Annotated in this window: 123 protein-coding genes, 2 tRNA genes and 4 rRNA genes (1 of these 129 only partly in view); 88 read left to right on the top strand and 41 right to left on the bottom strand. The window is 54.7% G+C overall.

Features of this window, described 5'->3' with window-relative positions:
* Positions 1-17: 17 nt before the first annotated feature.
* From feoA to greB, 3 genes are all read right to left on the bottom strand, one after another.
* On the bottom strand, positions 18-245 hold the full coding sequence (gene feoA, locus V1587_RS01195; RefSeq protein ID WP_008503050.1) for a ferrous iron transporter A: 228 nt from the start codon (positions 243-245) through the stop codon (positions 18-20).
* Between the two features lie 287 nt (positions 246-532).
* Positions 533-2,863, bottom strand: coding sequence for a Tex family protein (locus V1587_RS01190; RefSeq protein WP_371899014.1), 2,331 nt, complete (start codon positions 2,861-2,863; stop codon positions 533-535).
* 88 nt (positions 2,864-2,951) lie between these two features.
* Positions 2,952-3,425, bottom strand: coding sequence for a transcription elongation factor GreB (gene greB / locus V1587_RS01185; RefSeq protein WP_111963763.1), 474 nt, complete (start codon positions 3,423-3,425; stop codon positions 2,952-2,954).
* A 228-nt stretch (positions 3,426-3,653) separates the two neighbouring features.
* Here greB and ompR point away from each other — a divergent pair, with 228 nt between their 5' ends.
* Together ompR and envZ are read left to right on the top strand one after the other, a co-directional pair.
* The gene (gene ompR, locus V1587_RS01180) at positions 3,654-4,373 is read left to right on the top strand and encodes a two-component system response regulator OmpR (RefSeq protein ID WP_001157751.1); all 720 of its coding nucleotides are present in this window, start codon (positions 3,654-3,656) and stop codon (positions 4,371-4,373) included.
* Positions 4,370-5,716, top strand: a complete 1,347-nt coding sequence (gene envZ, locus V1587_RS01175) for a two-component system sensor histidine kinase EnvZ (RefSeq protein ID WP_010436407.1) — start codon at positions 4,370-4,372, stop codon at positions 5,714-5,716. The genes ompR and envZ overlap by 4 nt, the downstream gene beginning before the upstream one ends.
* Positions 5,717-5,806: 90 nt before the next feature.
* On the opposite strand, the gene pckA is transcribed toward envZ, so the two are convergent.
* The 5 genes from pckA to V1587_RS01150 all read right to left on the bottom strand — a co-directional run bounded on the left by pckA (position 5,807) and on the right by V1587_RS01150 (position 12,003).
* Entirely contained in the window at positions 5,807-7,426 is a 1,620-nt protein-coding gene (pckA, locus tag V1587_RS01170) for a phosphoenolpyruvate carboxykinase (ATP) (protein WP_021242192.1), read from the bottom strand.
* A 391-nt stretch (positions 7,427-7,817) separates the two neighbouring features.
* On the bottom strand, positions 7,818-8,702 hold the full coding sequence (gene hslO / locus V1587_RS01165) for an Hsp33 family molecular chaperone HslO (protein WP_161495995.1): 885 nt from the start codon (positions 8,700-8,702) through the stop codon (positions 7,818-7,820).
* Positions 8,703-8,719: 17 nt separating this feature from the next.
* Positions 8,720-9,121, bottom strand: a complete 402-nt coding sequence (gene hslR, locus V1587_RS01160; RefSeq protein WP_371899015.1) for a ribosome-associated heat shock protein Hsp15 — start codon at positions 9,119-9,121, stop codon at positions 8,720-8,722.
* On the bottom strand, positions 9,118-9,801 hold the full coding sequence (gene yrfG, locus V1587_RS01155; RefSeq protein WP_032662264.1) for a GMP/IMP nucleotidase: 684 nt from the start codon (positions 9,799-9,801) through the stop codon (positions 9,118-9,120). The genes hslR and yrfG overlap by 4 nt, the downstream gene beginning before the upstream one ends.
* 66 nt (positions 9,802-9,867) lie before the next feature.
* Positions 9,868-12,003 (bottom strand): intracellular growth attenuator family protein, encoded by a 2,136-nt coding sequence (locus V1587_RS01150; RefSeq protein ID WP_371899016.1) that lies wholly within the window; start codon positions 12,001-12,003, stop codon positions 9,868-9,870.
* 321 nt (positions 12,004-12,324) lie between these two features.
* Here V1587_RS01150 and nudE point away from each other — a divergent pair, with 321 nt between their 5' ends.
* Positions 12,325-12,885: an ADP compounds hydrolase NudE gene (nudE, locus tag V1587_RS01145; RefSeq protein WP_008503041.1), complete on the top strand. Its 561-nt coding sequence runs from the start codon at positions 12,325-12,327 to the stop codon at positions 12,883-12,885.
* Positions 12,886-12,965: 80 nt separating this feature from the next.
* Here the strand turns inward: nudE and mrcA are convergent, their stop codons facing one another.
* Positions 12,966-15,518 (bottom strand): peptidoglycan glycosyltransferase/peptidoglycan DD-transpeptidase MrcA, encoded by a 2,553-nt coding sequence (mrcA, locus tag V1587_RS01140; protein WP_371899017.1) that lies wholly within the window; start codon positions 15,516-15,518, stop codon positions 12,966-12,968.
* Between the two features lie 120 nt (positions 15,519-15,638).
* On the opposite strand from mrcA, the gene pilM reads away from it, so the two are divergent.
* The 12 genes from pilM to trpS all read left to right on the top strand — a co-directional run bounded on the left by pilM (position 15,639) and on the right by trpS (position 25,622).
* Positions 15,639-16,415, top strand: a complete 777-nt coding sequence (pilM, locus tag V1587_RS01135; RefSeq protein ID WP_395314489.1) for a pilus assembly protein PilM — start codon at positions 15,639-15,641, stop codon at positions 16,413-16,415.
* The gene (locus V1587_RS01130) at positions 16,412-16,906 is read left to right on the top strand and encodes a PilN domain-containing protein (protein ID WP_371899018.1); all 495 of its coding nucleotides are present in this window, start codon (positions 16,412-16,414) and stop codon (positions 16,904-16,906) included. The genes pilM and V1587_RS01130 overlap by 4 nt, the downstream gene beginning before the upstream one ends.
* Before the next feature lie 3 nt (positions 16,907-16,909).
* The gene (locus V1587_RS01125) at positions 16,910-17,365 is read left to right on the top strand and encodes a HofO (RefSeq protein WP_371899019.1); all 456 of its coding nucleotides are present in this window, start codon (positions 16,910-16,912) and stop codon (positions 17,363-17,365) included.
* Positions 17,355-17,759, top strand: coding sequence for a HofP DNA utilization family protein (locus V1587_RS01120; RefSeq protein WP_395314488.1), 405 nt, complete (start codon positions 17,355-17,357; stop codon positions 17,757-17,759). Before V1587_RS01125 ends, V1587_RS01120 begins: the two co-directional genes overlap by 11 nt.
* On the top strand, positions 17,671-18,909 hold the full coding sequence (hofQ, locus tag V1587_RS01115) for a DNA uptake porin HofQ (protein WP_395314487.1): 1,239 nt from the start codon (positions 17,671-17,673) through the stop codon (positions 18,907-18,909). Before V1587_RS01120 ends, hofQ begins: the two co-directional genes overlap by 89 nt.
* A 286-nt stretch (positions 18,910-19,195) precedes the next feature.
* A complete protein-coding gene (aroK, locus tag V1587_RS01110; RefSeq protein ID WP_003861630.1) occupies positions 19,196-19,717 on the top strand; it encodes a shikimate kinase AroK in 522 nt (173 codons plus the stop codon).
* A 57-nt stretch (positions 19,718-19,774) separates the two neighbouring features.
* Positions 19,775-20,863: a 3-dehydroquinate synthase gene (gene aroB, locus V1587_RS01105; protein ID WP_024907920.1), complete on the top strand. Its 1,089-nt coding sequence runs from the start codon at positions 19,775-19,777 to the stop codon at positions 20,861-20,863.
* A gap of 92 nt (positions 20,864-20,955) precedes the next feature.
* Entirely contained in the window at positions 20,956-22,272 is a 1,317-nt protein-coding gene (gene damX, locus V1587_RS01100; protein ID WP_371899022.1) for a cell division protein DamX, read from the top strand.
* 67 nt (positions 22,273-22,339) lie between these two features.
* Positions 22,340-23,152, top strand: coding sequence for an adenine-specific DNA-methyltransferase (gene dam / locus V1587_RS01095; protein WP_371899023.1), 813 nt, complete (start codon positions 22,340-22,342; stop codon positions 23,150-23,152).
* A 41-nt stretch (positions 23,153-23,193) separates the two neighbouring features.
* The gene (rpe, locus tag V1587_RS01090) at positions 23,194-23,871 is read left to right on the top strand and encodes a ribulose-phosphate 3-epimerase (RefSeq protein ID WP_024907923.1); all 678 of its coding nucleotides are present in this window, start codon (positions 23,194-23,196) and stop codon (positions 23,869-23,871) included.
* Entirely contained in the window at positions 23,864-24,625 is a 762-nt protein-coding gene (gene gph, locus V1587_RS01085; RefSeq protein ID WP_371899024.1) for a phosphoglycolate phosphatase, read from the top strand. The genes rpe and gph overlap by 8 nt, the downstream gene beginning before the upstream one ends.
* On the top strand, positions 24,618-25,622 hold the full coding sequence (trpS, locus tag V1587_RS01080; RefSeq protein ID WP_333902441.1) for a tryptophan--tRNA ligase: 1,005 nt from the start codon (positions 24,618-24,620) through the stop codon (positions 25,620-25,622). The genes gph and trpS overlap by 8 nt, the downstream gene beginning before the upstream one ends.
* Positions 25,623-25,767: 145 nt before the next feature.
* Here the strand turns inward: trpS and V1587_RS01075 are convergent, their stop codons facing one another.
* The 4 genes from V1587_RS01075 to nirB form a co-directional block, all read right to left on the bottom strand.
* The gene (locus V1587_RS01075; protein WP_008503029.1) at positions 25,768-25,938 is read right to left on the bottom strand and encodes a YhfL family protein; all 171 of its coding nucleotides are present in this window, start codon (positions 25,936-25,938) and stop codon (positions 25,768-25,770) included.
* Between the two features lie 143 nt (positions 25,939-26,081).
* Entirely contained in the window at positions 26,082-27,455 is a 1,374-nt protein-coding gene (gene cysG / locus V1587_RS01070) for a siroheme synthase CysG (RefSeq protein WP_371899025.1), read from the bottom strand.
* A gap of 109 nt (positions 27,456-27,564) precedes the next feature.
* Positions 27,565-27,891, bottom strand: coding sequence for a nitrite reductase small subunit NirD (gene nirD / locus V1587_RS01065; protein ID WP_202772468.1), 327 nt, complete (start codon positions 27,889-27,891; stop codon positions 27,565-27,567).
* Positions 27,888-30,431, bottom strand: a complete 2,544-nt coding sequence (nirB, locus tag V1587_RS01060; protein ID WP_371899026.1) for a nitrite reductase large subunit NirB — start codon at positions 30,429-30,431, stop codon at positions 27,888-27,890. Before nirB ends, nirD begins: the two co-directional genes overlap by 4 nt.
* A gap of 239 nt (positions 30,432-30,670) precedes the next feature.
* Here nirB and V1587_RS01055 point away from each other — a divergent pair, with 239 nt between their 5' ends.
* Positions 30,671-31,972: a cytosine deaminase gene (locus V1587_RS01055; RefSeq protein ID WP_371899027.1), complete on the top strand. Its 1,302-nt coding sequence runs from the start codon at positions 30,671-30,673 to the stop codon at positions 31,970-31,972.
* Positions 31,973-31,990: 18 nt separating this feature from the next.
* Here the strand turns inward: V1587_RS01055 and tsgA are convergent, their stop codons facing one another.
* Entirely contained in the window at positions 31,991-33,175 is a 1,185-nt protein-coding gene (gene tsgA / locus V1587_RS01050; protein WP_021242206.1) for an MFS transporter TsgA, read from the bottom strand.
* Positions 33,176-33,453: 278 nt separating this feature from the next.
* On the opposite strand from tsgA, the gene ppiA reads away from it, so the two are divergent.
* From ppiA to V1587_RS01030, 4 genes are all read left to right on the top strand, one after another.
* Complete coding sequence (gene ppiA / locus V1587_RS01045) at positions 33,454-34,026, top strand: peptidylprolyl isomerase A (protein ID WP_014885514.1); 573 nt, start codon at positions 33,454-33,456, stop codon at positions 34,024-34,026.
* A 106-nt stretch (positions 34,027-34,132) separates the two neighbouring features.
* Entirely contained in the window at positions 34,133-34,717 is a 585-nt protein-coding gene (locus V1587_RS01040; RefSeq protein ID WP_048989692.1) for a putative adenosine monophosphate-protein transferase Fic, read from the top strand.
* 30 nt (positions 34,718-34,747) lie between these two features.
* On the top strand, positions 34,748-35,311 hold the full coding sequence (gene pabA / locus V1587_RS01035; RefSeq protein ID WP_371899028.1) for an aminodeoxychorismate synthase component 2: 564 nt from the start codon (positions 34,748-34,750) through the stop codon (positions 35,309-35,311).
* An 86-nt stretch (positions 35,312-35,397) separates the two neighbouring features.
* Positions 35,398-36,618 carry an aspartate aminotransferase family protein gene (locus tag V1587_RS01030; protein ID WP_023294715.1) on the top strand — a complete coding sequence of 407 codons (1,221 nt, stop codon included), beginning with the start codon at positions 35,398-35,400 and terminating at the stop codon, positions 36,616-36,618.
* Here the strand turns inward: V1587_RS01030 and V1587_RS01025 are convergent.
* Together V1587_RS01025 and crp are read right to left on the bottom strand one after the other, a co-directional pair.
* Entirely contained in the window at positions 36,615-38,702 is a 2,088-nt protein-coding gene (locus V1587_RS01025) for a YccS/YhfK family putative transporter (protein ID WP_371899050.1), read from the bottom strand. The two genes, V1587_RS01030 and V1587_RS01025, sit on opposite strands and share 4 nt — an antisense overlap.
* Positions 38,703-38,759: 57 nt before the next feature.
* Positions 38,760-39,392 (bottom strand): cAMP-activated global transcriptional regulator CRP, encoded by a 633-nt coding sequence (gene crp / locus V1587_RS01020; RefSeq protein WP_000242758.1) that lies wholly within the window; start codon positions 39,390-39,392, stop codon positions 38,760-38,762.
* A 310-nt stretch (positions 39,393-39,702) separates the two neighbouring features.
* Between crp and V1587_RS01015 the strand changes: the two genes are divergently transcribed.
* A complete protein-coding gene (locus V1587_RS01015; RefSeq protein WP_008503018.1) occupies positions 39,703-40,107 on the top strand; it encodes an OsmC family protein in 405 nt (134 codons plus the stop codon).
* Between the two features lie 86 nt (positions 40,108-40,193).
* Here the strand turns inward: V1587_RS01015 and V1587_RS01010 are convergent, their stop codons facing one another.
* From V1587_RS01010 to V1587_RS01000, 3 genes are read right to left on the bottom strand one after another with little or no spacing between them, the layout of a single operon-like run.
* Complete coding sequence (locus V1587_RS01010; RefSeq protein ID WP_008503017.1) at positions 40,194-41,063, bottom strand: phosphoribulokinase; 870 nt, start codon at positions 41,061-41,063, stop codon at positions 40,194-40,196.
* 30 nt (positions 41,064-41,093) lie between these two features.
* The gene (locus V1587_RS01005; RefSeq protein WP_063144226.1) at positions 41,094-41,312 is read right to left on the bottom strand and encodes a YheU family protein; all 219 of its coding nucleotides are present in this window, start codon (positions 41,310-41,312) and stop codon (positions 41,094-41,096) included.
* On the bottom strand, positions 41,309-42,331 hold the full coding sequence (locus V1587_RS01000; protein ID WP_371899029.1) for a hydrolase: 1,023 nt from the start codon (positions 42,329-42,331) through the stop codon (positions 41,309-41,311). The genes V1587_RS01005 and V1587_RS01000 overlap by 4 nt, the downstream gene beginning before the upstream one ends.
* A 228-nt stretch (positions 42,332-42,559) precedes the next feature.
* Between V1587_RS01000 and mdcA the strand changes: the two genes are divergently transcribed.
* The 8 genes from mdcA (at position 42,560) to mdcH (ending at position 49,610) form a co-directional block, all read left to right on the top strand.
* A complete protein-coding gene (gene mdcA / locus V1587_RS00995; protein WP_039024078.1) occupies positions 42,560-44,215 on the top strand; it encodes a malonate decarboxylase subunit alpha in 1,656 nt (551 codons plus the stop codon).
* Positions 44,215-45,072 (top strand): triphosphoribosyl-dephospho-CoA synthase, encoded by an 858-nt coding sequence (locus V1587_RS00990; protein ID WP_371899030.1) that lies wholly within the window; start codon positions 44,215-44,217, stop codon positions 45,070-45,072. The genes mdcA and V1587_RS00990 overlap by 1 nt, the downstream gene beginning before the upstream one ends.
* A gap of 9 nt (positions 45,073-45,081) precedes the next feature.
* Positions 45,082-45,381 (top strand): malonate decarboxylase acyl carrier protein, encoded by a 300-nt coding sequence (gene mdcC, locus V1587_RS00985; RefSeq protein WP_371899031.1) that lies wholly within the window; start codon positions 45,082-45,084, stop codon positions 45,379-45,381.
* Positions 45,374-46,207 (top strand): biotin-independent malonate decarboxylase subunit beta, encoded by an 834-nt coding sequence (locus V1587_RS00980; RefSeq protein ID WP_371899032.1) that lies wholly within the window; start codon positions 45,374-45,376, stop codon positions 46,205-46,207. The genes mdcC and V1587_RS00980 overlap by 8 nt, the downstream gene beginning before the upstream one ends.
* Complete coding sequence (mdcE, locus tag V1587_RS00975) at positions 46,207-47,007, top strand: biotin-independent malonate decarboxylase subunit gamma (protein WP_371899051.1); 801 nt, start codon at positions 46,207-46,209, stop codon at positions 47,005-47,007. Before V1587_RS00980 ends, mdcE begins: the two co-directional genes overlap by 1 nt.
* Before the next feature lie 127 nt (positions 47,008-47,134).
* Positions 47,135-48,094: an AEC family transporter gene (locus V1587_RS00970; protein ID WP_395314486.1), complete on the top strand. Its 960-nt coding sequence runs from the start codon at positions 47,135-47,137 to the stop codon at positions 48,092-48,094.
* Between the two features lie 2 nt (positions 48,095-48,096).
* Positions 48,097-48,714, top strand: a complete 618-nt coding sequence (locus V1587_RS00965) for a malonate decarboxylase holo-ACP synthase (protein WP_371899034.1) — start codon at positions 48,097-48,099, stop codon at positions 48,712-48,714.
* Positions 48,714-49,610, top strand: a complete 897-nt coding sequence (gene mdcH / locus V1587_RS00960) for a malonate decarboxylase subunit epsilon (RefSeq protein ID WP_371899035.1) — start codon at positions 48,714-48,716, stop codon at positions 49,608-49,610. The genes V1587_RS00965 and mdcH overlap by 1 nt, the downstream gene beginning before the upstream one ends.
* An 84-nt stretch (positions 49,611-49,694) precedes the next feature.
* On the opposite strand, the gene V1587_RS00955 is transcribed toward mdcH, so the two are convergent.
* Both V1587_RS00955 and V1587_RS00950 read right to left on the bottom strand, forming a co-directional pair.
* A complete protein-coding gene (locus tag V1587_RS00955) occupies positions 49,695-50,627 on the bottom strand; it encodes a LysR family transcriptional regulator (protein WP_371899036.1) in 933 nt (310 codons plus the stop codon).
* Between the two features lie 15 nt (positions 50,628-50,642).
* Positions 50,643-52,547: an ABC transporter ATP-binding protein gene (locus tag V1587_RS00950; RefSeq protein WP_371899037.1), complete on the bottom strand. Its 1,905-nt coding sequence runs from the start codon at positions 52,545-52,547 to the stop codon at positions 50,643-50,645.
* Between the two features lie 135 nt (positions 52,548-52,682).
* On the opposite strand from V1587_RS00950, the gene kefG reads away from it, so the two are divergent.
* The 4 genes from kefG (at position 52,683) to slyD (ending at position 55,941) form a co-directional block, all read left to right on the top strand.
* Positions 52,683-53,237 carry a glutathione-regulated potassium-efflux system ancillary protein KefG gene (gene kefG, locus V1587_RS00945; RefSeq protein WP_021242220.1) on the top strand — a complete coding sequence of 185 codons (555 nt, stop codon included), beginning with the start codon at positions 52,683-52,685 and terminating at the stop codon, positions 53,235-53,237.
* The gene (kefB, locus tag V1587_RS00940; RefSeq protein ID WP_371899039.1) at positions 53,237-55,042 is read left to right on the top strand and encodes a glutathione-regulated potassium-efflux system protein KefB; all 1,806 of its coding nucleotides are present in this window, start codon (positions 53,237-53,239) and stop codon (positions 55,040-55,042) included. Before kefG ends, kefB begins: the two co-directional genes overlap by 1 nt.
* A 13-nt stretch (positions 55,043-55,055) precedes the next feature.
* Positions 55,056-55,256, top strand: a complete 201-nt coding sequence (locus V1587_RS00935) for a YheV family putative zinc ribbon protein (RefSeq protein WP_010436300.1) — start codon at positions 55,056-55,058, stop codon at positions 55,254-55,256.
* Positions 55,257-55,350: 94 nt separating this feature from the next.
* Complete coding sequence (gene slyD, locus V1587_RS00930) at positions 55,351-55,941, top strand: peptidylprolyl isomerase (protein WP_014833521.1); 591 nt, start codon at positions 55,351-55,353, stop codon at positions 55,939-55,941.
* A 51-nt stretch (positions 55,942-55,992) separates the two neighbouring features.
* Here the strand turns inward: slyD and V1587_RS00925 are convergent, their stop codons facing one another.
* Entirely contained in the window at positions 55,993-56,211 is a 219-nt protein-coding gene (locus tag V1587_RS00925; protein ID WP_008503009.1) for a protein SlyX, read from the bottom strand.
* Positions 56,212-56,449: 238 nt separating this feature from the next.
* On the opposite strand from V1587_RS00925, the gene fkpA reads away from it, so the two are divergent.
* From fkpA to bfr, 11 genes are all read left to right on the top strand, one after another.
* Entirely contained in the window at positions 56,450-57,268 is an 819-nt protein-coding gene (fkpA, locus tag V1587_RS00920; protein ID WP_023309460.1) for an FKBP-type peptidyl-prolyl cis-trans isomerase, read from the top strand.
* Positions 57,269-57,434: 166 nt separating this feature from the next.
* Entirely contained in the window at positions 57,435-58,157 is a 723-nt protein-coding gene (locus tag V1587_RS00915) for a transcriptional regulator (RefSeq protein ID WP_003861697.1), read from the top strand.
* The gene (gene tusD / locus V1587_RS00910) at positions 58,157-58,543 is read left to right on the top strand and encodes a sulfurtransferase complex subunit TusD (protein WP_248103821.1); all 387 of its coding nucleotides are present in this window, start codon (positions 58,157-58,159) and stop codon (positions 58,541-58,543) included. The genes V1587_RS00915 and tusD overlap by 1 nt, the downstream gene beginning before the upstream one ends.
* Entirely contained in the window at positions 58,543-58,902 is a 360-nt protein-coding gene (gene tusC / locus V1587_RS00905; protein WP_371899040.1) for a sulfurtransferase complex subunit TusC, read from the top strand. The genes tusD and tusC overlap by 1 nt, the downstream gene beginning before the upstream one ends.
* A gap of 7 nt (positions 58,903-58,909) precedes the next feature.
* Positions 58,910-59,197 (top strand): sulfurtransferase complex subunit TusB, encoded by a 288-nt coding sequence (tusB, locus tag V1587_RS00900; protein WP_024907951.1) that lies wholly within the window; start codon positions 58,910-58,912, stop codon positions 59,195-59,197.
* A gap of 124 nt (positions 59,198-59,321) precedes the next feature.
* On the top strand, positions 59,322-59,696 hold the full coding sequence (gene rpsL, locus V1587_RS00895) for a 30S ribosomal protein S12 (protein ID WP_000246815.1): 375 nt from the start codon (positions 59,322-59,324) through the stop codon (positions 59,694-59,696).
* Between the two features lie 96 nt (positions 59,697-59,792).
* Positions 59,793-60,263: a 30S ribosomal protein S7 gene (rpsG, locus tag V1587_RS00890; RefSeq protein WP_004106370.1), complete on the top strand. Its 471-nt coding sequence runs from the start codon at positions 59,793-59,795 to the stop codon at positions 60,261-60,263.
* Between the two features lie 96 nt (positions 60,264-60,359).
* The gene (fusA, locus tag V1587_RS00885; RefSeq protein WP_008503004.1) at positions 60,360-62,474 is read left to right on the top strand and encodes an elongation factor G; all 2,115 of its coding nucleotides are present in this window, start codon (positions 60,360-60,362) and stop codon (positions 62,472-62,474) included.
* Between the two features lie 69 nt (positions 62,475-62,543).
* Complete coding sequence (gene tuf / locus V1587_RS00880; protein WP_023309456.1) at positions 62,544-63,728, top strand: elongation factor Tu; 1,185 nt, start codon at positions 62,544-62,546, stop codon at positions 63,726-63,728.
* A 179-nt stretch (positions 63,729-63,907) separates the two neighbouring features.
* The gene (bfd, locus tag V1587_RS00875; protein ID WP_003863268.1) at positions 63,908-64,102 is read left to right on the top strand and encodes a bacterioferritin-associated ferredoxin; all 195 of its coding nucleotides are present in this window, start codon (positions 63,908-63,910) and stop codon (positions 64,100-64,102) included.
* A 72-nt stretch (positions 64,103-64,174) separates the two neighbouring features.
* On the top strand, positions 64,175-64,651 hold the full coding sequence (bfr, locus tag V1587_RS00870; RefSeq protein ID WP_008503492.1) for a bacterioferritin: 477 nt from the start codon (positions 64,175-64,177) through the stop codon (positions 64,649-64,651).
* Here bfr and V1587_RS00865 read toward each other — a convergent pair.
* Positions 64,635-65,108 carry an A24 family peptidase gene (locus V1587_RS00865; RefSeq protein ID WP_371899874.1) on the bottom strand — a complete coding sequence of 158 codons (474 nt, stop codon included), beginning with the start codon at positions 65,106-65,108 and terminating at the stop codon, positions 64,635-64,637. The two genes, bfr and V1587_RS00865, sit on opposite strands and share 17 nt — an antisense overlap.
* A 380-nt stretch (positions 65,109-65,488) precedes the next feature.
* Here V1587_RS00865 and rpsJ point away from each other — a divergent pair, with 380 nt between their 5' ends.
* The 31 genes from rpsJ to V1587_RS00710 all read left to right on the top strand — a co-directional run bounded on the left by rpsJ (position 65,489) and on the right by V1587_RS00710 (position 80,319).
* Positions 65,489-65,800, top strand: a complete 312-nt coding sequence (gene rpsJ / locus V1587_RS00860; RefSeq protein ID WP_001181005.1) for a 30S ribosomal protein S10 — start codon at positions 65,489-65,491, stop codon at positions 65,798-65,800.
* A gap of 32 nt (positions 65,801-65,832) precedes the next feature.
* Complete coding sequence (gene rplC, locus V1587_RS00855) at positions 65,833-66,462, top strand: 50S ribosomal protein L3 (RefSeq protein WP_006178923.1); 630 nt, start codon at positions 65,833-65,835, stop codon at positions 66,460-66,462.
* Between the two features lie 10 nt (positions 66,463-66,472).
* Positions 66,473-67,078: a 50S ribosomal protein L4 gene (gene rplD, locus V1587_RS00850; protein ID WP_000424395.1), complete on the top strand. Its 606-nt coding sequence runs from the start codon at positions 66,473-66,475 to the stop codon at positions 67,076-67,078.
* A complete protein-coding gene (gene rplW / locus V1587_RS00845) occupies positions 67,075-67,377 on the top strand; it encodes a 50S ribosomal protein L23 (protein ID WP_000617546.1) in 303 nt (100 codons plus the stop codon). Before rplD ends, rplW begins: the two co-directional genes overlap by 4 nt.
* A 17-nt stretch (positions 67,378-67,394) precedes the next feature.
* Positions 67,395-68,216 carry a 50S ribosomal protein L2 gene (gene rplB, locus V1587_RS00840; RefSeq protein WP_000301859.1) on the top strand — a complete coding sequence of 274 codons (822 nt, stop codon included), beginning with the start codon at positions 67,395-67,397 and terminating at the stop codon, positions 68,214-68,216.
* Between the two features lie 16 nt (positions 68,217-68,232).
* Positions 68,233-68,511: a 30S ribosomal protein S19 gene (gene rpsS, locus V1587_RS00835; protein ID WP_001138117.1), complete on the top strand. Its 279-nt coding sequence runs from the start codon at positions 68,233-68,235 to the stop codon at positions 68,509-68,511.
* A 14-nt stretch (positions 68,512-68,525) separates the two neighbouring features.
* Complete coding sequence (gene rplV, locus V1587_RS00830; RefSeq protein WP_002919773.1) at positions 68,526-68,858, top strand: 50S ribosomal protein L22; 333 nt, start codon at positions 68,526-68,528, stop codon at positions 68,856-68,858.
* A gap of 17 nt (positions 68,859-68,875) precedes the next feature.
* The gene (gene rpsC / locus V1587_RS00825) at positions 68,876-69,577 is read left to right on the top strand and encodes a 30S ribosomal protein S3 (protein WP_000529945.1); all 702 of its coding nucleotides are present in this window, start codon (positions 68,876-68,878) and stop codon (positions 69,575-69,577) included.
* Positions 69,578-69,589: 12 nt separating this feature from the next.
* Entirely contained in the window at positions 69,590-70,000 is a 411-nt protein-coding gene (gene rplP / locus V1587_RS00820; RefSeq protein WP_002919759.1) for a 50S ribosomal protein L16, read from the top strand.
* Positions 70,000-70,191 (top strand): 50S ribosomal protein L29, encoded by a 192-nt coding sequence (rpmC, locus tag V1587_RS00815; protein ID WP_003863282.1) that lies wholly within the window; start codon positions 70,000-70,002, stop codon positions 70,189-70,191. Before rplP ends, rpmC begins: the two co-directional genes overlap by 1 nt.
* Positions 70,191-70,445 (top strand): 30S ribosomal protein S17, encoded by a 255-nt coding sequence (rpsQ, locus tag V1587_RS00810; RefSeq protein WP_008503489.1) that lies wholly within the window; start codon positions 70,191-70,193, stop codon positions 70,443-70,445. Before rpmC ends, rpsQ begins: the two co-directional genes overlap by 1 nt.
* 166 nt (positions 70,446-70,611) lie before the next feature.
* On the top strand, positions 70,612-70,983 hold the full coding sequence (rplN, locus tag V1587_RS00805) for a 50S ribosomal protein L14 (RefSeq protein ID WP_002919748.1): 372 nt from the start codon (positions 70,612-70,614) through the stop codon (positions 70,981-70,983).
* A gap of 10 nt (positions 70,984-70,993) precedes the next feature.
* Positions 70,994-71,308, top strand: a complete 315-nt coding sequence (rplX, locus tag V1587_RS00800) for a 50S ribosomal protein L24 (protein ID WP_003863287.1) — start codon at positions 70,994-70,996, stop codon at positions 71,306-71,308.
* A 14-nt stretch (positions 71,309-71,322) separates the two neighbouring features.
* A complete protein-coding gene (gene rplE, locus V1587_RS00795) occupies positions 71,323-71,862 on the top strand; it encodes a 50S ribosomal protein L5 (RefSeq protein WP_001096206.1) in 540 nt (179 codons plus the stop codon).
* A gap of 14 nt (positions 71,863-71,876) precedes the next feature.
* Positions 71,877-72,182, top strand: coding sequence for a 30S ribosomal protein S14 (rpsN, locus tag V1587_RS00790; protein ID WP_003863291.1), 306 nt, complete (start codon positions 71,877-71,879; stop codon positions 72,180-72,182).
* A 30-nt stretch (positions 72,183-72,212) separates the two neighbouring features.
* The gene (gene rpsH / locus V1587_RS00785; RefSeq protein ID WP_006178918.1) at positions 72,213-72,605 is read left to right on the top strand and encodes a 30S ribosomal protein S8; all 393 of its coding nucleotides are present in this window, start codon (positions 72,213-72,215) and stop codon (positions 72,603-72,605) included.
* 12 nt (positions 72,606-72,617) lie between these two features.
* Positions 72,618-73,151 carry a 50S ribosomal protein L6 gene (rplF, locus tag V1587_RS00780; protein WP_003863296.1) on the top strand — a complete coding sequence of 178 codons (534 nt, stop codon included), beginning with the start codon at positions 72,618-72,620 and terminating at the stop codon, positions 73,149-73,151.
* Between the two features lie 9 nt (positions 73,152-73,160).
* Positions 73,161-73,514, top strand: coding sequence for a 50S ribosomal protein L18 (gene rplR, locus V1587_RS00775; protein ID WP_003863297.1), 354 nt, complete (start codon positions 73,161-73,163; stop codon positions 73,512-73,514).
* A 14-nt stretch (positions 73,515-73,528) separates the two neighbouring features.
* Positions 73,529-74,029 carry a 30S ribosomal protein S5 gene (gene rpsE / locus V1587_RS00770; RefSeq protein ID WP_003863299.1) on the top strand — a complete coding sequence of 167 codons (501 nt, stop codon included), beginning with the start codon at positions 73,529-73,531 and terminating at the stop codon, positions 74,027-74,029.
* Positions 74,030-74,035: 6 nt separating this feature from the next.
* Positions 74,036-74,215 (top strand): 50S ribosomal protein L30, encoded by a 180-nt coding sequence (rpmD, locus tag V1587_RS00765; RefSeq protein WP_003863301.1) that lies wholly within the window; start codon positions 74,036-74,038, stop codon positions 74,213-74,215.
* Positions 74,216-74,218: 3 nt separating this feature from the next.
* Positions 74,219-74,653, top strand: a complete 435-nt coding sequence (gene rplO / locus V1587_RS00760; RefSeq protein WP_003863304.1) for a 50S ribosomal protein L15 — start codon at positions 74,219-74,221, stop codon at positions 74,651-74,653.
* 7 nt (positions 74,654-74,660) lie between these two features.
* On the top strand, positions 74,661-75,992 hold the full coding sequence (secY, locus tag V1587_RS00755) for a preprotein translocase subunit SecY (protein WP_003863305.1): 1,332 nt from the start codon (positions 74,661-74,663) through the stop codon (positions 75,990-75,992).
* 31 nt (positions 75,993-76,023) lie between these two features.
* Positions 76,024-76,140, top strand: coding sequence for a 50S ribosomal protein L36 (gene rpmJ, locus V1587_RS00750; RefSeq protein WP_000868187.1), 117 nt, complete (start codon positions 76,024-76,026; stop codon positions 76,138-76,140).
* 146 nt (positions 76,141-76,286) lie between these two features.
* A complete protein-coding gene (rpsM, locus tag V1587_RS00745) occupies positions 76,287-76,643 on the top strand; it encodes a 30S ribosomal protein S13 (RefSeq protein WP_003863308.1) in 357 nt (118 codons plus the stop codon).
* 16 nt (positions 76,644-76,659) lie between these two features.
* Positions 76,660-77,049, top strand: a complete 390-nt coding sequence (gene rpsK / locus V1587_RS00740) for a 30S ribosomal protein S11 (RefSeq protein ID WP_003863312.1) — start codon at positions 76,660-76,662, stop codon at positions 77,047-77,049.
* Between the two features lie 33 nt (positions 77,050-77,082).
* Positions 77,083-77,703: a 30S ribosomal protein S4 gene (gene rpsD / locus V1587_RS00735; protein ID WP_004868345.1), complete on the top strand. Its 621-nt coding sequence runs from the start codon at positions 77,083-77,085 to the stop codon at positions 77,701-77,703.
* Between the two features lie 25 nt (positions 77,704-77,728).
* A complete protein-coding gene (locus tag V1587_RS00730) occupies positions 77,729-78,718 on the top strand; it encodes a DNA-directed RNA polymerase subunit alpha (protein ID WP_002919219.1) in 990 nt (329 codons plus the stop codon).
* Between the two features lie 40 nt (positions 78,719-78,758).
* Complete coding sequence (rplQ, locus tag V1587_RS00725) at positions 78,759-79,142, top strand: 50S ribosomal protein L17 (protein ID WP_001216368.1); 384 nt, start codon at positions 78,759-78,761, stop codon at positions 79,140-79,142.
* Positions 79,143-79,249: 107 nt separating this feature from the next.
* Positions 79,250-79,618 (top strand): DUF1992 domain-containing protein, encoded by a 369-nt coding sequence (locus tag V1587_RS00720; RefSeq protein WP_371899873.1) that lies wholly within the window; start codon positions 79,250-79,252, stop codon positions 79,616-79,618.
* 2 nt (positions 79,619-79,620) lie between these two features.
* Positions 79,621-80,046, top strand: coding sequence for a Zn(2+)-responsive transcriptional regulator (gene zntR, locus V1587_RS00715; RefSeq protein ID WP_371899872.1), 426 nt, complete (start codon positions 79,621-79,623; stop codon positions 80,044-80,046).
* A 57-nt stretch (positions 80,047-80,103) separates the two neighbouring features.
* Positions 80,104-80,319, top strand: coding sequence for an alternative ribosome-rescue factor A (locus tag V1587_RS00710; RefSeq protein ID WP_371899871.1), 216 nt, complete (start codon positions 80,104-80,106; stop codon positions 80,317-80,319).
* Here the strand turns inward: V1587_RS00710 and mscL are convergent, their stop codons facing one another.
* The 5 genes from mscL to def form a co-directional block, all read right to left on the bottom strand.
* Complete coding sequence (gene mscL, locus V1587_RS00705) at positions 80,320-80,730, bottom strand: large-conductance mechanosensitive channel protein MscL (protein WP_023309449.1); 411 nt, start codon at positions 80,728-80,730, stop codon at positions 80,320-80,322. It lies immediately after the preceding gene.
* Positions 80,731-80,875: 145 nt separating this feature from the next.
* The gene (trkA, locus tag V1587_RS00700) at positions 80,876-82,252 is read right to left on the bottom strand and encodes a Trk system potassium transporter TrkA (RefSeq protein ID WP_008503482.1); all 1,377 of its coding nucleotides are present in this window, start codon (positions 82,250-82,252) and stop codon (positions 80,876-80,878) included.
* Between the two features lie 22 nt (positions 82,253-82,274).
* Positions 82,275-83,561 carry a 16S rRNA (cytosine(967)-C(5))-methyltransferase RsmB gene (rsmB, locus tag V1587_RS00695; protein ID WP_371899870.1) on the bottom strand — a complete coding sequence of 429 codons (1,287 nt, stop codon included), beginning with the start codon at positions 83,559-83,561 and terminating at the stop codon, positions 82,275-82,277.
* 52 nt (positions 83,562-83,613) lie between these two features.
* Positions 83,614-84,561 carry a methionyl-tRNA formyltransferase gene (gene fmt / locus V1587_RS00690; RefSeq protein ID WP_371899869.1) on the bottom strand — a complete coding sequence of 316 codons (948 nt, stop codon included), beginning with the start codon at positions 84,559-84,561 and terminating at the stop codon, positions 83,614-83,616.
* A gap of 25 nt (positions 84,562-84,586) precedes the next feature.
* A complete protein-coding gene (def, locus tag V1587_RS00685; RefSeq protein ID WP_008503479.1) occupies positions 84,587-85,096 on the bottom strand; it encodes a peptide deformylase in 510 nt (169 codons plus the stop codon).
* Positions 85,097-85,223: 127 nt separating this feature from the next.
* On the opposite strand from def, the gene dprA reads away from it, so the two are divergent.
* Genes dprA through V1587_RS00655 form a run of 6 tightly spaced genes read left to right on the top strand, consistent with a single transcriptional unit; the run spans position 85,224 to position 89,007 of the window.
* On the top strand, positions 85,224-86,348 hold the full coding sequence (gene dprA / locus V1587_RS00680; protein ID WP_371899868.1) for a DNA-protecting protein DprA: 1,125 nt from the start codon (positions 85,224-85,226) through the stop codon (positions 86,346-86,348).
* Complete coding sequence (gene smg, locus V1587_RS00675) at positions 86,320-86,793, top strand: DUF494 family protein Smg (RefSeq protein ID WP_008503477.1); 474 nt, start codon at positions 86,320-86,322, stop codon at positions 86,791-86,793. Before dprA ends, smg begins: the two co-directional genes overlap by 29 nt.
* 26 nt (positions 86,794-86,819) lie before the next feature.
* Positions 86,820-87,374 (top strand): topoisomerase DNA-binding C4 zinc finger domain-containing protein, encoded by a 555-nt coding sequence (locus V1587_RS00670; protein WP_371899867.1) that lies wholly within the window; start codon positions 86,820-86,822, stop codon positions 87,372-87,374.
* Positions 87,367-87,939, top strand: a complete 573-nt coding sequence (gene tsaC / locus V1587_RS00665) for an L-threonylcarbamoyladenylate synthase type 1 TsaC (RefSeq protein WP_371899866.1) — start codon at positions 87,367-87,369, stop codon at positions 87,937-87,939. The genes V1587_RS00670 and tsaC overlap by 8 nt, the downstream gene beginning before the upstream one ends.
* Positions 87,940-87,943: 4 nt before the next feature.
* On the top strand, positions 87,944-88,762 hold the full coding sequence (gene aroE / locus V1587_RS00660; RefSeq protein WP_371899865.1) for a shikimate dehydrogenase: 819 nt from the start codon (positions 87,944-87,946) through the stop codon (positions 88,760-88,762).
* Entirely contained in the window at positions 88,759-89,007 is a 249-nt protein-coding gene (locus tag V1587_RS00655) for a DUF1488 domain-containing protein (RefSeq protein ID WP_371899864.1), read from the top strand. The genes aroE and V1587_RS00655 overlap by 4 nt, the downstream gene beginning before the upstream one ends.
* Here the strand turns inward: V1587_RS00655 and V1587_RS00650 are convergent.
* Positions 88,983-89,537 (bottom strand): gamma carbonic anhydrase family protein, encoded by a 555-nt coding sequence (locus V1587_RS00650; protein WP_029740647.1) that lies wholly within the window; start codon positions 89,535-89,537, stop codon positions 88,983-88,985. The two genes, V1587_RS00655 and V1587_RS00650, sit on opposite strands and share 25 nt — an antisense overlap.
* A gap of 471 nt (positions 89,538-90,008) precedes the next feature.
* Between V1587_RS00650 and V1587_RS00645 the strand changes: the two genes are divergently transcribed.
* The 6 genes from V1587_RS00645 to rrf (V1587_RS00620) all read left to right on the top strand — a co-directional run bounded on the left by V1587_RS00645 (position 90,009) and on the right by rrf (V1587_RS00620) (position 95,234).
* Positions 90,009-91,550: ribosomal RNA gene (locus V1587_RS00645) — 16S ribosomal RNA — on the top strand.
* Between the two features lie 85 nt (positions 91,551-91,635).
* Positions 91,636-91,711 (top strand) — tRNA-Glu (locus V1587_RS00640).
* Between the two features lie 183 nt (positions 91,712-91,894).
* Positions 91,895-94,799: ribosomal RNA gene (locus V1587_RS00635) — 23S ribosomal RNA — on the top strand.
* A gap of 70 nt (positions 94,800-94,869) precedes the next feature.
* Positions 94,870-94,985, top strand: a 5S ribosomal RNA gene (gene rrf, locus V1587_RS00630).
* A 14-nt stretch (positions 94,986-94,999) separates the two neighbouring features.
* Positions 95,000-95,075: transfer RNA gene (locus V1587_RS00625), tRNA-Thr, on the top strand.
* A 43-nt stretch (positions 95,076-95,118) separates the two neighbouring features.
* A 5S ribosomal RNA gene (gene rrf, locus V1587_RS00620) occupies positions 95,119-95,234 on the top strand.
* Together the 16S, 23S and 5S rRNA genes with 2 tRNA genes alongside form the textbook arrangement of a ribosomal RNA operon.
* 106 nt (positions 95,235-95,340) lie before the next feature.
* Here rrf (V1587_RS00620) and V1587_RS00615 read toward each other — a convergent pair.
* From V1587_RS00615 to V1587_RS00585, 7 genes are all read right to left on the bottom strand, one after another.
* Positions 95,341-96,099, bottom strand: coding sequence for an amino acid ABC transporter ATP-binding protein (locus V1587_RS00615; RefSeq protein ID WP_014171880.1), 759 nt, complete (start codon positions 96,097-96,099; stop codon positions 95,341-95,343).
* A gap of 7 nt (positions 96,100-96,106) precedes the next feature.
* Entirely contained in the window at positions 96,107-97,210 is a 1,104-nt protein-coding gene (locus tag V1587_RS00610) for an amino acid ABC transporter permease (protein WP_371899219.1), read from the bottom strand.
* A 9-nt stretch (positions 97,211-97,219) separates the two neighbouring features.
* Complete coding sequence (locus V1587_RS00605; RefSeq protein ID WP_371899218.1) at positions 97,220-98,401, bottom strand: amino acid ABC transporter permease; 1,182 nt, start codon at positions 98,399-98,401, stop codon at positions 97,220-97,222.
* 67 nt (positions 98,402-98,468) lie between these two features.
* The gene (locus V1587_RS00600; protein WP_047071242.1) at positions 98,469-99,494 is read right to left on the bottom strand and encodes an amino acid ABC transporter substrate-binding protein; all 1,026 of its coding nucleotides are present in this window, start codon (positions 99,492-99,494) and stop codon (positions 98,469-98,471) included.
* Between the two features lie 473 nt (positions 99,495-99,967).
* Positions 99,968-100,189 carry a lipoprotein gene (locus tag V1587_RS00595; RefSeq protein ID WP_008502867.1) on the bottom strand — a complete coding sequence of 74 codons (222 nt, stop codon included), beginning with the start codon at positions 100,187-100,189 and terminating at the stop codon, positions 99,968-99,970.
* Positions 100,190-100,493: 304 nt separating this feature from the next.
* The gene (locus V1587_RS00590; RefSeq protein WP_395314485.1) at positions 100,494-103,607 is read right to left on the bottom strand and encodes an efflux RND transporter permease subunit; all 3,114 of its coding nucleotides are present in this window, start codon (positions 103,605-103,607) and stop codon (positions 100,494-100,496) included.
* Between the two features lie 11 nt (positions 103,608-103,618).
* Positions 103,619-104,758, bottom strand: coding sequence for an efflux RND transporter periplasmic adaptor subunit (locus V1587_RS00585; RefSeq protein ID WP_371899216.1), 1,140 nt, complete (start codon positions 104,756-104,758; stop codon positions 103,619-103,621).
* A 387-nt stretch (positions 104,759-105,145) separates the two neighbouring features.
* Between V1587_RS00585 and envR the strand changes: the two genes are divergently transcribed.
* Positions 105,146-105,862: an acrEF/envCD operon transcriptional regulator gene (gene envR, locus V1587_RS00580; protein WP_371899215.1), complete on the top strand. Its 717-nt coding sequence runs from the start codon at positions 105,146-105,148 to the stop codon at positions 105,860-105,862.
* Here the strand turns inward: envR and V1587_RS00575 are convergent.
* From V1587_RS00575 to V1587_RS00555, 5 genes are all read right to left on the bottom strand, one after another.
* A complete protein-coding gene (locus V1587_RS00575) occupies positions 105,778-107,859 on the bottom strand; it encodes a putative bifunctional diguanylate cyclase/phosphodiesterase (RefSeq protein WP_371899214.1) in 2,082 nt (693 codons plus the stop codon). The two genes, envR and V1587_RS00575, sit on opposite strands and share 85 nt — an antisense overlap.
* A 139-nt stretch (positions 107,860-107,998) precedes the next feature.
* Positions 107,999-108,163, bottom strand: a complete 165-nt coding sequence (locus tag V1587_RS00570) for a DUF2556 family protein (protein ID WP_008502862.1) — start codon at positions 108,161-108,163, stop codon at positions 107,999-108,001.
* Positions 108,164-108,340: 177 nt separating this feature from the next.
* Positions 108,341-108,637, bottom strand: coding sequence for a DNA-binding transcriptional regulator Fis (gene fis / locus V1587_RS00565; protein WP_000462905.1), 297 nt, complete (start codon positions 108,635-108,637; stop codon positions 108,341-108,343).
* Between the two features lie 23 nt (positions 108,638-108,660).
* Complete coding sequence (gene dusB / locus V1587_RS00560; RefSeq protein ID WP_008502861.1) at positions 108,661-109,626, bottom strand: tRNA dihydrouridine synthase DusB; 966 nt, start codon at positions 109,624-109,626, stop codon at positions 108,661-108,663.
* A gap of 331 nt (positions 109,627-109,957) precedes the next feature.
* Positions 109,958-110,473, bottom strand: the 3' portion of a protein-coding gene (locus V1587_RS00555) for a carbonic anhydrase (protein ID WP_371899222.1). 225 nt of this gene lie beyond the right edge of the window; 516 of the gene's 741 nt are visible here — the last part of the coding sequence; the start codon falls outside the window, past its right edge; its stop codon occupies positions 109,958-109,960.

Below are 110,473 nucleotides of genomic sequence, written 5' to 3'. Positions count from 1 at the left end.
CTGAAACCGCTGGCTTGTTATCGGGATAAGGCTTCGACTTCTATTAACGCGAGGTCTTTTTTACGCAGGACCAGATTCACGCGTCGGGTTTCGATATGAACCGGATCGCCTAACGGCGCCACGCGTACGACCTGGAATGACGAGCCGGGCAGCATGCCCAGCGACAGCAGCTTCTGCCGATAGGCCGGGCTAATTTCGCGGGTAAAACCGGTAATCTTCCATGCACTGTCTGGAGTGAATTGCATAACGCCTGATTCCACGAAAGGTTAAATTATCTACTATGCGATGATAATGAGAATAGTTTTTATCAGCAATATTAAAACTGTGACGGAATGTTGTTTGAGATATTAATTTACGGCCTTTTTGACCTTGCTCAATATTTGCTGAAATGGCGGGAAAACGAAAAGCGGAGTATTTGTTAACGGGGTGATAAATCGTGGTTTAAATATGGATGTGCAATCGGTTTCATATATTACGGCACGATATTATTCCCTCTCCCCTGTGGGGAGAGGGTTAGGGTTAGGGTGAGGGTTTAGCGTTTTTTACCCATCGCGGCCGCCAGCGCATCCATCATCGCGCTGTTGCCTGCAGGCTGGGCATCCCGCCCGCGCGGCTTCGCGGCTTTCGCGGCCGGACGCTGCTGCTCGCGGCCACCGCCATTGCCGCCGCGGCGCGCGTTGGCGTCACCCGGCTGCTCGTCCAGACGCATGGTCAGGGCGATACGTTTGCGCTGCAGGTCCACTTCCAGCACTTTGACCTTCACGATGTCACCCGCTTTAACCACGGTGTGCGGATCTTCAACGAACTTGTCGGCAAGGGATGAGATATGGACCAGACCGTCCTGATGCACGCCGATATCCACGAACGCGCCAAAGTTGGTGACGTTGGTCACCGCACCTTCCAGCACCATGCCCGGCAGCAGGTCGTTCATGGTTTCCACGCCGTCGGCGAAGGTCGCCGTTTTGAACTCAGGACGCGGGTCGCGGCCCGGTTTTTCCAGCTCTTTGATGATGTCGGTGACGGTTGGGACGCCAAATTTGTCATCGGTGAAATCAACGGCTTTCAGGTTGCGCAGGGCGCTACTGTCGCCCATGAGATCTTTCAGCGCCTGCTGAGTAGCGGCCAGGATGCGTTCCACCACCGGATACGCTTCCGGGTGAACGGTGGAGGCATCGAGCGGGTTATCGCCGTGGTTGATGCGCAGGAAGCCCGCGCACTGCTCAAACGCTTTTGGCCCCAGACGGCTTACCTTCAGCAGCTGCTGACGGTTCTGGAACTGGCCGTTCTCGTCGCGCCAGGCGACGATGTTCTGCGCCATCATGCGGGTTAAGCCCGCCACGCGGGTCAGCAGAGGAACGGAGGCGGTGTTCAGGTCAACGCCAACGGCGTTTACGCAGTCTTCCACGACCGCATCCAGCTTGCGCGCCAGCTGAGTCTGGCTCACATCGTGCTGATACTGGCCCACGCCGATCGATTTCGGATCGATCTTCACCAGTTCCGCCAGCGGATCCTGCAGACGGCGAGCGATCGAGACCGCGCCGCGCAGGGAAACATCCAGGTCCGGGAACTCCTGTGCCGCCAGCTCGGACGCGGAATAGACGGACGCCCCGGCCTCGCTGACGATCACTTTCTGTGCCGTCACTTTCGGGAACTGCTTCTGCACGTCGAGATAGAAACGCTCGGTTTCGCGGGACGCCGTACCGTTGCCGATGGCAACCAGCTCCACGTTGTATTTTTCGCACAGCGCCGCCACCACGACCGCCGCTTTCGCTGCCTGGCCGGTGTGCGGATAGATGGTATCAGTCGCCACCAGCTTGCCGGTGCCGTCAACCACAGCGACCTTCACGCCGGTACGCAGACCCGGATCGAGACCCATGGTCGCGCGCAGGCCGGCAGGGGCGGCCATCAGCAGGTCGTGCAGGTTACGGGCGAAGACGTTAATCGCTTCATCTTCGGCACGCTCGCGCACGGTGCCCATCAGCTCGGTTTCGAGGTGCATCAGCACCTTGATGCGCCAGGTCCAGCTCACCACGCCTTTACGCCAGCTGTCAGCCGGGGCGTTGTTCAGGCGCAGGCCAAGATGGTCGATAATGATCTGCTCGCAGTGGCTCTCTTTCGGCGGCTCGTCAAACTGCGGGTCGGCGTTCAGGGAGAGCTGCAGCACGCCTTCGTTGCGGCCGCGGAACATCGCCAGCGCGCGGTGGGAAGGGGCGGTAGAGATCGGTTCGTGGTGATCGAAGTAGTCGCGGAATTTCGCGCCTTCTTCCTCTTTACCCGTGACGACGGTAGAGACGATGTGGGCATTCTTCCAAAGGTAATCACGCACTTTCGCGAGCAGGGCGGCGTCTTCGGCGAAGCGCTCCATCAGAATGTAGCGCGCGCCGTCGAGGGCGGCCTTGGTGTCCGCTACGCCTTTGTCAGCGTCGATAAATTTCGCCGCTTCGGTTTCCGGGTCGTGGGACGGCTCGTTCCACAGCAGGTCGGCCAGCGGCTCAAGGCCCGCTTCAATCGCAATCTGCCCGCGCGTGCGGCGCTTCGGCTTGTACGGCAGATAGAGGTCTTCGAGTTCGGTTTTGCTCAGGGTGCCGTTAATGGCGCTTTCCAGATCGCTGGTCAGCTTGCCCTGTTCGCCGATGGATTTGAGGATCGCCTGACGACGTTCTTCCAGCTCGCGCAGATAACCCAGACGGGTCTCCAGGTTACGCAGCTGCGTGTCATCCAGACCGCCGGTGACTTCCTTACGATAGCGTGCAATAAACGGCACGGTGTTCCCTTCATCAAGCAGGCGAACGGCAGCTTCTACCTGTTCGGCTCTGGCCTGAATATCACCCGCAATAATGCGGCAGAGCGAATCTTTCATCATGGCTTTATCATCTGTTGAGTCGAAAAAATCAGGGGATAGTTATACGGGCTGACACGGTAAAATGCCAGCCGTGGAGGGCGCTCTCGGACTATTTAACGTAGACGATCTCATTGACGTACCAGCTGGCTTCACCGGCTGGAGTCTGAACGATGGCCAGATCGCCCACTTCCTTTTTCAGCAGCGCGCGGGCCATCGGGGAGTCGATGGAGATGTAATCCTTACGACCAAAAATTTCATCGTAGCCGACTATTCGAAAACGCAGGGTGTCACCGTCGTCGTTTTCAATCTCCACCCACGCGCCGAAGAACACTTTGCCCTCCTGCTGCGGGGAGTAATCGACAATTTTTAGATTTTCGAGGCACTTCGTCAGATAGCGAACCCGGCGGTCAATTTCGCGCAGCCGCTTTTTGTTGTACTGGTAGTCAGCGTTTTCGCTGCGATCGCCCAGGCTTGCCGCCCAGGTCACCTTTTTGGTCACTTCAGGACGCTCTTCGCGCCAGAGGTAATCCATCTCTTTTTTGAGTTTCTCATACCCTTCGCGGGTGATCAGGGGCGTTTTCATGGTAAAGCCTTTGCTGCCGGTTTTCTGTCTTGCGCACAATACGTACCACACAGTGTAACAGACAGGATTAATAATGATTTATGTGATGAAATGAGCAGATAAGCTGCTGTTAAATATGCTTTGTAACAATTTCGACTAGAATTTATACCAGAATTAGCTGGTCGAATACGTGCACTTTTTTAGAATACGCTGTTACAAAGACTATCCGAACCTTTGGGAGTACACACAATGCAAGAGAACTACAAAATTCTGGTCGTGGATGACGACATGCGCCTGCGTGCGCTGCTGGAACGTTATCTGACCGAGCAGGGCTTCCAGGTTCGTAGCGTCGCGAACGCTGAGCAGATGGACCGTCTGCTGACCCGTGAATCTTTCCACCTGATGGTTCTCGACCTGATGCTGCCTGGCGAAGACGGGCTTTCCATTTGCCGCCGTCTGCGCAGCCAGAGCAACCCGATGCCGATCATCATGGTGACGGCGAAGGGCGAAGAAGTTGACCGTATCGTGGGCCTCGAAATCGGCGCGGACGACTATATTCCAAAACCGTTTAACCCGCGTGAACTGCTGGCGCGCATTCGCGCCGTGCTGCGTCGTCAGGCTAATGAGTTGCCTGGCGCACCGTCTCAGGAAGAAGCCGTTATCGCCTTCGGCAAGTTCAAGCTTAACCTCGGCACGCGCGAGATGTTCCGTGAAGACGAGCCAATGCCGCTCACCAGCGGCGAATTTGCGGTACTGAAAGCGCTGGTCAGCCACCCGCGTGAACCGCTTTCCCGTGACAAGCTGATGAACCTGGCGCGCGGTCGCGAATACTCCGCAATGGAACGCTCTATCGACGTGCAGATCTCCCGCCTGCGCCGCATGGTGGAAGAAGATCCTGCGCATCCTCGTTATATTCAGACCGTATGGGGTCTGGGCTACGTGTTCGTCCCGGACGGCTCTAAAGCATGAGGCGAATGCGCTTCTCGCCGCGTAGCTCGTTTGCCCGCACCCTGTTACTGATCGTCACCCTGCTGTTCGTCAGCCTGGTGACGACCTATCTGGTGGTGCTGAACTTTGCGATCCTGCCGAGCCTCCAGCAGTTTAATAAGGTCCTGGCCTACGAAGTGCGTATGCTGATGACCGACAAACTGCAGCTGGAGGACGGCACGCAGCTGGTTGTTCCCCCGGCGTTTCGCCGTGAAATCTACCGTGAACTGGGCATTTCGCTCTATTCCAACGAAGCGGCGGAAGACGCGGGCCTGCGCTGGGCGCAGCACTATGAATTCCTCAGCCAGCAGATGGCGCAGCAGCTGGGTGGCCCGACGGAAGTGCGCGTTGAGGTCAATAAAAGCTCGCCCGTCGTCTGGCTGAAAACCTGGCTGTCACCCAATATCTGGGTGCGCGTCCCGCTGACCGAAATCCATCAGGGCGACTTCTCGCCGCTGTTCCGCTACACCCTGGCGATCATGCTGCTGGCGATAGGCGGGGCCTGGCTGTTTATCCGTATACAAAACCGACCGCTGGTCGACCTGGAGCACGCTGCGCTGCAGGTCGGTAAAGGGATTATTCCTCCTCCGCTGCGCGAGTATGGCGCCTCTGAGGTTCGTTCGGTGACGCGCGCGTTTAACCATATGGCGGCAGGCGTGAAGCAACTGGCGGATGACCGTACGCTGCTGATGGCGGGCGTCAGCCACGACCTGCGCACGCCGCTAACACGTATTCGTCTGGCGACGGAGATGATGGGAGAAGAGGACGGTTACCTTGCCGAGTCCATTAACAAGGACATCGAAGAGTGTAACGCTATCATCGAGCAGTTTATTGACTACCTGCGCACCGGGCAGGAGATGCCGATGGAGATGGCCGATCTGAACGCGGTGCTGGGCGAAGTGGTGGCGGCGGAAAGCGGCTACGAGCGTGAAATTGATACCGACCTTCAGGCGGGCGAGATCCAGGTACGCATGCACCCGCTCTCGATCAAACGTGCGGTCGCCAACATGGTGGTTAACGCGGCGCGCTACGGCAACGGCTGGATTAAAGTCAGCAGCGGGTCTGAGCTCAACCGCGCCTGGTTCCAGGTGGAAGACGACGGTCCGGGCATCAAGCCCGAGCAGCGTAAGCATCTGTTCCAGCCATTTGTGCGCGGCGACAGCGCGCGCAGCACCAGCGGCACGGGCTTAGGCCTGGCGATTGTTCAGCGTATTATCGATAACCACAACGGACTGCTGGAGATTGGCACCAGCGAGCGGGGTGGGTTGAGCATTCGCGCCTGGCTGCCGGTACCGGTGACGCGGGGGCAGGTGAAAGAGGGGTAGTGCGGTCTGATGCCCTCACCCCGGCCCTCTCCCACGGGGAGAGGGAGAAAACATTAAAAAAGGCAACTTTCGTTGCCTTTTTGCTTTTACCTATAGCTTCGGACCCGCGCTCACCAGCGCAGCACCCGCCGGGGTATCGGTGTACTTCTCGAAGTTCTCGATAAACAGCTTCGCCAGCGATTCCGCTTTCTCACGCCACTGCTCCGGCGAACCGTACGTATTGCGCGGGTCGAGGATATGCGTATCCACGCCCGGCAGCGACGTTGGGATCGCCAGGTCAAACATCGGCAGCGTAAAGGTTTCGGCGTCGTCCAGAGAACCATCCAGAATAGCGTCGATAATCGCGCGGGTATCTTTGATGGAAATACGTTTGCCGGTGCCGTTCCAGCCGGTGTTCACCAGGTATGCCTGCGCGCCGGATGCCTGCATGCGTTTCACCAGCACTTCAGCGTACTGCGTCGGGTGCAGCGACAGGAATGCCGCGCCGAAGCAGGCGGAGAAGGTTGGGGTTGGCTCCGTCACGCCGCGCTCGGTACCCGCCAGCTTGGCGGTGAAGCCGGAGAGGAAGTGGTACTGCGTCTGGCTGGCAGTCAGGCGAGACACCGGAGGCAGCACGCCGAACGCATCCGCCGTCAGGAAGATAACCTTCGTGGCATGACCCGCTTTTGACACCGGCTTCACGATATTGTCGATGTGGTAGATCGGGTAAGAGACGCGGGTGTTTTCCGTTTTCGACGCATCGTCGAAGTCGATGGAGCCGTCGGCACGCACGGTGACGTTTTCCAGCAGCGCATCGCGACGGATAGCGTGGAAGATATCCGGCTCGGCCTCTTCAGACAGGCGAATGGTCTTCGCGTAGCAGCCGCCTTCAAAGTTGAATACGCCGTCGTCATCCCAGCCGTGTTCGTCATCACCAATCAGACGACGTTTTGGATCGGTAGACAGGGTGGTTTTCCCGGTGCCGGAAAGGCCGAAGAAGACCGCCACGTCGCCTTTTTCACCGACGTTAGCCGAGCAGTGCATAGAGGCGATGCCCCGCAGCGGCAGCAGGTAGTTCATGACCGAGAACATCCCTTTCTTCATTTCGCCGCCGTACCAGGTACCGCCGATCAGCTGGATACGCTCGGTCAGGTTGAAGGCAACAAAGTTTTCGGAGTTCAGACCCTGCTCTTTCCACTGTGGGTTGGTGCATTTCGCGCCGTTCATCACGATGAAATCAGGGGTGAAGTCCTGCAGCTCTTCGTCGGTTGGACGAATAAACATGTTTTTCACGAAATGCGCCTGCCAGGCCACTTCGGTGATAAAACGTACGGAGAGACGGGTGTCGGCGTTAGCGCCGCAGAAAGCGTCGACAATAAACAAACGCTTGCCGGAAAGTTGATGGGTGACGAGCCCTTTCAGGTGCTGCCAGGTTTCCGGAGAGAGCGGTTTGTTGTCGTTCTTCCCTTTGCCCTTGTCAGCCCACCACAGCGTATCGCGGGTGGTTTCGTCTCGGACGATATACTTATCTTTCGGCGAACGACCGGTAAAGATACCGGTATCGACGGCGATAGCACCAAGATTCGTCAACACACCACGCTCGTATCCTTCCAGTGCTGGATTGAGCTCTTCCTGATACAGCGTATCGTAGTCGGGGTTGTAGACGACTTCCTGGACGTCGTGAATACCATAAGCCTTGAGATCTTGCGGGGTTAAACCAGTAACACGCATATCACTGCTCCTTAGCCAATATGTACTGCCTGAAATTGTAGGGTTTTTCTGAGGTTGTTTACCGCGACGGGGCTCATAGATTCACGCATCTGGACAAAACCCTTACTAACGGAAAACGCTGCGACTCCAGTCACAGCGCAGGCGGATTATCGCAGGAATCGCTTTTTGGTTGGGGAAAATGTTCCGAAAAGGTTAATGGCTGGTGATTTTATCGGAAAGAATGTGAATGTAATCGCATACACGTAAGAAAATTACGTAAGAGTTACATTAGGAAAACGATTCAGCTTGGGTGGAGTTTTTACCCCTCACCCCAGCCCTCTCCCCAAAGGGGAGAGGGGGTTCAAGTTCCCTCTCCCCTTTGGGGAGAGGGTTAGGGTGAGGGGATAGAGGTTTAGTGAACCTGTGGATCCGCCGGGGAGGCGTTGTTGCGGATCTCAGCGATATCCATCGAATTGAACACATAGTGCGTACCGCAGTAGTCACAGTGCATATCAATTTCACCGTCTTCCGCCATGATGCTGTCGATCTCTTCGTCCGGCAGGGTTTTCAGTGCGCCAGCGCAGCGCTCGCGTGAGCAGGTGCACTTAAACTCCACAGACTGCGGGTCGTAGACGGTCACTTCTTCTTCGTGGTACAGACGCCACAGCACGTCGGTCGCCGAGAGGTTGAACAGCTCTTCCGCTTTGATGGTTTCGGTCAGCGTCGCCAGGTGCTCAAAATCATTGGTCTGCGCGTCCTGTGCAGGCAGAACCTGCAGCAGCATCCCGCCCGCAGCAGGCTGGCCGTCCACTTCGCCGGTGCGGATGAACAGACGTGTCGGCAGCTGTTCAGAACGCATAAAGTAATCTTCCAGGCAGGCAGCCAGGGTATCGCCTTCCAGACCCACCACGCCCTGATAGCGTTCACCTTCCTCTGGGGAGATGGTGATCACCAGGTAGCCATTACCCACCAGCGTTTTGAGGTCTGCATTTTCAGGCACGTCGCCCTGAACGCGCGCCACGCCGCGCATCTGCTGCTGGTTATTTCCGTTGATCACCGCCAGCGTCATCGGGCCGTCGCCCTGCAGCTGCACGGTAATATCACCGGCAAACTTCAGCGTTGCGGTCAGCAGGCTGGTGGCAACCAGCAGTTCGCCCAACAGGGTCTTCACCGGCAGCGGGTAGTTGTGGTTTTCCAGAATCTGTTTCCAGGTTTCGGATACGGTGACCAGCTCGCCGCGCACGGCGAATTGTTCAAACAGATAGCGGTGTAATTGGTCGTGTTGAGCCATTTTCATCTCTCGTTCGGGTGAGGTTATTCAGTCTCACCGTGTTTAAATTTCATCAGGTCGCGGCGCTCTTTTTTGTCCGGCCGCCGGTCCGGGTGAGGCATCGTCAGCGCGTTCATTTTGCGCGCCAGCGCGGTCTTCTCGCGCTTTTCAATGCTCTCCGCCGTCTCTTCATAAAGCAGTACGGCTTCCGTTGCGGGTCGACGCTGTTCGGTAATGGCTTTAATCACCACCGTACGTTCATCGTTGCCCTGGCGCAGCGTTAACGTGGCATTTAGCTCAACCAGCTTGCTCGGTTTGCTGCGCTGGCCGTTGTAATGCACCTTTCCGCCGTCAACCATCGCGCGGGCAAGGGCGCGTGTTTTATAAAAACGCGCTGCCCACAGCCATTTATCCAGTCTTACCCCGTCAGAGGGTTTTTCTTTCATGGCGTCTCCTTCACGGTCAGTGAGGGGATCATCTGGCGATAGTCGTTCAGTCCCGGGTGGCGAAGATAGCTTTTTTCAGCCAGGCCGGAGTCAGGATTGGTGACGCCCAGACAGTAGCGAATGCCAAACCTTGCGGCAGAATCCAGAATGGGCTCGCTGTCATCAATGAACAACGTACGTTCTGGCTGTAAACCCGTCTCTTCCCTCACCGCATGCCACAACCGCTGATCCTCTTTCGGATAACCAAATGTGTGGGTGGAAAGTAATAAATCAAGGTGCGACGCCAGACCCGTATGCTCCAGCTTCACCGCCAGGTTATGGGGATGCGCGTTGGTCAGCAAAATACGGCGCTTGCCGCTTGCTTTCAGCGCATCCAGGAAGGGCACTGTATCCTCGCGCAGAACGGCGCGCGGGCCCTGGGCGGTAGTCATGGCACAAATATCCAGACCGAGGCGCTCGCTCCAGTAGTCAAGACAGTACCAGTTTAGCGTATGTTGCACGGCGCTATATTGCGAACGAATGAATGCCTGCGCTTCTGCCGGGGAAATCCCCTGCTGCTCGCCATAGGTTTCTGGAACCAGCGTTTGCCAGAAATAATTATCAAAGGCGAGATCGAGCAGCGTGCCGTCCATATCCAGCAGAACGGTATCAACCTCCTGCCAGGCGATATCAAGATGCATAAGGGGAACTCCAGCCAGAAGAAACGTGCGCGACAGGGTAGCACATCTTGTCGCGCAACGACGTTATCAGATCAGGCTCTCAGAGGAGGGGATCAGCTTAGGATTGAGGCAGTTTTCGTAATATTGCTGGATCTCGGCAAGCCGGGTGCGCGAGCGCTGGTAGCGGCGCAGTGCCATAAAGCCGTTCCAGAAAATGGCAATCAGCATTGCGGTCATCAGCAGAGAGGTGCCGATATAACGCCATAGCCCTGCGCTATCCGGCATCCGGTGCAGGCCGATATGGCGAGTGCCGTTGGCGTCGGTATAAATACTCGTGACAATCCCTTCGGCGCTGAACGGCGTTTGCATCAGCATCTGCGCCAGGCGCTGGAATTGGCTCCACTGCTCCTGCGCCGGGTAGTCATAAAGCGCAACCTGCGGGTAAGGCTGATCGACCAGGTCGCTGCCCTCATCGCTTGCAATCACAAAGCCGCCCGGTGCCGGGCTGTTCAGCGCCTGAGCCGCTCGGGTGGTCTCACGCATCATGAACGGCGACGTGGAGGTTGCGACCAGGTTATCCAGCGATTCAGCGCTCACCGGACGCAGCAGCACGTTGACGCCATCCAGCCGTCCCGCTTCGGCGCGTTTCACCAGCGAGTCCCAGTCTTTACTGTTCCCCAGGTTGACCAGGGCATTTTTAAGACGAATGCACTCATCCTGAGAGGAGCATAAATCCTGCGTTTTCAGGACGATATCACCAAAATCATCCAGCAGAACCATGCCTGATTTTTGAATGGCCGAGCGCAGCGCGGGGCTGACGCGTGAATCATCGTCCGGTTTCGGGTGCAGCTGGCGGTTCACCGTCTGGGTAAGCGCAGTAGCCTTATTCACCACTTCGGATTCCGGCAGCGGCAGCGGCGGCGCGTCGTTCCAGATAATTTGCGAACAATCGAACGGCATGAACGGTGAGTTCTGGCGCGTGTTCCACGCCCCCGGAGTGTGAATATTACACATCCCGGTTCCCTTCAGGCGCAGCGTGTCACCCACGCGGACACCGGCTTCATCCAGCTTGCTGACGCTGGTCGCTTCAATGGTTTGCGCCCCTTTGATCCACGACAGGGTGAATTTGATGGGCATATCCAGCGGCACGAAAAGCAGCAGCATCACTAAGACCAGCGCCGCGCCTCCGGCAATGACCGTGCTGCGAAGCCAGTGCTGAAGCGGGAAATTTTTCACTTCATCATGCAGGGACAAGAAGCGCCCCTGACGCACAACGTGGCGGTCAAGGTAGATATCAATATCGGTTTTCTGACCTAAGTCCTGCGCAATCCACGGCTGCCAGTGGCGCGGGTAGATCAGGTCAATAATTCCGAGCGAGATATTGTTGAGATGTTCCTGATCGTTTTCACCGAACAGACCCCAGCGCTTTGGCGTACCGCGCAGGCAGTGGATCTCGCGCAACGAGGTTTTGGCCGGTGGAGCAAAGAGTCCCCAAAGCCCGCCCGCCAGCAGCAGCACCGCACCGCCCGCCAGCCAGGGGACAAACACATCCGGCGTCAGCAGGCAGAAAAAAAAGAGCAGGAAGGCAGAGACGATCAGAAGAGCTTCACGAATGCCGTCCGGGCGGCTCAGGGCGTACTCTTCATGGGTTTCCTGGCGAATGTTCAGCAGTTCGATCTGCTCAGTCTCTTCGCCACGAATGGATGCCTGCGTTGAACTCGCACGCTCAAGCGCAAAACGCGGGGCTTCCTGAAGATATTCATTCAGCGTGTGGCCGTTAAGCGAGATAACCAGGGGCAACGAATCGGTGTGAATCAGCTCAACGCTGTTTTCGTCATTAATGTATTGCTCCCAGGACGGGGGCAGATGCACTTCGACGGAATCAAGGTAATAGCGCCATTTGTTGGGGTCATCAGTAGTGATGCCATAGCGCGTGATGGAGCGCGTCACGCAGAGCACGGTATCACTTTGCGCATTAAGCTTTAGCGCGACGGGCGCAGCGGTGGCTCCCGTTGGCCCAGGCGTTAACTGAGTACGGTTCAGAATTTCGAGGTAGTTTTCAACCGCATCGCGCTCGTCTTGCGTGAGTTTACGCGTGCTCGCACCCGCAAATGCATTTAAAAAGGGCAGACGATAACGGCGCTGTGCGCGGCGCCTGTACAACCACCCTGCAACCAATGCGCTGGCCAGCATAGCAGCGAGAACAATCAAAATGGTGCTCATGCTTTCCCCATCTTACTTATCTTACAGGTGTAGTCAGTAGCACCTTTACATTGAATGAGTGTCTGTGGTTGGCTATCGGCAAGTATGGAGTCGAACTTGAGCATTCTGAAGCGCATCCCAGTGACCGGTGATGATAGCAAAGCCTGTTATGGCGCGATATCAGCAAATTCCTGGAAACATTTCAACCTCTTGACATTTGTTTTGAATTGAGGATTGATCCCAACTACGTTGCATAAATGTAAATAAAGAACAATTGACATTGCCGAAACCGTGCGGCGTATCGCACAATAACTCCAGTTCTCACTGCTAAGACCCATCAAGATGAGCAAACCACTACAAAAACCCACCATTCTGAATGTTGAAACAGTCGCCAAATCGCGCCTGTTTAATGTTGAAAGTGTGGATCTGGAGTTCAGCAACGGTGTGCGTCGCGTTTATGAACGTATGCGCCCCTCGTCGCGCGAAGCGGTGATGATTGTGCCGATTGTCGACGATCATCTGATTTTGATCCGCGAATACGCTGTGGGAACGGAATCTTACGAGCTTGGGTTCTCGAAAGGGCTCATCGATCCGGGTGAAACCGTCTTTGAAGCGGCCAACCGCGAGCTGAAAGAAGAGGTGGGCTTCGGGGCAAATGAGCTTTCATTCCTGAAAAAACTGAGCATGGCGCCGTCCTATTTTTCCAGCAAAATGAATATCGTGGTGGCTGAAGATCTCTATCCTGAATCGCTGGAAGGGGATGAGCCGGAGCCGCTGCCGCAGGTTCGCTGGCCGCTGGCGCACCTGATGGACCTGCTGGAAGACCCTGACTTTAATGAGGCTCGCAACGTGAGCGCGCTGTTCCTGGTACGGGAGTGGTTGAAGGGGCAGGGGCGACTGTAGGCCATAAAAAAAGCCGGGTGGCGGCTTCGCCTTACCCGGCCTACGATGCTTTGCCCGGTTTTTACCGGGCATTTTTATTTTTAGAACAGCTCGTGCGTTTCGCCGTTATCGATGATCTCTGTACCCACCTCATGCACCGCCTGCGTGGTTGGCTGCGTGCCCTCAATGAAATACTCTTCGCGACTGTTACCGCCGTTGGCGAGCTGACCCGTGCTGCGGTCAATATTGACCGTCACCACGCCTGGCGGTGGCGTCAGCGGCTGCTCCGGCACGCCTTCAAGAACGGACTTCATGTAGGCGTCCCAGGCCGGCTGCGCGCTCTTCGCGCCGCCTTCGTAGCCGGAAATCTGATCCTTAATCGCGCCGGAGGCCGTTGTACGCCCTAAATCGCGGCGGTGATCGTCGAAGCCGATCCAGACCGAGGTCACCACGCCCGGACCGTAACCGGAGAACCACGCGTCTTTCGAGCTGTTGGTTGTCCCCGTTTTACCGCCGATATCATGACGCTGCAGATCGCGGCCTGCGCGCCAGCCGGTACCCTGCCAGCCCGGTTCACCGAAGATGTTGGTGTTCAGCGCGCTCTTGATCAGGAAAGACAGCGGCGTGTTGATCACATGCGGGGCGTACTCCTGCGCGCCGGTCTGCGCCACCAGCGCCTGGTTCGCCTGCTCGAGCTGCGGCTGCGGCACTACGCCGTTCTGCTGCTCCTGCGACACGGCAGGGTCTTCCATGTCCTTATTCTCAAGCACCTCAGATTTCGGCGTATTGCCATAAATGACCGGAATATCGCAGTCAGGGCAGGCAATTTTCGGCTTCGCCTCGAACAGCACGCCGCCCTGATCGTTCTCAATCTTGCTGATGAAGTACGGGTCAATCAGGAAGCCGCCGTTGGCCATCACCGAGTAACCGCGGGCGACCTGAAGCGGCGTAAAGGAGGCTGAGCCTAACGCCAGCGACTCGGTGCGAACGATGTTCTGCGCCGGGAAACCGAACCGCTGCAGATACTCTGCGGCATAGTCGACGCCCATCGCGCGCATGGCACGCACCATCACCACGTTTTTCGACTGTCCCAGACCCTGACGAAGACGAATCGGGCCGGCATACTCCGCAGGGGAGTTCTTCGGCTGCCAGTCGGAACCGGCACCCGCATCCCATCGGGAGATCGGCACGTCGTTAAGGATGCTGGCGAGGGTCAGGCCCTTATCCATCGCGGCCGTGTAGAGGAACGGTTTGATATTGGAGCCAACCTGACGCAGCGCCTGGGTGGCGCGGTTAAATTTGCTCTGGTTGAAATCAAACCCGCCGACCAGAGCTAGCACGGCGCCGTTTTGCGGATTGATAGAAACCAGGGCCGAGTTGACGTCCGGCACCTGCGCCAGCCACCAGGATTCGCCGACCTTGCGCACCCAGATTTGCTGCCCGGTCTGTACCGCATCGGTCACTTTACGCGGCGTGGCGCCCTGCAGCGTATCTGAGCGGTACGGACGCGCCCAGCGGATACCATCCATGCGCAGGGAGACGGACGTACCGTCCGCGAGCGTCGCAACGGCTTCCTGAGAATCGGCCTGAGTCACCACCGCAGGAAGGAGCGGACCATAGGTCGGCAGCGCTCTCAGCGTACTGGTGATTTTTTTGCTGTCCCACGCGCTTTCGCCTACCTTCCAGAGCACGTTTGACGGGCCGCGATAGCCGTGACGCATATCGTAGTCCATTACGTTGTTGCGCACCGCTTCCTGCGCCGCCTGCTGCACCTTGCGGGTGACGGTGGTGTACACGCGATAGCCATCTTCATAGGCCTTGTCACCATAACGGTTCACCATCTCCTGGCGAACCATCTCGGTCAGGTAAGGCGCAGAGAAGGCGATCTCCGGAGCGTGGTAGTTAGCGTCAATGACATCGTTACGCGCCTGGTCGTACTCGCTCTGGCTGATGTAGCCTTCGCTCAGCATACGTGACAGGACGACGTTGCGACGCGCGGTGGCGCGATCGAGCGAGTAGAGCGGGTTAAACGTGGACGGCGCTTTTGGCAACCCGGCGATGGTGGCCATTTCGCTTAAGGTGAGTTGCTCAACAGGCTTACCGAAGTACACCTGCGCGGCCGCCCCCACGCCATAGGCACGGTAGCCCAGGTAAATTTTGTTGAGGTAAAGCTCAAGGATCTCGTCTTTGCTCAGCAGCTGCTCAATGCGGATCGCAAGGAACACCTCTTTGATCTTACGCGTCAGCGTCTTTTCAGGGCTGAGGAAGAAGTTACGCGCCAGCTGCTGCGTAATGGTACTCGCCCCCTGAGAGGCATGACCAGAGAACAACGCAATGCTCGCGGCACGGAAAATCCCCACCGGATCGACACCGTGGTGTTCGTAAAAACGGCTGTCCTCCGTGGCGATAAAGGCTTTTACCATCACGGGGGGAATTTGGTTTAAGGTCAGCGGAATACGACGCTTCTCGCCATACTGCGCCATGAGCTCGCCATCGGCGCTATAGACTTGCATCGGGATCTGGAGGCGCACATCGCGAAGCGTGGCGACATCAGGTAGCTGTGGCTCAATATATTTGTACAAACCGTAAATCGAGCCTGCTCCCAGCAGAATGCAACAGACTGCAAGGATGAATAAATACTTTACGAACTTCACCGGAGATTTCCCATTTGGTTTCACTTGGGCAGTTTCTAAACAATCGCGCGGTAGTATAAAGGCAAGCCTGATTCATTGATATAGCCGTCAACCCGACGGGCGATAAGGAGATCGTGAAGCATGGCTTTCAAAATATGGCAAACGGGCGTTCATATTCAACAGGATAGGGTGCGGATCGTCGCGTTGGCCCGGGAGAAGTCCGGCTGGCGTTTGCGCCGCTGGTGGGCGATTCCTCTGGCCGAAGGCATCATTCGTGACGGCAAAATTTGTCAGTTAGAACAGCTGGTTGATGCGTTACGCGACTGGCGGAAAACGCTGCCGCACTACCACCGGGTGTTCCTCTCTTTCCCGGCAGCACGCACTCTGCAACGGTCGCTCCCCCGTCCGACCGTTGCGCTGCGCGACAGCGAGCAGCTCTCATGGCTTGGCGCCGCGCTTGCCCGCGAACTGGAGATGTCTGCCGATACGCTCTGTTTCGATTACGCGCAGGATACCTTCAGCAATACCTTTCAGGTGACAGCCGCGCAAAACAACGAGGTTAATACCCTACTGGCGCTGGCGAAAACGCTGCGTTTGCGGCTGGTGACTATTACTCCGGATGCCAGCGCGCTGGTGAATCTTCTTCCTGCGGTGGCGCCAGCGACGTGCATCGCCTGGCGGGACGACCGGCAGTGGCTGTGGGCGATGCGTCACCAGTGGGGACGCCGCTTTATCACAGAAGCCGAAAGCGTGGCCGAGCTTTCGGCGCTGCTGGCGCTTGGTCCGGATGACATCGCGCTGTTTGATAGCCGACGTGACCCGTGGGAAATCCTCGAGCGCTGCCATGCCCCGCTGCCGGACTGCGGCGCTGATTATACCGTTGCGCTGGCGTTGGCCATGAGCGAGGTGCCCGGATGAGCATCATGAACTTTCTGCCCTGGCGGCAGCAGAGGCGCGCGCGATGCCTGCGTTTCTGGGGCGCAATGTGTGTCGGCACCGTGCTGTTGATGTTCGTGGTCATTTTCTGCCTGCGGATAAACCCTCTTATGAGGCTGCACGCGCTGCAAACGGATCTGACGGGAATTCAGACCGTGCAGCACGCGCTTGCCTCCCGGCAGAAGCTCGCCTCACAGGCGCAAAAGCCAGCGCAGACCCTTCAGCGACGCGCATGGCAACCGGTGCTGGAATCCCTTTCCAGCGCCATTCCGGCACAGGCCTGGCTGACAGAGCTGCGCTATCAGCCTCCTGCTCTGATGCTGAGCGGGTATGCCCTAACCCTACCGGCCCTGTCTGCTCTGCGCGACGCGCTTAGCCAAATAGCGGGTTTTACGCCCGCGACGGCGGGTGAGCTTCGGCAGGACAGTCAGGGGCGCTGGATGTTCACCCTTCATCTTAAAAGCGAGGGGTAACCCATGGATACCCTGTTAGAACGCTGGTGCGAATGCCGCCCCTGGTATCGGGTGCTCTTCTGGTGTCTGGTGAGCCTCCTGGCAGGACTGGCCGCCTGGGGCACCTTGCTCAGACCGGTAGACAGGCAGTGTGCTGAACGACAACGCCAGCTGATTCAGAACGTAAGGACGAACGCGGCGTTATGGCCTGACGTCAGAAAGGTGCCGTTTCTTACGAAAACAGCGGAAGTACGGGCGCTGACGCCGTTTTCTCCGCTCGATTTTCAGGGCGATAACACGACGCTGGTTCACTGGAAGCCGCTGCAGAGCGGCGGGGAACTGATGCTGGAGGTGGAGTGGCAGGCGCTTCCGGCGCTTTTTTCCCGGCTGGCGCAGCGGGATGTGCAGATCGCCGCTTTCGCGATTGCCCCACACGGTAAGGCGTTGCGCCTGCGGCTGGAGCTTGAACATGCGAAATAGCGCGCGATATTTGCTGGTTTGCTCTGTGCTGCTATTGACCGGCATGCGCGATCCGTTTCGCCCGCCGGACGATCCCTGCGCCATTGGCGAGCTGGTGCAGTGGCGATATCGCGGCATGGTGGGAGAACAGCAGGCTATCGGCATTTTACAGGATGGGCAAAAGCGCTGGTACCGGCTGAAAACGCATGAGCGCTTCCCTGCGGGCTGGACGATAACAGCCATCAATGAAACAGAGCTGGTTGTAGATGTGGGTGACACATGTGAACCAGGAAAATGGACGTGGCAACGAGAAGGAACGAATAAGAATGAATTTATGGATAATGCTGTGGCTGCTGGCGTTCAGCCATCCGCTGTGGGCCGCCGCGCCAAAACCGGTCACGCTGGTGGTGGATGATGTGCCTGTAGTCCAGATACTGCAGAGCCTGGTCGAACAGGAGAACCGAAATCTGGTGATATCGCCTGATGTCGGCGGCACGCTTTCGCTCAACCTGACGCGCGTCCCCTGGCGACAGGCGTTACAGACGGTTGTCACCAGCGCTGGCCTCGTTTTGCGAGAGGAGGGTGGAATTTTTTATGTGCATACCGCGGCCTGGCAGCGTGAACAGCAGGAACGCGCAGAACAGGAGCGGATGCGCCGACAGCTTGATGCGCCGCTGGTGTCTCACAGTATCCCTTTTTCCTATGCCGATGCCGAAGAGCTGCAAAAAGCGGCGGAAAAACTCCTGAGCCCAAAGGGAAGTTTGTCTCTCGACAAACGCACCAACCGGCTGCTGATTCGGGATAACCAGGCGGTGGTGGAAACGCTGCAGCGCTGGGCCGCTCAGATGGATATTCCCATCGAGCAGGTCGAGCTGGCGGCGCATATTGTGACCATTAACGAAAAAAGCCTACGTGAGCTGGGAGTGAAGTGGAATCTCGCCGACGCTACCGACGCGGGCAAAGTTGGACAGCTCACGACGCTGGGCAGCGATCTTTCCGTCGCCAGCGCCACCACCCACGTGGGTTTTAATATCGGGAGGATCAATGGTCGGCTGCTGGATCTGGAGCTCTCAGCGCTGGAGCAAAAACAGCAGGTCGATATCATCGCCAGCCCGCGGCTGCTGGCCTCGCACGGGCAGCCGGCCAGCATCAAGCAGGGCAGCGAAATTCCGTATCAGGTCTCAAGCGGTGAAAGCGGCGCAACCTCCGTTGAGTTTAAGGAGGCGGTATTAGGGATGGAGGTCACGCCGATGGTCTTGCCGGGAGGGCGCGTGCGCCTGAAATTGCACATCAGCGAAAATATGCCGGGACAGGTTCTGCAGCAGGCTGACGGCGAAACGCTGGCGATCGACAAACAGGAGATAGAAACTCAGGTGGAGGTAAAAAGTGGAGAAACGCTGGCGTTGGGCGGAATTTTTTCGCAGAAGAACAAAACCGGCAGTGACAGCGTGCCGGGGCTGGGAAAAATCCCCTGGCTTGGGCAGCTTTTTCGCCACGATGGTAAGGATAATGAACGGCGCGAGTTAGTGGTGTTTATTACACCACGTCTGGTCGGTATTCGCTGACGGGTAACGATCCCCGCAATGATTTTGCATTCAGTTTGTTGCAGATGTTTGACGTGGGGCATGAATTAGCATACAAGGAGTACCGATTTGAGTTGGACTTACGTCTTATTACCTTATGCGCCCGACGCGGTGATTTAATCAGTTGCCAAACAAGCCGGAGTATTGAGATAATTTTTAGTCTGACTCTCGCTCTATTGCATATGAGGTTTCAGTTCATGTCCTGCTACGCCGGGTGTCTGCGAAGCGGGGATTACCATTAACGAATAGTCTTAGTAGTACCGATAAAATGGCAGAGAAACGCAATATCTTTCTGGTTGGGCCTATGGGTGCCGGCAAAAGCACTATTGGGCGTCAGTTAGCTCAACAACTCAATATGGAATTTTACGATTCTGATCAAGAGATTGAGAAACGAACCGGAGCTGATGTGGGCTGGGTTTTCGACGTAGAAGGCGAAGAAGGTTTCCGTGACCGAGAAGAAAAAGTGATCAACGAACTCACGGAAAAACAGGGCATCGTTCTGGCAACAGGCGGCGGTTCTGTGAAATCTCGCGAAACCCGCAACCGTCTCTCCGCCCGTGGCGTAGTGGTCTATCTTGAGACGACCATCGAGAAACAGCTGGCACGTACGCAGCGCGATAAAAAGCGCCCGCTGCTGCAGGTTGAAACGCCACCACGCGAAGTTCTGGAAGCGTTGGCCGATGAACGCAATCCGCTGTATGAAGAGATTGCTGATGTGACCATTCGTACTGACGACCAGAGCGCTAAAGTGGTTGCAAACCAGATTATTCATATGCTGGAAAGCAACTGATTCTGGCTTTATATACACTCGCCTGCGGGTAAAAGCATTAAAGGTGGATGTCGCGTCATGGAGAGGATTACAGTTACTCTCGGGGAACGTAGTTACCCTATCACCATCGCGGCTGGTTTGTTTAACGACCCAGCTTCCTTTTTACCACTGAAAGCGGGTGATCAGGCGATGCTGGTCACCAATGAGACGCTGGCTCCGCTTTATCTCGACCGCGTACGCCACCTGCTTGAGCAGGCGGGCGTAAAAGTCGACAGTGTGATTCTCCCCGATGGCGAGCAGTATAAAAGCCTGACGGTACTGGATACCGTCTTTACCGCATTGCTGCAAAAACCGCATGGTCGCGATACAACACTGCTTGCCCTGGGCGGCGGTGTTGTGGGCGATCTGACCGGCTTTGCGGCCGCAAGCTATCAACGTGGCGTCCGTTTTATTCAAATCCCAACCACGTTGCTGTCCCAGGTCGACTCCTCTGTGGGTGGCAAAACGGCAGTCAACCATCCGCTCGGCAAAAACATGATTGGCGCGTTCTATCAGCCCGCATCGGTGGTGGTGGATCTCGACTGTCTGAAAACCCTGCCGAAGCGCGAACTGGCTTCTGGTCTGGCGGAAGTGATCAAATACGGCATTATTCTGGATGGCGAGTTCTTTAGCTGGCTTGAAGAGAATATGGATGCGTTGCTGGGCCTGGATGAGGCGAAACTGGCATACTGCATTCGTCGTTGCTGTGAGCTGAAAGCAGAAGTTGTTGCCGCAGACGAGCGTGAAACGGGCTTACGTGCTTTACTGAATCTTGGGCATACGTTTGGCCACGCGATTGAAGCCGAAATGGGCTACGGCAACTGGCTGCACGGTGAAGCCGTCGCGGCCGGAATGGTCATGGCAGCCCGCACCTCTGAACGTCTCGGACAGTTCAAACCGGAAGAGACGGCACGTATCATTGCGCTGCTCGAACGTGCAGGTTTGCCGGTGACGGGGCCGCAGGAGATGTCGGCGCAAGCGTATTTACCCCACATGATGCGCGATAAAAAAGTATTGGCAGGTGAGATGCGTCTTGTACTCCCGCTTGCAATAGGGAAGAGTGAAGTGCGCGGCGGAGTGCCGCACGATGTCGTTCTTGGCGCTATCGCTGATTGTCAGCAGGCGTAACAACTAGAAAGGTCAGGCCACTGTCGCAGGTGGTCGTTTAGCTTCAGGTGAAATGCAAAGTCGTTGGCATAAGCCTTTGAGTGGGGTGTTAAATGGATGAATTCAAACCAGAAGACGAGCTGAAACCCGATCCCAGCGATCGTCGTACTGGTCGTTCTCGTCAATCTTCAGAACGTGATAACGAGCCGCAGATCAACTTTGACGATGTTGATCTGGATGCAGACGATCGTCGTCCTTCGCGCAGCCGCAACGTGCACGAAGAGCGAGCAGAAGAGGATTATGAGTCCGAAGAAGATTCAATGGACGAACAGCCTGTAGAGCGTCGCCCGCGTAAACGTAAAAAAGCCGCTGCGCCAAAACCGGCTTCCCGCCAGTATATTATGATGGGCCTTGGCGTTCTGGTGCTCGTGCTGCTGATTGTCGGCATTGGCTCCGCGCTTAAAGCACCGTCAACGAACACAACCGAGCAAACTGCTTCCGCTGAGAAGAGCATCAACCTTTCCGGTAACGATGCCTCCAATCAGGCGAATGGCGCACAGCCTGCGCCGGGTGCCACTTCTGCTGAGCAGACCGCAGGTAACACCACAGCGCCGCAGGATGTTTCTCTGCCGCCCGTTTCTTCAACCCCTGCTCAGGGTCAGGCACCTGCTACGCCTGAAGGCCAGCAGCGCGTAGAAGTTCAGGGAGATCTGAACAATGCGCTGACGCAGCCGCAGAACCAGCAGCAGGTTGATAACGTCGTGGTTAACTCTACGCTGCCAACTGAGCCGGCAACCGTTGCCCCGATTCGCGGTGGTAACGCTCAACCACAAGCGGCTGCAACGGAAACCAAACCTCGCCAGACGCAAACTGCGACGCGTCCTGAACGCAAGCAGGCGGTGATTGAGCCTAAGCGTGAAACCAAACCTCAGGCAGTTGTAAAAGCGCCTGAAGTGAAAGCCGTACCGGCACAGCCGAAACACACCGAAACGGCTGCGGTGAGCGAGACTGCGAAAGCGCCAGTCACGCAGACTGCGCCGAAAGCAACGGCGACTACAACGGCACCGGCTGCCACAGCTGCGCCTGCAGCAACGGCTCCAGCAGCCACGGCAACAGCCTCCAGCAGTGCCGCAGGCAAAACGGCAGGTAACGTTGGCTCGCTGAAGTCTGCGCCATCCAGCAACTACACGCTGCAGCTGAGCAGTTCGTCTAACTATGACAACCTCAACAGCTGGGCGAAGAAGTCAAATCTGAAAAACTACGTTGTTTATCAGACGACCCGTAACGGTCAGCCGTGGTATGTGCTGGTGAGTGGTGTTTATTCGTCCAAAGATGAAGCAAAACGTGCCGTTGCGGCGCTGCCAGCTGACGTTCAGGCGAAGAACCCTTGGGCGAAGCCGATTCATCAGGTTCAGGCCGATCTGAAGTAATGTTTAAAGCGCAGGATGCTGTCGGAGCTTTCTCCACAGCCGGAGAAGGTGTAATCAGTTAGTCAGCATGAAAAAAAATCGCGCTTTTCTGAAATGGGCAGGGGGGAAATACCCCCTGCTCGATGATATTAAAAAGCACCTGCCGAAAGGCGAGTGCCTTATCGAACCTTTCGTGGGTGCGGGATCGGTGTTCCTCAACACCGATTTTTCTCGTTATATCCTGGCGGATATCAACAGCGACCTTATCAGCCTCTATAACATTGTTAAGCTGCGTACCGATGAGTATGTCGCCGAGGCGCGCAAACTGTTTACGCCGGAGAATAATCATCCGGACGTTTACTACCAGTTCCGCACTGAGTTTAATCAGAGTCAGGATCCGTTCCGCAGAGCGCTGCTGTTCCTCTATCTCAACCGTCATGGTTACAACGGCCTGTGCCGCTATAACCTGCGTGGGGAATTTAACGTGCCGTTTGGTCGCTATAAACGCCCGTATTTTCCGCAGGACGAGCTGTATCACTTTGCCGAAAAAGCGCAGAACGCAGAGTTTCATTGCCTCTCCTATGAAGAGTGTATGGAACTGGCAGGCGTAAACTCGGTGGTTTACTGTGACCCGCCTTACGCACCATTATCTGCTACGGCGAATTTCACCGCTTATCACACCAATAGCTTCAGCCCGGCCGAACAGGCGCGTCTGGCGGAGATGGCGGAAAAGCTGGTCAGCAAAAGAATTCCGGTGTTAATTTCGAATCACGACACGCCTGATACGCGCGAATGGTACAAAGCCGCGAAGCATTTTCAGGTTAAGGTGCGGCGTAGCATTAGCAGCAACGGCGGCACACGTAAAAAGGTGGACGAACTTCTGGCTCTTTATCGCCCCTGAGCCGTTTTGCCCGCCGGTAAACACATTTCAAGGAGAAGCGGATGAAACAGTTTTTGATTGCTCCCTCAATTCTGTCGGCCGATTTTGCCCGTCTGGGTGAAGACACCGCCAAAGCTCTCGCGGCTGGTGCAGATGTTGTCCATTTCGACGTTATGGACAACCACTACGTCCCTAACCTGACCATTGGCCCAATGGTGCTCAAGGCATTACGTAACTATGGCATTACCGCCCCGATCGACGTTCACCTGATGGTGAAGCCTGTTGATCGCATCGTGCCTGACTTCGCCGCAGCGGGTGCCAGCATCATAACTTTCCATCCGGAAGCTTCTGAGCACGTGGACCGCACGCTGCAGCTGATCAAAGAGAACGGCTGTAAGGCGGGCCTGGTGTTTAACCCGGCCACGCCGCTGAGCTATCTCGACTATGTCATGGACAAGCTGGACGTGATTCTGCTGATGTCCGTTAACCCGGGCTTTGGCGGTCAGTCGTTTATCCCCCACACGCTGGATAAGCTGCGTGAAGTGCGCCGTCGTATTGATGAGTCAGGCTACGACATTCGTCTGGAAGTGGACGGCGGTGTGAAAGTGAATAACATTGGTGAAATTGCGGCAGCCGGCGCGGATATGTTCGTTGCAGGTTCGGCAATTTTCGACCAACCGGATTACAAAAAAGTCATTGATGAAATGCGCCGTGAGCTGGCGAAGGTAAGTCATGGATAAATTGCAGGCAATTCGAGGTATCGCATTTGACCTCGACGGCACGCTGGTCGACAGCGCGCCGGGCTTAACGAGCGCCGTAGACCAGGCGCTGTACGCGCTTGAACTCCCCGTTGCGGGTGAAGAGCGTGTCGTCACGTGGATTGGCAACGGCGCCGATGTTCTGATGGAGCGCGCGTTGACGTGGGCGCGTCAGGAACGTGCGTCACAGCGTTCCGCCCAGGGGAAACCGAGCGTCGATCACGCGGATATCCCGCAGGAAGAGCAGCTGCGCATTCTGCGCAAGCTGTTCGATCGTTTCTATGAAGAGACCGTCGAGGAGGGCAGCTTCCTGTTCCCGGACGTTCAGGAAACGCTGAGTGCGCTGCACGCAAAGGGCATCCCGCTGGGTCTGGTGACCAACAAACCCACGCCGTTTGTCGCACCGCTGCTCGACGCGCTCGATATCGCGAAGTATTTCTCCGTGATTGTGGGCGGCGACGATGTGCAAAACAAAAAGCCCCATCCGGAACCGCTGCTGCTGGTGGCAGGAAAATTATCCTTAACGCCTGCGGAGCTGCTCTTTGTCGGCGATTCCCGCAATGATATTCTGGCTGCCCGCGCGGCCGGGTGTCCTTCCGTGGGGTTAACCTATGGCTACAACTACGGTGAAGCCATCACGCTGAGTGAGCCGGACGTCGTTTTCGACCACTTTAAAGATTTGTTGCCCGCACTCGGGCTTTCGCACAGTGAACATCAGGAATTGAATCATGACTAAGCCCATCGTTTTTAGTGGCGCACAGCCTTCAGGTGAATTGACCATTGGTAACTACATGGGTGCGTTACGTCAGTGGGTCAGCATGCAGGATGACTATCATTGCATTTACTGCATCGTCGATCTCCATGCGATTACCGCGCGTCAGGATCCTGAGAAGCTGCGTAAAGCCACGCTGGACACCCTGGCGCTGTATCTGGCCTGCGGTATTGATCCAGAGAAGAGCACCATCTTCGTTCAGTCTCACGTGCCGGAGCACGCGCAGCTGGGCTGGGCGCTGAACTGCTACACCTATTTCGGCGAGCTGAGCCGCATGACCCAGTTCAAGGATAAATCCGCGCGCTACTCTGAAAACATCAACGCCGGTCTGTTTGACTATCCGGTGCTGATGGCGGCGGATATCCTGCTGTATCAAACCAATCAGGTACCGGTAGGTGAAGATCAGAAGCAGCACCTGGAGCTGAGCCGCGATATCGCCCAGCGCTTTAACGCCATCTACGGCGATGTGTTTAAAGTGCCTGAGCCGTTCATTCCGAAGTCCGGCGCGCGCGTGATGTCGCTGCTGGAGCCGACCAAGAAGATGTCCAAGTCTGACGATAACCGCAACAACGTTATCGGCCTGCTGGAAGATCCAAAATCGGTGGTGAAAAAACTCAAGCGCGCGGTGACCGATTCCGACGAGCCGCCTGTTGTGCGCTACGACGTACAGAACAAAGCGGGCGTCTCCAACCTGCTGGATATCCTCTCCGGCGTCACCGGCCAGAGCATCCCTGAGCTGGAAAAACACTTCGAAGGCAAGATGTACGGCCACCTGAAAGGCGAAGTGGCAGATGCCGTTTCCGGCATGCTGACCGAGCTGCAGGAGCGCTATAACCGCTACCGTAACGACGAAGCCTTCCTGCAGAAAGTGATGAAAGAGGGCGCGGAAAAAGCCAGCGCGCGCGCCTCCGAAACCCTGAAGGCGGTGTACGAAGCGATTGGGTTTGTGGCGAAGCCTTGAGTCTGCTTGCCGGGTGGCGCTAACGCTTACCCGTCCTACGGGATCGTGTAGGTCGGGTAAGGCGGAGCCGCCACCCGACAAAAAAAAACGCTCTACGCCAACAAAAAAACCGGGACATCCCGGTTTTTTTACGCCTGTAAAACGCTTACTGCTGTGCCGCCGGGCCGCAACCACCGATGATCTTCGAAATGGAGATCGCCGGGTGCAGCAGGTAATCGTAGCTGCAATTATTTTTGGTGTTCTGTACGTGACCGGTGCAGGCCGTCAGAGTCGATAACAGGCCAACCAGAACGGCGGCCTTTGCCAGTTTGAACATACGCATTCCTTGTCTTTAAAACGAAAATTGGATGTAACTCAAGGGAATAAAGGGAAAAGTTCCACTTCGGGGCGGTATGTTATCGGTGGCCGTAAAAGGGGAGTAGTCCGCTTAAGGACTACTCCAGGAAGGGAGAATATGCGTTAGTGGCTGGAGAACCAGTTCAGTTTGTCGCGTAGTTCAACCACGCGGCCCACCACGATCAGCGCCGGGCTTTCGACCTGCTGCGCCAGCTCGCCTAACTGCGTCAGCACGCCATCCACCACGCGCTGCGTAATGGCGGTGCCGTTTTCGACCAGCGCGACGGGCATATCCGCATTCATACCGTGCTCCAGCAGCTTCGTCTGGATTGTGGCGGCCTGATTGAGTCCCATGTAGAACACAAGCGTCTGCTTTTCGGCGGCCAGGTTATGCCAGTCCAGCTCGCTGCCGGTCTTCAGGTGACCCGTCACCAGACGCACGCTCTGAGCGTAGTCGCGGTGGGTCAGCGGAATGCCAGAGTACGCTGAGCAGCCGGAGGCCGCCGTAATGCCGGGCACGACAGAGAACGGTATGCCTGCGTCACACAGGGTTTCCAGCTCCTCGCCGCCCCGACCGAAGATAAACGGATCGCCACCCTTAAGGCGCACCACGCGCTTACCTTTCTGCGCCTCGCGCAGCAGGATCTGATTAATCTCCTCCTGCGGCACGCAGTGGTAGCCCGCCCGTTTGCCCACGAAGACGCGGTCGGCGTCGCGACGGACCAGATTCATGATGTCATCGGACACCAGACGGTCGTACACCACGATATCCGCCTGCTGGATCTGCTGTAGCCCTTTCAGCGTCAGTAAGCCCGCATCGCCGGGACCTGCGCCCACCAGCACCACTTCGCCGCGATGGTCCAGCGGTTCGCTTAGCAGCCGTTCGGTCGTCTCTTCAACGGCTTTAGTGTCTTGATTCGCCAGCGACTGCGCCAGCCTGTCGTTCACAAAGAATTTTTCCCAGAAGCGACGGCGCTCGCCCACGGTCGCGAAGGTTTGCTTCACGCGTGAACGCAGCTGCCCGGCATAATGCGCAATTTGACCAAGATGCTGGGGCAACAGGGCTTCCAGCTTTTCCCGCAGCAGACGCGCGAGAACCGGCGAACGTCCCCCGGACGACACCGCAATCATCAGCGGCGAGCGGTCGATAATCGACGGCATGATAAAGCTGGCCTCTTTCGGCGCATCGACCACGTTGCAGAAGATACGGCGCGCTTCGCAGGCATCGCTCACGCGCTGGTTCACTTCATCGTCATCCGTCGCGGCAATGGTCAGCCAGCAGGTATCCAGCAGGGATTCATTAAACGCACCCTGTTCCAGCGTGAGCATCCCTTCCTGGGCCCAAACCTCAAACTGGGGGGCGAAGGAAAGGGCATTAACGGTCAGGCGGGCGCCAGCCTCTAACAGCAGGCGCGCTTTACGCTCGGCCACGTCGCCGCCGCCCACAAGCAGGCAGTCGCGGTTGCGTAATTGACAAAAAATCGGCAGGTGATCCACGACGTTACCTCGCAGCATGCATGGAGGGGGTAAGAATTGACGTCAGGATAACAGCAGGTATCGTACGGAACATACGATTTTCCTGCTGTTATCCCTAAAGGGGCAGAGGTTAGCCTTTCAGCTGCACCTTGCCGTCCTTCACGCGAACGTCGTAGTGCTTCACAGAGCGGCTCTCATCTTCCATGCAATACCCGTCGCTTAAGCGGAAACGCTGCTTTTTCAACGGACTGGCAACCCACAGTTCCCCCTGATGTTCGGCAATCAGTCCACGGGAGAGCACGCTGGCCTCGAAGAACGGGTCGATATTGCTGATGGCAAAAACCTGTTCATCGTGGCGAGGGCGGAAAATCGCAACCTGCTCGCTGCCCAGCAGCGCGCACACGCCGGTGGCGGGGATAATGTCGTTAATATCGCAAATGTTTATCCACTGGCTCATGCGTTTTCCTCCACCAGCGTGACCGGAATACGTTCATACGGCGTCGCCGGACGATGCTGTTCACGCTCCGGCACAACCTGTACGTTCGGGTCGCGCTGGGTGCTGTTGATAAAGTGTTTGAAGCGCGTCTGCACCGCCGGGGTATTGACGGTTTCCGTCCATTCGCAGATCACCGCCTCGCGAAGGCGCGCCATCTCAGCTTCCAGATGTTCGTTCAGGCCCAGCTTGTCGTCGATGATGACCGATTTCAGGTAGTCGATGCCGCCTTCCAGATTGTCGAGCCAGGAGGCGGTACGGGTCAGCTTATCGGCGGTACGGATGTAGAACATCATGAAGCGGTCGAGATACTGAATCAGCGTGTCGCGATCGAGATCCGCCGCCAGCAGGTCCGCATGGCGCGGTTTCATCCCGCCGTTGCCGCAGACGTACAGGTTCCAGCCTTTCTCGGTGGCGATGATCCCCACGTCTTTACCCTGCGCTTCCGCACATTCGCGGGTACAGCCGGAGACGCCGAACTTCATTTTGTGTGGGGTGCGGATGCCTTTGTAGCGGTTTTCCAGCTCCACGCCGAAGCCCACGCTATCGCCCACGCCGTAGCGGCACCAGGTGCTACCCACGCAGGTTTTCGCCATGCGCAGCGCTTTGGCGTACGCGTGGCCGGTTTCGAAGCCCGCTTCAATCAGCTGACGCCAGATTTCCGGCAGATCGTCCTTCTGCGCGCCGAACAGGCCGATACGCTGGGAGCCGGTAATTTTGGTGTAAAGGTTAAATTCACGGGCGATACGGCCCACGGCCACCAGCCCTTCCGGCGTGATTTCGCCGCCGGCGGAACGTGGAATCACGGAGTAGGTGCCGTCTTTCTGGATGTTCGCCAGGAAGTTGTCGTTGGTGTCCTGCAGCGGCGTATGCTCGGGCTTGAGTACGTACTCGTTCCAGCAGGAGGCCAGCAGGGAGCCGACGGTCGGCTTACATACTTCACAGCCGTAGCCCTGGCCGTGCTTCGCCAGCAGTTCGTCGAAGGATTTAATGCCTTCCACGCGGATCAGGTGGTACAGCTCCTGGCGAGAATACGCGAAGTGCTCGCACAGGTTGTTGTTCACTTCGATGCCCTGTTTCGCCAGTTCGGCGTTCAGCACCTGCGTCACCAGCGGAATACAGCCGCCGCAGCCGGTACCGGCTTTGGTTTCCGCTTTCAGCGCCGCCACGGTGTGACAGCCTTTGTTGATGGCGGAGATCAGCATGCCCTTGGTGACGTCGAAGCAGGAGCAAATCTGCGCGCTGTCCGGCAGTTTATCTACGCCGATAGACGGCTTGCCGCTGGAGGCGTGCGCCGGGAGGATCAGCGCGTCCGGGTTCTCCGGCAGCTCGATGGCGTTCAGCACCAGCTGGAGCAGGTTGCCGAAGTCGCTGGTGTCCCCCACCAGTACCGCACCGAGCAGGGTTTTGTTGTCCTGGCTGACGATGAGCCGTTTGTAGACTTCTTTGCTTTCGTCGAGATAGACATAGCTGCGGGAGTTCGGGGTGCGGCCATGCGCATCGCCAATACCGCCCACGTCCACGCCCAGCAGCTTCAGCTTGGCGCTCATGTCTGCGCCGGTGAAGGCGTTTTCGCTGCCGAGGATATGATCTACGGCGACCTGCGCCATTTTGTAGCCCGGCGCCACCAGACCGTACACGCGATTGTTCCAGCTGGCACACTCGCCGATAGCGTAGATATCCGGATCGGAGGTCTGGCAGGTGTCGTTAATCATGATCCCGCCGCGCTGCGCCACGGCCAGACCGCACTGCGTCGCCAGCTTGTCGCGCGGACGAATACCGGTGGAGAAGACGATGAAGTCCACTTCCAGCTCGCTGCCGTCGGCAAAGCGCATGGTTTTGCGTGCTTCAGTCCCTTCCTGCACGATCTCTTTGGTATTCTTGCTGGTGTGAACCTTCACGCCCATGCTTTCGATTTTACGACGCAGCTGGTCACCGCCCATGTGATCCAGCTGTTCGGCCATCAGCATCGGGGCAAATTCGATGACGTGGGTTTCAACGCCGAGGTTTTTCAGCGCGCCAGCCGCTTCCAGACCCAGCAGGCCGCCGCCGACAACCGCGCCGCGTTTGCTTCGACGCGCACAGGATTCGATGGCGTTGAGATCTTCAATGGTACGGTAAACGAAGCAATCCTGCGTTTCCGAGCCTTTAATCGGCGGGATCCACGGGTACGAGCCCGTCGCCATGATCAGCTTGTCGTAAAAAACCGTACGCCCGGCGCTGGAGTGGATCACTTTTTCCTGACGGTTGATGGTGATAGCGCGTTCGCCCACCAGTACTTTTACGCCATGCTTCTCGTAGAAACCTTCGCGCACCAGAGAGAGCTCTTCGGCGGTATGATGGGAGAAGTAGGAAGACAGGTGCACACGGTCGTACGCCTTGCGGGGTTCTTCACAGAACACGGTAATATCGAACTGCTCAGCATCGGCCTTATCGAGAAGATCCTCGATAAAGCGGTGGCCGACCATGCCGTTACCGATGATAGCGAGTCTGACTTTGCTCATTATTGCCTCGATTTCTTTTCTATTATTGCCTACCTTAACGATTCAGCAGGGGCGCTTATTGATGCAAATCAAATACGTCTTCGCCTACTCCTTAGGTGGTATATGACTGATTTGTCAGGATTTTTATAAGTGGCGGAAATCGCAGGCTTTTCGTGTTCGTTGAATTTGTGTACAACTCAGGGGCGGTTTTGCCAAAATCGATACGCCTGAATATCAGCGGCGTTTTTTAGGGGAAGGGTATGTCTACAACACCGTTATGGCTTGTTCAGAATGTTCGTTTACCGGGTCGGGAAGGGCTGTGGCAGCTCGCCATTGAGAACGGGCGATTTGGTGACATCACCCCGATGGACGACACCCACGCCGAAAGTTATGAAGTATTGAACGCGCGCGGCGGGCTGGCTATTCCCCCGTTCATCGAGCCGCATATTCACCTCGATACCACCCAGACGGCGGGTGAGCCAAACTGGAATCAGTCCGGCACGCTGTTCGAGGGCATCGAGCGCTGGGCGGAGCGCAAGGCGTTGCTCAGTCATGAGGATGTGAAAGCGCGCGCCTGGAAAACGCTGAAGTGGCAAATTGCCAACGGCATCCAGTTTGTTCGCACCCATGTGGATGTCTCCGACCCGACGCTTACCGCCCTGAAGGCGATGCTGGAGGTGAAGCAGGAGGTGGCGCCGTGGGTAACGCTGCAAATCGTCGCGTTCCCGCAGGAAGGTATTCTCTCTTACCCGAACGGCGCGGCGCTGCTGGAAGAGGCGTTAAAGCTGGGGGCCGACGTGGTGGGGGCGATCCCGCACTTCGAATTTACCCGGGAATATGGCGTGCAGTCGCTGCACATCGCTTTCGAGCTGGCGAAGAAGTATGACCGTCCGCTGGATATTCACTGCGACGAAATCGACGACGAACAGTCGCGGTTTGTCGAGACGGTGGCCGCGCTGGCGTATGAGGCCGGTATTGGGCCGCGCGTGACGGCCAGCCACACCACCGCCATGCACTCCTACAACGGCGCTTACACCTCGCGGCTTTTCCGTCTGCTGAAAATGTCGGGGATTAACTTCGTCGCTAACCCGTTGGTCAATATCCACCTGCAGGGGCGCTTTGATGACTATCCGAAGCGTCGCGGTATCACCCGGGTGAAAGAGCTGCAGGAAGCGGGCATTAACGTCTGCTTTGGTCACGACGACGTCTTCGACCCGTGGTACCCGCTCGGCACCGGCAATATGCTACAGGTGCTGCATATGGGGCTGCACGTCTGTCAGATGATGGGCTATCCGCAAATCGACAGCGGCCTGAACCTGATCACCCACAACAGCGCCCGAACCTTCGGCCTGAGCGATTACGGTATTGCAACGGGAAACCCGGCGAACCTGATTATTCTGCCTGCGGAGAGCGGGTTTGAAGCGGTGCGCTGCCAGGTGCCGGTGCGCTGGTCGATTCGTCAGGGACGGATTATCGCCACCACGCAGCTGGCGCAAACCTGGATCCAGATGGATACCGGAGGAGAAGAGGTGAGTTTCGCCAGAAACAGCCCCTCTGCGTAAAGCAAAGGGGCGCAGGGTTTAGTGCGATGCCGCTGCCGCGTTGTGCTGGCGGTGGCGGGTCACGAAGCCAAGGATGAAGCACATGATGAACACCACGGCATACAGACCGTTCGCGGTGTGCAGCGCGGCCAGCGGGCCGCTGTGGGCAACGATCGGGCCCGTCACCACGAAGGTCAGCATGGTGCCGATGGTGCCGCAGGTCAGAACGAAGTTAACCAGCTTCGGCGAGGCCACTTTGGTCTGCAGGGAGCCCAGGGTGATGATCGAGGTATAAATGGCGCTGGAGAAGAAGCCCAGGGTCAGAATGAACCACGGCATATGTTCCGGGGAGCCGTTGATGAACAGATACATCAGCACGGTCGCCAGACCTGCCAGCACGGTCAGAATGCGCTGCAGGTCGAAGAAGCGCAGGATGAAGCTAAACGCCCACATGCCGAACATATAAGACATCCAGAAATCGCTCACCAGTTTGCCTGCGTCGTTCAGGCTCATGCCCAGACCTTTGGCGTATTCCGGTACCCAGGAGATAAAGCCCAGCTGGCCCAGGATGTAGCACAGGGCGGCGATGGAGAGGAACAGCACGCCGATACCCCATTTCTCTTTCGCCACAGGCTCTGCCGTGGTTTGCGCTTTCTTGCCCAGTACCGGGAACTCGCAGCCGAAGGTCAGAATAAAGATCGCCACGTAGACCAGCCCAATGCAGGCATAGACCCAGTACCACTCAATGCTGCGCGCCAGCAGAACGGCCGCGACCATCGGGAAGATCATTCCGGCCATGCTGAAGAAGGAGTCGGTAAACAGCAGGCGCGCGCCGCGCTGGCGGCCTTCATACATATGGGTAATCAGGAACGTACCAATCGACATGGTGATCCCGCTGACCAGGCCGAGCACGAACATGGCGGCAGAGAACAGGGCGATGCTGTGGCTCAGCATCAGCCCCGCCACGGCGGCGACCATCAGCACAAAGCCAAAACGCAGCTGGGTTTTCAGCGGCACGATTTCCATCAGCCAGGCATTCAGGAAGATAGAGATCAGGATCCCCGCGTTGAGGAAGGTAAAGGTGTTACTCATGCTGGAAACGGGCAGCTGGAAGTAGTCTGCGATATTCCCCATCACCATCCCGGTGACGATCACCAACGCGCCGGTCAGGGCGTAGGAGAAGAAGCTGATCCATGTGAGCTTGATGCGATTGCTGTTAGTCATGTCTGGCCTGTTCAGAAAAAGAAAAGCGCCCAGGGGGCGCTGAGAGCGGGCAGATTTTAGACATTAAAGTGATCTATTCATATCTTTTAAGAGAAATTAGAAGTTCATTGCATGTTTTTGTGTGATCTTGATCACACAAAAAGGCGCTAAAGCCAACCGTTTGCGTGGTTACAACTGTTTCAATTTCGTAAAATTAGGTAAAAGGCTGGTCTCCGTTCATACTGCTCTTTAGAATCAAGCCATTCGCTTTTTATACTGCGCTTTGTTAAGGAATTCTCATGCTCAAATCAACACTGGCGGCTGTCGCAGCTGTGTTTGCTCTTTCTGCCGTTTCCCCTGCTGCGCTGGCAGCCAAAGGGGACCCTCACGTTCTGCTGACCACCTCCGCCGGGAATATTGAGCTGGAACTGAATAGCCAGAAAGCCCCGGTTTCTGTGAAAAACTTCCTCGACTACGTGAACAGTGGTTTCTATAACAACACCACCTTCCACCGCGTGATCCCGGGCTTCATGATTCAGGGCGGCGGCTTCAACGAGCAGATGCAGCAGAAACAGCCGAACCCGCCGATCAAAAACGAAGCTGACAACGGCCTGCTGAACAAGCGCGGCACGATCTCCATGGCGCGTACTGCAGACAAAGACAGCGCGACCAGCCAGTTCTTCCTCAACGTGGCGGATAACGCCTTCCTCGACCACGGCCAGCGTGACTTCGGCTATGCGGTCTTCGGTAAAATCGTGAAAGGGATGGACGTGGCCGACAAGATTTCTCAGGTGCCTACTCACGACGTCGGTCCGTATCAGAATGTGCCGTCAAAACCTGTCGTGATCCTCTCCGCAAAAGTTCTGCCGTAATTCTTCTGAACGCGGGCTTCTCATGCCCGCGTTATGTCGCCCTCCCTGCGAAAGCGCGTTTTGCTGCTTATACTTGTGGCAAACGGACTATTCAGGGAGGCGTTAAGTGAAAAAACTCACCGACAAGCAAAAATCCCGTCTCTGGGAGCAGCAGCGTAGCGTCAACTTTCAGGCCAGTTGTCTCCTTGAGAAAGGTAATGGTCCATCGGATCCCGACATTGAGACCCTGGAGCTTGGGCCTTCCGCGCCCGGGTTACCCCATCTGTGCCTTATTCACCGCCATCTCTACCGCAGAGAGATGAAGCGGGCAGGCGAGTTCCGTACCGACGATATATTCAAGGGTGATATTCCCTTCTGCCATTTCGAATACATCGAAAAGATGGGTAATGAGCTGATGGCGGCGCTGGAAAGCGAAAAGTATCTCGTGGGTCTTGAGAAAGCGGCATTTGTTGACCGGGTTAGCCACTATTACTGCGAAATCAACATGCTGCACCCTTTTATGCGCGGCAACGGTATTGCCCAGCGCGTGTTCTTCGAGCAGCTGGCGCTCCATGCGGGCTACGCGCTGGACTGGCGCGATATCGATCCCGAACAGTGGGTGGCGGCAAACCGCAGCGGCGCAACGGGTGATTTAACCGCGCTAAACGCTATCTTTGCCAAAGTAGTGAGCGAAGCGCGGGAATCTGAGTAGAATAGGGCGGCATTTTTTTCGGGAGCCGCCATGATTCTGCTGATTGATAACTACGATTCCTTCACCTGGAACCTTTACCAGTATTTTTGCGAACTGGGTGCAGAGGTGGTTGTTCGTCGCAACGACGAGATCGAGCTCGCCGATATCGAGACGCTGGCTCCGCAGAAAATCGTGATTTCACCCGGCCCCTGCACCCCGTCGGAGTCGGGTATTTCGCTGGAGGTTATCCGGCACTATGCCGGCAGGCTGCCGATCCTGGGCGTCTGCCTGGGTCATCAGGCGATTGCCCAGGCGTTTGGTGCCACCATCGTGCGGGCCGCCAAAGTGATGCACGGTAAAACCTCGCCGGTCACTCACGCGGGCACCGGGGTGTTCACGGGGCTCAATAATCCGTTAACCGTGACGCGCTACCACTCGCTGGTGATTGACCCGCCGACGCTGCCCGGCTGCTTTGAGGTGACTGCCTGGAGCGATACGCAGGAGATCATGGGAATTCGTCACCGCGAATGGGATCTCGAAGGCGTGCAGTTCCATCCGGAAAGCATCCTCAGCGAGCAGGGGCACGCGCTGCTGGCAAATTTCCTCCATCGCTGAATATCTGTTGCCTTGTTGTGATTTTTTATGCATATTTTGTGATTATATTTTCACAATCAATGTGACATAAAATGGATGGGCATGACATGGCAACTGAACAACCAGCAATTACCCGCGCGACATTTGATGAAGTGATCCTGCCGATTTATGCACCGGCTGAGTTTATCCCGGTGAAGGGGAAAGGCAGCCGCGTCTGGGATCAGCAGGGTAAAGAGTATGTGGATTTCGCGGGCGGTATTGCGGTCACGGCGCTGGGTCATTGCCATCCCGCGCTTGTGGAGGCGCTGAAAACCCAGGGTGAAACCCTGTGGCACACCAGCAACGTGTTCACCAACGAACCGGCGCTGCGCCTGGGCCGCAAGATCATTGATGCGACTTTTGCCGAGCGCGTGCTGTTTATGAACTCCGGCACCGAAGCCAACGAAACCGCCTTTAAGCTGGCGCGCTACTACGCGACAACGCGCCACAGCCCGTACAAAACCAAAATCATCGCCTTCCACAACGCCTTCCACGGACGCTCCTTCTTTACCGTCTCCGTTGGCGGCCAGCCGAAGTATTCCGACGGGTTTGGCCCGAAACCGGCCGACATCGTCCACGTGCCGTTTAACGATCTGCACGCGGTGAAAGCGGTGATGGACGACCACACCTGCGCAGTTGTTGTCGAGCCGATTCAGGGTGAAGGCGGCGTGACCGCGGCAACCCCGGAATTCCTGAAAGGGCTGCGCGCGCTGTGCGACGAACATCAGGCGCTGCTGGTATTTGATGAAGTGCAGTGCGGAATGGGGCGTACCGGGGATCTATTTGCTTACATGCACTACGGCGTGACGCCGGATATTCTGACCAGCGCGAAAGCGCTCGGCGGGGGATTCCCGGTGAGTGCGGTCCTGACGACGCAGGAGATCGCCTCCGCGTTCCACGTCGGCTCTCACGGCTCAACCTACGGCGGTAACCCGCTGGCGAGCGCCGTGGCGGGTGCCGCGTTCGACATCATCAACACGCCAGAGGTGTTGAACGGCGTTAGCGCGAAGCGCGAGCTGTTTGTGAAACACCTGAAACAGATTGATGAGCAGTACGACGTGTTCAGCGAGATCCGCGGGATGGGACTGCTGATTGGCGCTGAACTGAAGCCGCAGTACAAGGGCCGCGCGCGTGATTTCCTGCACGCCGCTGCTCGCGAAGGGGTGATGGTGCTCAACGCCGGGCCGGACGTGATGCGCTTTGCGCCGTCGCTGGTGGTGGAAGACAAAGACATTGAAGACGGGTTAACCCGGTTTGCCGCCGCGGTCGCGAAGATCGTAAAAGGTTAATACGCCGTCCGCTTCAACCTGCGGGTTAGCCAAATCCCGTGATGCGGACGCTGACGCCATGCCACCGACGAAATGGTGTGCATGGTGTTCAGATGTCCCAGAACGCGCTGCAAATGCTGCTCCAGGGTGCTCATTGGCCCGTGGGTTAACGTTTCCGGCGCTTCCAGAATGTTCGAATCTCCCGACTCACCCGGCGAGTCATATTCCAGACGCTGCTGACACCTCTGCAACGCAATTTCACACGACTGCAGGTAGCGCTGCGCCAGATCCGGCGTCAGCATCGTGTGCTCGCGCGCCAGCGTGGTCATGGCGTTAATATGCTCGACGATAAACTGGCTGTGCGTCACCCATAGCTTCATGTCTGCCAGATAGTGCGAGTTAAAGCCCGGCTCCTGCATCGCCTGGTTGAGCGAGTTAAACAGGGCGTTGTGCGCCTGGTTAACCTTCATGCGCTGATAAGCCAGCGGGGAAGGCTGCGGGTCATTGCTCAGGATCAGGCGAATAGCCTGCTGGTCGGCTTCGAGCGCGTCGTGGGCGTTCTGCCTCAGCAGCCCGCTCTGCCACTGCGGCCACAGCCAGACCATGCCGCCAAAGGCAATCAGGCAGCCGATCAGGGTATCAATCAGCCTGGCGATAATAAACTGTTCGCCATTGAGCGTGAGCAGCTGCAGGGTATATACCGCCGTCACCGTAAAGCCCACCATCGCCCAGCCGTAGTTTTTGCGGATAATCAGGTAGCTCACCAGCGTAATCGCCAGCATCCCTGCCAGGGTATAGCCTTCCGGCACGTGGAAGTGCAGCGTCACGCCCGCGATGATCAGCCCGGCCATCGTTCCGCCAGCTCGATGCAGAATACGCACCCGCGTGGCGCCGTAGCCGTTCTGGGTGACAAACAGCACGGTCATTAAGATCCAGTACGGTTTCGGCAGATGCAGCGCCATGCCCATCAGGCTGGCGGTACTGAGCATCACGCTAATCCTTGCTGCGTTGCGCAGGGCGGACGATTTAAGAGAAAGATAGCTTTTGAGCGCGGGCAATAACGGCAGCCGTTTTTGCTTATCCGCCATCAGGTCGCGCGGATAAAGCGGGCGCTGGGTGCGCAGCACGCGGGCGATGCGGCTGAAGTGCCAGGCGGCAAACTGTCCGACCGGGTTATCCGGGTGCTGACGAGCGATTTTCTCCAGTGCGCCGAGCTGTTTGTCCATGTTAAAGCGCGTGGGGTAGCGGTGATAGAGAATATCATCGGCCAGCACCCGCAGGCGTGCGGAGACGGTCTGCGCGTTCCAGCGGATCACCGCTTCGGCGTGGCTGCGCTCGACCAGCTTTTGCACCTCTTGCGGGTGGTGCAGGCTCACGGAGATATGCTCCTGCAGATCCAGCCCGACCTGAAAGGTGCGCAGCAGCCGTTTGTACTCGTGGTTCTTGTTGGCGGCGAGCATATGCAGTTGCTGATAGCATTGGCTTATCAGATCCACCACCTTCTGCTGGCGCGTCAGCAGGGGCGGTAAGGATTTTTCCGGATCGGTATGCTGGGTCAGCAGGGTGTATTTGGCTTCGCAGTAATCCGCAAGCTGCACGTAGAGCAGGCTCAGGGATTCACGCAGCGGCTGCTCCCGCCACAGCCAGAACCAGAACCAGTTGAACAGGCCGTACCATAATGTCCCTAGGGCGTAGATCAGCAGCGGCTCCCACACCGGCATATTCCCGGCGAGGCTTAGCGTGAAGATGGCCGCAATCAGCGACGCGGGAAGCAGGCGAGCGTGCAGCGAACTGATTTCCGCCGTGACGCCGAGCGTCATTGCCAGCACGGTCAGAATCAGCGGCAGCGGGATATCACGAGCCAGTAAAAGCTGTACGGCGAGGCTACAGCCCGCAAACAGGCAGCCACCGATAATCAGGCGTTTGAAAAAGCGCTTATGCGGCGTGTCCAGACCGGCGATGTTGCAGCAGGCAGGCACGAGGGAAAACAGCAGACCTTGCTGAAGATGTCCGAGGATCAGGCCTATGGCCACGGGAAGACACAACACCAGCGTTTGTCGCAGTGCGTAGTTAACTTCCGGGTGATAGATCAGCCTGCGCCACATGGGGAGTAGAGACAAAAACGGCGTGACACCTTGCGATGGCACGCCGTTTAAGCGGAATTAACGCGTTCCGTAGACCACGATAGTTTTACCGTGGGCGGAGATCAGGTTTTGATCTTCCAGCATTTTCAGGATACGGCCCACAGTCTCACGGGAGCAACCGACGATCTGACCAATTTCCTGACGGGTAATTTTAATTTGCATGCCGTCCGGGTGGGTCATGGCGTCTGGCTGTTTCGCGAGGTTCAGCAGGGTCTGTGCGATACGGCCGGTAACGTCCAGGAAGGCGAGGTTACCCACTTTCTCTGAGGTGACCTGCAGACGGCGCGCCATCTGGGAAGAAAGACGCATCAGGATGTCAGGGTTAACCTGAATCAGCTGACGGAACTTCTTGTAAGAAATTTCAGCCACTTCACATGCTGTCTTTGCACGAACCCAGGCGCTACGTTCCTGGCCCTCTTCAAACAGGCCCAGTTCACCGATGAAATCGCCCTGGTTCAGATAAGAAAGGATCATCTCTTTCCCTTCTTCATCTTTGATCAGCACTGCCACCGAGCCTTTAACGATGTAATACAACGTTTCCGCTTTTTCACCCTGGTGAATCAGCGTGCTCTTTGATGGGTACTTATGAATGTGGCAATGAGACAAGAACCATTCGAGAGTCGGGTCTGTTTGCGGTTTGCCAAGCACCATGCGCTGTTATCCTCTGTTATAAGCTGTCACCAGAGTCATCAGATGCATCCGGACTCTGGGGTTGCAATCGAATTCTTACCCATACCTGGGAAGTCGGCTACCGTAACGTTTCGCAGCCAGTAAAGTTTGATGTCCTCTGCATACATGTGTAACGTCAATGTATTACTGTAGCATCCAGAGTGTTTTAGCATAGCTTTAGCCGCGTGTCTCCTGGTGTCTCGCTTCAGCATGATGCAGGTCGCCTTCCATTGCGAGAAATGTAACGCACGCGTAATCTGTCACCAAAAATGCAACGTTGGAGTTTAAGAATATGCAAGCGCGCGTGAAATGGGTTGAAGGTTTAACGTTCCTGGGCGAGTCCGCATCCGGACACCAGATTTTGATGGATGGTAACTCCGGCGATAAAGCGCCAAGCCCAATGGAAATGGTGCTGATGGCGGCAGGTGGATGCAGCGCCATTGACGTGGTGTCTATTCTGCAAAAAGGTCGTCATGACGTGACGGATTGTGAGGTTAAACTCACGTCAGAACGTCGCGAAGAGGCGCCACGCCTGTTTACCCATATTAACCTGCACTTTGTGGTCACCGGTAAAGAACTGAAAGACGCGGCGGTCTCGCGTGCGGTGGACCTGTCTGCGGAGAAGTACTGCTCTGTGGCGTTAATGCTGGAGAAAGCGGTAAAAATCACGCATTCGTATGAAGTGATCGAGGCTTAATCTTTTGGCGGGTGGCGCTTCGCTGACCCGCCCTACAAAAGCATGACCGTAGGCCCGGTAAGCGCAGCGCCACCGGGCAAAACAACTCACGCAATCTGCTTCCCTTCCATCAGTCGCTCCACCAGGGGCGTCATGATGAGCTCCATCGCCAGCCCCATTTTTCCGCCCGGCACGACTAACGTATTCATGTGCGAAATAAACGAGCCCTGCAGCATCGCCAGTAGCCAGGGGTAATCAATGCCTTCGAGATTGCGGAAATGGATCACCACAAAGCTCTCATCCAGCGACGGGATACTTTTGGCCGCGAACGGGTTCGAGGTGTCCACCGTCGGCACGCGCTGGAAGTTGATATGGGTGCGGGAGAACTGCGGCGTCAGGAAGTTGATGTAATCCTCCATGGAGCGCACCACGGAGTCCATCACCGCCTCTCGCGAATGGCCGCGCTCGCTCATGTCACGCGTCAGCTTCTGGATCCACTCCAGGTTAACGATAGGGACCACGCCGACCAGCAGATCCACGTGGCGCGCCACGTCGTGTTGAGGGGTGACCACGCCGCCGTGTAATCCTTCGTAAAACAGCACGTCGGTGGGTTCCGGCAGGGGCTGCCAGGGGGTAAAGGTTCCCGGCACCTGATTCCAGGGAACGGCTTCATCATAGGTATGCAGATACTTGCGGGACTGCCCTTTGCCGCTCTGACCGTACTCGATAAAGGTTTGTTCCAGCAGGCCGAAGTCATTGGCCTCCGGGCCGAAGTAGCTGATGTGTTTACCCAGATCGCGCGCCTTGCGGATGGCCATGTCCATCTCCGGACGCGTGTAGCGGTGAAAGCTGTCGCCTTCGACCTCCGCCGCACGAAGGTTCAGCTGGGCGAAAATCTTGCGAAATGCGAGGCTGGTGGTGGTGGTTCCCGCACCACTCGACCCCGTAACGGCAATAACCGGATGTCTGGCAGACATAGCAACTCCCTGACTGAAAAGGGTGGAAGGTCAGCCGTGAAACGCGTTGCGGGGCATGATATTGACCGTCTCATGCAGTTCTGACCACACCAGCAGCACGTCGCCGCTTTTCAGCTGGCGCTTAACATCGTTGACCTTTTGCTCAAGCGAGCGTTCCTGTTCACCATAATCGGTGCCTTCGCGTAATACAAAGCTTTCAATCAGATTATCGAGCGTTTCGGGAGCCAGATCCTGCCAGGGAATAATCATTTTGCACCGTCCAGATAAGGGGTTAGCCAGTCAGGAATACGCGCCTCAAGCCACATTTTCGGGCGGCGCAGCGTGCCGCCGATAAACCCGACGTGGCCGCCGTGCTCCGTCAACTGATAGTGAACGTTGTCGGGCAGGAATTCCTGAGCGGGAATCGAGTGATGATCCATAAACGGGTCATCTTTGGCATGAATAATCAGCGTTGGCTGCGTGATCTTGCTGAGCAGCGGCATGGCGCTGCACTGACGATAATAGTCAATCGCATCGGCGAAGCCGTGAATTTTCGCGGTGATCAGATCGTCGAATTCGCGAATGCGGCGCACTTTTTTCAGCTGGCGCAGGCTGACCGGGAGGGTGTCCGGGTAGGCCTTCAGCTTACGCGCCGCGTTGGCCTTCAGCAGGTTGAGCAGGTAGCGCTGATAGACGCGGGAAAAGCCTTTATCCATGTGGTAGCTGCACTGCTCCAGCATGAACGGGGCGGAGACGATGACGGCGGCATCCAGCGGGACGCTTTCCCCCTCTTTAGCCAGCAGGCAGGCCAGCATATTGCCGCCCAGCGAGTAGCCTACGGCCGCGGTGGGCACGGTGCCGAAGTTGTCCCGCAGCCAGTGTAAAAACCACGTGCCGTCTTCGGTTTCACCCGAGTGATAGATGCGTTTCTGGCGATTCGGTTCGCCGCTGCAGCCGCGAAAATGCATCACCACGCCGAGCCAGCCGCGCGCTTTGGCCGCCTCAATTAACCCGTGCGCATACGGGCTGTGCAGGCTGCCTTCCAGACCGTGAAAAACCACCAGCCGCGGCTTATGGCGAGCCTGTTCAGGCTCTTCGCTCCAGGCGAGATCCAGAAAATCACCGTCCGGCAGGTCAAGCCGCTGCCAGTGTGGGGTGAACTGAACCTTGCGGCGGATCAGTCGCGGCAGCATGGTCTGCAAATGGCGATTGGCGACGCCGCGCATGGGCACGAACTCAGTGCTGTCTTCGGCTGCAATCTCGAAGCCTGATGGAATGATTTGGGTCATAAGCGCGATGCTGATTCTTGTCGGAAATTAACGATACTTTCCGAATTGTACCCCGTTTAGCCTGGTTTTCCGAAACATGAACTGATCCCGCTCACAAATATTTACCTTGATTATTACTCTCAGGCTAATGATTTAGCTCTACGCTTAATTGATGCCTTTCTCACCAGAGCGCACACTTTACTCAACGTTAAGCAAATCAAAATGATTAGCTGAATCAGGAGGTTAATAATGTTATCTGGGCAAACACCCACCCGGCAATGGAACACGCGACGTAGCGAGAAAGCGCGTCGTCTGGCCTCCGTACCGGTGCAGGGCAAGGTACTGCCAACCGGCGATCTCGTCGCCATGCTGGAAAAACTGATCGCGCCAGGCGACAAGGTCGTGCTGGAAGGTAACAACCAGAAGCAGGCCGATTTCCTTTCCCGCTCGCTGGCCGAAGTGAACCCGCAGATCGTCCACGACCTGCATATGATCATGCCGAGCGTTGGCCGCAGCGAACATCTGGATATCTTTGAGAAAGGCATCGCCCGCAAGCTGGACTTCTCCTTCTCCGGGACGCAGAGCCTGCGCATCTCCCAGCTGCTGGAAGATGGTCAGCTCGAAATCGGCGCGATTCACACCTACATCGAGCTTTACTCACGTCTCTACGTCGACCTGTCACCCAACGTGGCGCTGATTGCCGGCTTTAAAGCCGACCGCAAAGGCAACCTCTATACCGGGGCGAGCACCGAAGATACCCCGGCGCTGGTGGAAGCCGCCGCGTTCCATGACGGCATCGTCATCGCGCAGGTGAACGAGCTGGTTGACGACGAGTGTGACCTGCCGCGCGTGGATATTCCGGGCTCGTGGATCGACTTCGTGGTGGTTGCCGATAAGCCGTTCTTTATCGAACCGCTGTTCACCCGCGACCCGCGCCTCATTAAGCAGGAACATATCCTGATGGCGATGATGGCCATCAAAGGCATCTACGCGGAGCACCAGGTGCAGTCCCTGAACCACGGGATCGGCTTTAACACCGCGGCGATCGAGCTGCTGCTGCCTACCTACGGCGAACAGCTCGGCCTGAAGGGCAAAATCTGTAAACACTGGACGCTGAACCCGCATCCGACGCTGATCCCCGCCATCGAAAGCGGCTGGGTGGAGAGCGTGCACTGCTTCGGCGGCGAGCTGGGGATGGAAGAGTATATCCGCGCCCGTCCGGACGTGTTCTTTACCGGTGCCGACGGCTCCATGCGCTCCAACCGCGCGTTCTGCCAGCTGGCAGGCCAGTACGCGGTGGATATGTTTATCGGCTCTACGCTGCAGGTAGACGGTTACGCCAACTCCTCAACCGTAACGCGTGGTCGCCTGTCCGGCTTCGGCGGCGCGCCAAACATGGGGCACGACCCGCACGGTCGTCGTCATGCGACACCAGCGTGGCTGAATATGATCACCGAGCCGGACCCAATGCAGCGCGGTAAAAAACTTGTCGTGCAGATGGTGGAAACCTTCCAGGCGGGCGTGAAGCCGACCTTCGTGGAAAAACTCGATGCCGTTGACGTGGCGAAAGCCTCCGGCATGCCGCTGGCGCCGGTCATGATCTACGGCGATGACGTCACCCACGTGCTGACGGAAGAGGGGATTGCCTACCTCTATCGGGCGAAAGATCTGGAAGAGCGTCGTGCCATGGTCGCCGCCGTCGCGGGGATCACCGACATCGGTCTGGGCGTGGACGCCAAACGCGTGGCGGAACTGCGCCAGAGCGGCAAGGTTGTGTATCCGGAAGATATGGGGATTCGCCGCACTGACGCCACCCGCTCTCTGCTGGCCGCAGGCAGCGTGTCTGACCTCGTGGAATGGTCCGGCGGTCTCTATAACCCACCTGCGAAATTCCGGAGCTGGTAATGAAACTTCTTCCCCGGATCCAGGTTGAAGGCGGTGCCGAATGGCTGGCGCGAACCGCCACGCAGTGTCTGATTGACGAAGCACGTTTAAGCCCGAAACCCGGTCTGGTGGACAGTCGGGGGAACGGCGCGCACCACGATTTATCTCTTGCGCTGATGGAGCGCTCCGCGCACAGCCTGACCTCCACGTTTCAGGCGCTGGCGCTGCAAAGCTGGCAGCGCCCGGCAGATATCGCACTTCGGCAAACTGTCGGGCGACTCGGTCGCGAAGGCGAGCAGCAGATGATGGCCGCAACCGGGGGCGTAAACACCCATCGCGGCGCGATTTGGGCGCTGGGGCTGCTGGTCAGCGCGGTAGCGATGCTCGGCGGTGATGCCAGGGCGCAAGACGTCGCCCGCACCGCCGCCCAGCTGGCGAGACTGCCGGACGAGGCGGCGCCAAAGGTGTTCAGCAAAGGCCTGCGCGCCACGCACCGTTACCGCGTGCCGGGCGCGCGTGAAGAGGCGCAGCAGGCGTTTCCGCACGTTATGCAGCGCGCGCTGCCGCAGCTTCGTCTGAGCCGCCTCAACGGCAGCAGCGAAACGCACGCCAGGCTCGACGCGCTGATGGCCATCATGACCTCACTCACCGACACCTGCGTGCTGTCACGTGCCGGAATGGAAGGGCTTGACGCCATGCAGGACGGCGCCCGTGCGGTGCTGAATGCCGGCGGCAGCGCAACGCCTGCGGGCCAGCAGGCGCTGGCCAGGTTAGACCGTCAGATGCTGGCGCTCAACGCCTCACCGGGCGGCGCTGCCGACCTGCTTGCCGCCACGCTGTTTCTCGACCGCGTCGAAACGCCAAATTCAAAGCATTAAGAGGATGTTATGGAAAAAATCACATTGACCGTGCCAGCCAGCCGCGCGTTAAGCGGCAGGGCGCTGGCAGGGGTAGTCGGCTCAGGGGATATGGAGGTGCTCTTCACCGCCGAACCGGGCCAGACGTTAACCATTGATATCACCACCTCCGTGGACAACAGCCGGGGGCGCTGGGAGGCGCTGTTCAACCGTCTGCAAACCGTCAGCAGCCTGCCCGCAGGGAAGCTGACCATCCACGACTTCGGCGCGACGCCGGGCGTGGCGCGCATTCGTATCGAACAGGTTTTTGAGGGGGTGAACCATGCGTGATGACAGCAGCTTTATCGAACTGAAAGCGCGCCAGCGCGCGCAGGCCCTGCTCGACGAGGGCAGCTACCGCGAACTGCTGGATCCGTTTGAAGGCATTATCTCTCCGTGGCTTGGGCCACAGGGCATTGTGCCGCAGGCGGACGACGGCATGGTGGTGGCGAAAGGTACGATTAACGGTCAGCCAGCCGTTGTCGTGGCGATTGAAGGCGCATTCCAGGGCGGCAGCATGGGCGAAGTGTCCGGCGCCAAAATGGCGGCGGCGCTGGAGCTGGCGGCGGAAGATAACCGTAACGGCATTCCGACTCAGGCGGTGCTGTGCCTCGAAACCGGCGGCGTGCGCCTGCAGGAGGCGAACCTCGGCCTGGCGGCGATTGCCGATATTCACGCGGCGATTGTGGACCTGCGTCGCTACACGCCGGTTATTGGCATTGTGGCCGGAACCGTGGGCTGCTTCGGTGGGATGTCCATCGCGGCGGCGCTGTGCAGCTACCTGATCGTGACCCGCGAAGCGCGTCTGGGCCTCAACGGTCCGCAGGTTATCGAACAGGAGGCGGGCATTGAGGAATATGACTCCCGCGATCGTCCATTTATCTGGAGCATGACCGGCGGCGAAGTGCGCTATCAAAGCGGGCTGGTGGATGCGCTCGTCGGCGACGGTATCAACGCGGTGAAGCAGGCGATGAACGACGCGATTGCTAAAGGCGTTCCCGCGAAACATCGCACCGATAACTACGATGATTACCTGACCCGTCTGACCCATTTCGACACCCGCAAACAGGCTGATGCCGAACAAATTAACGCGCTTTTTGCCCGGGAGGTGAAATGATGAGTAACGCAATGAGCCGTGGCGAACGCTGGCTGGAAATCCTCGCCCCGAACGCCAAACGTATCGAGGGGCTATGCCCGTCCGTACAGGCGGCAGACGGTGAACTGAACGGCGAAGCGGTACGTTTTGTTGCCGTTGTCCCGGATGCCAACAACCACTTCCCGCGCGCGGCGAAAGGGGAAGTCGGTCTGCTGGAGGGCTGGACCCTGGCGAAAGTGGTCAGCGAAACCGTCGCAGCGGATGCCGATAAGGCCGTGAAGCGCCCGATTGTGGCGGTGATCGACGTTCCAAGCCAGGCCTATGGCCGACGCGAAGAGGCGTTTGGGATTCATCAGGCGCTGGCCGGTGCGGCAGCAGCCTATGCGAATGCACGCCTGGCCGGTCACCCGGTGATTGGGCTTATCGTCGGCAAGGCGATGTCCGGCGCGTTCCTGGCGCACGGCTATCAGGCCAACCGTCTGATCGCCTTTAACGACAAAGGCGTGCTGATCCACGCGATGGGCAAAGAGTCTGCGGCGCGCATCACGCTGCGTACCGTCGACGCGCTGGAAAAACTGGCGGCAACTATCCCGCCCATGGCGTACGACATCAGCAACTATGCCACGCTGGGGCTGCTCTCTAACCTGCTGGATATCAGCAACCCGGATGCCCCGTCCGATAACGATCTGGAGCAGGTGAAAACCACCCTGCAACAGGCCATCAGTGACGCTCGTCAGGACGCGACGCTTAAAAATCGTCTGGGTGCTGACAACCGCCGCAGCTCGGCGCTCGTACGTGAACGTATGCGAGCCAGCTGGTAAGTAAAAAAAAGACCTGCCAGAGATGCAAACCCCGTGGGCGCGCCCGCTGCGCCCGCGTGGGAGCCTGCATCCTGAAAAATAATAAACATCGCACCAGTGCTAAAACTTTTTTTACTACAGGTGATTTATGACTTACGTAATTGTTCATGCTCTTGCACCGATTTTCGTCATCATGCTGCTGGGATTCTGGGCCGGCAAGGCAAAGATGGTCGATAACAAAAACGTTTCCCTGCTCAATATCTTCGTCATGGATTTTGCACTGCCTGCCGCGCTGTTCAGCGCCACCGTGCAAACCCCGTGGACCGGCATCGTGGCGCAGTCACCGCTGATTCTGGTGCTGACGCTGGCGATGTGGATTACCTATGCGGCCATCTACTTCCTCGCCACCAAAGTCTTTAAGAAATCCCCGCAGGACGCGGCCGTGCTGACCCTGACGGTAGCTTTACCGAACTATGCAGCGCTTGGCCTGCCGATTCTGGGCAGCGTGCTGGGTGAAGGAGCGTCCACGTCGCTTTCCGTCGCGGTCTCTATTGCCTGCGGCTCAGTGCTGATGACCCCGTTCTGCCTGCTCATTCTGGAGCGTGAAAAAGCGCGCGCCGAGGGCAATAACTCCGGCTCAACGCTCTCCATGCTGCCGGTGCTGATGTGGCGCTCCATTAAAAAACCGATCGTGATGGGCCCGCTGCTGGGTGTGATTCTGTCCGCCATCGGGATCAAAATGCCGGAGCTGGTGCTGGCGGCGATCAAACCGCTGGGACTGTCCGCGACCGCTGCGGCGCTGTTCCTGACCGGGGTGATCCTTTCTGCCCGTAAGCTGCAGATCAACACCATGGTGATTACTTCGACCATTGCCAAACTGCTGATTCAGCCAGCCATCGCCTGGGGTATCGTCTTGATCTTCGGTCTGCACGGCTCCGTGGCGATCACCGCGATTCTGATGATTGCGCTGTCTGCGGGCTTCTTCGGCGTGGTGTTCGGTAACCGCTTTGGCGTGCAGTCGCCGGACGCTGAAGCCGTGCTGCTGTTAAGCTCCGTACTGTGTATCCTGTCGCTGCCGCTGTTTATCTCGCTGACTTCAGGAATGTAATCATGACCACAACATTACGCCCGCACGACCTCATCTGGCTTACCGCGCGCGACGCGCTGGAAGGCATCACCGAATCCTGGGTGGAGGCGGCCTGGCATACCGGCCTGCCGGTGGTGGTGCGGCGTGATGTTGATAGCGAAGGCCGCATTCCCGTTGGCGTGCGCGGTTTACGTCGCGACCAGCGGGCGGCCGGATGGGTGAAGCCCGAAAAAGTGCGGCGTGTGGTATCACCGGAAGACCTGTGCGCAACCGCCGATCTGCTGCGCTCGCCGTTTGTCACCCAACCACCCGTTCAGGTGGCGCTTCAGCTTTCTCAGCAGGCGTGGCCGTGGACGTGGGGCATTACCGGCAGCACTGGCTACGCGCTGGCGACCGGTATTCCGGTTATTCATGCCGAAAGCGATCTTGATCTGCTCATCCGCGCTCCGCAGCCAATTTCCCCCGATGCTTTTACCGCATGGCAGTCGCAGCTGAGCCGCGCATTGTGCCGGGCGGATACGCAGGTCGATACGCCCGAAGGGGGATTTGCGCTGGCGGAGTGGCTGCGCGACGGCAAAACGCTGCTGAAAACCCGCCGTGGACCGCGCCTGGTGGCGGATCCGTGGCGCAGGGAGGAGTGATGAAAATACTGTTTACCTTTCCGGGGCAGGGCACGCAGCATGAAGGTATGCTGCAAAACCTGCCGGGATCGGAGCTGGATCGGGCGCGTGAGGTGCTTGGCGCCGAAGTGGATACGCTGGACAGCGCGGACGCGTTAACCCATACCCGCGCGGTTCAGCTTTCGCTGCTGATTGCCGGCGTGGCCTGGGCGCGCGAGCTGGAACGGCGCGGCGTATCGCCGGATATCGTCAGCGGGCTCTCCATCGGCGCTTATCCGGCGGCGGTCATCGCAGGCGCGCTGAGCTTTACGGACGCGCTGAGCCTGGTGGCGCTGCGCGGTGATTTGATGGAGCAGGCGTACCCGCACGGCTACGGCCTGACGGCAATTATGGGCTTAACCCTGCCGCAGGTGGAAACGCTGATTGAAGGCACCGGAACCTACATTGCCAACCTGAATGCCGAAACGCAGATCGTGATTGCCGGAACCGATGAAGGGATGGCGCAGGCAGCATCGCGCGCGCTGGCGAAAGGGGCGAGCAAGGCCAAACGGCTGGCGGTCAGCGTGCCGTCCCACTGCGAACTGCTGGCGGAACCGGCGCAAAAGCTGGCAACGGCATTTGAATCGGTCACGCTTTCACGTCCACGCTGCGCCTATCTGAGCGGCAGCACCGGGCGCGTGCTGTGGCAGCCGGAAAGGATCGCCGACGATCTGGCAATGAACATGGCGCGTACGGTGCGCTGGCAGGAGGCGATGATTTCAGCGAATGAACGCGAAGCCCGGCTGGCGATCGAGATGCCGCCCGGCGGCGTACTGACCTGCCTCACGCGTCAGGCGCCGTGGGAAGGAGAGACCATTTCACTGGAGCGCAGCGGGGTGGACGTGGCGGTGCATCTGGCGCGTCGGCTTCAGCGGTGAGAATTTTGCCCGGTGGCGGCTGCGCCTTACCGGGCCTACTCCCGGATTGTAGGCCCGGTAAGCGTAGCGCCACCGGGCAATATATCAGGCACTTTCCTGCAAACTGCGCGCATACATCCGCCCTTCGGCGGCCAGCGCCCGCAGGCTCGGATCCTGCTCGCGGTTACGGGCAAAGACAATAGCGATCAGCTGCTGCATCTGGTACGGCTCCGCCAGCCTCAGGAGCTGCACGGAATTCTCATACACTTTCTTCATCCTGCCCGGCATCAGCGTAAAGCCCACTCCTGCCTGCACCAGGCTCAGCATTGAGAAAATGTCATTCACCCGGGTAACAATCTCCGGTTCGAATCCGGCGATATGAAACGCCTCCTGAAACCCTGCATACGTGGCGAACCCTTCTGCGAGAGCGACAAATTTCTGGTCTTTGTAATCACGCAGATCCGCTGGCCCACGGGTATTCAGCGTGGCGGAAGCTGGTGCGGCAAGGAAAATATCGTCGTGGAACAGGGGGAGCACTTCGAGGCTGTTGCGGTCGATGTCGCTTTCGGAGATGGAGATAAGAATAGCGTCCAGCGAGCCTTCATCCAGCATGTGCAGCAGGGTTTCGTTGGAGCCCATCGTCAGATCCATCTCCAGATCCGGACGGCGCAGCTTCATGCCCATGATCAGACGCGGCACGGTTTCCAGAGTGAGCGAGTAGAGCGTCCCGACACGCAGCCGCCCCTGGCCGATCCCGGCAATTTTGCGCGACTCTTCCAGCCCGCGCTCCATCACCTGCATCACTTCCTGACAATACTCCAGCAGCGTCCAGGCGGAAGGCAGGGCAATCAGGTTGCGCCCCTTGTGGGTAAAGAGCGGACAGCGCACGTTCTCTTCCAGCGTGTGCAGCGCGCGGTGAACGCTGACGCCGCTCAGGCCCAGAGTTTCGGCGGTACGCGCGATATTCCCCTTCTCCATAAACGTCATGAAGATGCTGAGCTTGCGGAACGTAATCTCGCTCGTGTTATCGAAACTCATAACCCTCCCGGCGTGTTATTCAGCCTGCAGCATCGCTTCCAGCTGCTCCTGCGCATCCAGCCACGCCATCTCGCACTCTTCAAGGCTGGATTTGGTCTTCGCCTGGGTTTGCAGGCAATCCGTCAGCTCAGCCTTGCGGCTCTGGTCATACAGGCCGCTATCGCCGAGCTTATCTTCAACAGTGGCAAGCGTGGCGTTGAGCTTCTCCATCTCTTTTTCGAGACGGGCAATCTCTTTACGCAGCGGCTGCGTCTGGGTGCGCAGCTCCGCTTCACGGCGCTTCTGGTCTTTACGCGCCTGCGCGCTGTTGGCGTTGTCTTTCGCCGACTCCTCCGGCTGGCTCTCCTGCTTCTGCACGTCCGTCAGCCACTGCTGGTAGTCTTCCAGATCGCCGTCGAACGGTTCGACTTTACCATCGTGCACTAAGTAGAGATCGTCCGTGGTGGAGCGGATCAGGTGACGGTCGTGCGAAACCACCACCAGCGCGCCTTCGAACTCGATCAGCGCTTCGGTCAGCGCCTGGCGCATGTCGAGATCCAGGTGGTTGGTTGGTTCATCGAGCAGCAGCAGGTTCGGGCGCTGCCAGACGATCAGCGCCAGCACCAGACGGGCCTTTTCGCCGCCGGAGAAGCGCTCGGTGTTTTCAGTCACCTTATCGCCCTGGAAGCCGAAGCCGCCGAGATAGTCGCGCAGCTTCTGCTCCATCTCCTGCGGCGCCAGACGCGCGAGGTGCTGAATCGGGGATTCATCCGCGCGTAAAAATTCCAGCTGATGCTGGGCGAAGTAACCCAGCTTGATGCCCTTCGCCAGGCCGATTTCACCCTTGACCGGGTTAAGCTCGCCCGCCAGCAGTTTGATCAGCGTCGATTTACCGGCACCGTTGCGTCCCAGCAGACCAATACGTGAACCCGGCACCAGGTTGAGCTTGATGGAGTCGAGAATAATGCGGTCGGCATAGCCCGCGCTGACTTTTTCCATCTTCAGCAGCGGGTTCGGCAGGCTTTCCGGGGCGCGGAAGCTGAAGTGGAACGGGTTGTCGACGTGCGCCGGGGCGATCATCTCCATGCGTTCCAGCATCTTGATGCGGCTCTGGGCCTGCTTCGCTTTTGACGCTTTGGCCTTGAAGCGATCCACGAAGCTCTGCAGGTGCGCCACGCGCTGCTGCTGGCTTTCGTACATGGACTGCTGCTGGGCAAGGCGCGTCGCGCGCTGGCGCTCGAAGGAGCTGTAGTTGCCGGTGTACTCGAACATCGTTTGCTGTTCGATATGAATGATTTTATCCACCACCGGGTCGAGGAAGTCTCGGTCGTGGGAGATCAGAATCAGAGTGCCCTGATAGCTCTTGAGCCACTTCTCCAGCCAAATAACCGCATCGAGATCGAGGTGGTTAGTCGGTTCATCGAGCAGCAGCAGGTCAGAGCGGCAGATCAGCGCCTGCGCCAGGTTGAGGCGCATGCGCCAGCCGCCGGAGAAGTCGCTGACCGGGCGTTCCAGCTGTTCATTGCTGAAGCCCAGGCCGTGCAGCAGGCTGGAGGCGCGGGAGCGAATGGTCCAGGCGTCAATAGCGTCCAGCTTGCCGTGAACGGTGGCAATGGCGTGACCGTCGTTGCGCTCGTTAGCAGAATGAAGTTCCGCTTCGAGCTTGCGATATTCACGGTCGCCGTCGATAACATAGTCGAGCGCCGGTTCGCTCAGGGCTGGCGTCTCCTGGTTCACCCAGGCGAGCTGCCAGTTCCCCGGGAAGGTGAAGTTACCGCCATCCGCGCTAATCTCGTTTTTCAGCAACGCCAGCAGGGTGGATTTACCGCAGCCGTTTTTGCCGACCAGGCCCACTTTTTGGCCAGGGTTGATGGTAGCAGTGGCGTTATCCAGCAGGACGCGCACGCCGCGACGAATTTGTAACGAGGAGAAAACAATCATAGAAGCGCCGTATGTTCCGACTATGTTAATTTGTCATTATGATAATGTAAGGTGTGGGTCATTTTCCGCACCGGGCCGTCATGGTAGCCCAAAACAACGACGATACACAAAAACAGAAACAAGACCGGGAGGGGAATGATGTCTCAGACAGCAAAAGTGCTGCTGCTGTATGCCCATCCGGAATCTCAGGACTCGGTGGCAAACCGGGTGCTGCTTAAGCCGGCCACACAGCTCAGTAACGTGACGGTGCACGATCTCTACGCGCACTATCCTGATTTCTTTATTGATATTCCTTACGAGCAGGAACTGCTGCGTCAGCATGACGTGATTGTGTTCCAGCATCCGCTTTATACCTATAGCTGTCCGGCCCTGCTCAAAGAGTGGCTGGACCGCGTGCTGAGCCGGGGCTTCTCCAGCGGGGTGGGGGGCAACCAGCTGGCGGGAAAGTACTGGCGTAGCGTGATTACGACCGGTGAACCCGAAAGCGCTTACCGCCACGACGGGCTGAACCGTTATCCGATGAGCGACATCCTGCGGCCTTTTGAGCTGACGGCGGCGATGTGCCGTATGCACTGGATGAGCCCGATTATTGTCTACTGGGCCCGACGCCAGGATCCGAAAGAACTGGCAAGCCACGCCAGAGCCTACGGTGAATGGCTGGCGTCACCGATTCCGGCAGGAGGTCGTTAATGGAAGGATCGAATTTGCTCCTCGCCGGGGTGCTGTTTTTATTTGCGGCCGTCGTCGCGGTGCCGCTCGCTGCGCGTATTGGCATCGGTGCGGTACTGGGGTACCTGCTGGCGGGGATCGCGATTGGCCCCTGGGGACTGGGATTCATCAGCGATGTGGATGAGATTCTCCATTTCTCCGAACTGGGCGTGGTGTTCCTGATGTTCATCATCGGCCTGGAGCTGAATCCTTCGAAATTGTGGCAACTCCGACGCTCTATCTTTGGCGTGGGTGCCGCGCAGGTGTTGTTCAGCGCCGCGATCCTGGGCGGCCTGTTAATGCTGACCAACTTTTCATGGCAGGCGGCGGTAATCGGCGGGATAGGCCTTGCGATGTCGTCAACGGCGATGGCCCTGCAGCTGATGCGCGACAAGGGGATGAACCGCAACGAAGCCGGTCAGCTGGGTTTTTCGGTGCTGCTGTTTCAGGATTTGGCGGTGATCCCGGCGCTGGCACTGGTGCCGCTGCTGGCGGGCTCCGGCGACGATCACTTCGACTGGGCTAAAATCGCCATGAAGGTGCTGGCCTTCGCGGGGATGCTGATTGGCGGACGTTTCCTGTTACGTCCCGTGTTCCGCTTTATTGCCGCGTCGGGCGTGCGCGAGGTCTTTACCGCCGCGACGCTGCTGCTGGTGCTGGGATCGGCTTTATTTATGGACGCGCTGGGGCTGTCGATGGCGCTCGGGACCTTTATCGCCGGGGTGCTGCTGGCGGAGAGCGAGTATCGGCACGAGCTGGAAATTGCCATCGATCCCTTCAAAGGGCTGCTGTTAGGCCTGTTCTTTATTTCGGTGGGGATGGCGCTCAACCTTGGGGTGCTCTATACCCATCTGCTGTGGGTGATTGTAAGCGTCGCTATCCTGGTGGCGGTGAAAACGCTGGTGCTGTACGTCATGGCACGCATTTACGGCTTGCGCAGTTCGGAACGCATGCAGTTTGCCAGCGTGTTAAGTCAGGGGGGCGAGTTCGCGTTTGTGCTGTTCTCCACCGCATCTTCCCAGAAGCTGTTTAAAGACGATCAGATGGCGCTTTTGCTGGTAACGGTCACGCTTTCTATGATGACCACGCCGCTATTGATGAAGCTGGTGGATAAACTGCTGTCGCGCCGCCTGAACCCGGCAGACGATGAAGACGAAGCGCCGTGGGTGGAAGACGACAAGCCGCAGGTGATCGTGGTGGGCTTTGGCCGTTTCGGACAGGTGATCGGGCGTTTGCTGATGGCGAACAAAATGCGCATTACGGTGCTGGAGCGGGATATCAGCGCGGTCAACCTGATGCGCAAATATGGCTATAAGGTTTACTACGGCGATGCGACCCAGCTCGAGCTGCTGCGCTCGGCGGGGGCGGAAGCAGCAGAGTCCATCGTGATTACCTGTAACGACCCGGAAGACACGATGAAGCTGGTGGATCTGTGTCAGCAGCATTTTCCGCATCTGCATATTCTGGCGCGTGCGCGGGGACGTGTTGAAGCTCACGAACTGTTGCAGGCGGGTGTGAAACACTTCTCCCGTGAGACATTCTCCAGTGCGCTGGAGCTGGGGCGCAAGGCGTTGATCTCGCTTGGCATGCATCCGCATCAGGCGCAGCGCGCCCAGATGCACTTCCGCCGGCTGGATATGCGAATGTTGCGCGAGCTAATGCCGGTACATACCGATACGGCACAGATCTCCCGCGTGCGGGAAGCGCGTCGCGAGCTGGAGGAGATCTTCCAGCGCGAGATGCAGCAGGAACGACGCCAGCTCGATGGCTGGGATGAATTTGAATAAAGGGTAACGAAAGATGGCTGTACGTAAACGCTTTATCGCGGGTGCAAAATGCCCGACCTGCCAGGCGCAAGATACCCTGGCGATGTGGCGGGAAAATAATATTGATGTTGTTGAGTGTGTTAAGTGCGGTCACCAGATGCGTGAGGCCGACAAAGAGGCCCGCGATCACGTTCGCAAAGAAGAGCAAGTTATCGGGATTTTTCATCCGGACTAGCGATATGCCCTGAGTTTTTTTAAGCTAAAGGGTACACGGGTGCAGATTTCCGCTACAATCTGCGCCAGCAATTTTCCCACGCTCAGGAGATATCATGAAAGTAGCAAAAGACCTGGTGGTCAGCCTGGCCTATCAGGTACGTACAGAAGACGGTGTGTTGGTTGATGAGTCTCCGGTGAGTGCGCCGCTTGACTACCTGCATGGTCACGGTTCCCTGATTTCCGGCCTGGAAAACGCGCTGGAAGGTCATGAAGTTGGCGACAAATTTGACGTTGCTGTAGGCGCGAACGACGCTTACGGTCAGTATGACGACAACCTGGTTCAGCGCGTTCCTAAAGACGTGTTTATGGGCGTTGACGAACTGCAGGTTGGCATGCGCTTCCTGGCGGAAACCGACCAGGGCCCGGTCCCAGTTGAAATCACCGAAGTGGAAGATGACCACGTCGTGGTTGACGGTAACCACATGCTGGCTGGCCAGAACCTGAAGTTCAACGTAGAAGTTGTTGCGATCCGTGAAGCGACCGAAGAAGAGCTGGCCCATGGCCACGTTCACGGTGCGCACGGTCACGACCATGACCACGATCACGGCCACGACGGCTGCTGCGGTGGTCACGGCCACGATCACGACCATGGTCACGACCACGGTAAAGGTGGTTGCGGTAACGGCGGCTGCGGTTGCCACTAATTCCGTCATGCGGAAAATAAAAAAGCGGGATAATCCCGCTTTTTTTACGCCTCAATAATGAGGAGGTGGCGTCTCTTCTGACTGAGAGGCAATGTTTGACGGCTGCGTGGCCTTCAGCTTTTCCGTCAGCAGGCGCATATGATCCCGCAGTTTCGCCATTTCGAGCTCATGTGCGGTCACGGTCTGGTTTAGTTCTTCGATGGTGATGTCCTGAAAAGCCAGGCGGCTTTCCAGCTCAGCCATTCTCGCTTCTATCGTCGTATCCTTCATCATTCACCTCGTTTATTTCAGATTCGCCATAATGGCTCTGCGGCGGCGCAGTTTAACTGAGTTTATCCTTAAGTACAGTCCGCATCCCCCTGGCGGGAAACTTATTTAAACAAAAATAGTCTGAAAAGTGGCGAGAATTGGAAGTGTCTGTCTGTAGATTTCTTCCGCAACGTTTTATAGTACGTAACTCATTTACGTTTAACGCTGGGGTGAGAGTCCCCAGGCCCTGGAGATATGGATGAAATCACTGTTTAAAGTAACGCTGCTGGCGACGACGATGGCTGTTGCGCTGAACGCGCCGCTGTCATTCGCTGCTGATACTGCTGCGAAGCCTGCTGCCACTGCAGACAGCAAAGCGGCGTTCAAAAATGACGACCAGAAATCCGCCTATGCACTGGGCGCATCTCTGGGTCGTTACATGGAAAACTCTCTGAAAGAACAAGAGAAGCTGGGCATCAAACTGGATAAAGCTCAGCTGATCGCGGGCGTTCAGGACGCATTTGCAGATAAGAGCAAGCTGTCTGACCAGGAAATTGAACAGACTCTGCAGGCGTTCGAAGCGCGCGTGAAGGGTGCCGCGCAGACTAAGATGGACGCGGACGCTAAAGACAACGAAGCGAAAGGCAAAGCCTACCGCGATACCTTTGCTAAAGAGAAGGGTGTGAAAACCTCTTCTACTGGCCTGGTGTACAAAGTTGAGAAAGAAGGCACCGGCGATGCGCCTAAAGACAGCGACACCGTTGTTGTGAACTACAAAGGTACGCTGATCGACGGTAAAGAGTTCGATAACTCTTACACCCGCGGTGAGCCGCTCTCCTTCCGTCTGGATGGTGTGATCCCTGGCTGGACTGAAGGCCTGAAAAACATCAAGAAAGGCGGCAAGATCAAGATGGTTATCCCACCGGATCTGGCCTATGGCAAAACCGGCGTTCCGGGTATCCCTGCCAACTCTACGCTGGTCTTTGACGTAGAGCTGCTGGACATCAAACCAGCACCGAAAGCGGATGCCAAAGCAGACGCGCCGGCTGACGATAAAGCCGCTGCTGCTAAGAAGTAATGCTGAAAAAAAACCGCCGCCTTTGAGGCGGCGGTTTTTTATTGTGGGGCAGATATAATTAACACTGGAAAGCGTTAGGCACGCTGTATTAATTTAGTTGTCCGTGTAGATAATGAGCCTGCCCTGAAAACCTAACGACAGGCTCCTGAAAAGGAGTGTTTTTTTCATGTCCAGGTCGCTTTTAACCAACGAAACCAGTGAACTTGATTTACTGGATCAACGTCCTTTCGATCAGACCGACTTCGATATTCTGAAATCCTATGAAGCGGTAGTGGACGGGTTAGCGATGCTCATTGGCTCCCACTGCGAAATCGTATTGCACTCCCTGCAAGATCTAAAGTGTTCCGCCATCCGCATTGCGAATGGTGAGCATACTGGCCGTAAAATTGGTTCGCCAATTACCGACCTTGCATTGCGTATGTTGCATGACATGACCGGCGCGGACAGCAGCGTCTCCAAATGCTATTTCACCCGCGCCAAAAGCGGCGTGCTGATGAAGTCAGAAACCATCGCGATTCGAAACCGCGAGCATCGCGTGATTGGGCTGCTGTGCATCAACATGAACCTTGATGTGCCTTTCTCGCAGATCATGAGCACCTTTATTCCGCCAGAAACGCCGGATGTTGGCTCTTCTGTTAACTTTGCTTCCTCAGTTGAAGATCTGGTGACGCAGACGCTTGAGTTTACGATTGAAGAGGTGAATGCCGATCGCAACGTCTCGAACAACGCCAAGAATCGTCAGATCGTGCTCAATCTCTACGAAAAAGGGATTTTTGATATTAAAGACGCCATCAACCAGGTGGCCGATCGTCTGAACATCTCCAAGCACACGGTCTACCTCTATATTCGCCAGTTCAAAAGCGGTGATTTCCTGGGACAAGACAAGTAATGCGTTTTGCGTTAATGGTGACAGGCCCGGCGTACGGTACTCAGCAGGCCAGCAGCGCGCTGCAGTTTGCGCATGCGCTGCTGGCAGCCGGACATGAGCTGGCGAGCGTCTTCTTCTATCGGGAAGGGGTGTATAACGCGAACCAGTTTACGTCGCCGGCGAGCGATGAGTTCGATCTGGTGCGCGCCTGGCAGGCATTAAACGAAAAGCAGGGCGTAGAACTGCACATCTGCGTGGCGGCGGCACTGCGCCGCGGGGTGACCGATGCAACCGAAGCCGCGCGTCTGGGTTTACCGGGTTCTAATCTGCAGCCCGGTTTTTCGTTAAGTGGCCTGGGCGCGCTGGCACAGGCGGCGTTAACCTGCGACAGAGTGGTGCAATTTTGATGAAACGTGTCGCGTTTGTTTTTTCCTCCGCACCGCACGGCAATGCATCAGGCAGAGAAGGGCTGGATGCGCTGCTCGCGACCTCAGCATTGACCGAAGATATCGGTGTCTTCTTTTTGAGCGACGGCGTATTTCAGCTTCTGGCGGGGCAACAGCCTCAGGCCATTCTGGCGCGTGATTACATCGCGACGTTCAAAGTATTACCGTTTTATGATATCGAAACCTTCTATGTCTGTGCTGACTCCCTGGCTGCGCGCGGTTTAAACGAGGCGACGCCTTTCGTGCTGGATGTGACAGTCCTGTCTTCTGCTGCATTGCGCGAACATCTTTCCCATTACGACACCGTTCTGACTTTCTGAGGCTGACATGCTCCATACTCTGAGCCATTCACCGTGGCAATGTGATATCGACGCGTTACTGAGTATGCTGCGCGAAGGTGATGACCTGCTGCTGATTCAGGACGGCGTGCTTGCTGCACTGGAAGGCAGTCGTTTCGTTGAAATTCTCACGAATGCCCCCATAACAGTCTCTGCGCTGAAGGACGATCTGGATGCGCGGGGTCTTTCTGGTCAAATTTCAGCCAAAATTGACGTGGTTGGCTATACTGATTTCGTCAATCTTACTGTGACGCACGCCAGTCAAATGAACTGGTGATTTGAGATCGCTGTATATTTCTTGACACCTTTTCGACGTAGCCCTAAAATTTCGCGTCCTCATATTGTATGAGGTCGTTTTATTACGTGTTTACGAAGCAAAAGCTAAAACCAGGAGCTATTTAATGGCAACAGTTAACCAGCTGGTACGCAAACCACGTGCACGCAAAGTTGCGAAAAGCAACGTGCCTGCGCTGGAAGCCTGCCCGCAGAAACGTGGCGTATGTACTCGTGTATATACCACCACTCCTAAAAAACCAAACTCCGCACTGCGTAAAGTATGCCGTGTGCGTTTGACTAACGGTTTCGAAGTGACTTCCTACATCGGTGGTGAAGGTCACAACCTGCAGGAGCACTCCGTGATCCTGATCCGTGGCGGTCGTGTTAAAGACCTTCCGGGTGTTCGTTACCACACCGTTCGTGGTGCGCTGGACTGCTCAGGTGTTAAAGACCGTAAGCAGGCTCGCTCCAAGTACGGCGTGAAGCGTCCTAAGGCTTAATGGTTCTCCGTTAAGTAAGGCCAAACTGATTTATCTTAATGTCACACTAAACTCTTTGAGTTTTGGACAATCCTGAATTAACAACGGAGTATTCCCATGCCACGTCGTCGCGTCATTGGTCAGCGTAAAATTCTTCCAGATCCGAAATTCGGATCAGAACTGCTGGCAAAATTTGTAAATATCCTGATGGTAGATGGTAAAAAATCTACTGCAGAAGCAATCGTATACAGCGCGCTTGAGACCCTGGCTCAGCGTTCTGGTAAAAATGAACTGGAAGCTTTCGAAGTCGCTCTCGACAACGTTCGCCCAACTGTAGAAGTTAAGTCCCGCCGCGTTGGTGGTTCTACTTATCAGGTTCCAGTTGAAGTTCGTCCGGTTCGTCGTAATGCCCTGGCAATGCGTTGGATCGTTGAAGCTGCTCGTAAACGCGGTGATAAATCCATGGCTCTGCGTCTGGCGAACGAACTTTCTGATGCTGCAGACAACAAAGGTACTGCAGTTAAGAAACGTGAAGACGTTCACCGTATGGCAGAAGCCAACAAGGCGTTCGCACACTACCGTTGGTAATCCCTTCGGAGTATTAGTCACCAGGCGGGCGCTTCAGAGAAGCCGCCCGCTCTGGGTAACTTAACTGAACGCCTAAAGATATAAACGAGGAATCAAATGGCTCGTACAACACCCATCGCACGCTACCGTAACATCGGTATCAGTGCGCACATCGACGCCGGTAAAACCACTACTACCGAACGTATTCTGTTCTACACCGGTGTAAACCATAAAATCGGTGAAGTTCATGACGGCGCAGCCACCATGGACTGGATGGAACAGGAGCAGGAGCGTGGTATCACTATCACCTCCGCAGCGACTACTGCATTCTGGTCAGGTATGGCTAAGCAGTACGAACCGCATCGCGTAAACATCATCGACACCCCAGGGCACGTTGACTTCACCATCGAAGTAGAACGTTCCATGCGTGTTCTTGACGGCGCGGTAATGGTTTATTGCGCAGTTGGTGGTGTTCAGCCACAGTCTGAAACCGTATGGCGTCAGGCGAACAAATATAAAGTTCCACGCATCGCGTTCGTTAACAAAATGGACCGTATGGGTGCTAACTTCCTGAAAGTTGTTGGTCAGATCAAAACCCGTCTGGGCGCGAACCCTGTTCCGCTGCAGCTGGCAATTGGTGCTGAAGAAGGCTTCACCGGCGTTATCGACCTGGTGAAAATGAAAGCCATCAACTGGAACGATGCAGACCAGGGCGTTACCTTCGAATACGAAGATATCCCAGCTGCAATGCAGGACCTGGCTGACGAATGGCACCAGAACCTGATCGAATCCGCTGCTGAAGCTTCTGAAGAGCTGATGGAGAAATACCTGGGTGGTGAAGAACTGACTGAAGAAGAGATCAAAAAAGCTCTGCGTCAGCGCGTTCTGAACAACGAAATCATCCTGGTAACCTGTGGTTCTGCGTTCAAGAACAAAGGTGTTCAGGCGATGCTGGATGCGGTAGTTGACTACCTGCCATCCCCGGTTGACGTTCCTGCGATCAACGGCATCCTGGACGACGGTAAAGATACTCCGGCTGAGCGTCACGCAAGCGACGAAGAGCCATTCTCTGCACTGGCGTTCAAAATTGCTACCGACCCATTCGTGGGTAACCTGACCTTCTTCCGCGTTTACTCTGGTGTGGTTAACTCCGGTGACACCATCCTGAACTCCGTGAAAGCGGCGCGTGAACGTTTTGGCCGTATCGTACAGATGCACGCTAACAAACGTGAAGAGATCAAAGAAGTTCGTGCGGGCGACATCGCTGCAGCTATCGGTCTGAAAGACGTGACCACTGGTGACACCCTGTGTGACCCGGATCACCCGATCATTCTGGAGCGTATGGAATTCCCTGAGCCGGTAATCTCCATCGCAGTTGAACCAAAAACCAAAGCTGACCAGGAAAAAATGGGTCTGGCTCTGGGCCGTCTGGCGAAAGAAGACCCATCATTCCGCGTATGGACTGATGAAGAATCTAACCAGACCATCATCGCTGGTATGGGTGAACTGCACCTGGACATCATCGTTGACCGTATGAAGCGTGAATTCAACGTTGAAGCGAACGTGGGTAAACCTCAGGTTGCTTACCGCGAAGCGATTCGCGCGAAAGTTACCGACATTGAAGGTAAACACGCTAAGCAGTCTGGTGGTCGCGGTCAGTACGGTCACGTTGTGATCGACATGTACCCACTGGAGCCGGGCTCTAACCCGAAAGGTTACGAGTTCATCAACGACATCAAAGGTGGTGTAATTCCTGGCGAATACATCCCAGCCGTTGATAAAGGCATCCAGGAACAGCTGAAAGCGGGCCCTCTGGCTGGCTATCCGGTTGTTGACATGGGTGTTCGTCTGCACTTCGGTTCTTACCACGACGTTGACTCCTCTGAACTGGCGTTTAAACTGGCTGCGTCTATTGCCTTTAAAGAAGGCTTTAAGAAAGCAAAACCAGTTCTGCTTGAGCCAATCATGAAGGTTGAAGTAGAAACTCCTGAAGAGAACACCGGTGACGTTATCGGTGACTTGAGCCGTCGTCGCGGTATGCTGCGTGGTCAGGAATCCGAAGTAACTGGCGTTAAGATCCACGCTGAAGTTCCGCTGTCTGAAATGTTCGGATATGCAACTCAGCTGCGTTCTCTGACCAAAGGTCGTGCATCATACACCATGGAATTCCTGAAGTATGATGATGCGCCTAACAACGTTGCTCAGGCCGTTATTGAAGCCCGTGGTAAGTAATCCACAGGATTAAAACCTAAGTCCCGTGCTCTCTCCACAGGGGAGAGCACTATAGTAAGGAATATAGCCGTGTCTAAAGAAAAATTTGAACGTACAAAACCGCACGTCAACGTTGGTACTATCGGCCACGTTGACCATGGTAAAACTACCCTGACTGCTGCAATCACTACCGTTCTGGCTAAAACCTACGGTGGTTCTGCTCGTGCATTCGACCAGATCGATAACGCACCAGAAGAAAAAGCTCGTGGTATCACCATCAACACTTCTCACGTTGAATATGACACCCCGACTCGTCACTACGCACACGTAGACTGCCCAGGCCACGCCGACTATGTTAAAAACATGATCACCGGTGCTGCGCAGATGGACGGCGCGATCCTGGTTGTTGCTGCGACTGACGGCCCAATGCCTCAGACTCGTGAGCACATCCTGCTGGGTCGTCAGGTAGGCGTTCCTTTCATCATCGTGTTCCTGAACAAATGCGACATGGTTGATGACGAAGAGCTGCTGGAACTGGTAGAGATGGAAGTTCGTGAACTGCTGTCTCAGTACGATTTCCCAGGCGACGATACCCCAATCGTTCGTGGTTCTGCTCTGAAAGCGCTGGAAGGCGACGCAGAGTGGGAAGCGAAAATCATCGAACTGGCTGGCTTCCTGGATTCTTACATCCCAGAACCAGAGCGTGCGATTGACAAGCCATTCCTGCTGCCAATCGAAGACGTATTCTCCATCTCCGGTCGTGGTACTGTTGTTACCGGTCGTGTAGAGCGCGGTATCATCAAAGTTGGCGAAGAAGTTGAAATCGTTGGTATCAAAGAGACTGCTAAGTCTACCTGTACTGGCGTTGAAATGTTCCGCAAACTGCTGGACGAAGGCCGTGCTGGTGAGAACGTTGGTGTTCTGCTGCGTGGTATCAAACGTGAAGAAATCGAACGTGGTCAGGTTCTGGCGAAGCCAGGCTCAATCAAGCCACACACCAAGTTCGAATCTGAAGTGTACATCCTGTCCAAAGACGAAGGCGGCCGTCATACTCCGTTCTTCAAAGGCTACCGTCCACAGTTCTACTTCCGTACAACTGACGTGACCGGTACCATCGAACTGCCAGAAGGCGTTGAGATGGTAATGCCAGGCGACAACATCAAGATGGTTGTGACTCTGATCCACCCAATCGCGATGGACGACGGTCTGCGTTTCGCAATCCGTGAAGGCGGCCGTACCGTTGGCGCGGGCGTTGTTGCTAAAGTTCTGGGCTAATTAATTATCCCCGAATTAAAAAAGGACGCTTCGGCGTCCTTTTTTGTTTTCTGATGCTCAGGTGTTGTCACAAAATTTCGCATTTTTTGCCTGCTCCCGCCCCGCATTCTGGCGATTGTGCTATTGTAATCATAACCATTCTCACTTACACTTTGCGCATAATTTGAACGGGAGTTTCTATGTACGTTTGTTTATGTAATGGTGTAAGCGACAAAAAAATACGTCAGGCCGTTCGCCAGTTTCAGCCCCAGTCATTCCAGCAGCTTCGCAAATTTGTTCCGGTGGGAAATCAATGCGGTAAATGTGTACGTGCTGCGCGAGAGATCATGCAGGACGAACTGATGCAGATCCCGGAATTCAAAGAGATCGCGTAAGCGCCCATCTTTTTTTTGACATCCCTGTAGCCCGATCTACGCTTCAATGAGTGGAAGCGGAGGGACTATATAATGAAAGGTGATGTTAAAATCATAAGTTATCTCAATAAATTATTGGGAAATGAGCTTGTCGCAATCAACCAGTATTTTCTTCACGCGAGAATGTTCAAAAACTGGGGACTCAAACGTTTAAACGACGTTGAGTACCATGAATCTATAGATGAGATGAAACACGCTGATAAATATATCGAGCGTATTTTATTTCTTGAAGGCATTCCAAACCTGCAGGATCTCGGCAAGCTGGGCATCGGAGAAGATGTCGAAGAGATGCTGCGTTCCGACCTCAGGCTGGAACTTGAAGGCGCTAAAGATCTCCGTGAAGCCATTGCCTATGCTGACAGCGTACATGACTACGTCAGCCGCGATATGATGATCCAGATCCTTGCCGATGAAGAAGGGCATATTGACTGGCTGGAAACAGAGCTGGATCTCATTGCCAAAATCGGCCTGCAAAACTATCTTCAGTCACAGATTAAAGTGGAAGAATAAGCAACGTCTTCCAGCCTATGCATAAACCCGCTGCTGCCAGAAATGGCCCAAAAGGCAGCGGGTTTTTTATTGTCTCCTTATCAGGGCGGATGAACGAAAAAACAAGAATGCAAAGAAGCGCCATCAGCGCCGCGAGTAACGCCAGCGCAGGCAGCATGCACCAGCCATGCCAGGCACCAAGAGCCGCCAGGTATTTTACATCGCCATACCCCATCCCTTCACGCCGGCAGATAAACCGATATCCCCAGTAAATAAGGGCAAAACCGACATATCCAGCCATCGCACCCACCACCGCACTTGGCAGAAAATCAGGTTGGATACAGACCTGAAAGAGCAGTCCCGCCCATAACAGCGGGCAGAGAAATTTATCGGGGAGCAGTCCGTAGCGAATATCTGCGCGGACAAGAAAGGCAGTCAGCGAAACATAGACCAGCAAAAAGGGAAGGGTGGTTAACATGGATAAGGCCTCAAAAATGTTTGAGCGCATACTCGTCATAATCGGCCTGACCGGCAATCTACAAAAACGACAATTGCGTAGGGGCTCCAGACAAAGCATTGGGAAGGGATACATTACGTAAAAAGTTGCGTGGCCTTACGCAAACTGCGCCTCTGGCGCTTAATTTCTAAACGGCACTTGCGTCTTGCCCAGATTTACGTATAATGCGGGGGCTTGTCGTAATTGACGGCGGGTTCAATCAGAACCAGAGTAGCTCATTTTGTTACTCAACAATGCTCCCAATTGGGGAGCTACGTAAGAACGGTTACACTCTCCCATCAATCGTAATGGGTTTGAGGAGTAATCATTTTCGTTTATAAAATAATTGGAGCTCTGGTCTCATGCAGAACCAAAGAATCCGTATCCGCCTTAAAGCGTTTGATCATCGTCTGATCGATCAATCAACCGCGGAAATCGTCGAGACTGCTAAGCGCACTGGTGCGCAAGTCCGTGGTCCGATCCCGCTGCCGACCCGCAAAGAGCGCTTCACCGTTCTGATCTCTCCGCACGTCAACAAAGACGCGCGCGATCAGTACGAAATCCGCACTCACAAGCGTCTGGTTGACATCGTTGAGCCAACTGAGAAAACCGTTGATGCTCTGATGCGTCTGGATCTGGCTGCCGGTGTAGACGTGCAGATCAGCCTGGGTTAATCAGGTCATCGAGCGATTGAGAGGTTGATACAATGATTGGTTTAGTCGGTAAAAAAGTGGGCATGACCCGCATCTTCACTGAAGATGGCGTTTCAATCCCAGTAACCGTAATCGAAGTTGAAGCAAACCGCGTTACCCAGGTTAAAGATCTGGCTAACGATGGCTACCGCGCTGTTCAGGTGACCACTGGTGCTAAAAAAGCTAACCGTGTAACCAAACCAGAAGCGGGTCACTTCGCTAAAGCTGGCGTAGAAGCTGGCCGTGGTCTGTGGGAATTCCGTCTTGCTGAAGGCGAAGAGTTCACCGTAGGTCAGGACATTAGCGTTGAGCTGTTTGCTGACGTTAAAAAAGTTGACGTAACCGGTACCTCTAAAGGTAAAGGTTTTGCTGGTACCGTTAAGCGCTGGAACTTCCGTACCCAGGACGCTACCCACGGTAACTCCTTGTCTCACCGCGTTCCGGGTTCTATCGGTCAGAACCAGACTCCGGGCAAAGTGTTCAAAGGCAAGAAAATGGCAGGTCAGCTGGGTAACGAACGTGTAACCGTTCAGAGCCTGGACGTAGTACGTGTTGACGCTGAGCGCAACCTGCTGCTGGTTAAAGGTGCAGTTCCGGGTGCAACCGGTAGCGACCTGATCGTTAAACCAGCTGTGAAGGCGTAAGGGGATAGCAATGGAATTAGTATTGAAAGACGCGCAGAGCGCGCTGACTGTTTCCGAAACTACCTTCGGTCGTGATTTCAACGAAGCGCTGGTTCACCAGGTTGTTGTTGCTTATGCAGCTGGTGCTCGTCAGGGTACTCGTGCTCAGAAGACTCGTGCTGAAGTAACTGGTTCTGGCAAAAAGCCATGGCGCCAGAAAGGTACCGGCCGTGCGCGTTCAGGTTCTATCAAGAGCCCGATCTGGCGTTCAGGTGGCGTGACCTTCGCTGCGCGTCCACAGGACCACAGTCAAAAAGTTAACAAAAAGATGTACCGCGGCGCGCTGAAAAGCATCCTGTCCGAACTGGTACGTCAGGATCGTCTGATCGTTGTCGAGAAGTTCTCTGTAGAAGCGCCTAAAACTAAGCTGCTGGCACAGAAACTGAAAGACATGGCTCTGGAAGATGTGCTGATCATCACCGGTGAGCTGGACGAGAACCTGTTCCTGGCCGCACGTAACCTGCACAAGGTTGACGTACGCGATGCGACTGGTATCGACCCGGTTAGCCTGATCGCCTTCGACAAAGTCGTAATGACTGCTGATGCTGTTAAGCAAGTTGAGGAGATGCTGGCATGATTCGTGAAGAACGTCTGCTGAAGGTGCTTCGCGCACCGCACGTTTCTGAAAAAGCGTCTACTGCGATGGAAAAAACAAACACCATCGTTCTCAAAGTTGCTAAAGACGCGACCAAAGCAGAGATCAAAGCTGCTGTGCAGAAACTGTTTGAAGTCGAAGTCGAAGTCGTTAACACCCTGGTAGTTAAAGGGAAAGTTAAACGTCACGGACAGCGTATCGGTCGTCGTAGCGACTGGAAAAAAGCTTACGTCACCCTGAAAGAAGGCCAGAATCTGGACTTCGTTGGCGGCGCTGAGTAAGTCGGAGGAGTAATACAATGGCAGTTGTTAAATGTAAACCGACATCTCCGGGTCGTCGCCACGTAGTTAAAGTGGTTAACCCTGAGCTGCACAAGGGCAAACCTTTTGCTCCGTTGCTGGAAAAAAACAGCAAATCCGGTGGTCGTAACAACAATGGCCGTATCACCACTCGTCACATCGGTGGTGGCCACAAGCAGGCTTATCGTATTGTTGACTTCAAACGCAACAAAGACGGTATCCCAGCAGTTGTTGAACGTCTTGAGTACGATCCGAACCGTTCCGCGAACATCGCGCTGGTTCTGTACAAAGACGGCGAACGCCGTTACATCCTGGCCCCTAAAGGCCTGAAAGCTGGCGACCAGATTCAGTCTGGCGTTGATGCTGCAATCAAAGCAGGCAACACCCTGCCGATGCGCAATATCCCGGTTGGTTCTACCGTTCATAACGTAGAAATGAAACCAGGTAAAGGCGGTCAGCTGGCACGTTCCGCTGGTACTTACGTTCAGATCGTTGCTCGTGATGGTGCTTATGTCACCCTGCGTCTGCGTTCTGGTGAAATGCGTAAAGTAGAAGCAGACTGCCGCGCTACTCTGGGCGAAGTTGGCAATGCTGAGCATATGCTGCGCGTTCTGGGTAAAGCAGGTGCTGCACGCTGGCGTGGTGTTCGTCCTACCGTTCGCGGTACTGCGATGAACCCAGTCGACCACCCACATGGTGGTGGTGAAGGTCGTAACTTTGGTAAGCACCCGGTAACTCCGTGGGGCGTTCAGACCAAAGGTAAGAAGACCCGCAGCAACAAGCGTACTGATAAATTTATCGTACGTCGCCGTAGCAAATAATTTTAGAGGATAAGCCATGCCACGTTCTCTCAAGAAAGGTCCTTTTATTGACCTGCACTTGCTGAAGAAGGTAGAGAAAGCGGTGGAAAGCGGAGACAAGAAGCCCCTGCGCACTTGGTCCCGTCGTTCAACGATCTTTCCTAACATGATCGGTTTGACCATCGCTGTCCATAATGGTCGTCAGCACGTTCCAGTCTTTGTTACCGACGAAATGGTTGGTCACAAACTGGGTGAATTCGCACCGACTCGTACTTATCGCGGCCACGCTGCTGATAAAAAAGCGAAGAAGAAATAAGGTAGGAGGAAGAGATGGAAACTTTAGCTCAACATCGCCATGCTCGTTCTTCTGCTCAGAAGGTTCGCCTTGTTGCTGACCTGATTCGCGGTAAGAAAGTGTCGCAGGCCCTGGACATCCTGACCTATACCAACAAGAAAGCTGCGGTATTGGTCAAGAAAGTACTGGAATCTGCCATTGCTAACGCTGAACACAACGATGGCGCTGACATCGACGATCTGAAAGTCGCGAAAATTTTCGTAGATGAAGGCCCAAGCATGAAGCGCATTATGCCGCGTGCGAAAGGTCGTGCAGATCGCATCCTGAAGCGCACCAGCCACATTACTGTGGTTGTGTCCGATCGCTGAGACTCTGGAGACTAGCAATGGGTCAGAAAGTACATCCTAATGGTATTCGCCTGGGTATTGTAAAACCATGGAACTCTACCTGGTTTGCGAACACCAAAGAATTCGCTGACAACCTGGACAGCGATTTTAAAGTACGTCAGTACCTGACTAAGGAACTGGCTAAAGCGTCTGTATCTCGTATCGTTATCGAGCGTCCAGCGAAGAGCATCCGTGTGACTATTCACACTGCTCGTCCTGGCATCGTTATCGGTAAGAAAGGCGAAGACGTAGAAAAACTGCGCAAGGTCGTAGCGGATATCGCTGGCGTTCCTGCACAGATCAATATCGCTGAAGTTCGTAAGCCTGAACTGGACGCTAAATTGGTTGCTGACAGCATCACTTCACAGCTGGAACGTCGTGTTATGTTCCGTCGTGCTATGAAGCGTGCTGTACAGAACGCAATGCGTCTGGGCGCTAAAGGTATCAAAGTTGAAGTTAGCGGCCGTCTGGGCGGCGCGGAAATCGCACGTACCGAATGGTACCGTGAAGGTCGCGTACCGCTGCACACTCTGCGTGCTGACATCGACTACAACACCTCTGAAGCGCACACCACTTACGGTGTAATCGGCGTTAAGGTATGGATCTTCAAAGGTGAGATCCTGGGTGGTATGGCTGCTGTTGAACAACCGGAAAAACCGGCTGCTCAACCTAAAAAGCAGCAGCGTAAAGGCCGTAAATAAGGAGCGTCGCTGATGTTACAACCAAAGCGTACAAAATTCCGTAAAGTGCACAAAGGCCGCAACCGTGGTCTGGCGCAGGGTACGGATGTTAGCTTCGGCACTTTCGGTCTGAAAGCTGTTGGCCGTGGTCGTCTGACTGCACGTCAGATCGAAGCAGCACGTCGTGCAATGACCCGTGCAGTTAAGCGTCAAGGTAAGATCTGGATCCGTGTATTCCCGGACAAACCGATCACCGAGAAGCCGCTGGAAGTTCGTATGGGTAAAGGTAAAGGTAACGTGGAGTACTGGGTTGCCTTGATCCAACCGGGCAAAGTCCTGTATGAAATGGACGGTGTTCCGGAAGAGCTGGCCCGTGAAGCCTTCGGCCTGGCAGCAGCGAAACTGCCTATCAAAACCACCTTTGTAACTAAGACGGTGATGTAATGAAAGCAAAAGAGCTGCGTGAAAAAAGCGTTGAAGAGCTGAACGCTGAGCTGCTGAACCTGCTGCGTGAGCAGTTCAACCTGCGTATGCAGGCTGCAAGTGGCCAGCTGCAACAGACTCACCTGCTGAAGCAAGTGCGTCGCAATGTTGCACGCGTTAAGACTTTACTGACTCAGAAGGCGGGTGCGTAATGACCGATAAAATCCGTACTCTGCAAGGTCGTGTTGTTAGCGACAAAATGGAGAAATCCATTGTTGTAGCTATCGAACGTATTGTGAAACACCCGATCTACGGTAAATTCATCAAGCGTACGACCAAACTGCACGTACATGACGAGAACAACGAATGTGGTATCGGCGACAAGGTTGAAATCCGTGAATGCCGTCCACTGTCCAAGACTAAGTCCTGGACGCTGGTTCGCGTTGTAGAGAAAGCGGTTCTGTAATACAGTACGCCTTCTCAATACGAATAAACGGCTCAGCGATGAGCCGTTTATTTTTTCTACCCATATTGCAGAAGCGGTGTTATAATGCCGCGCCCTCGATATGGGGCTTTTTAACGGCTCTGATTTTAGAGTCTCAGGTAGTAGTTGACATTAGCGGAGCACTAAAATGATCCAAGAACAGACTATGCTGAACGTCGCCGACAACTCCGGTGCACGTCGCGTAATGTGTATCAAGGTTCTGGGTGGCTCGCACCGTCGCTACGCAGGCGTAGGCGACATCATCAAGATCACCATCAAGGAAGCAATTCCACGTGGTAAGGTCAAAAAAGGTGATGTGCTGAAGGCGGTAGTGGTGCGCACCAAGAAGGGTGTTCGTCGCCCTGACGGTTCTGTCATTCGCTTCGATGGTAATGCATGCGTTATTTTAAACAATAACAGCGAGCAGCCTATCGGCACGCGTATCTTTGGGCCGGTAACTCGTGAACTTCGTACTGAGAAGTTCATGAAAATTATCTCTCTGGCACCAGAAGTACTCTAAGGAGCGAATCATGGCAGCGAAAATCCGTCGTGATGACGAAGTTATCGTGTTAACCGGTAAAGATAAAGGTAAACGCGGTAAAGTAAAAAATGTTCTGTCTTCCGGCAAACTTGTCGTTGAAGGTATCAACCTGGTTAAGAAACATCAGAAGCCGGTTCCGGCCCTGAACCAACCAGGTGGCATCGTTGAAAAAGAAGCTGCTATTCAGGTTTCTAACGTTGCAATCTTCAATGCGGCTACCGGCAAGGCTGACCGTGTAGGCTTTAGATTCGAAGACGGCAAAAAAGTCCGTTTCTTCAAGTCTAACAGCGAAACTATCAAGTAATTTGGAGTAGTACGATGGCGAAACTGCATGATTACTACAAAGACGAAGTAGTTAACAAACTCATGACTGAGTTTAACTACAATTCTGTCATGCAAGTCCCTCGGGTCGAGAAGATCACCCTGAACATGGGTGTTGGTGAAGCGATCGCTGACAAGAAACTGCTGGATAATGCAGCAGCTGACCTGACAGCAATCTCCGGTCAAAAACCGCTGATCACCAAAGCACGCAAATCTGTTGCAGGCTTCAAAATCCGTCAGGGCTATCCGATCGGCTGTAAAGTAACTCTGCGTGGCGAACGCATGTGGGAGTTCTTTGAGCGCCTGATCACTATTGCTGTTCCACGTATCCGTGACTTCCGTGGCTTGTCCGCTAAGTCTTTCGACGGTCGTGGTAACTACAGCATGGGTGTCCGTGAGCAGATCATCTTCCCAGAAATCGACTACGATAAAGTCGACCGCGTGCGTGGTTTGGATATTACCATTACCACTACTGCGAAATCTGACGAAGAAGGCCGTGCTCTGCTGGCTGCCTTTGACTTCCCGTTCCGCAAGTAAGGTAGGGTTACTGAATGGCTAAGCAATCAATGAAAGCACGCGAAGTAAAGCGCGTAGCTTTAGCTGATAAATTCTTCGCTAAACGCGCTGAACTGAAAGCGATCATTTCTGATGTGAACGCTTCCGACGAAGATCGTTGGAATGCGGTTCTCAAGCTGCAGTCTCTGCCGCGTGATTCCAGCCCGTCTCGTCAGCGTAACCGCTGTCGTCAAACAGGTCGTCCACATGGTTATGTGGGCAAGTTTGGGTTGAGCCGTATCAAACTGCGTGAAGCCGCTATGCGCGGTGAAGTGCCAGGCTTGAAAAAGGCTAGCTGGTAATTACCAATTGAATCACGGGAGTAAAGACAGATGAGCATGCAAGATCCGATCGCGGATATGCTGACCCGTATCCGTAACGGTCAGGCCGCGAACAAAGTTGCGGTCACCATGCCTTCCGCCAAGCTGAAAGTGGCAATTGCCAACGTGCTGAAGGAAGAAGGTTTTATCGAAGATTTTAAAGTTGAAGGCGACACCAAGCCGGAACTGGAACTTACTCTCAAGTATTTCCAGGGTAAAGCTGTTGTAGAAAGCATTCAGCGTGTCAGCCGCCCAGGCCTGCGCATCTATAAGAAAAAAGATGAGCTGCCAAAAGTTATGGCTGGTCTTGGTATCGCAGTTGTTTCTACCTCTAAAGGTGTTATGACTGATCGTGCAGCGCGCCAGGCTGGTCTTGGTGGCGAAATTATCTGCTACGTAGCCTAATCGGAGGAAAGAATGTCTCGTGTTGCTAAAGCACCGGTCGTTATTCCTGCCGGCGTTGATGTAAAAATCGACGGTCAGGTTATTACGATCAAAGGTAAAAACGGCGAGCTGACTCGTACCCTCAACAAAGCTGTTGAAGTTAAACATGCAGATAACGCTCTGACCTTCGGTCCACGTGATGGTTTCGTGGATGGATGGGCTCAGGCTGGTACCGCGCGTGCCCTGCTGAACTCAATGGTTGTTGGTGTTACCGAAGGCTTCACTAAAAAGCTTCAGCTGGTTGGTGTAGGTTATCGTGCAGCTATCAAAGGGAATGCAGTAGGCCTGTCACTGGGCTTCTCACACCCTGTTGAGCATCCGCTGCCGGCCGGTATCACTGCAGAATGCCCGACTCAAACTGAAATCGTGCTGAAAGGCGCTGATAAACAGCTGATCGGTCAGGTTGCAGCAGATCTGCGCGCCTACCGTCGTCCTGAGCCTTACAAAGGCAAGGGTGTTCGTTACGCCGACGAAGTCGTGCGTACCAAAGAGGCTAAGAAGAAGTAAGGTAACACTATGGATAAGAAATCTGCTCGTATCCGTCGTGCGACCCGCGCACGCCGCAAGCTCAAAGAGCTGGGTGCAACTCGCCTGGTGGTACATCGTACCCCGCGTCATATTTACGCACAGGTAATTGCACCGAACGGTTCTGAAGTTCTGGTAGCTGCTTCTACTGTAGAAAAAGCTATCTCAGAACAATTGAAGTACACCGGTAACAAAGACGCCGCTGCAGCTGTAGGTAAAGCTGTTGCTGAACGCGCTCTGGAAAAAGGCATCAGCAATGTTTCCTTTGACCGTTCCGGGTTCCAATATCATGGTCGTGTCCAGGCACTGGCAGATGCTGCCCGTGAAGCTGGCCTTCAGTTCTAAGGTAGAGGTGTAAGATGGCTCACATCGAAAAACAGGCTGGCGAACTGCAGGAAAAGCTGATCGCGGTAAACCGCGTATCTAAAACCGTTAAAGGTGGTCGTATTTTCTCCTTCACAGCTCTGACTGTAGTAGGCGATGGTAACGGTCGCGTTGGTTTTGGTTACGGTAAAGCGCGTGAAGTTCCAGCAGCGATCCAGAAAGCGATGGAAAAAGCCCGTCGCAATATGATTAACGTCGCGCTGAACAACGGCACCCTGCAGCACCCAGTTAAAGGTGTTCACACGGGTTCTCGTGTATTCATGCAGCCAGCTTCAGAAGGTACCGGTATCATCGCCGGTGGTGCAATGCGCGCCGTTCTGGAAGTTGCTGGGGTTCATAACGTTCTGGCCAAAGCATATGGTTCCACCAACCCGATCAACGTGGTTCGTGCAACTATTGATGGCCTGGAAAATATGAATTCTCCAGAAATGGTCGCTGCCAAGCGTGGTAAATCCGTTGAAGAAATTCTGGGGTAATTGACCATGGCAAAGACTATTAAAATCACTCAAACCCGCAGTGCAATCGGTCGTCTGCCGAAACACAAGGCAACGCTGCTTGGCCTGGGTCTGCGTCGTATTGGTCATACCGTTGAGCGCGAGGATACTCCTGCTGTTCGTGGTATGGTCAACGCGGTTTACTTCATGGTTAAAGTTGAGGAGTAAGAGATGCGTTTAAATACTCTGTCTCCGGCCGAAGGCTCTAAAAAGGCGGGTAAACGCCTGGGTCGTGGTATCGGTTCTGGCCTCGGCAAAACCGGTGGTCGTGGTCACAAAGGTCAGAACTCTCGTTCTGGCGGTGGCGTACGTCGCGGTTTCGAGGGTGGCCAGATGCCACTGTACCGTCGTCTGCCGAAGTTCGGCTTCACCTCTCGCAAAGCAGCGATCACAGCGGAAATCCGTCTGTCTGACCTGGCGAAAGTTGAAGGCGGCGTTGTAGACCTGAACACGCTGAAAGCAGCAAACATTATCGGTATCCAGATCGAGTTCGCGAAAGTGATCCTGGCTGGTGAAGTTTCTACTCCGGTAACTGTTCGTGGCCTGCGTGTTACTAAAGGTGCTCGTGCTGCTATCGAAGCTGCTGGCGGTAAAATTGAGGAATAAGTAGCAGATGGCTAAGCAACCGGGATTAGATTTTCAAAGTGCCAAAGGTGGATTTGGCGAGCTGAAACGCAGACTGCTGTTTGTTATCGGCGCGCTGATTGTGTTCCGTATTGGCTCTTTTATTCCGATCCCTGGTATCGATGCCGCTGTACTTGCCAAACTGCTTGAGCAACAGCGAGGCACCATCATTGAAATGTTCAACATGTTCTCTGGTGGTGCTCTCAGCCGTGCTTCTATCTTTGCATTGGGTATTATGCCGTACATTTCGGCATCTATTATTATCCAGCTGCTGACGGTCGTTCATCCGGCCCTGGCAGAGTTGAAGAAAGAAGGGGAGTCTGGACGTCGTAAGATTAGTCAGTACACCCGTTACGGTACTCTGGTGCTGGCAATATTCCAGTCGATCGGTATTGCTACCGGTCTGCCGAATATGCCTGGTATGCAGGGCCTGGTGTTAAACCCGGGCTTTGCATTCTACTTCACCGCTGTTGTAAGTCTGGTCACAGGGACTATGTTCCTGATGTGGCTCGGCGAACAGATTACTGAGCGTGGTATCGGAAACGGTATCTCAATCATTATCTTTGCCGGTATTGTTGCGGGCCTCCCGCCAGCCATCGCCCATACTATCGAGCAAGCGCGTCAAGGCGACCTGCACTTCCTCCTGTTGCTGTTGGTTGCAGTATTAGTATTTGCAGTGACGTTCTTTGTTGTCTTCGTTGAACGTGGTCAACGCCGCATTGTGGTGAACTACGCGAAACGTCAGCAGGGTCGTCGTGTCTATGCTGCACAGAGCACACATTTACCGCTGAAAGTGAACATGGCGGGGGTTATCCCGGCTATCTTCGCTTCCAGTATTATTCTGTTCCCGGCAACCATCGCGTCATGGTTCGGGGGCGGTACTGGTTGGAACTGGCTGACAACAATTTCGCTGTATTTGCAGCCTGGGCAACCACTTTATGTGTTACTCTATGCGTCTGCGATCATCTTCTTCTGTTTCTTCTACACGGCGTTGGTCTTCAACCCGCGTGAAACAGCAGATAACCTGAAGAAGTCCGGTGCATTTGTACCAGGAATTCGTCCGGGAGAGCAAACGGCGAAGTATATCGATAAAGTAATGACTCGCCTGACTTTGGTTGGTGCGCTTTATATTACTTTTATCTGCCTGATCCCGGAGTTCATGCGTGATGCAATGAAAGTACCGTTCTACTTCGGTGGGACCTCACTGCTTATCGTTGTTGTCGTGATTATGGACTTTATGGCTCAAGTGCAAACTCTGATGATGTCCAGTCAGTATGAGTCTGCATTGAAGAAGGCGAACCTGAAAGGCTACGGCCGCTAAATGGTCGCCTGAGAAGTTACGGAGAGTAAAAATGAAAGTTCGTGCTTCCGTCAAGAAATTATGCCGTAACTGCAAAATCGTTAAGCGTGATGGTGTCATCCGTGTGATTTGCAGTGCCGAGCCGAAGCATAAACAGCGCCAAGGCTGATTATTTCGCATATTTTTCTTGCAAAGTTGGGTTGAGCTGGCTAGATTAGCCAGCCAATCTTTTGTATGTCTGTACGTTTCCATTTGAGTATCCTGAAAACGGGCTTTTCAGCATGGTGCGTACATATTAAATAGTAGGAGTGCATAGTGGCCCGTATAGCAGGCATTAACATTCCTGATCAGAAACATGCTGTGATCGCATTAACTTCGATCTACGGCGTCGGCAAGACCCGTTCTAAAGCCATTCTGGCTGCAGCGGGTATCGCTGAAGATGTTAAGATCAGTGAGCTGTCTGAAGAACAAATCGACACGCTGCGTGACGAAGTTGCCAAATTTGTCGTTGAAGGTGATCTGCGCCGTGAAATCAGCATGAGCATCAAGCGCCTGATGGATCTTGGTTGCTATCGCGGTTTGCGTCATCGTCGTGGTCTGCCAGTGCGCGGTCAGCGTACTAAGACCAACGCACGTACCCGTAAGGGTCCGCGCAAACCGATCAAGAAATAATCGGGGTGATTGAATAATGGCAAAGGCACCAGTTCGTGCACGTAAACGTGTAAGAAAACAAGTCTCTGACGGCGTGGCTCATATCCATGCTTCTTTCAACAACACCATCGTTACTATTACTGATCGTCAGGGTAACGCATTGGGTTGGGCAACAGCCGGTGGTTCCGGTTTCCGTGGTTCTCGCAAATCCACTCCGTTCGCAGCTCAGGTTGCAGCAGAGCGTTGCGCAGAAGCCGTAAAAGAATACGGCATCAAGAATCTGGAAGTTATGGTTAAAGGTCCGGGTCCGGGTCGTGAATCTACTGTTCGCGCTCTGAACGCCGCTGGTTTCCGCATCACGAATATTACTGATGTGACTCCGATCCCTCATAACGGTTGTCGTCCGCCGAAAAAACGTCGCGTATAACGCTCCGTTTTTTAGGTTAGTTGGAGATAGAAAATGGCAAGATATTTGGGTCCTAAGCTCAAGCTGAGCCGTCGTGAGGGCACCGACTTATTCCTTAAGTCTGGCGTTCGCGCGATCGATACCAAGTGTAAAATTGAACAAGCTCCTGGCCAGCACGGTGCGCGTAAACCGCGTCTGTCTGACTATGGTGTGCAGTTGCGTGAAAAGCAAAAAGTTCGCCGTATGTACGGTGTGCTGGAGCGTCAGTTCCGTAACTACTATAAAGAAGCAGCACGTCTGAAAGGCAACACAGGTGAAAACCTGCTGGCTCTGCTGGAAGGTCGTCTGGACAACGTTGTATACCGTATGGGCTTCGGCGCTACTCGTGCTGAATCACGTCAGCTGGTTAGCCACAAAGCAATCATGGTAAACGGTCGTGTTGTTAACATCGCTTCTTATCAGGTTAAAGCGAATGACGTTGTTAGCATTCGTGAGAAAGCGAAAAAGCAATCTCGCGTGAAGGCCGCTCTGGAGCTGGCTGAGCAGCGTGAAAAGCCAACCTGGCTGGAAGTTGATGCTGGCAAGATGGAAGGTACGTTCAAGCGTCAGCCAGAACGTTCTGATCTGTCTGCGGACATTAACGAACACCTGATCGTCGAGCTTTACTCCAAGTAAAGCTTAGTACCAAAGAGAGGACACAATGCAGGGTTCTGTGACAGAGTTTCTAAAACCGCGCCTGGTAGATATCGAGCAAGTGAGTTCGACGCACGCCAAGGTGACCCTTGAGCCTTTAGAGCGTGGCTTTGGCCATACTCTGGGTAACGCACTGCGCCGTATTCTGCTCTCATCGATGCCGGGTTGCGCGGTGACCGAGGTTGAGATTGATGGTGTACTTCATGAGTACAGCACCAAAGAAGGCGTTCAGGAAGATATCCTTGAAATCCTGCTCAACCTGAAAGGGCTGGCGGTGAGAGTTCAGGGTAAAGATGAAGTTATTCTTACTCTGAATAAATCTGGCATTGGCCCTGTGACTGCAGCCGACATCACCCACGACGGTGATGTTGAAATCGTCAAGCCGCAGCACGTGATCTGCCACCTGACCGATGAGAACGCAGCTATTAGCATGCGTATCAAAGTTCAGCGCGGTCGTGGTTATGTGCCGGCTTCTGCCCGAATTCATTCGGAAGAAGATGAGCGCCCAATCGGCCGTCTGCTGGTCGACGCATGCTACAGCCCTGTAGAGCGTATTGCCTACAATGTTGAAGCAGCGCGTGTAGAACAGCGTACCGACCTGGACAAGCTGGTCATCGAAATGGAAACCAATGGCACAATCGATCCTGAAGAGGCGATTCGTCGTGCGGCGACCATCCTGGCAGAACAACTGGAAGCTTTCGTTGACTTACGTGATGTACGTCAGCCGGAAGTGAAAGAAGAGAAACCAGAATTCGATCCGATCCTGCTGCGCCCTGTTGACGATCTCGAATTGACTGTCCGCTCTGCTAACTGCCTCAAGGCAGAAGCTATCCACTATATCGGTGATCTGGTACAGCGTACCGAGGTTGAGTTGCTGAAAACGCCGAACCTGGGTAAAAAATCTCTTACTGAGATTAAAGACGTGCTGGCTTCACGTGGTCTGTCTCTGGGCATGCGCCTGGAAAACTGGCCACCGGCAAGCATTGCTGACGAGTAACCGGATCACAGGTTAAGGTTTTACTGAGAAGGATAAGGTCATGCGCCATCGTAAGAGTGGTCGTCAACTGAACCGCAACAGCAGCCATCGCCAGGCTATGTTCCGCAACATGGCAGGTTCACTGGTTCGTCATGAGATCATCAAGACGACCCTGCCTAAAGCGAAAGAGCTGCGTCGCGTAGTTGAGCCGCTGATTACTCTTGCCAAGACTGACAGCGTTGCTAATCGTCGTCTGGCATTCGCCCGTACTCGTGATAACGAGATCGTGGCAAAACTGTTTAACGAACTGGGCCCGCGTTTCGCGAGCCGTGCCGGTGGTTACACTCGCATTCTGAAGTGTGGTTTCCGTGCAGGCGACAACGCGCCGATGGCTTACATCGAGCTGGTTGATCGTTCAGAGAAAGCAGAAGCTGCTGCAGAGTAATCTGCAGTAACGTAAAAAAACCCGCTCCGGCGGGTTTTTTTATATCCGCGATATCCCCACTTCTCTACAATGTCTGTATCAATTCTGTTCATCCCCTGGAGCTGGTAATGTGGTTGCTTGACCAGTGGGCAGAACGCCATATTCGCGATGCCCAAAAAAAAGGCGAGTTCGACGATCTTCCGGGTAGCGGCGAACCTCTTGTGCTTGACGATGATTCGCACATCGCGCCTGAACTACGGGCTGGATACCGTTTACTGAAAAACGCGGGCTGTCTCCCTCCGGAGCTCGAACAGCGCAGAGAGGCTGTTGAACTGGCCGATCTTCTCAAAGGGATCCGCCATGACGATCCGCGACATTCTGAACTTAGCCGCCGCCTCACCCTGCTTGAACTCAAGCTGCGCCAGGCAGGAATGAACACTGACTTTCTGCATGGTGAATACGGGGAAAGCTTGTTGCGGAAAATAAACGAGGAGTAGCTATGTACCGTATTGGTGAGCTTGCGAAGCTTGCGAACGTCACACCGGATACCATCCGATATTACGAAAAGCAGCAGATGATCGATCATGAAGTTCGGACTGAAGGAGGCTTTCGTCTTTATACCGATAACGATTTGCAGCGCCTGCGGTTTATTCGTTATGCACGTCAGCTCGGCTTCACGCTGGATTCGATCCGCGAGTTATTATCGATCCGTATCGATCCGGAACATCATACCTGCCAGGAATCTAAAAGCATTGTGAAGGCCCGGCTGGATGAAGTGGAAGCACGCATTCAGGAACTGCAAACCATGCAGCGCTCTCTGCAAAGGCTGAATGATGCCTGCTGCGGTACGGCCCACAGCAGCATTTACTGTTCAATTCTCGAAGCCCTTGAACAGGGAGCGAGTGGAGAAACACAGGGCTGTTGATTTTTAGTTCTGCCGGGTCTAGACTCCCGTCGTCATAAACCCTGCTCTGGAGACATCATGAGCCGCTATCAGCACACCAAAGGACAGATAAAAGACAATGCCATTGAGGCACTTCTTCACGACCCGCTATTCAGACAGCGCGTTGAGAAGAATAAAAAAGGGAAAGGAAGTTATTTGCGTAAAGACAAACATGAAAAACGGGGTAACTGGGAGGCCAGTGGCAAGCAAGCGAATCGCTTATTTACCACTGGCCTTCCTGCTTTAATCTTTTGATTAAACGCGGTTATTCTGCTCTTTTAACAGATCGCGGATCTCACTCAGCAACACTTCTTCTTTCGTTGGTGCAGGTGCTGCAGCTGGCTCTTCTTTTTTACGGTTGAGCCTGTTGATCAGCTTGATAGCCATAAAAATGGCAAACGCGACAATCACAAAATCAAATACGTTCTGAATAAATACGCCGTAGTGCATCACGACTGCCGGAACATCACCTTGTGCTTCACGCAGCGTGAAAGCGAATTGTTTGAAATCAATGCCCCCGATTAGCAACCCTAAAGGTGGCATGATAATGTCGGCTACTAATGATGAAACAATCTTGCCGAATGCCGCACCAATAATGACACCCACTGCCAAATCCACCACGTTTCCGCGCATCGCAAATTCGCGAAATTCTTTAATAAAACTCATTGTTCTCTCCTTGTGCCAGCTGACGAGTTAAGTTTAACAAATGATTAGCCAATTGCCATTCGGGATAATTAAACATTAGGAAAAATAAAAGGCACAGAAATGAAAAGGATAAAGTATGGGTGCTCTTACTCGAGCACCCAATTTTTTAAAGGAAGAATGGACTTGGCTGGAATAAACGTTCGACGTCGGTAATAAACTTTTTATCGGTAAGGAACATAATAACGTGATCGCCTTGCTCAATACGTAAATTGTCATTGGCAATCATGACGTCATTACCGCGCACGACGGCACCGATAATCGTGCCCGGTGGCAGCTTAATTTCGTCGATCGAACGGCCCACGACGCGTGACGTGGTTTCATCTCCGTGCGCCACGGCTTCAATGGCTTCCGCTACGCCGCGGCGGAGCGATGACACACCGACAATATCCGCTTTACGCACATGGCTCAGGAGCGCGGAAATGGTCGCCTGCTGAGGGGAAATGGCAATATCAATAACGCTGCCCTGAACCAGATCGACATACGCCTTACGCTGGATAAGCACCATAACTTTTTTTGCCCCCATGCGCTTCGCGAGCATGGCGGACATTATATTTGCCTCGTCATCGTTGGTGACGGCAATAAAGAGATCAACTTGATCAATATGTTCTTCAGCCAGTAGCTCCTGATCGGACGCATCACCATAAAATACGATCGTATTTTGCAGTTTTTCCGCCAGTTCAGCAGCACGCTGTTGATCGCGCTCGATCAACTTCACGCTGTAATCTTTTTCCAGCCGATGTGCCAGACCGGCACCGATATTGCCGCCGCCGACCAGCATAATGCGTTTATAGGGTTTTTCGAGACGCTGTAGTTCACTCATCACCGCACGAATATGCTGTGAGGCCGCAATAAAGAAGACCTCATCACCGGCTTCGACAATCGTGGAGCCCTGCGGGCGAATTGGCCTGTCGTGACGGAAAATCGCTGCGACGCGCGTATCGATATGCGGCATGTGCTCGCGCATAGTGGACAGCGCATTGCCGATCAATGGTCCGCCGTAATAGGCCTTAACCACCGCCAGACTCACTTTGCCCTCTGCAAAGTTCACCACCTGCAGGGCGCCCGGATATTCGATCAGGCGGTAGATATTATCGATAACCAGCTGTTCTGGCGCGATAAGGTGGTCAATGGGAACCGCTTCGGAATTAAACAGTTTTTCAGCATCGCGAACATAATCCGGAGAGCGAATACGCGCAATTCGGTTTGGCGTGTTGAAAAGCGAGTACGCCACCTGACAGGCCACCATATTGGTTTCATCAGAACTGGTTACCGCAACCAGCATGTCGGCATCGTCGGCGCCTGCCTCACGAAGAACACGTGGGTGCGAACCATGACCCTGCACAACGCGCAGGTCAAATTTGTCCTGCAACACACGCAGGCGATCGCCGTTGGTATCCACGATGGTGATGTCGTTGTTTTCGCCAACCAGGTTTTCCGCCAGCGTTCCGCCCACCTGTCCTGCGCCCAGAATGATAATCTTCATATCTCGTGACCTGTTCTCAACATCACTCTTTGATTAGCTTAGCGTAAAAGAAGCCATCACCCTCTTCAGCACCCGGCAGGTTCTGCAGACCCGGGGATTCAGGCGTTCCCGTATCGCGCAGCGCGGCGTTCGGCGTACGTTTAAGGAAGGCCGCGATTTGCAGGCTGTTTTCTTCCGGCAGTACGGAGCAGGTTGCATAGACCAGCGTTCCGCCAGGTTTAAGATGTGGCCAAATGGCGTCGAGAATGTCGGATTGCAGTTGGGCAAGTTCCTTAATATCACGATCGCGGCGTAGCCACTTGATGTCCGGATGACGACGAATAACACCGGTTGCAGAGCAGGGGGCATCCAGCAAAATGCGATCGAACTGGGTATCACCACACCATTCTGCGGGTTTACGTCCATCGCCTTGCTTAACCTGTGCCTTCATGCCCAGACGCTTGAGGTTGTCATAGACGCGAGAAAGACGCTGCTCATCAACGTCCACCGCCATCACGCTGGCTTGCGGAGCTACTTCAAGAATATGCGTCGTTTTGCCCCCTGGTGCGGCGCAGAGATCGAGGATCTGCTCACCGTTTTGGGGTTCAAGCCAGGTCATGCAACCCTGAGCCGAGGCATCCTGTACGGTTACCCAGCCTTCATCAAAACCGGGTAATGCATGTACCGGTGCAGGCGATGCTAAGCGCACGGCATCAGGGTATGCGTCATGGGTGAAGCCGCTCATTCCTGCTTCTTCGAGCAAGGTCAGCCATGCGTCACGGCTGTGATGATTACGATTCACGCGCAACCACATTGGCGGGCGCTGGTTGTTGGCATCGGCAATGTCCTGCCACTGCTGTGGATAAGCTTTTTTCAGGCGCTTCAACAGCCAGTCCGGATGCAGGAAGCGCGCTTCGTTTTGGGCAAATTCAGCCAGAAGCTCATCCTGCTGTCGCTGGAACTGACGCAATACGCCGTTGATCAGCCCTTTCAGCTGAGGACGTTTAATCGCAACGGCACCTTCCACCGTCTCTGCCAGCGCGGCGTGAGGTGGGATGCGGGTATGAAGAAGCTGATAAAAACCCACCATAATCAAATAGTGTACGGTGCGCTGCTTGCCCGTCATTGGGCGTGACATCAGCTTGTTAATGAGCCACTCAAGCTGAGAGAGCGTGCGCAGGACGCCAAAGCAGAGCTCCTGAAGCAGGGCTTTATCTTTATCAGAGACTTTTTGTTGCAGAGGGGGCAGGACGTTACTTAATGACTGCCCCTGCTCGATAACCTGCTCAATGGCCTGAGCCGCCATACTGCGTAAATTTTGTTTTTTCATAACCGTAAAAATAAAAATGCCCGGAAACACCGGGCCTTAAGGATAAATTTGCTCAGGCAAGGCGATTGCCCGGGATAAACCATTCGCGACGGGAATTTAACAGATCCTGAGCGCTCATGGCTTTCTTACCGGCCGGTTGGAGCGATTCAAGGTTCAATATCCCTTTCGCAGTCGCCACCTGGATGCCGTTTTTGTTAGCGTCAACAATCGTACCGGGTTCAGCCGTGGTAGTACCGCTAATGACGGAGGCTTTCCAGACTTTTACTGGCTGCTCATCAATTTCCAGCCAGCTCATCGGCCACGGATTAAAAGCGCGAATGCAGCGTTCAAGTTGAGCGGCCGACAGAGACCAGTCGATCCGCGCTTCTTCTTTGCTCAGTTTTTCAGCATACGTTACCAGAGCGTCATCCTGAACTTCCGGTTTCGCCGTATTGTCAGCGAGCTGCTGGAGCGTCTCGATAAGCCCTTGTGGACCAAGGTCTGCCAGTTTGTCATACAGCGTGGCGCTGGTATCGTCTGACGTAATGGGGCAGGCCAGTTTATACAGCATATCGCCGGTGTCTAAACCTACGTCCATCTTCATAATGGTCACGCCCGTTTCGGCATCACCTGCCCACAGCGAACGCTGGATAGGTGCAGCACCGCGCCAGCGCGGGAGCAGAGACCCATGCACGTTGATGCATCCCAGACGAGGCATATCGAGCACAGCTTTCGGCAGAATTAAGCCGTAAGCCACCACCACCATTACGTCGGCATTCAGGTCAGCAACCAGCTGCTGATTTTCCTGCGGGCGCAGCGATGCGGGCTGAAAAACGGGAAGCCCATGCTCTTCTGCCAGCACTTTGACCGGGCTCGGCATCAGTTTTTTGCCGCGACCTGCAGGACGGTCCGGCTGGGTAAAGACGCCAACAACCTGGTGACCAGACGATAACAGCGCGTCAAGATGACGCGCTGCAAAATCAGGGGTTCCCGCGAAGATAATACGTAGTGTTTTAGACACGATGATCCTTGTATCCGGGGGGACGTTATGCGCGAGAACGCAAACGATCCAGTTTCTCTACTTTCTGACGAATACGCTGCTGTTTCAGCGGCGAGAGATAATCGATAAACAGTTTACCGACCAGGTGATCCATCTCATGCTGAATACAAATTGCCAGCAGGTCGTCTGCCTCCAGTTCGAACGGATTACCGTCACGATCCAGGGCGCGAATTTTCACTTTTTCGGCACGCGGCACTAACGCACGCTGTTCAGGAATAGACAGACAGCCTTCCTCAATACCGGTTTCGCCACTCTTTTCGAGTAGCTCAGGGTTGATCAGCACCAGGCGGCCATCGCGATTTTCCGAAACATCAATCACGATAATACGCTTGTGAATGTCCACCTGCGTCGCCGCCAGGCCAATGCCCTCTTCGGCGTACATGGTATCGAACATATCATCAACGATACGCTGGATTTCTGCATTCACTTCTTTGACCGGTTCAGCGACGATGCGAAGGCGCTCGTCCGGAATATGTAACACTTGCAAAACTGCCATAAATTTCCAGAGTCGTGTTCAGGAGTTGATAAGAATACTCCCTCTATTCTAGACAAATCCCCCATCGATTGACAGCATCAGTGACCAATCGCAATGATTGCGGAGAGCGCTTATGGCAGGGGAAAGGATGACGTCTACCGAGATTTGGCTACGGCTCATGCACACGGGTTCTCTGTGTGGTGATGTCATGATGGAAGCGGCTGCAAGACTGCAGAGGCAGGAAGGCATCGACACGCTTGTCTTAAGAAATGCTGGACTGACAGTAAAGCAGGCTGAACGGTTCTTTACACTCAATGAGAGTGAGCTGGAACGTAGCCTGATATGGCTTGAACAGCCGGGAAATCATTTATTAACGGCCAATCATTCCCTTTATCCCCCTCTACTCCGCACGATCCCTGACTATCCCGGGGCTTTATTCATAAAAGGTAACCCTGAGACGCTTAATACCGTTCAGCTGGCAGTGGTAGGCAGTCGTGCGCCGTCATGGTACGGCGAGCGATGGGGGAAAATCCTGTGCGAACAACTGTCACAAAGCGGTTTCACGATCACCAGCGGGCTGGCCTGCGGTATTGACGGCGTTGCCCACAGCGCGGCGTTGTCAGTCAAAGGACGAAGTGTCGCGGTGCTGGGGAACGGTCTTTTTAGCATTTACCCACGCCGGCATCAGGCATTGGCGATGCGGCTTATTGAGTCTGACGGCGCGATAGTGTCTGAGTTCCCGCTTTCCGCGCAGCCCAGGCCAGCAAACTTTCCGCGTCGTAATAGAATCATCAGCGGCCTTAGCAAAGGCGTGCTGGTGGTTGAAGCGGCGCGGAGAAGCGGTTCGCTGGTCACGGCGCGATGCGCGCTCGAACAGGGGCGAGAAGTCTTTGCCTTACCTGGCCCGATAGGTAACCCCGGATGCGAGGGGCCCCACTGGCTGATTAAACAAGGGGCCACACCGGTAACGGAAGTAGGGGACATTCTTGAAAATTTGCAATATGGGCTGCAATGGCTGCAGGAAGATCCCGAAAAGCGACAATATTCATCAGATCAGGGAAAGGTGGCATTGCCATTTCCCAAGCTCCTGGCTAACGTAGGAGATGAGGTAACACCTGTTGACGTTGTCGCTGAACGTGCCGGCCAACCTGTGCCAGTAACGGTAGCACAGCTACTCGAACTGGAGTTAGCAGGGTGGATCGCAGCTGTACCCGGCGGCTATGTCCGATTAAGGAGGGCATGCCATGTTCGACGTACTGATGTATTTGTTTGAGACTTACATCCATAACGAAGCAGAAATGCGAGTGGATCAGGACAAGTTGACACAGGATCTTACCGATGCGGGATTTGAGCGGGAAGATATCTACAATGCGTTGATGTGGCTGGAAAAACTGGCTGATTATCAGGAAGGCCTTGCCGAACCGATGCAGCTTGCTTCTGACCCATTGTCTGTACGCATTTATACCGCTGAAGAGTGTGAACGGCTGGACGCCAGCTGCCGGGGATTCATTTTATTCCTTGAGCAGATTCAGGTGCTAAACCTCGAAACGAGAGAAATGGTGATAGAGCGCGTCATGGCGCTGGATACTGCAGAATTTGAACTGGAAGATCTCAAGTGGGTGATCCTGATGGTTCTGTTTAATATCCCGGGCTGTGAAAACGCCTATCAGCAAATGGAAGAATTACTCTTTGAAGTGAATGAAGGTATGCTGCACTAATTCAATGTGCAGCACCAAGAGTTGTTATGGCCAAATCAGCACTGTTCACGGTGCATAAAAACGAGCCCTGCCCGCAGTGCGGGGCTGAACTTGTTATTCGGTCCGGGAAACACGGCCCGTTTCTCGGTTGTTCTCACTATCCGGAATGTGATTATGTCCGTCCTCTGAAAAGCCAGGCGGATGGGCATATCGTTAAGATTCTGGAGGGCCAGCTGTGCCCTCTCTGTGGTGGCGAACTCGCGCTACGCCAGGGGCGTTTTGGCATGTTTATTGGATGTAGCCGCTACCCGGAATGTGAACATACGGAACAAATTGATAAGCCTGATGAAACGGCAATTGTGTGCCCTCAGTGTAAGCGCGGTCAGCTGGTACAGCGCCGCTCCCGTTATGGTAAGACTTTCCATTCGTGCGATCGCTATCCTGAATGCCAGTTCGTTATCAATTTTAAACCGGTAGCGGGAACCTGCCCTCAATGCAATTACCCGCTACTTCTAGAGAAGAAAACCGCGCAAGGCATGAAACGCTTCTGCGCCAGTAAACAATGTGGAAAGCCGGTTACGGCGGATCAAAATAGTGAATAATAACCTGCCATCAGGCTCCATTGCGCATGCAGTGGACGTACTGAAAAATGAAGAAGTCATCGCCTATCCAACTGAAGCTGTTTTTGGGGTCGGTTGCGATCCTGACAGCGAGACGGCTGTGAGCCGCCTGCTTACCTTAAAACAAAGACCCGTCGAGAAAGGGCTGATTTTGATCGCTGCGAATTATGAGCAGCTTAAACCCTATATCGATGACTCCATGCTGACGCCGGCGCAGCGCGAGACTATCTTCTCCGCGTGGCCTGGCCCGGTGACCTTCGTTTTCCCGGCGCAGCCGACAACGCCTCGCTGGTTAACCGGACGTTTTGATTCCCTCGCCGTTCGCGTAACCGATCATCCCATGGTGGTTGAGTTGTGTCTGGCATTTGGTAAACCGCTGGTCTCAACCAGCGCCAACCTGACCGGATTGCCACCTTGTCGGACAACCGAAGAAGTTCTGGCGCAGTTCGGGAATGACTTCCCTGTCGCTGTCGGTGAAACGGGAGGGCGCCTGAATCCGTCTGAAATCCGCGACGCTCTGACCGGCGAACGTTTTCGCCAGGGGTAATCTCATGGAAACCTATGCTGTTTTTGGTAATCCCATTGCACACAGCAAATCACCGTTGATCCATCAGCAGTTCGCGGAGCAGTTGCAGATAGATCACCCCTACGGTCGCGTACTGGCGCCAGTGGATGCTTTTATCCCAACGCTGGAGGCCTTTTTTGCCGCGGGGGGCAAAGGCGCGAATGTGACGGTCCCGTTTAAAGAGGAAGCCTTCGAACGCGCGGATGAGCTGACCGAGCGCGCTTCACTTGCAGGCGCAGTCAATACTCTAAAACGGCTTGAAGATGGACGCCTTCTGGGTGACAACACCGACGGGATTGGTTTACTCAGCGATCTGGAAAGACTCTCCTTTATCAAGCCCGGATTCCGAATCCTGCTGATTGGCGCGGGTGGCGCATCGCGGGGCGTTCTGTTGCCTCTGCTTTCGCTGGGCTGTTCGGTGACCATCACGAACAGAACCTTTTCCCGGGCAGAAGCGCTGGCGGCGTTGTTTGCGCATACCGGCAGCGTGAGCGCGGTAGCGCTTGACGATCTTGCCGAACGTGAGTTCGATCTTGTCATTAATGCCACATCCAGCGGCATCAACGGTGAGATCCCGGCGATCCCGACTTCGCTGGTCAGTGCGCATATGTACTTCTATGACATGTTCTATCAGAAAGGGAAGACGCCTTTCCTGAACTGGTGTGAACAACACGGCGCGAAACAGTTAGCCGATGGACTGGGAATGCTGGCGGGGCAGGCCGCGCATGCGGTGCTGCTCTGGCACGGGGTGTTGCCTGCAGTCGAGCCGGTCATTGAAAAGCTAAAGCAGGAGCTTTCGGCGTGAATCAGGCTATTCATTTCCCGGATAGAGAGAGCTGGGATGAGCATAAACAAGCGGTCTGTTTCCCGGTGCTGGTGCAGGGTATGCAACTAACCTGTGCCATCCATGGAGAAACACTGTTTCATCGTTTTGGCGGCACAGACCCGCTAGCGGTATTTTGTGAAAATCGCTGGGATCTGGAAGAGGAAGCCAGCGATTTAATCCGCGAACAGCAGGAAGACGATCAGGGCTGGGTTTGGTTGTCCTGATCCAGGTAGTCATTCTTCCAGTTAACGTAGTTGTTCGCCGAGTATTTCAATCCTTCGATCTCTGCCTCCTTCAGGGGGCGGATCTGTTTTACCGGGCTTCCCAGATAGAGATAGCCGCTCTCCAGCCGCTTGTTCTGCGGGACCAGGCTACCGGCACCAATCATTACGTCATCTTCTACTATGACGCCATCCAGCAAAATCGACCCCATGCCAACCAGGACGCGATTACCGATAGTGCAGCCGTGAAGCATCACTTTATGACCGACGGTAACCTCTTCACCAATGATGAGGGGATTACCCTCGGGGTTATAGGAGGATTTGTGCGTGACATGCAGAACGCTACCGTCCTGAATGTTGGTACGTGCACCAATCGACACATAGTTAACATCTCCCCTGATGGCGACGAGCGGCCAGATGCTGACATCATCGGCCATTCGCACATCGCCAATTACCACACTGCTGGCATCGATCATCACGCGATCGCCTTTTTGGGGGAAGAGATCTTTATAAGGACGTAATACTGCGGGCATATCTACCTCTAACAATGAGCGCTATACAGAAGACTTTGATCATATTAATGGATCGAGGCAAGGCAAAATACGTCAATATTTAAGCAGATCGGGCGGGATTTCAGCGAAAAGCGCGGAAAATCAGCAGTCGGAAAAAAAGATCTAAAAAATACTTGTGCTAAAAAATGGGATCCCTATAATGCGCCTCCATCGACACGGCGGATGTGAATCACTTCACAAACAACCCGGTCGGTTGAAGAGAAAAAATCCTGAAATAACGGGTTGACTCTGAAAGAGGAAAGCGTAATATACGCCACCTCGCAACGGTGAGCGAAAGCCGCGTTGCACTGCTCTTTAACAATTTATCAGACAATCTGTGTGGGCACTCAAAGTGACATGGATTCTTAACGTCCTCGGACGAAAAATGAATACCAAGTCTCTGAGTGAACATGCGTAATTCATTACGAAGTTTAATTCACGAGCATCAAACTTAAATTGAAGAGTTTGATCATGGCTCAGATTGAACGCTGGCGGCAGGCCTAACACATGCAAGTCGAGCGGTAGCACAGGAGAGCTTGCTCTCTGGGTGACGAGCGGCGGACGGGTGAGTAATGTCTGGGAAACTGCCTGATGGAGGGGGATAACTACTGGAAACGGTAGCTAATACCGCATAATGTCGCAAGACCAAAGAGGGGGACCTTCGGGCCTCTTGCCATCAGATGTGCCCAGATGGGATTAGCTAGTAGGTGGGGTAACGGCTCACCTAGGCGACGATCCCTAGCTGGTCTGAGAGGATGACCAGCCACACTGGAACTGAGACACGGTCCAGACTCCTACGGGAGGCAGCAGTGGGGAATATTGCACAATGGGCGCAAGCCTGATGCAGCCATGCCGCGTGTATGAAGAAGGCCTTCGGGTTGTAAAGTACTTTCAGCGGGGAGGAAGGCGATAAGGTTAATAACCTCATCGATTGACGTTACCCGCAGAAGAAGCACCGGCTAACTCCGTGCCAGCAGCCGCGGTAATACGGAGGGTGCAAGCGTTAATCGGAATTACTGGGCGTAAAGCGCACGCAGGCGGTCTGTCAAGTCGGATGTGAAATCCCCGGGCTCAACCTGGGAACTGCATTCGAAACTGGCAGGCTAGAGTCTTGTAGAGGGGGGTAGAATTCCAGGTGTAGCGGTGAAATGCGTAGAGATCTGGAGGAATACCGGTGGCGAAGGCGGCCCCCTGGACAAAGACTGACGCTCAGGTGCGAAAGCGTGGGGAGCAAACAGGATTAGATACCCTGGTAGTCCACGCCGTAAACGATGTCGACTTGGAGGTTGTGCCCTTGAGGCGTGGCTTCCGGAGCTAACGCGTTAAGTCGACCGCCTGGGGAGTACGGCCGCAAGGTTAAAACTCAAATGAATTGACGGGGGCCCGCACAAGCGGTGGAGCATGTGGTTTAATTCGATGCAACGCGAAGAACCTTACCTACTCTTGACATCCAGAGAACTTTCCAGAGATGGATTGGTGCCTTCGGGAACTCTGAGACAGGTGCTGCATGGCTGTCGTCAGCTCGTGTTGTGAAATGTTGGGTTAAGTCCCGCAACGAGCGCAACCCTTATCCTTTGTTGCCAGCGGTCCGGCCGGGAACTCAAAGGAGACTGCCAGTGATAAACTGGAGGAAGGTGGGGATGACGTCAAGTCATCATGGCCCTTACGAGTAGGGCTACACACGTGCTACAATGGCGCATACAAAGAGAAGCGACCTCGCGAGAGCAAGCGGACCTCATAAAGTGCGTCGTAGTCCGGATTGGAGTCTGCAACTCGACTCCATGAAGTCGGAATCGCTAGTAATCGTAGATCAGAATGCTACGGTGAATACGTTCCCGGGCCTTGTACACACCGCCCGTCACACCATGGGAGTGGGTTGCAAAAGAAGTAGGTAGCTTAACCTTCGGGAGGGCGCTTACCACTTTGTGATTCATGACTGGGGTGAAGTCGTAACAAGGTAACCGTAGGGGAACCTGCGGTTGGATCACCTCCTTACCTTAAAGAACCTGCCTTTGCAGTGCTCACACAGATTGTCTGATGAAAAGTAAATAGCAAGGCGTCTTGCGATTGAGACTTCAGTGTCCCCTTCGTCTAGAGGCCCAGGACACCGCCCTTTCACGGCGGTAACAGGGGTTCGAATCCCCTAGGGGACGCCACTTGCTGGTTCGTGAGTGAAAGTCACCTGCCGTCATATCTCAAAACTGACTTGCGAGTCAAGTTTGAGATATTTGCTCTTTAAAAATCTGGATCAAGCTGAAAATTGAAACGACACATCTTTAATGGTGTGTTCGAGTCTCTCAAATTTTCGCAATCGGAAGTGAAACATCTTCGGGTTGTGAGGTTAAGCGACTAAGCGTACACGGTGGATGCCCTGGCAGTCAGAGGCGATGAAGGACGTGCTAATCTGCGAAAAGCGCCGGCGAGGTGATATGAACCTTTGACCCGGCGATGTCCGAATGGGGAAACCCAGTGTGATTCGTCACACTATCGTTAACTGAATACATAGGTTAACGAGGCGAACCGGGGGAACTGAAACATCTAAGTACCCCGAGGAAAAGAAATCAACCGAGATTCCCCCAGTAGCGGCGAGCGAACGGGGAGCAGCCCAGAGTCTGAATCAGCTTGTGTGTTAGTGGAAGCGTCTGGAAAGTCGCACGGTACAGGGTGACAGTCCCGTACACGAAAGCACACAGGTTGTGAACTCGAAGAGTAGGGCGGGACACGTGGTATCCTGTCTGAATATGGGGGGACCATCCTCCAAGGCTAAATACTCCTGACTGACCGATAGTGAACCAGTACCGTGAGGGAAAGGCGAAAAGAACCCCGGCGAGGGGAGTGAAAAAGAACCTGAAACCGTGTACGTACAAGCAGTGGGAGCACCTTCGTGGTGTGACTGCGTACCTTTTGTATAATGGGTCAGCGACTTATATTCTGTAGCAAGGTTAACCGTATAGGGGAGCCGAAGGGAAACCGAGTCTTAACTGGGCGTTAAGTTGCAGGGTATAGACCCGAAACCCGGTGATCTAGCCATGGGCAGGTTGAAGGTTGGGTAACACTAACTGGAGGACCGAACCGACTAATGTTGAAAAATTAGCGGATGACTTGTGGCTGGGGGTGAAAGGCCAATCAAACCGGGAGATAGCTGGTTCTCCCCGAAAGCTATTTAGGTAGCGCCTCGTGAACTCATCTTCGGGGGTAGAGCACTGTTTCGGCTAGGGGGCCATCCCGGCTTACCAACCCGATGCAAACTACGAATACCGAAGAATGTTATCACGGGAGACACACGGCGGGTGCTAACGTCCGTCGTGAAGAGGGAAACAACCCAGACCGCCAGCTAAGGTCCCAAAGTCATGGTTAAGTGGGAAACGATGTGGGAAGGCACAGACAGCCAGGATGTTGGCTTAGAAGCAGCCATCATTTAAAGAAAGCGTAATAGCTCACTGGTCGAGTCGGCCTGCGCGGAAGATGTAACGGGGCTAAACCATGCACCGAAGCTGCGGCAGCGACACTATGTGTTGTTGGGTAGGGGAGCGTTCTGTAAGCCGTTGAAGGTGTGCTGTGAGGCATGCTGGAGGTATCAGAAGTGCGAATGCTGACATAAGTAACGATAAAGCGGGTGAAAAGCCCGCTCGCCGGAAGACCAAGGGTTCCTGTCCAACGTTAATCGGGGCAGGGTGAGTCGACCCCTAAGGCGAGGCCGAAAGGCGTAGTCGATGGGAAACAGGTTAATATTCCTGTACTTGGTGTTACTGCGAAGGGGGGACGGAGAAGGCTATGTTAGCCGGGCGACGGTTGTCCCGGTTTAAGCATGTAGGCGGAGGTTCCAGGTAAATCCGGTACCTTTTTAACGCTGAGGTGTGATGACGAGGCACTACGGTGCTGAAGTAACAAATGCCCTGCTTCCAGGAAAAGCCTCTAAGCATCAGGTAACATCAAATCGTACCCCAAACCGACACAGGTGGTCAGGTAGAGAATACCAAGGCGCTTGAGAGAACTCGGGTGAAGGAACTAGGCAAAATGGTGCCGTAACTTCGGGAGAAGGCACGCTGATATGTAGGTGAAGCCCCTGCGGGTGGAGCTGAAATCAGTCGAAGATACCAGCTGGCTGCAACTGTTTATTAAAAACACAGCACTGTGCAAACACGAAAGTGGACGTATACGGTGTGACGCCTGCCCGGTGCCGGAAGGTTAATTGATGGGGTTAGCGGCAACGCGAAGCTCTTGATCGAAGCCCCGGTAAACGGCGGCCGTAACTATAACGGTCCTAAGGTAGCGAAATTCCTTGTCGGGTAAGTTCCGACCTGCACGAATGGCGTAATGATGGCCAGGCTGTCTCCACCCGAGACTCAGTGAAATTGAACTCGCTGTGAAGATGCAGTGTACCCGCGGCAAGACGGAAAGACCCCGTGAACCTTTACTATAGCTTGACACTGAACACTGGTCCTTGATGTGTAGGATAGGTGGGAGGCTTTGAAGCGTGGACGCCAGTCTGCGTGGAGCCATCCTTGAAATACCACCCTTTAATGGCTGGTGTTCTAACGTAGACCCGTAATCCGGGTTGCGGACAGTGTCTGGTGGGTAGTTTGACTGGGGCGGTCTCCTCCCAAAGAGTAACGGAGGAGCACGAAGGTTAGCTAATCCTGGTCGGACATCAGGAGGTTAGTGCAATGGCATAAGCTAGCTTGACTGCGAGAGTGACGGCTCGAGCAGGTGCGAAAGCAGGTCATAGTGATCCGGTGGTTCTGAATGGAAGGGCCATCGCTCAACGGATAAAAGGTACTCCGGGGATAACAGGCTGATACCGCCCAAGAGTTCATATCGACGGCGGTGTTTGGCACCTCGATGTCGGCTCATCACATCCTGGGGCTGAAGTAGGTCCCAAGGGTATGGCTGTTCGCCATTTAAAGTGGTACGCGAGCTGGGTTTAGAACGTCGTGAGACAGTTCGGTCCCTATCTGCCGTGGGCGCTGGAGAATTGAGGGGGGCTGCTCCTAGTACGAGAGGACCGGAGTGGACGCATCACTGGTGTTCGGGTTGTCATGCCAATGGCACTGCCCGGTAGCTAAATGCGGAAAAGATAAGTGCTGAAAGCATCTAAGCACGAAACTTGCCCCGAGATGAGTTCTCCCTGACCCTTTAAGGGTCCTGAAGGAACGTTGAAGACGACGACGTTGATAGGTCGGGTGTGTAAGCGCAGCGATGCGTTGAGCTAACCGATACTAATGAACCGTGAGGCTTAACCTTACAACGCCGAAGGTGTTTCGGCGAAGAGACAGACAATCAATTTCAGCCTGATACAGATTAACAGAATTTGCCTGGCGGCTTTAGCGCGGTGGTCCCACCTGACCCCATGCCGAACTCAGAAGTGAAACGCCGTAGCGCCGATGGTAGTGTGGGGTCTCCCCATGTGAGAGTAGGGAACTGCCAGGCATCAAATTTAGCGTGCTGATATGGCTCAGTTGGTAGAGCGCACCCTTGGTAAGGGTGAGGTCCCCAGTTCGACTCTGGGTATCAGCACCACTTTATACTTAGGTTAAAGTTCGGCAAGAAGTAAAAGAATTTGTCTGGCGGCTTTAGCGCGGTGGTCCCACCTGACCCCATGCCGAACTCAGAAGTGAAACGCCGTAGCGCCGATGGTAGTGTGGGGTCTCCCCATGTGAGAGTAGGGAACTGCCAGACATAAAATAAGTGAGAAGGCCATCCGAAAGGATGGCCTTTTTGCATTTATGCGCAGAAAAAACGGTAGGCCGGGTAAGGCGAAGCCGCCACCCGGCAGAGCAAACGACTAATGAATCACCTGCGACAGGAAGGCTCGCGTGCGTTCTGACTTCGGATGCGCAAAGAACTCATCCGGCGGTGCCTGCTCAACAATCTCCCCGCGATCCATAAAGATCACCCGGTCGGCCACGGTTCGCGCAAACCCCATCTCATGCGTCACACACAGCATGGTCATGCCGGATTGTGCCAGCCCAATCATGGTGTCCAGAACCTCCTTCACCATTTCCGGATCCAGGGCAGATGTCGGTTCATCAAACAGCATAATTTTCGGTTTCATACACAGCGAACGGGCGATAGCCACACGCTGCTGCTGTCCGCCCGATATCTGGCCAGGGAACTTATTCGCATGCTCTGCGATACGTACGCGCTCCAGGTAGTGCATTGCCAACGCCTCGGCTTCCTTTTTCGGCATCTTCCGTACCCAAATCGGCGCAAGCGTACAGTTCTGCAGAACGGTCAGGTGCGGAAACAGATTAAAGTGCTGAAATACCATTCCCACTTCCTGACGCACGCGTTCGATATTGCGGATATCTTCATTCAGCTCGATACCGTCAACCACGATGCGTCCTTGCTGGTGTTCTTCAAGATGATTAATACAGCGAATGGTCGTGGATTTCCCGGATCCGGAAGGGCCGCAGAGGACGATGCGCTCTCCCTGCTTGACCTTAAGATTAATATCCTTCAGAACATGAAATTGTCCGTACCATTTGTTCACGTTTTCCAGCGTAATCATCGCGTCGGCGGGTGTCATAGTTATTTGGCTCATAATTTCCTCAGTGCGGTGTACGCCCGGTGTTAAAGCGCTTTTCCAGATGCTGGCTGTAGCGCGACATGCTAAAACAAAAGATCCAGTAGATCAGGGCAGCAAAAACATATCCTTCGGTGGACATGCCCAGCCAGACAGGGTCAACGGTTGCCTGCTGCACGCTGCTAAAGAGATCGAACAATCCGATAATGATCACCAGGCTGGTATCCTTGAAGAGGGCAATGATCGTGTTGACCAGGCCCGGAATGACCAGCTTGAGTGCCTGGGGAAGAATGACCAGTCCCTGCGTTTTCCAGTAACCGAGAGCCAGTGATTCCGCCGCTTCGTACTGGCCTTTAGGCAACGCCTGCAGACCACCACGTACAACTTCAGCGACATAGGCGGACTGAAAGAGAATCACCCCTACCAGGGCACGGATCAGCTTGTCGATGGTTGTGCCTTCAGCCATAAACAGCGGCAGCATGACCGACGACATAAACAGAACGGTGATAAGCGGTACGCCGCGCCAGAACTCAATGAAGATAACGGAGAGCACGCGTACGATCGGCATTTTTGAACGCCGTCCCAGGGCCAGTAAAATCCCCCACGGTAAAGCACCGGCTATCCCCACAGAAGCGATAATCAACGTCAGCGTCAGCCCTCCCCACTGGCGTGTTTCAACGCGTTCCAGTCCCAGGAAACCGCCATACAACAGCACCCAGACAATAATCGGATAAACCACCGCCCAGACGGCGATATAGCGTCCTCGGTGAGGCAGCTTTTTCCAGAACATGACTGCGACAGAGATCAGGCCGATAACCAGCGCCAGATTAATCCGCCAGCGCTGTTCATGCGGATACAACCCATACATGAACTGACCGAAGCGTTCATGGATAAACACCCAGCAGGCGCCGGCTTTTGTACAGTCTGCCCGGGTCGAACCGACCCAGTTGGCCTGTAAAAACGCCCAGTTCAGCAGGGGAGGAATCAATTCCCACATGAGCCACAGGCAGACAATCGTCAGCAGGCTGTTACTCCAGCTGGAGAAAAGATTCTTTCGCGCCCAGACAATGAAACGTCCACCTATCGAGTTGGCAGGGCGCGAGGAGTGCGACAGTATCGCTTTTGTCATCATAGATCCTTAGCGCTCGACCAGTGCTATACGACGGTTATAGAGGTTCATCAGCAGCGAAATCACCAGGCTGATGATCAGATAGACAGACATGGTGATGGCGATGGTTTCAATGGCTTGTCCGGTCTGGTTAAGCACGGTTCCGGCGAAGAGTGACACCATATCCGGATAACCAATAGCGGCGGCCAGCGACGAGTTTTTGACGATGTTAAGATACTGGCTGGTCAGCGGCGGAATGATGACCCGCAACGCCTGCGGAATAATGACCTGGCGAAGCGTCACCGTATGGGGTAATCCCAGCGAGCGTGCCGCCTCGTGCTGCCCATAAGGTACGGCCTGTATGCCTGCACGGATAATCTCCGCGATAAACGCGGATGTATAAATCGACAGCGCCAATGTCAGAGCTGCAAGCTCGGGAATTAATACCATCCCGCCCTGAAAGTTAAAGCCACGAAGATGGGGAATGTCCCAGTGCAGCGCGGCCCCAAACAGCCAGTGAGCCACTAGCGGCAGGCTAACGATCAGGACGACTGCCGTGGGCCAGGTTCTGCGAAGCTGACCGGTTTTGATCTGATGCGCGCGGTTAAAACGGAATACCCCAGCAGTGAGAGCCAGCGCGATCGCAATCGCACCGATAAAAGCGTACAGACCTTCACCGGGCAGAGGAGAAGGAATAGACAGCCCACGGTTGCTCAGGAAAAACAGCTCAAACGCGTCGACGGCCTGACGGGGACCGGGTAGGTTACGCAATACGGCAAAATACCAGAAGAAGATCTGCAGCAGCGGGGGGATATTGCGGAACGTTTCAATATAAACAGTCGACAGCTTCCGCAGTAGCCAGTTTTCAGAAAGACGCGCCAGGCCAATAAAGAAGCCCAGTATCGACGCGAAGACGATACAAAGCGCCGATACCAGCAGCGTATTCAGTAAACCGACCACGAACACGCGTCCATACGTGTCACCTTCCTGGTAATCAATAAGATGCTGAACAATGCCAAACCCCGCGCTGCGATCTAAAAACGCGAAACCGGAGGTAATGCCGCGATTATTCAGGTTGGTGATGGTGTTATGGATGAGATACACGGCGATGAGAACAACCGCAACAATAGCAATAATCTGGAATAGCCAGGCGCGGACCGCGGGATGAGAAAAGGATAGCGATCCTTTTACGGCTGAGCGGCGATGGGACATAAAGAAACCTCAGTAACCATGACTCTGGAGTGGGCACTGCCGGAGCAGTGCCCGTTACAGCTATGACTTAACGTACTGGTGGTGCGTACTGAATACCGCCGTTGTTCCAGAGATTGTTCTGGCCGCGTTTGATCTTCAGCGGGCTTTCCGATCCCACGTTGCGTTCAAAGATCTCAGAGTAGTTGCCCACCTGTTTGATGATGTTGTAGGCCCACTTGTTATCCAGCTTCAGATCCTTGCCGAAATCACCTTCTGTACCCAGCAGGTGTGCCATATCCGGGTTGGATGGCTTAGCGGCTTTCTCATCCACGTTTTTCGAGTTAATACCCATCTCTTCTGCGTTCAGCATGGCGAACAGCGTCCAGCGAACAATAGAGAACCAGTCTTCATCGCCACGACGTACCACCGGTCCGAGAGGTTCTTTGGAGATCACTTCAGGCAGAACAATCCATTCTGCCGGATTGCTCAGCTTAATACGTAAGGCATACAGCTGTGACTGGTCAGAGGCCAGCGTGTCGCAACGGCCGGATTCTAGCGCTTTGGCCGACTCATCCGAGCGGTCGAATGTCACCGGGGTGTATTTCATATTGTTTGCTTTGAAATAATCCGCGACGTTCAGCTCGGTATCGGTGCCCGCCTGGATACAAACGGTGGCACCATCCAGTTCTTTGGCGCTTTTCAGGCCGGCTTTATTGTGGGTCAGGAAACCGATACCGTCATAATAGGTCACGCCCGTAAATGACATCCCCATGCCTGCATCACGGGAGGAAGTCCAGGTGGTATTACGGGAGAGCATGTCGACCTCGCCGGACTGCAGCGCCGTAAAGCGTTCTTTCGCCGTCAGCGGGGTATATTTTACTTTGCTGTCATCGCCAAAAACGGCGGCTGCAACGCCACGGCAGACGTCCACATCAATACCGGTAAATTTGCCGTTCGCATCGGCATAAGAGAAGCCAGGCAAACCGTCACTGATACCGCATTGAACAAAACCTTTCTTTTTAACGGCATCCAGTGTCGTTCCCGCATGGGCTTGACCGGCTACGGCAAACATCATGCCTGCAGCGGCCAGGCTGGCTATCATCGTCTTTTTCATAATGCATCCTGTGTGGCGAAATTTATCGTTATAGAGGCGTTTTTAAACGCTTTACCTGTCTGTGGCTTTGGCCAACGTTTATAAAGCAAACGTAATGCCAGTTTTGCGTTCGACAAAATAAGAGATGAGTGAACGCTTAATGCTGAGTGTAGACAGGCTTAAATAAAACGAGCGCCCTGAAACGGTGCGAAATTACAACCTGTGCCACAAATTGGAGCAAAAGTTTTGAGTCGCGTCAGGAAAAAGACGAGATAGTTTCCAGCGTGAATATTGGCAGGATATTCAATAAAATTAATGTGTGAAAATCATCACAATAGAACCGGTAATTTAAATGAGTATACGGAAAAGATGTGACTGGCTTCAGCCTGAAATGAACAGCGCGAATAAATACGGGGCTATTTTTTTACTTATTTGAAAATATTGCACTCATTAAAAGCAAAAGCGCGGCCAGAGCCGCGCTTTCTTAACAGCTGTTACTTCGTCAGGGCAACAATACCCAGCGTCAAACCCGCCACTGCGGCAGCACCGCCGGCGATAGCACCTGCAGTTTCCCAGTTATCCTGGGTGGTGCCTTTCATACAGGTATTGGTATGAACCAGTCGGCCCTGGTCGTCGTAAACCGGTACACATGGAGAGTCGTGCGCGCAACCAGCAAGCAGCGCAGCGAGAAGTGCAACGGAAATGAATCTTTTCATGATGTTACCTCAATATTATTTCTCATCCGTTATAAAGCCAGGAGGGCTATTAACGAACTGGAGGTTATTTTACCACCGGGGTAAGTCCGCGTTACACGAGGAATAATCTCAAATTATGTAGTTTGTAAAAATCGTGGAGAAAAGTCGGTTTCAGGAGGAATTAATGGAGACATTATGAAGCGGCAAGAGACTGTTTTTACTTAATGCAAATCATCATATTTTCAACGCTACCTTTATGTAAAACCTAATTCATTGTTTATGTTAAAAATAAAAAAGGCACCAAAAGTGCCTTTTCGGGGGAACATTAATCTTTATGATGAGTAAATCGTCGCCGAACAACCACAAAGAAGACGGGCACGAAGAAAATCGCCAGCAGCGTTGCGGAAAGCATTCCCCCCATTACGCCCGTACCGACGGCGTTTTGCGCGCCGCTTCCGGCCCCGGAGCTGATCACCAGCGGCATGACGCCCAGTATAAAGGCCAGAGACGTCATCAGGATCGGTCGAAGGCGCATCCTTGACGCCTCCAGCGTGGCCTCAATGATACCTTTACCTTCTTTATCCATCAGGTCTTTAGCAAATTCGACGATCAAAATGGCGTTTTTCGCTGACAGACCAATCGTGGTCAGCAGGCCGACCTGGAAATAGACGTCATTGTTTAACCCGCGTAGCGACGCTGCTAGAAGCGCCCCAATGACCCCCAGCGGTACAACCAGCATAACGGAGAACGGAATGGACCAGCTTTCATACAGCGCTGCCAGACACAGGAACACCACGATCAGTGAAATGGCGTACAGTGCAGGTGCCTGGTTACCCGAAAGCCGCTCCTGATAAGACATCCCCGTCCAGTCATAACCGATGCCGGAAGGCAGTTTTGCCGCGAGACTTTCCATCATAACCATGGCCTCACCGGTACTTTTACCCGGGGCTGATTCACCCAGGATCTCCATAGAGGGCATCCCGTTATAGCGCTCCAGGCGAGGTGAACCATAGACCCAGTGGGCGTTGCTGAAGGATGAGAACGGCACCATTTCCCCGTTCGCACTGCGCACGTAAAGGTTGTTAATATCCCCTGGCAACATACGGAATTTTGCGTCTGCCTGGACGTAGACCTTCTTCACGCGCCCATGATCGATAAAGTCATTTACATAGGTGCCGCCTAAGGCCGTCGAAATCGTCTGGTTGACGTCAGAAAGACTGATGCCCAGCGCCTGCGCTTTCTCCTGATCGACATCCAGCTTGAACTGAGGCGTATCTTCCAGACCGTTAGGGCGCACGCGAACCAGCAGGTCAGAGTGCTCTTTCACCATGCTGAGCAGCTGATTACGCGCCTGCGTCAGCTGGGTATGTCCCAGGTTAGCCTGATCGATCAGTTCAAAGTCAAAGCCCGTGGCGGTACCCAGCTCAATAATTGCAGGCAGGTTAAACGGGAAAACAAGTCCGTCTTTAATCTGACTGAAGGCTCTCGTCGCGCGACCTACAATGGCTTCGACGCCATTTTCCGACCCCGGTCGCTCCTCCCAGGGCTTCAGGCTGATAAAGGCAATGCCGGAGTTTTGACCCTGGCCGCTAAAGCTAAAGCCGTTTACGGTAAAGACGGATTCAACATTCGCCTTCTCTTTATTCAGGTAGTAGTCCTGAACCTGGTCGAGGACCTGCTGAGTACGCGTCTGGGTTGCCCCCGCAGGAAGCTGAACCATCGTCATAAACACCCCCTGATCCTCTTCGGGGAGGAAGGAGGTGGGTAAGCGCAGGAAGAGCACCGCCATCCCACCGACAATAATGACGTATACCACCAGATAGCGCCCGGTTTTGCGCAAGATACCGCTCACGCTGTTACTGTAGTGCTCCACGCTCTTATCAAAAAGCGCATTAAACCAGCCGAAGAAGCCACCTTTTTTCTCATGATGGTCGCCGGATACGGGCTTAAGCAGCGTTGCACAGAGTGCGGGCGTCAGGATTAGCGCAACCAGTACGGACAACGCCATCGCGGAAACGATAGTCAGCGAAAACTGGCGATAGATTGCCCCCGTCGAGCCGTCAAAAAAGGCCATCGGAATAAAGACCGCCGAGAGCACCATGGCGATCCCCACCAGTGCGCCCTGGATCTGCTCCATAGACTTCTGCGTGGCCTCTTTCGGCAGCAGCTTGTCCTCGACCATGACGCGCTCAACGTTCTCAACGACCACGATAGCGTCATCGACCAGCAGGCCTATCGCCAGCACCATGCCAAACATTGTCAGGGTATTGATGGAGAAACCGAACGCCGCCAGAACCGCGAAGGTACCCAGCAGAACGACCGGAACCGCGATCGTCGGGATGAGCGTTGCCCGCAGGTTTTGCAGGAACAGGTACATGACCAGGAAGACGAGAACGATCGCCTCAAACAGGGTCTTCACCACTTCGTGGATGGAGATCTTCACAAACGGCGTGGTGTCATAGGGGTAGACGACTTTGAGCCCCTGCGGGAAGAACGGCTGCAGTTGTGCCAGCTTGCTCTTGATGGCTGCCGCCGTATCCAGCGCATTGGCTCCGGTTGCCAGCTTAATCCCCAGGCCGGTTGCCGCCTGCCCGTTGATTTTTGTCACCATGTTGTAATTTTCACCACCCAGCTCAATGCGAGCCACATCCTTCAGATGCACCATTGAGCCGTCCTGGTTCACCTTGAGCGTCACGCGACCGAACTCTTCCGGTGATTTCAGGCGGGTTTGCGCGATGATCGAGGCATTCAGCTGTTGTCCCGGGATGGACGGTGTTCCGCCCAGCTGGCCTGCCGCTATCTGATCGTTCTGCGTTTTCAGCTGATTGATAATATCCAGCGGCGTCAGCTGGTATTTGTTCATCGCATTGCTGTCGAGCCAGATGCGCATCGCATACTGAGCGCCAAACAGCTGAACGTCACCGACGCCAGACGTTCGGCTGATGGCATCTTTGACGTTCGAAGCGACATAGTCAGAGATGTCATTCTGCGTGAGGTTTTTGTTGTCTGAAACAAAGCCGGCGACCAGCAGGAAGCTGCTGCTGGATTTCTCCACGCCAATCCCTTGCTGCTGCACCTCTTGCGGCAGCAGCGGCATGGCGAGCTGCAGCTTGTTCTGCACCTGTACCTGGGCGATGTCCGGATCGGTTCCTGACTCGAAGGTCAGGGTGATGGTGACGTTACCCGCTGAATCGCTGGTGGAAGACATATACATCAGGTTATCGATGCCGTTCATGTTTTGTTCGATAACCTGGGTCACGGTATCCTGTACCGTTTGAGCGTCAGCGCCCGGGTAGGTCGCGGATATCGCCACGGCGGGAGGTGCAATGGTCGGATACTGTGCGACGGGAAGTTTTAGAATGGCCAGCCCGCCTGCAATCATCAAAATGATGGCAAGTACCCAGGCGAAAACCGGTCGCTGAATAAAGAAATTAGCCATGTCGTCGTCCCTTAACTGGCTGGAGCAGTGGTGGTATCAGGCGTAGCGACGACGGTTACGCCCGGACTGACCTTCTGGAGTCCGCTGACAATCACGCGGTCACCGTTTTTCAGCCCTTCCGTTACCAGCCAGCGGTTGCCAATCGCCTGAGGCGCAACGACGGTGCGAGACTCAACCTGGTTTTTATCGTTTACCACCATCACGGTGGCATCGCCTCGCGGTGTGCGGGTCACGCCTTGCTGGGGAACCAGAATCGCATCCGGCTGCGTACCTTCATCGATGCGGGCGCGAACAAACATGCCGGGTAACAGCAGATGCTGAGGATTCGGGAAAATGGCGCGCAGGGTAATCGAGCCGGTACTTTCATCCACCGTCACGTCAGAGAACTGCAATGTACCTTTCAGAGGATAGGGCTGCCCGTTCTCCATCAGTAGCTCAACGCTGCTGGCGGTATCGCCTTTTTGCAGGCTCGTCTGCTTCAGACGCATAAAATCATTACTGGACTGGGTAACATCTACGTAAATCGGATCAAGCTGCTGGACCGTTGCCAGCGCCTCGGTTTGTCCGTTCGTCACAAGCGCGCCTTCCGTCACGCTGGATTTGCCGATGCGGCCATCGACGGGAGACGTCACTTTGGTATAAGCAAGATTGATTCGTGCACTTTCAACGCCCGCTTTGACGGCAACGACGCTGGCATCTGCCTGCTGGGCCGTGGCGACGGCCTGGTCATACTCTTGCTTGCTGACATACTGTGTGCCGACCAGCGGGAGATAACGTTTCACCGTCAGGTGCGCAATATTGGCCGCCGCCTGGGCCTTCGCCAGCTCGCCTTTCGCGTTATCGTAAGCCGCCTGATAGGTTGCAGGATCGATCTGATAAAGCGAATCCCCGGCTTTTACATCGCTGCCTTCCGTGAAGTTGCGGCGCAGGATGATACCGCTAACCTGCGGACGAACCTCTGCAACGCGGAACGCATCAGTTCTGCCCGGGAGTTCAGTGGTGACAGCCAGCGGTGCGCTTTTCACAATATGCACGCTGACCTGGGGGGCCTGCGGATGTTGCGCTTGGTTTTCCTGGCCATCGCATCCTGAGAGCAGTACAGCGCAGACAATGAAACCGGCTAAGGGTAAGCGTCTGAAATGATTCGTCATTACTGGTCCTTTAAATACCCGGAAACCGATATCTGGCGTGAATCGGTAGCAGGGGCAGCGGGATAAAAATAAAATGTAGCTGCGTATAATAATGAGGGTATTTAATGTTTTTTAATTTATAAGTGCGAATGGCAAGGTCTAAGCAGAAAAATCAGAAACAGGCTCGGTTTATTTCTCCGCTGTCTTCCGGCAAATTAATCAGTTAAATAACGCTTAACGTGATTTAATTATTCATGTTGTGAATTTAAAATTAAATATGTATTTAGCTAAGCTATAAATTAAGAAGATTGACTTTTTTTGTGCAAAATTAAAACGGGATTTGGTGAATACTTTCTTTCTCCTGACCCTGTGTTACGTATAAATCTTGTGAGTAGCGAGTCGTTGTCTATGGCGCGTAAAAAGAAAGAAGAAGCTCAACAAACCCGGCAGCAGCTGATTGAGGCGGCTATTGGGCAGTTTGCGACGCGTGGCGTAGCCAACACGACGCTGACGGACATCGCGGATGCCGCAAAGGTTACGCGCGGCGCCATCTACTGGCACTTCACCAGTAAAGCCGAAATATTTAACGCCATCTGGGAGCAGCAATTACCGCTCCGCGACGTTATTCGCGACCGGCTTTCCCTTTCCGAAGGTGATGATCCATTGTTAATACTTCGTGAGCAATTTATTACTGCACTTCAGTATATTGCCCATGAACCCCGGGAATGTGCCCTTTTACAAATTCTGTATCATAAATGTGAATTTAGCAGTGATATGATTTCTGAGAGAGAGATCAGAAATCGGATTGGATTTAATTACGACACGCTGCGTGCCACGCTGGAGGCCTGTATTTCACGGAACATCATTTCGCCAAAGGTAAATGTTGATCTGACCCTGATTGTATTCCACGGTTTTTTTAGCGGAATAATTAAAAACTGGTTAATGAATAACGACAGTTTTAATCTTTATCAGCAGGCTCCCGCTCTGGTCGATAGCATACTGGCGACACTCCCGGTTATTCGCGTGTCGCCGGATGATGCTTACTGCTCAGCGCCAGGTAACATTTCCCCGCTGACACAAAGTGCTTCTATGGTCTGCGCGCTGACGGGTTTACCTAACAGATAACCCTGAAGGGTATTGCAGCCCAGCTCGGTCAAAAAGGCTTGCTGTGCTTCGGTTTCTACACCTTCAGCCACAACTTTCAGGTTGAGTGTTTTGGCGAGGGCCACAATCGCAGAGACAATAGTTGCATCCTCGCTCTCGCCGCTGAGCTCTTTCACAAACGCCCTGTCGATTTTCAATTCGCAGGCCGGTAAACGCTTGAGATACAGCAGGCTCGAATATCCGGTGCCAAAATCATCAATGGAGGCCTTCACCCCTGCATCCGTCAGCTCTGTCAGCACCCGTACGCTCTCATCCGGGTTGCTCATCGCCGTGGTTTCCGTCACTTCGAGGATCAACATTTCCGGTGGCACCTGGTGAAGTGCCAGGCAGTCGAGAACCGTTTTAACCAGCGAAGGTTGTTCAAACTGCAGTGTCGACAGGTTTACCGCCATTGACCAGCTTTGATGCCCCTGAAGATGCCATTCCCGCAGCTGGCGGCAGGCTTCATTAATCACCCAGTTGCCAATGGGAACGATTAGCCCCGTTTTTTCCGCCAGCGGCAGGAATAGGTCCGGGGTCAGTAATCCCTGCTTAGGATGCTGCCAGCGCAATAACGCCTCGAATCCGAGGACTGGGCCCGCCGGGGCGTGAAATTTTGGCTGATACAGCAGGCGCAGCTCATTGCGATCGATCGCCATCCACAGATCGTTCATTAACTGGAGATGGGTCTGCGCCAGGGTGTTCATGGAGGGCTGGAAAAAGTGGTAACCGTTACGGCCCATATGCTTCGTGTGATACATCGCCGCGTCGGCGTTAAACATCAGCTCACGCTCGGTTTTGCCGTCGTGAGGATACAGCGCGATACCGATGCTAAGGGTCACTACCAGTTCATAGGGGCTGAGATTGAACGGGCTATCGATCGCGCGAACCAGCGAATTCGCCAGCGATGCCGCGTCGTCCGGACCTTCTCCCTCTGCCAGCAGAACAAATTCATCACCGCCGATACGTGCAAGGGTGAACTGGCCTTTCAGGAGAAGCAGCAGACGCTGCGTAACGGCGACCAGCAGCCTGTCACCGACATCATGGCCGTAGGCGTCATTGATGGCTTTAAAGCCGTCAAGATCCATGAACATCAGAGCAAAGTGATTACCTTCACGATCGGCTTTACTGATGGCCTGATCGAGTCTGTCTTCCAGCAGGATACGGTTGGGCAGACGCGTCAGGGTATCGTGTAGCGCCAGTTGAGCGAGTTCCCGGTTAGCTTCTGCCAGCGACGAGGCCAGAAGGGCGGTGCGTGCCTGAAGGCGGGCATCCAGCATCGACACCAGCAGGGTGATCCCAAGAATAGAGAGCGCGACGACGCTCACCAGCACCGCCAGCCAGCTCCCGTTAATACCCTCATGGTGAACCATTGTGGACATCGGAAACTGTGCGGCTTTCATCCCGGAATAGTGCATCCCGGCAATGGCAATTCCCATCGTGATGGCGGCACCCATGCGCATCAGCACGACCTGTGCGGCTTCGCGGCGCAGGCGGAAGGTCAGCCATAATGCCGCGAGTGAAGCCACAAGCGCAATGGCGACCGAAATGGCCACCCAGACCTTGTCCCAGATAATCCCGGGCATTACTTCCAGCGCCGCCATACCGGTGTAATGCATGGCAACAATACCGCTCCCCATTACCAGCGCGCCGGGCAGCAGTCGGCGCAGGCGTAGTTGCTCGCAGCTCACGAGCCATAGCGCAAACAGTGACGAACCCACGGCGATGACCATGGATAACACCGTCAGGGTGGCGTTGTAGCTCATGCTCATGGAGAGGTCCATCGCCAGCATGCCGATAAAATGCATGGCCCACACGCCTATGCCCATAGCAATACCACCGCCAGCCAGCCAGACGCGGGCAGCGACGCCCTCACTCCCGGCGACACGTGCAGCCATATTCAGTGCGCTATACGCGGCAAGGATGGCAACAACAAAGGAGAGGACAACAAGGATATGGTTGTATTGGCTGACCAGCATGGACGGTTCTACTCGAGTGTGAGGTTACGCTAGAGAGGTTAAGAAGGGCGAGACATTATCACCGTCGGGTAATGGCTCAAAGGGATTTAAATCCCCGTTTTTAGTGGGTAATCACGGGGGGATTTGCGCAATCAGGCGGTTAGTCGAGCTCTGAGCAGTTCACGAGTTTCAGGGGATTCACGGAGTTCATATTGCGACACTTATCGGTTTCGGTGCTCATCAATTCAATCCACTGCATCAGGAGTGCATCGAAAATCAAAACGGAGATTGCAAAGACAACCAGCCACCAGTATTTACGAATCATTGTGTCATTCCGCGAGAAGAGCGCCAGTAGAGTGGGGGAAATATACACCAAAAGCGGCGGTTTTAAAGCGGGGTAAGCGAAGGTTTACAAAGCGTTGACGGACTGAAGCAGGAAATAAAAAAGGCGCTTCCCCATGCCGAAGAGCGCCTTTTTAAACAAGCATTTAACTGATTAGTATCAGTTCATGCCGTATTTTTTCAGTTTCTTACGCAGAGTACCACGGTTGATACCCATCATCAGCGCAGCGCGGGTTTGGTTACCGCGGGTGTATTGCATCACCATGTCCAACAGTGGCTGTTCAACTTCAGCCAGTACCAGCTCATACAGGTCATTAACATCCTGACCGTTCAGTTGAGCAAAATAGTTCTTCAGTGCCTGTTTAACCGAGTCACGCAGGGGCTTTTGAGTTACCTGGTCCTGAGAGTTAACGGTAGAAACGGTCAGTACGTCAGAATTTACGCGTTGTTCGAACATAGTTCTGTCAGCTCTTTATTTCATTACGCAAGATTTTCGAAGTATGCCTCCAACGCCTCCAGCTGTTCGCTGGCATCCTCTATGGCGTTGAATGTGCGCCGAAACTGGTCATCTGGAGCGTGCTCCTGGAGATACCAGGAAACGTGTTTACGCGCAATTCGGTACCCTTTCGCCTGACCGTAGTGGTCATGCAGTTCCCGAACATGCGAACAAAGCAAGCGCTTAACCTCTGCCAGAGGCAGTGGAGCAAGCAGCTCTCCAGTGTCCAGATAATGCTGGATTTCCCGAAAGATCCAGGGTCTTCCCTGAGCGGCACGTCCTATCATCAGAGCATCAGCTCCCGTATAGTCGAGCACAGCTCTGGCTTTAAGCGGGTCAGTTATGTCGCCATTCGCGATAATCGGAATGGAAACTTTCTGCTTAACTGCCCGAATGCTGTCGTATTCAGCTTCACCGTTGAACAAACAGGCACGCGTGCGTCCATGAATGGTCAGGGCCTGAATGCCACAGTCTTCGGCCAGTTGGGCAATCTCTACACAGTTACGGTGTTCCGGCGACCAACCCGTGCGAATCTTTAACGTAACAGGAACGTCCACTGCGCTGACAACCGCCGTCAGGATAGCTTTCACCTGGTCGGGGTATTGCAGAAGGGCTGAACCTGCAAGCTTGCGATTCACTTTTTTGGCCGGGCACCCCATATTGATATCAATAATCTGGGCACCACTTTCCACGTTGATACGCGCGGCATCTGCCATCTCTTCAGGCACGCTTCCGGCAATTTGCACGGTGCGAATACCAGGTTCATCAATGTGCACCATCCGAAGGCGGGATTTATCGCTTTCCCAAACCTGCGGGTTAGACGACATCATCTCGGATACGGTTAAACCGGCTCCCATCTCATAGCACAGCGTCCTGAACGGCCGGTCGGTAATACCTGCCATAGGGGCTGCGATCAGGCGATTTCTAAGCTGGTGGTGTCCGATGCGCATGAGTTAAGAAATGACCATACTGTGACTGCAAGGCGGCGTATATTACGCATTTTTTGCACGAGATGAAAGGCCAAACTTTGAACAATCCACTGTTGTAGATCAAGGAATAGCCGCTCAATCTTTCCGTTAAGAATTATTCACTATTTAAATCATTATGTTATGTCGGAATGACTATTTTATGGGCGCTTACAATTTCCCGTAACTTCTCATCATTTCTGAATAAATGGCTTACCTGAGCGGGATAATCTGCTGTTTTTAGCAGCAGATTTTCCCTCTTCTTTGCGATCTGCATCGCATTTTAGAACATGATCTTAAGCCACAGGATGGGCGGTTATTCGACCACAACACGCCCATGCAGAGACTGTACCGGACGGTTATTATCGTGATGCATGGTATGAGTAAATTTCTCAAGCTGTTCTGCTGAGACGGTTAACGGCTGTTTGAGCACGATCCAGGTGACCCCCTCAGAACACGGTGGCGTGGTCAACGAGCCACTAAAGCGCCAGTAAGTTTTCACCTTTGGCAGCAGTTTGTTCAGGTTGAGATCCTTCTCAATGGTTACGTTCTGTTCAGCCTGCTGCGGCATCACGCTCCACAGCTTTTCCAGCTCCGGATTCGCAGCACCTTTATCAAACATGACGGCCACCACGGCCAGCTCACCCGCGCTATTTTTATGTACCAGATGCATCTCCATCGCGTACTTCTTGCCATGCACGGTGTTTTCGCTCGGCGCATGGAAGTGGAACTGCTGTAGCGTCCAGGTTTGTTTGTCCAGGGTTATCGTGTTGCGGGTATCTGCTTTTTCGCTGGCCTGAATGGTATGACCATTGTTTGTCAGCCCCACAGG

Source organism: Enterobacter sp. ECC-249 (assembly GCF_043965265.1).
Taxonomy (GTDB): domain Bacteria; phylum Pseudomonadota; class Gammaproteobacteria; order Enterobacterales; family Enterobacteriaceae; genus Enterobacter; species Enterobacter quasiroggenkampii.
Note: the sequence above shows the minus strand (reverse complement) of the source record. Positions and strands in the feature narration are given on the sequence as shown.

Excerpts from the sequence above, each read along its gene's own strand:
- feoA (WP_008503050.1), bottom strand. The coding sequence starts at position 245 with ATGCAATTCACTCCAGACAGTGCATGGAAGATTACCGGTTTTACCCGC.
- V1587_RS01190 (WP_371899014.1), bottom strand. The coding sequence starts at position 2,863 with ATGATGAAAGATTCGCTCTGCCGCATTATTGCGGGTGATATTCAGGCC.
- greB (WP_111963763.1), bottom strand. The coding sequence starts at position 3,425 with ATGAAAACGCCCCTGATCACCCGCGAAGGGTATGAGAAACTCAAAAAA.
- ompR (WP_001157751.1), top strand. The coding sequence starts at position 3,654 with ATGCAAGAGAACTACAAAATTCTGGTCGTGGATGACGACATGCGCCTG.
- envZ (WP_010436407.1), top strand. The coding sequence starts at position 4,370 with ATGAGGCGAATGCGCTTCTCGCCGCGTAGCTCGTTTGCCCGCACCCTG.
- pckA (WP_021242192.1), bottom strand. The coding sequence starts at position 7,426 with ATGCGTGTTACTGGTTTAACCCCGCAAGATCTCAAGGCTTATGGTATT.
- hslO (WP_161495995.1), bottom strand. The coding sequence starts at position 8,702 with ATGAAAATGGCTCAACACGACCAATTACACCGCTATCTGTTTGAACAA.
- hslR (WP_371899015.1), bottom strand. The coding sequence starts at position 9,121 with ATGAAAGAAAAACCCTCTGACGGGGTAAGACTGGATAAATGGCTGTGG.
- yrfG (WP_032662264.1), bottom strand. The coding sequence starts at position 9,801 with ATGCATCTTGATATCGCCTGGCAGGAGGTTGATACCGTTCTGCTGGAT.
- V1587_RS01150 (WP_371899016.1), bottom strand. The coding sequence starts at position 12,003 with ATGAGCACCATTTTGATTGTTCTCGCTGCTATGCTGGCCAGCGCATTG.
- nudE (WP_008503041.1), top strand. The coding sequence starts at position 12,325 with ATGAGCAAACCACTACAAAAACCCACCATTCTGAATGTTGAAACAGTC.
- pilM (WP_395314489.1), top strand. The coding sequence starts at position 15,639 with ATGGCTTTCAAAATATGGCAAACGGGCGTTCATATTCAACAGGATAGG.
- V1587_RS01130 (WP_371899018.1), top strand. The coding sequence starts at position 16,412 with ATGAGCATCATGAACTTTCTGCCCTGGCGGCAGCAGAGGCGCGCGCGA.
- V1587_RS01125 (WP_371899019.1), top strand. The coding sequence starts at position 16,910 with ATGGATACCCTGTTAGAACGCTGGTGCGAATGCCGCCCCTGGTATCGG.
- V1587_RS01120 (WP_395314488.1), top strand. The coding sequence starts at position 17,355 with ATGCGAAATAGCGCGCGATATTTGCTGGTTTGCTCTGTGCTGCTATTG.
- hofQ (WP_395314487.1), top strand. The coding sequence starts at position 17,671 with ATGAATTTATGGATAATGCTGTGGCTGCTGGCGTTCAGCCATCCGCTG.
- aroK (WP_003861630.1), top strand. The coding sequence starts at position 19,196 with ATGGCAGAGAAACGCAATATCTTTCTGGTTGGGCCTATGGGTGCCGGC.
- aroB (WP_024907920.1), top strand. The coding sequence starts at position 19,775 with ATGGAGAGGATTACAGTTACTCTCGGGGAACGTAGTTACCCTATCACC.
- damX (WP_371899022.1), top strand. The coding sequence starts at position 20,956 with ATGGATGAATTCAAACCAGAAGACGAGCTGAAACCCGATCCCAGCGAT.
- dam (WP_371899023.1), top strand. The coding sequence starts at position 22,340 with ATGAAAAAAAATCGCGCTTTTCTGAAATGGGCAGGGGGGAAATACCCC.
- rpe (WP_024907923.1), top strand. The coding sequence starts at position 23,194 with ATGAAACAGTTTTTGATTGCTCCCTCAATTCTGTCGGCCGATTTTGCC.
- gph (WP_371899024.1), top strand. The coding sequence starts at position 23,864 with ATGGATAAATTGCAGGCAATTCGAGGTATCGCATTTGACCTCGACGGC.
- trpS (WP_333902441.1), top strand. The coding sequence starts at position 24,618 with ATGACTAAGCCCATCGTTTTTAGTGGCGCACAGCCTTCAGGTGAATTG.
- V1587_RS01075 (WP_008503029.1), bottom strand. The coding sequence starts at position 25,938 with ATGTTCAAACTGGCAAAGGCCGCCGTTCTGGTTGGCCTGTTATCGACT.
- nirD (WP_202772468.1), bottom strand. The coding sequence starts at position 27,891 with ATGAGCCAGTGGATAAACATTTGCGATATTAACGACATTATCCCCGCC.
- nirB (WP_371899026.1), bottom strand. The coding sequence starts at position 30,431 with ATGAGCAAAGTCAGACTCGCTATCATCGGTAACGGCATGGTCGGCCAC.
- V1587_RS01055 (WP_371899027.1), top strand. The coding sequence starts at position 30,671 with ATGTCTACAACACCGTTATGGCTTGTTCAGAATGTTCGTTTACCGGGT.
- tsgA (WP_021242206.1), bottom strand. The coding sequence starts at position 33,175 with ATGACTAACAGCAATCGCATCAAGCTCACATGGATCAGCTTCTTCTCC.
- ppiA (WP_014885514.1), top strand. The coding sequence starts at position 33,454 with ATGCTCAAATCAACACTGGCGGCTGTCGCAGCTGTGTTTGCTCTTTCT.
- pabA (WP_371899028.1), top strand. The coding sequence starts at position 34,748 with ATGATTCTGCTGATTGATAACTACGATTCCTTCACCTGGAACCTTTAC.
- V1587_RS01030 (WP_023294715.1), top strand. The coding sequence starts at position 35,398 with ATGGCAACTGAACAACCAGCAATTACCCGCGCGACATTTGATGAAGTG.
- V1587_RS01025 (WP_371899050.1), bottom strand. The coding sequence starts at position 38,702 with ATGTGGCGCAGGCTGATCTATCACCCGGAAGTTAACTACGCACTGCGA.
- crp (WP_000242758.1), bottom strand. The coding sequence starts at position 39,392 with ATGGTGCTTGGCAAACCGCAAACAGACCCGACTCTCGAATGGTTCTTG.
- V1587_RS01015 (WP_008503018.1), top strand. The coding sequence starts at position 39,703 with ATGCAAGCGCGCGTGAAATGGGTTGAAGGTTTAACGTTCCTGGGCGAG.
- V1587_RS01010 (WP_008503017.1), bottom strand. The coding sequence starts at position 41,063 with ATGTCTGCCAGACATCCGGTTATTGCCGTTACGGGGTCGAGTGGTGCG.
- V1587_RS01005 (WP_063144226.1), bottom strand. The coding sequence starts at position 41,312 with ATGATTATTCCCTGGCAGGATCTGGCTCCCGAAACGCTCGATAATCTG.
- V1587_RS01000 (WP_371899029.1), bottom strand. The coding sequence starts at position 42,331 with ATGACCCAAATCATTCCATCAGGCTTCGAGATTGCAGCCGAAGACAGC.
- mdcA (WP_039024078.1), top strand. The coding sequence starts at position 42,560 with ATGTTATCTGGGCAAACACCCACCCGGCAATGGAACACGCGACGTAGC.
- V1587_RS00990 (WP_371899030.1), top strand. The coding sequence starts at position 44,215 with ATGAAACTTCTTCCCCGGATCCAGGTTGAAGGCGGTGCCGAATGGCTG.
- mdcC (WP_371899031.1), top strand. The coding sequence starts at position 45,082 with ATGGAAAAAATCACATTGACCGTGCCAGCCAGCCGCGCGTTAAGCGGC.
- V1587_RS00980 (WP_371899032.1), top strand. The coding sequence starts at position 45,374 with ATGCGTGATGACAGCAGCTTTATCGAACTGAAAGCGCGCCAGCGCGCG.
- mdcE (WP_371899051.1), top strand. The coding sequence starts at position 46,207 with ATGAGTAACGCAATGAGCCGTGGCGAACGCTGGCTGGAAATCCTCGCC.
- V1587_RS00970 (WP_395314486.1), top strand. The coding sequence starts at position 47,135 with ATGACTTACGTAATTGTTCATGCTCTTGCACCGATTTTCGTCATCATG.
- V1587_RS00965 (WP_371899034.1), top strand. The coding sequence starts at position 48,097 with ATGACCACAACATTACGCCCGCACGACCTCATCTGGCTTACCGCGCGC.
- mdcH (WP_371899035.1), top strand. The coding sequence starts at position 48,714 with ATGAAAATACTGTTTACCTTTCCGGGGCAGGGCACGCAGCATGAAGGT.
- V1587_RS00955 (WP_371899036.1), bottom strand. The coding sequence starts at position 50,627 with ATGAGTTTCGATAACACGAGCGAGATTACGTTCCGCAAGCTCAGCATC.
- V1587_RS00950 (WP_371899037.1), bottom strand. The coding sequence starts at position 52,547 with ATGATTGTTTTCTCCTCGTTACAAATTCGTCGCGGCGTGCGCGTCCTG.
- kefG (WP_021242220.1), top strand. The coding sequence starts at position 52,683 with ATGATGTCTCAGACAGCAAAAGTGCTGCTGCTGTATGCCCATCCGGAA.
- kefB (WP_371899039.1), top strand. The coding sequence starts at position 53,237 with ATGGAAGGATCGAATTTGCTCCTCGCCGGGGTGCTGTTTTTATTTGCG.
- V1587_RS00935 (WP_010436300.1), top strand. The coding sequence starts at position 55,056 with ATGGCTGTACGTAAACGCTTTATCGCGGGTGCAAAATGCCCGACCTGC.
- slyD (WP_014833521.1), top strand. The coding sequence starts at position 55,351 with ATGAAAGTAGCAAAAGACCTGGTGGTCAGCCTGGCCTATCAGGTACGT.
- V1587_RS00925 (WP_008503009.1), bottom strand. The coding sequence starts at position 56,211 with ATGAAGGATACGACGATAGAAGCGAGAATGGCTGAGCTGGAAAGCCGC.
- fkpA (WP_023309460.1), top strand. The coding sequence starts at position 56,450 with ATGAAATCACTGTTTAAAGTAACGCTGCTGGCGACGACGATGGCTGTT.
- V1587_RS00915 (WP_003861697.1), top strand. The coding sequence starts at position 57,435 with ATGTCCAGGTCGCTTTTAACCAACGAAACCAGTGAACTTGATTTACTG.
- tusD (WP_248103821.1), top strand. The coding sequence starts at position 58,157 with ATGCGTTTTGCGTTAATGGTGACAGGCCCGGCGTACGGTACTCAGCAG.
- tusC (WP_371899040.1), top strand. The coding sequence starts at position 58,543 with ATGAAACGTGTCGCGTTTGTTTTTTCCTCCGCACCGCACGGCAATGCA.
- tusB (WP_024907951.1), top strand. The coding sequence starts at position 58,910 with ATGCTCCATACTCTGAGCCATTCACCGTGGCAATGTGATATCGACGCG.
- rpsL (WP_000246815.1), top strand. The coding sequence starts at position 59,322 with ATGGCAACAGTTAACCAGCTGGTACGCAAACCACGTGCACGCAAAGTT.
- rpsG (WP_004106370.1), top strand. The coding sequence starts at position 59,793 with ATGCCACGTCGTCGCGTCATTGGTCAGCGTAAAATTCTTCCAGATCCG.
- fusA (WP_008503004.1), top strand. The coding sequence starts at position 60,360 with ATGGCTCGTACAACACCCATCGCACGCTACCGTAACATCGGTATCAGT.
- bfd (WP_003863268.1), top strand. The coding sequence starts at position 63,908 with ATGTACGTTTGTTTATGTAATGGTGTAAGCGACAAAAAAATACGTCAG.
- bfr (WP_008503492.1), top strand. The coding sequence starts at position 64,175 with ATGAAAGGTGATGTTAAAATCATAAGTTATCTCAATAAATTATTGGGA.
- V1587_RS00865 (WP_371899874.1), bottom strand. The coding sequence starts at position 65,108 with ATGTTAACCACCCTTCCCTTTTTGCTGGTCTATGTTTCGCTGACTGCC.
- rpsJ (WP_001181005.1), top strand. The coding sequence starts at position 65,489 with ATGCAGAACCAAAGAATCCGTATCCGCCTTAAAGCGTTTGATCATCGT.
- rplC (WP_006178923.1), top strand. The coding sequence starts at position 65,833 with ATGATTGGTTTAGTCGGTAAAAAAGTGGGCATGACCCGCATCTTCACT.
- rplD (WP_000424395.1), top strand. The coding sequence starts at position 66,473 with ATGGAATTAGTATTGAAAGACGCGCAGAGCGCGCTGACTGTTTCCGAA.
- rplW (WP_000617546.1), top strand. The coding sequence starts at position 67,075 with ATGATTCGTGAAGAACGTCTGCTGAAGGTGCTTCGCGCACCGCACGTT.
- rplB (WP_000301859.1), top strand. The coding sequence starts at position 67,395 with ATGGCAGTTGTTAAATGTAAACCGACATCTCCGGGTCGTCGCCACGTA.
- rpsS (WP_001138117.1), top strand. The coding sequence starts at position 68,233 with ATGCCACGTTCTCTCAAGAAAGGTCCTTTTATTGACCTGCACTTGCTG.
- rplV (WP_002919773.1), top strand. The coding sequence starts at position 68,526 with ATGGAAACTTTAGCTCAACATCGCCATGCTCGTTCTTCTGCTCAGAAG.
- rpsC (WP_000529945.1), top strand. The coding sequence starts at position 68,876 with ATGGGTCAGAAAGTACATCCTAATGGTATTCGCCTGGGTATTGTAAAA.
- rplP (WP_002919759.1), top strand. The coding sequence starts at position 69,590 with ATGTTACAACCAAAGCGTACAAAATTCCGTAAAGTGCACAAAGGCCGC.
- rpmC (WP_003863282.1), top strand. The coding sequence starts at position 70,000 with ATGAAAGCAAAAGAGCTGCGTGAAAAAAGCGTTGAAGAGCTGAACGCT.
- rpsQ (WP_008503489.1), top strand. The coding sequence starts at position 70,191 with ATGACCGATAAAATCCGTACTCTGCAAGGTCGTGTTGTTAGCGACAAA.
- rplN (WP_002919748.1), top strand. The coding sequence starts at position 70,612 with ATGATCCAAGAACAGACTATGCTGAACGTCGCCGACAACTCCGGTGCA.
- rplX (WP_003863287.1), top strand. The coding sequence starts at position 70,994 with ATGGCAGCGAAAATCCGTCGTGATGACGAAGTTATCGTGTTAACCGGT.
- rplE (WP_001096206.1), top strand. The coding sequence starts at position 71,323 with ATGGCGAAACTGCATGATTACTACAAAGACGAAGTAGTTAACAAACTC.
- rpsN (WP_003863291.1), top strand. The coding sequence starts at position 71,877 with ATGGCTAAGCAATCAATGAAAGCACGCGAAGTAAAGCGCGTAGCTTTA.
- rpsH (WP_006178918.1), top strand. The coding sequence starts at position 72,213 with ATGAGCATGCAAGATCCGATCGCGGATATGCTGACCCGTATCCGTAAC.
- rplF (WP_003863296.1), top strand. The coding sequence starts at position 72,618 with ATGTCTCGTGTTGCTAAAGCACCGGTCGTTATTCCTGCCGGCGTTGAT.
- rplR (WP_003863297.1), top strand. The coding sequence starts at position 73,161 with ATGGATAAGAAATCTGCTCGTATCCGTCGTGCGACCCGCGCACGCCGC.
- rpsE (WP_003863299.1), top strand. The coding sequence starts at position 73,529 with ATGGCTCACATCGAAAAACAGGCTGGCGAACTGCAGGAAAAGCTGATC.
- rpmD (WP_003863301.1), top strand. The coding sequence starts at position 74,036 with ATGGCAAAGACTATTAAAATCACTCAAACCCGCAGTGCAATCGGTCGT.
- rplO (WP_003863304.1), top strand. The coding sequence starts at position 74,219 with ATGCGTTTAAATACTCTGTCTCCGGCCGAAGGCTCTAAAAAGGCGGGT.
- secY (WP_003863305.1), top strand. The coding sequence starts at position 74,661 with ATGGCTAAGCAACCGGGATTAGATTTTCAAAGTGCCAAAGGTGGATTT.
- rpmJ (WP_000868187.1), top strand. The coding sequence starts at position 76,024 with ATGAAAGTTCGTGCTTCCGTCAAGAAATTATGCCGTAACTGCAAAATC.
- rpsK (WP_003863312.1), top strand. The coding sequence starts at position 76,660 with ATGGCAAAGGCACCAGTTCGTGCACGTAAACGTGTAAGAAAACAAGTC.
- rpsD (WP_004868345.1), top strand. The coding sequence starts at position 77,083 with ATGGCAAGATATTTGGGTCCTAAGCTCAAGCTGAGCCGTCGTGAGGGC.
- V1587_RS00730 (WP_002919219.1), top strand. The coding sequence starts at position 77,729 with ATGCAGGGTTCTGTGACAGAGTTTCTAAAACCGCGCCTGGTAGATATC.
- rplQ (WP_001216368.1), top strand. The coding sequence starts at position 78,759 with ATGCGCCATCGTAAGAGTGGTCGTCAACTGAACCGCAACAGCAGCCAT.
- V1587_RS00720 (WP_371899873.1), top strand. The coding sequence starts at position 79,250 with ATGTGGTTGCTTGACCAGTGGGCAGAACGCCATATTCGCGATGCCCAA.
- zntR (WP_371899872.1), top strand. The coding sequence starts at position 79,621 with ATGTACCGTATTGGTGAGCTTGCGAAGCTTGCGAACGTCACACCGGAT.
- V1587_RS00710 (WP_371899871.1), top strand. The coding sequence starts at position 80,104 with ATGAGCCGCTATCAGCACACCAAAGGACAGATAAAAGACAATGCCATT.
- mscL (WP_023309449.1), bottom strand. The coding sequence starts at position 80,730 with ATGAGTTTTATTAAAGAATTTCGCGAATTTGCGATGCGCGGAAACGTG.
- trkA (WP_008503482.1), bottom strand. The coding sequence starts at position 82,252 with ATGAAGATTATCATTCTGGGCGCAGGACAGGTGGGCGGAACGCTGGCG.
- rsmB (WP_371899870.1), bottom strand. The coding sequence starts at position 83,561 with ATGAAAAAACAAAATTTACGCAGTATGGCGGCTCAGGCCATTGAGCAG.
- def (WP_008503479.1), bottom strand. The coding sequence starts at position 85,096 with ATGGCAGTTTTGCAAGTGTTACATATTCCGGACGAGCGCCTTCGCATC.
- dprA (WP_371899868.1), top strand. The coding sequence starts at position 85,224 with ATGACGTCTACCGAGATTTGGCTACGGCTCATGCACACGGGTTCTCTG.
- smg (WP_008503477.1), top strand. The coding sequence starts at position 86,320 with ATGTTCGACGTACTGATGTATTTGTTTGAGACTTACATCCATAACGAA.
- V1587_RS00670 (WP_371899867.1), top strand. The coding sequence starts at position 86,820 with ATGGCCAAATCAGCACTGTTCACGGTGCATAAAAACGAGCCCTGCCCG.
- aroE (WP_371899865.1), top strand. The coding sequence starts at position 87,944 with ATGGAAACCTATGCTGTTTTTGGTAATCCCATTGCACACAGCAAATCA.
- V1587_RS00650 (WP_029740647.1), bottom strand. The coding sequence starts at position 89,537 with ATGCCCGCAGTATTACGTCCTTATAAAGATCTCTTCCCCCAAAAAGGC.
- V1587_RS00615 (WP_014171880.1), bottom strand. The coding sequence starts at position 96,099 with ATGAGCCAAATAACTATGACACCCGCCGACGCGATGATTACGCTGGAA.
- V1587_RS00610 (WP_371899219.1), bottom strand. The coding sequence starts at position 97,210 with ATGACAAAAGCGATACTGTCGCACTCCTCGCGCCCTGCCAACTCGATA.
- V1587_RS00605 (WP_371899218.1), bottom strand. The coding sequence starts at position 98,401 with ATGTCCCATCGCCGCTCAGCCGTAAAAGGATCGCTATCCTTTTCTCAT.
- V1587_RS00600 (WP_047071242.1), bottom strand. The coding sequence starts at position 99,494 with ATGAAAAAGACGATGATAGCCAGCCTGGCCGCTGCAGGCATGATGTTT.
- V1587_RS00595 (WP_008502867.1), bottom strand. The coding sequence starts at position 100,189 with ATGAAAAGATTCATTTCCGTTGCACTTCTCGCTGCGCTGCTTGCTGGT.
- V1587_RS00590 (WP_395314485.1), bottom strand. The coding sequence starts at position 103,607 with ATGGCTAATTTCTTTATTCAGCGACCGGTTTTCGCCTGGGTACTTGCC.
- V1587_RS00585 (WP_371899216.1), bottom strand. The coding sequence starts at position 104,758 with ATGACGAATCATTTCAGACGCTTACCCTTAGCCGGTTTCATTGTCTGC.
- envR (WP_371899215.1), top strand. The coding sequence starts at position 105,146 with ATGGCGCGTAAAAAGAAAGAAGAAGCTCAACAAACCCGGCAGCAGCTG.
- V1587_RS00575 (WP_371899214.1), bottom strand. The coding sequence starts at position 107,859 with ATGCTGGTCAGCCAATACAACCATATCCTTGTTGTCCTCTCCTTTGTT.
- V1587_RS00570 (WP_008502862.1), bottom strand. The coding sequence starts at position 108,163 with ATGATTCGTAAATACTGGTGGCTGGTTGTCTTTGCAATCTCCGTTTTG.
- fis (WP_000462905.1), bottom strand. The coding sequence starts at position 108,637 with ATGTTCGAACAACGCGTAAATTCTGACGTACTGACCGTTTCTACCGTT.
- dusB (WP_008502861.1), bottom strand. The coding sequence starts at position 109,626 with ATGCGCATCGGACACCACCAGCTTAGAAATCGCCTGATCGCAGCCCCT.